General features: G+C 69.9%; 85 protein-coding genes. 44 read left to right on the plus strand and 41 right to left on the minus strand.

The annotated features are described in order from the left end of the window. Positions 1-594, plus strand: a 594-nt coding sequence (locus AO398_RS07950; RefSeq protein WP_058191523.1) for a peptidoglycan-binding protein, incomplete at its 5' end; no start/stop codon positions are given. 112 nt (positions 595-706) lie between these two features. On the opposite strand, the gene AO398_RS07955 is transcribed toward AO398_RS07950, so the two are convergent. Further along, positions 707-964, minus strand: a complete 258-nt coding sequence (locus tag AO398_RS07955; protein WP_243960466.1) for a hypothetical protein — start codon at positions 962-964, stop codon at positions 707-709. A gap of 308 nt (positions 965-1,272) precedes the next feature. On the opposite strand from AO398_RS07955, the gene AO398_RS07960 reads away from it, so the two are divergent. From AO398_RS07960 to AO398_RS07970, 4 genes are all read left to right on the plus strand, one after another. After that, positions 1,273-1,611 (plus strand): DUF1491 family protein, encoded by a 339-nt coding sequence (locus AO398_RS07960; protein WP_058191525.1) that lies wholly within the window; start codon positions 1,273-1,275, stop codon positions 1,609-1,611. Positions 1,612-1,613: 2 nt separating this feature from the next. Continuing rightward, entirely contained in the window at positions 1,614-1,745 is a 132-nt protein-coding gene (locus AO398_RS29665) for a hypothetical protein (protein WP_280139120.1), read from the plus strand. Positions 1,746-1,919: 174 nt separating this feature from the next. Continuing rightward, on the plus strand, positions 1,920-2,441 hold the full coding sequence (locus tag AO398_RS07965; RefSeq protein WP_058191526.1) for a DUF1993 domain-containing protein: 522 nt from the start codon (positions 1,920-1,922) through the stop codon (positions 2,439-2,441). A gap of 148 nt (positions 2,442-2,589) precedes the next feature. Continuing rightward, on the plus strand, positions 2,590-3,672 hold the full coding sequence (locus AO398_RS07970; RefSeq protein WP_058191527.1) for a molybdopterin-dependent oxidoreductase: 1,083 nt from the start codon (positions 2,590-2,592) through the stop codon (positions 3,670-3,672). Between the two features lie 174 nt (positions 3,673-3,846). Here the strand turns inward: AO398_RS07970 and dgcA are convergent, their stop codons facing one another. Beyond that, positions 3,847-4,830, minus strand: a complete 984-nt coding sequence (dgcA, locus tag AO398_RS07975; protein ID WP_058191528.1) for an N-acetyl-D-Glu racemase DgcA — start codon at positions 4,828-4,830, stop codon at positions 3,847-3,849. Position 4,831: 1 nt separating this feature from the next. After that, a complete protein-coding gene (gene dgcN, locus AO398_RS07980; protein WP_058191529.1) occupies positions 4,832-5,845 on the minus strand; it encodes an N-acetyltransferase DgcN in 1,014 nt (337 codons plus the stop codon). A gap of 279 nt (positions 5,846-6,124) precedes the next feature. Here dgcN and AO398_RS07985 point away from each other — a divergent pair, with 279 nt between their 5' ends. Further along, positions 6,125-6,694, plus strand: coding sequence for a PAS domain-containing protein (locus AO398_RS07985; protein ID WP_058191530.1), 570 nt, complete (start codon positions 6,125-6,127; stop codon positions 6,692-6,694). 43 nt (positions 6,695-6,737) lie between these two features. On the opposite strand, the gene AO398_RS07990 is transcribed toward AO398_RS07985, so the two are convergent. Together AO398_RS07990 and AO398_RS07995 are read right to left on the minus strand one after the other, a co-directional pair. Further along, a complete protein-coding gene (locus tag AO398_RS07990; protein WP_058191531.1) occupies positions 6,738-7,289 on the minus strand; it encodes an N-acetyltransferase in 552 nt (183 codons plus the stop codon). Between the two features lie 131 nt (positions 7,290-7,420). Next, positions 7,421-8,587 (minus strand): type III PLP-dependent enzyme, encoded by a 1,167-nt coding sequence (locus AO398_RS07995; RefSeq protein ID WP_058191532.1) that lies wholly within the window; start codon positions 8,585-8,587, stop codon positions 7,421-7,423. An 842-nt stretch (positions 8,588-9,429) separates the two neighbouring features. On the opposite strand from AO398_RS07995, the gene AO398_RS08000 reads away from it, so the two are divergent. The 7 genes from AO398_RS08000 to AO398_RS08030 all read left to right on the plus strand — a co-directional run bounded on the left by AO398_RS08000 (position 9,430) and on the right by AO398_RS08030 (position 22,247). After that, complete coding sequence (locus AO398_RS08000) at positions 9,430-9,936, plus strand: N-acetyltransferase (protein WP_244498697.1); 507 nt, start codon at positions 9,430-9,432, stop codon at positions 9,934-9,936. A gap of 497 nt (positions 9,937-10,433) precedes the next feature. Then, the gene (locus AO398_RS08005; RefSeq protein ID WP_058191534.1) at positions 10,434-12,530 is read left to right on the plus strand and encodes a methyl-accepting chemotaxis protein; all 2,097 of its coding nucleotides are present in this window, start codon (positions 10,434-10,436) and stop codon (positions 12,528-12,530) included. A gap of 133 nt (positions 12,531-12,663) precedes the next feature. After that, positions 12,664-14,106, plus strand: coding sequence for a polysaccharide biosynthesis C-terminal domain-containing protein (locus tag AO398_RS08010; protein ID WP_058191535.1), 1,443 nt, complete (start codon positions 12,664-12,666; stop codon positions 14,104-14,106). 121 nt (positions 14,107-14,227) lie between these two features. Then, the gene (locus tag AO398_RS08015) at positions 14,228-15,415 is read left to right on the plus strand and encodes an FAD-binding protein (RefSeq protein ID WP_058191536.1); all 1,188 of its coding nucleotides are present in this window, start codon (positions 14,228-14,230) and stop codon (positions 15,413-15,415) included. Positions 15,416-15,463: 48 nt separating this feature from the next. Beyond that, positions 15,464-16,792, plus strand: a complete 1,329-nt coding sequence (gene glcF / locus AO398_RS08020) for a glycolate oxidase subunit GlcF (protein WP_058191537.1) — start codon at positions 15,464-15,466, stop codon at positions 16,790-16,792. A 949-nt stretch (positions 16,793-17,741) separates the two neighbouring features. Continuing rightward, positions 17,742-20,852, plus strand: a complete 3,111-nt coding sequence (locus AO398_RS08025; RefSeq protein ID WP_058191538.1) for a ribonuclease E/G — start codon at positions 17,742-17,744, stop codon at positions 20,850-20,852. A 153-nt stretch (positions 20,853-21,005) separates the two neighbouring features. Continuing rightward, the gene (locus AO398_RS08030; protein ID WP_058191539.1) at positions 21,006-22,247 is read left to right on the plus strand and encodes a methyl-accepting chemotaxis protein; all 1,242 of its coding nucleotides are present in this window, start codon (positions 21,006-21,008) and stop codon (positions 22,245-22,247) included. Positions 22,248-22,250: 3 nt separating this feature from the next. On the opposite strand, the gene uraD is transcribed toward AO398_RS08030, so the two are convergent. The 7 genes from uraD to AO398_RS08065 form a co-directional block, all read right to left on the minus strand. After that, entirely contained in the window at positions 22,251-22,760 is a 510-nt protein-coding gene (gene uraD, locus AO398_RS08035) for a 2-oxo-4-hydroxy-4-carboxy-5-ureidoimidazoline decarboxylase (RefSeq protein ID WP_058191540.1), read from the minus strand. Between the two features lie 3 nt (positions 22,761-22,763). After that, positions 22,764-23,117, minus strand: coding sequence for a hydroxyisourate hydrolase (gene uraH / locus AO398_RS08040; protein WP_058191541.1), 354 nt, complete (start codon positions 23,115-23,117; stop codon positions 22,764-22,766). A gap of 26 nt (positions 23,118-23,143) precedes the next feature. Then, on the minus strand, positions 23,144-23,665 hold the full coding sequence (uraH, locus tag AO398_RS08045; RefSeq protein ID WP_058191542.1) for a hydroxyisourate hydrolase: 522 nt from the start codon (positions 23,663-23,665) through the stop codon (positions 23,144-23,146). Between the two features lie 160 nt (positions 23,666-23,825). Then, positions 23,826-24,017 (minus strand): DUF2934 domain-containing protein, encoded by a 192-nt coding sequence (locus AO398_RS29320; RefSeq protein ID WP_058191543.1) that lies wholly within the window; start codon positions 24,015-24,017, stop codon positions 23,826-23,828. A gap of 104 nt (positions 24,018-24,121) precedes the next feature. Further along, positions 24,122-24,292, minus strand: coding sequence for a DUF3606 domain-containing protein (locus AO398_RS08055; RefSeq protein ID WP_082643189.1), 171 nt, complete (start codon positions 24,290-24,292; stop codon positions 24,122-24,124). Positions 24,293-24,456: 164 nt separating this feature from the next. Then, on the minus strand, positions 24,457-24,801 hold the full coding sequence (gene yidD, locus AO398_RS08060; protein ID WP_058191545.1) for a membrane protein insertion efficiency factor YidD: 345 nt from the start codon (positions 24,799-24,801) through the stop codon (positions 24,457-24,459). Positions 24,802-24,807: 6 nt separating this feature from the next. Beyond that, on the minus strand, positions 24,808-25,269 hold the full coding sequence (locus tag AO398_RS08065) for an iron-sulfur cluster assembly scaffold protein (protein ID WP_058191601.1): 462 nt from the start codon (positions 25,267-25,269) through the stop codon (positions 24,808-24,810). 249 nt (positions 25,270-25,518) lie between these two features. Between AO398_RS08065 and folE the strand changes: the two genes are divergently transcribed. The 4 genes from folE (at position 25,519) to AO398_RS08085 (ending at position 29,588) form a co-directional block, all read left to right on the plus strand. Next, positions 25,519-26,355, plus strand: a complete 837-nt coding sequence (folE, locus tag AO398_RS08070; RefSeq protein ID WP_058191546.1) for a GTP cyclohydrolase I FolE — start codon at positions 25,519-25,521, stop codon at positions 26,353-26,355. Positions 26,356-26,462: 107 nt separating this feature from the next. Beyond that, entirely contained in the window at positions 26,463-26,885 is a 423-nt protein-coding gene (gene hisI, locus AO398_RS08075) for a phosphoribosyl-AMP cyclohydrolase (RefSeq protein ID WP_058191547.1), read from the plus strand. Beyond that, positions 26,882-27,865: a patatin-like phospholipase family protein gene (locus tag AO398_RS08080; RefSeq protein WP_082643184.1), complete on the plus strand. Its 984-nt coding sequence runs from the start codon at positions 26,882-26,884 to the stop codon at positions 27,863-27,865. Before hisI ends, AO398_RS08080 begins: the two co-directional genes overlap by 4 nt. A 151-nt stretch (positions 27,866-28,016) precedes the next feature. After that, complete coding sequence (locus AO398_RS08085; RefSeq protein WP_058191548.1) at positions 28,017-29,588, plus strand: alkaline phosphatase D family protein; 1,572 nt, start codon at positions 28,017-28,019, stop codon at positions 29,586-29,588. A 40-nt stretch (positions 29,589-29,628) separates the two neighbouring features. On the opposite strand, the gene AO398_RS08090 is transcribed toward AO398_RS08085, so the two are convergent. Both AO398_RS08090 and AO398_RS08095 read right to left on the minus strand, forming a co-directional pair. Next, positions 29,629-30,060, minus strand: coding sequence for a CBS domain-containing protein (locus AO398_RS08090; protein WP_058191549.1), 432 nt, complete (start codon positions 30,058-30,060; stop codon positions 29,629-29,631). 129 nt (positions 30,061-30,189) lie between these two features. Further along, a complete protein-coding gene (locus AO398_RS08095; RefSeq protein WP_058191550.1) occupies positions 30,190-31,011 on the minus strand; it encodes a rhomboid family intramembrane serine protease in 822 nt (273 codons plus the stop codon). Positions 31,012-31,319: 308 nt separating this feature from the next. On the opposite strand from AO398_RS08095, the gene AO398_RS08100 reads away from it, so the two are divergent. Then, positions 31,320-31,919 (plus strand): PAS domain-containing protein, encoded by a 600-nt coding sequence (locus AO398_RS08100; RefSeq protein WP_058191551.1) that lies wholly within the window; start codon positions 31,320-31,322, stop codon positions 31,917-31,919. A gap of 229 nt (positions 31,920-32,148) precedes the next feature. Then, positions 32,149-32,787 (plus strand): PilZ domain-containing protein, encoded by a 639-nt coding sequence (locus AO398_RS08105; RefSeq protein ID WP_058191552.1) that lies wholly within the window; start codon positions 32,149-32,151, stop codon positions 32,785-32,787. Between the two features lie 18 nt (positions 32,788-32,805). Here the strand turns inward: AO398_RS08105 and AO398_RS08110 are convergent, their stop codons facing one another. The 3 genes from AO398_RS08110 to AO398_RS08120 all read right to left on the minus strand — a co-directional run bounded on the left by AO398_RS08110 (position 32,806) and on the right by AO398_RS08120 (position 35,048). After that, entirely contained in the window at positions 32,806-33,387 is a 582-nt protein-coding gene (locus AO398_RS08110; protein ID WP_058191553.1) for an SCO family protein, read from the minus strand. A 97-nt stretch (positions 33,388-33,484) separates the two neighbouring features. Continuing rightward, on the minus strand, positions 33,485-33,988 hold the full coding sequence (locus AO398_RS08115; protein ID WP_058191554.1) for a PRC-barrel domain-containing protein: 504 nt from the start codon (positions 33,986-33,988) through the stop codon (positions 33,485-33,487). A gap of 82 nt (positions 33,989-34,070) precedes the next feature. After that, positions 34,071-35,048 (minus strand): LysR family transcriptional regulator, encoded by a 978-nt coding sequence (locus AO398_RS08120; protein WP_058191555.1) that lies wholly within the window; start codon positions 35,046-35,048, stop codon positions 34,071-34,073. Positions 35,049-35,225: 177 nt separating this feature from the next. Between AO398_RS08120 and AO398_RS08125 the strand changes: the two genes are divergently transcribed. Beyond that, positions 35,226-35,852: a LysE family transporter gene (locus AO398_RS08125; RefSeq protein WP_058191556.1), complete on the plus strand. Its 627-nt coding sequence runs from the start codon at positions 35,226-35,228 to the stop codon at positions 35,850-35,852. A gap of 60 nt (positions 35,853-35,912) precedes the next feature. Beyond that, entirely contained in the window at positions 35,913-36,392 is a 480-nt protein-coding gene (locus tag AO398_RS08130; protein WP_058191557.1) for a tRNA (cytidine(34)-2'-O)-methyltransferase, read from the plus strand. Between the two features lie 105 nt (positions 36,393-36,497). On the opposite strand, the gene AO398_RS08135 is transcribed toward AO398_RS08130, so the two are convergent. Next, entirely contained in the window at positions 36,498-36,767 is a 270-nt protein-coding gene (locus AO398_RS08135; RefSeq protein ID WP_058191558.1) for a hypothetical protein, read from the minus strand. A 167-nt stretch (positions 36,768-36,934) separates the two neighbouring features. On the opposite strand from AO398_RS08135, the gene AO398_RS08140 reads away from it, so the two are divergent. Together AO398_RS08140 and AO398_RS08145 are read left to right on the plus strand one after the other, a co-directional pair. Beyond that, a complete protein-coding gene (locus AO398_RS08140; RefSeq protein WP_058191603.1) occupies positions 36,935-37,162 on the plus strand; it encodes a hypothetical protein in 228 nt (75 codons plus the stop codon). An 8-nt stretch (positions 37,163-37,170) separates the two neighbouring features. After that, on the plus strand, positions 37,171-37,527 hold the full coding sequence (locus tag AO398_RS08145; RefSeq protein ID WP_058191559.1) for a hypothetical protein: 357 nt from the start codon (positions 37,171-37,173) through the stop codon (positions 37,525-37,527). Here the strand turns inward: AO398_RS08145 and AO398_RS08150 are convergent. The 4 genes from AO398_RS08150 to AO398_RS08165 all read right to left on the minus strand — a co-directional run bounded on the left by AO398_RS08150 (position 37,499) and on the right by AO398_RS08165 (position 43,053). Beyond that, a complete protein-coding gene (locus AO398_RS08150) occupies positions 37,499-38,662 on the minus strand; it encodes a GNAT family N-acetyltransferase (protein WP_058191560.1) in 1,164 nt (387 codons plus the stop codon). The genes AO398_RS08145 and AO398_RS08150 overlap by 29 nt on opposite strands. Positions 38,663-38,672: 10 nt before the next feature. After that, positions 38,673-40,088, minus strand: coding sequence for a polysaccharide biosynthesis C-terminal domain-containing protein (locus tag AO398_RS08155; protein WP_058191561.1), 1,416 nt, complete (start codon positions 40,086-40,088; stop codon positions 38,673-38,675). 171 nt (positions 40,089-40,259) lie between these two features. Next, positions 40,260-41,759 (minus strand): 2,3-bisphosphoglycerate-independent phosphoglycerate mutase, encoded by a 1,500-nt coding sequence (gene gpmI / locus AO398_RS08160; protein ID WP_058191562.1) that lies wholly within the window; start codon positions 41,757-41,759, stop codon positions 40,260-40,262. A 214-nt stretch (positions 41,760-41,973) separates the two neighbouring features. Then, the gene (locus AO398_RS08165) at positions 41,974-43,053 is read right to left on the minus strand and encodes a glycosyltransferase family 2 protein (protein WP_058191563.1); all 1,080 of its coding nucleotides are present in this window, start codon (positions 43,051-43,053) and stop codon (positions 41,974-41,976) included. 355 nt (positions 43,054-43,408) lie between these two features. On the opposite strand from AO398_RS08165, the gene AO398_RS08170 reads away from it, so the two are divergent. Genes AO398_RS08170 through AO398_RS08180 form a run of 3 tightly spaced genes read left to right on the plus strand, consistent with a single transcriptional unit; the run spans position 43,409 to position 47,220 of the window. Further along, on the plus strand, positions 43,409-44,305 hold the full coding sequence (locus tag AO398_RS08170; protein WP_058191564.1) for an ABC transporter permease: 897 nt from the start codon (positions 43,409-43,411) through the stop codon (positions 44,303-44,305). Beyond that, a complete protein-coding gene (locus AO398_RS08175; protein ID WP_058191565.1) occupies positions 44,305-45,537 on the plus strand; it encodes an ABC transporter ATP-binding protein in 1,233 nt (410 codons plus the stop codon). The genes AO398_RS08170 and AO398_RS08175 overlap by 1 nt, the downstream gene beginning before the upstream one ends. 15 nt (positions 45,538-45,552) lie before the next feature. Further along, positions 45,553-47,220, plus strand: coding sequence for a glycosyltransferase (locus AO398_RS08180; RefSeq protein WP_058191566.1), 1,668 nt, complete (start codon positions 45,553-45,555; stop codon positions 47,218-47,220). Between the two features lie 203 nt (positions 47,221-47,423). Here AO398_RS08180 and AO398_RS08185 read toward each other — a convergent pair whose 3' ends face one another. The 7 genes from AO398_RS08185 to AO398_RS08215 are packed head-to-tail and all read right to left on the minus strand — an operon-like array spanning position 47,424 to position 54,010. Then, on the minus strand, positions 47,424-48,392 hold the full coding sequence (locus tag AO398_RS08185; RefSeq protein WP_058191604.1) for a glycosyltransferase family A protein: 969 nt from the start codon (positions 48,390-48,392) through the stop codon (positions 47,424-47,426). Further along, entirely contained in the window at positions 48,389-49,189 is an 801-nt protein-coding gene (locus tag AO398_RS08190; RefSeq protein WP_058191567.1) for a polysaccharide deacetylase family protein, read from the minus strand. The genes AO398_RS08185 and AO398_RS08190 overlap by 4 nt, the downstream gene beginning before the upstream one ends. Beyond that, positions 49,186-50,322: a DegT/DnrJ/EryC1/StrS family aminotransferase gene (locus AO398_RS08195; protein ID WP_058191568.1), complete on the minus strand. Its 1,137-nt coding sequence runs from the start codon at positions 50,320-50,322 to the stop codon at positions 49,186-49,188. Before AO398_RS08195 ends, AO398_RS08190 begins: the two co-directional genes overlap by 4 nt. Then, complete coding sequence (locus AO398_RS08200) at positions 50,319-51,350, minus strand: SDR family NAD(P)-dependent oxidoreductase (RefSeq protein WP_058191569.1); 1,032 nt, start codon at positions 51,348-51,350, stop codon at positions 50,319-50,321. The genes AO398_RS08195 and AO398_RS08200 overlap by 4 nt, the downstream gene beginning before the upstream one ends. Then, a complete protein-coding gene (locus tag AO398_RS08205) occupies positions 51,334-52,449 on the minus strand; it encodes a DegT/DnrJ/EryC1/StrS family aminotransferase (protein WP_058191570.1) in 1,116 nt (371 codons plus the stop codon). Before AO398_RS08205 ends, AO398_RS08200 begins: the two co-directional genes overlap by 17 nt. Beyond that, positions 52,446-53,474: a Gfo/Idh/MocA family oxidoreductase gene (locus AO398_RS08210; RefSeq protein WP_058191571.1), complete on the minus strand. Its 1,029-nt coding sequence runs from the start codon at positions 53,472-53,474 to the stop codon at positions 52,446-52,448. Before AO398_RS08210 ends, AO398_RS08205 begins: the two co-directional genes overlap by 4 nt. A gap of 14 nt (positions 53,475-53,488) precedes the next feature. Continuing rightward, complete coding sequence (locus tag AO398_RS08215; protein WP_058191572.1) at positions 53,489-54,010, minus strand: acyltransferase; 522 nt, start codon at positions 54,008-54,010, stop codon at positions 53,489-53,491. Between the two features lie 264 nt (positions 54,011-54,274). Between AO398_RS08215 and AO398_RS08220 the strand changes: the two genes are divergently transcribed. The 4 genes from AO398_RS08220 (at position 54,275) to AO398_RS08235 (ending at position 61,395) form a co-directional block, all read left to right on the plus strand. Then, on the plus strand, positions 54,275-55,612 hold the full coding sequence (locus tag AO398_RS08220; RefSeq protein ID WP_082643190.1) for a polysaccharide biosynthesis/export family protein: 1,338 nt from the start codon (positions 54,275-54,277) through the stop codon (positions 55,610-55,612). Between the two features lie 244 nt (positions 55,613-55,856). After that, a complete protein-coding gene (locus AO398_RS08225; protein WP_058191574.1) occupies positions 55,857-58,253 on the plus strand; it encodes a polysaccharide biosynthesis tyrosine autokinase in 2,397 nt (798 codons plus the stop codon). 268 nt (positions 58,254-58,521) lie between these two features. Beyond that, positions 58,522-59,685, plus strand: coding sequence for a hypothetical protein (locus AO398_RS08230; RefSeq protein WP_058191575.1), 1,164 nt, complete (start codon positions 58,522-58,524; stop codon positions 59,683-59,685). 867 nt (positions 59,686-60,552) lie between these two features. Then, positions 60,553-61,395, plus strand: coding sequence for a response regulator transcription factor (locus AO398_RS08235; RefSeq protein WP_058191576.1), 843 nt, complete (start codon positions 60,553-60,555; stop codon positions 61,393-61,395). Between the two features lie 116 nt (positions 61,396-61,511). On the opposite strand, the gene AO398_RS08240 is transcribed toward AO398_RS08235, so the two are convergent. After that, positions 61,512-62,864, minus strand: a complete 1,353-nt coding sequence (locus tag AO398_RS08240; protein ID WP_058191577.1) for a UDP-glucose/GDP-mannose dehydrogenase family protein — start codon at positions 62,862-62,864, stop codon at positions 61,512-61,514. 398 nt (positions 62,865-63,262) lie between these two features. Between AO398_RS08240 and AO398_RS08245 the strand changes: the two genes are divergently transcribed. Both AO398_RS08245 and AO398_RS08250 read left to right on the plus strand, forming a co-directional pair. Next, complete coding sequence (locus tag AO398_RS08245) at positions 63,263-63,484, plus strand: hypothetical protein (protein ID WP_058191578.1); 222 nt, start codon at positions 63,263-63,265, stop codon at positions 63,482-63,484. Positions 63,485-63,656: 172 nt separating this feature from the next. Then, complete coding sequence (locus AO398_RS08250) at positions 63,657-63,884, plus strand: hypothetical protein (protein ID WP_058191579.1); 228 nt, start codon at positions 63,657-63,659, stop codon at positions 63,882-63,884. A gap of 62 nt (positions 63,885-63,946) precedes the next feature. On the opposite strand, the gene AO398_RS08255 is transcribed toward AO398_RS08250, so the two are convergent. Further along, positions 63,947-65,644, minus strand: a complete 1,698-nt coding sequence (locus tag AO398_RS08255) for a HAMP domain-containing methyl-accepting chemotaxis protein (RefSeq protein ID WP_058191580.1) — start codon at positions 65,642-65,644, stop codon at positions 63,947-63,949. A gap of 573 nt (positions 65,645-66,217) precedes the next feature. Here AO398_RS08255 and AO398_RS08260 point away from each other — a divergent pair. Together AO398_RS08260 and AO398_RS08265 are read left to right on the plus strand one after the other, a co-directional pair. Beyond that, entirely contained in the window at positions 66,218-66,481 is a 264-nt protein-coding gene (locus AO398_RS08260; protein WP_244498698.1) for a hypothetical protein, read from the plus strand. Positions 66,482-66,655: 174 nt separating this feature from the next. Further along, the gene (locus AO398_RS08265) at positions 66,656-66,964 is read left to right on the plus strand and encodes a hypothetical protein (protein WP_058191582.1); all 309 of its coding nucleotides are present in this window, start codon (positions 66,656-66,658) and stop codon (positions 66,962-66,964) included. A gap of 117 nt (positions 66,965-67,081) precedes the next feature. On the opposite strand, the gene AO398_RS08270 is transcribed toward AO398_RS08265, so the two are convergent. After that, positions 67,082-68,107, minus strand: a complete 1,026-nt coding sequence (locus tag AO398_RS08270; RefSeq protein ID WP_058191583.1) for a glycosyltransferase family 2 protein — start codon at positions 68,105-68,107, stop codon at positions 67,082-67,084. A 200-nt stretch (positions 68,108-68,307) separates the two neighbouring features. Here AO398_RS08270 and AO398_RS08275 point away from each other — a divergent pair, with 200 nt between their 5' ends. After that, positions 68,308-69,144 (plus strand): family 16 glycosylhydrolase, encoded by an 837-nt coding sequence (locus AO398_RS08275; protein ID WP_058191584.1) that lies wholly within the window; start codon positions 68,308-68,310, stop codon positions 69,142-69,144. Between the two features lie 300 nt (positions 69,145-69,444). On the opposite strand, the gene AO398_RS08280 is transcribed toward AO398_RS08275, so the two are convergent. After that, entirely contained in the window at positions 69,445-70,182 is a 738-nt protein-coding gene (locus AO398_RS08280; RefSeq protein WP_082643186.1) for a sugar transferase, read from the minus strand. A 202-nt stretch (positions 70,183-70,384) separates the two neighbouring features. Here AO398_RS08280 and AO398_RS28985 point away from each other — a divergent pair, with 202 nt between their 5' ends. The 3 genes from AO398_RS28985 to AO398_RS08290 all read left to right on the plus strand — a co-directional run bounded on the left by AO398_RS28985 (position 70,385) and on the right by AO398_RS08290 (position 73,418). Further along, positions 70,385-70,537 (plus strand): hypothetical protein, encoded by a 153-nt coding sequence (locus AO398_RS28985; RefSeq protein ID WP_201025729.1) that lies wholly within the window; start codon positions 70,385-70,387, stop codon positions 70,535-70,537. Positions 70,538-70,866: 329 nt separating this feature from the next. Then, positions 70,867-71,946 (plus strand): acyltransferase, encoded by a 1,080-nt coding sequence (locus tag AO398_RS08285; protein WP_058191586.1) that lies wholly within the window; start codon positions 70,867-70,869, stop codon positions 71,944-71,946. 725 nt (positions 71,947-72,671) lie between these two features. Next, complete coding sequence (locus AO398_RS08290) at positions 72,672-73,418, plus strand: hypothetical protein (RefSeq protein WP_152997454.1); 747 nt, start codon at positions 72,672-72,674, stop codon at positions 73,416-73,418. Here AO398_RS08290 and AO398_RS08295 read toward each other — a convergent pair. Further along, entirely contained in the window at positions 73,408-73,629 is a 222-nt protein-coding gene (locus AO398_RS08295) for a hypothetical protein (RefSeq protein WP_058191588.1), read from the minus strand. The two genes, AO398_RS08290 and AO398_RS08295, sit on opposite strands and share 11 nt — an antisense overlap. Before the next feature lie 75 nt (positions 73,630-73,704). Next, a complete protein-coding gene (locus tag AO398_RS28195; RefSeq protein WP_152997455.1) occupies positions 73,705-73,929 on the minus strand; it encodes a hypothetical protein in 225 nt (74 codons plus the stop codon). A gap of 125 nt (positions 73,930-74,054) precedes the next feature. Between AO398_RS28195 and AO398_RS08300 the strand changes: the two genes are divergently transcribed. Together AO398_RS08300 and AO398_RS08305 are read left to right on the plus strand one after the other, a co-directional pair. Then, entirely contained in the window at positions 74,055-75,086 is a 1,032-nt protein-coding gene (locus AO398_RS08300) for a glycosyltransferase family 2 protein (RefSeq protein WP_058191589.1), read from the plus strand. 5 nt (positions 75,087-75,091) lie between these two features. Next, positions 75,092-76,024: a glycosyltransferase gene (locus AO398_RS08305; RefSeq protein ID WP_058191590.1), complete on the plus strand. Its 933-nt coding sequence runs from the start codon at positions 75,092-75,094 to the stop codon at positions 76,022-76,024. Between the two features lie 4 nt (positions 76,025-76,028). Here the strand turns inward: AO398_RS08305 and AO398_RS08310 are convergent, their stop codons facing one another. The 6 genes from AO398_RS08310 to AO398_RS28990 all read right to left on the minus strand — a co-directional run bounded on the left by AO398_RS08310 (position 76,029) and on the right by AO398_RS28990 (position 81,945). After that, positions 76,029-78,176, minus strand: a complete 2,148-nt coding sequence (locus AO398_RS08310) for a TonB-dependent hemoglobin/transferrin/lactoferrin family receptor (RefSeq protein WP_058191591.1) — start codon at positions 78,174-78,176, stop codon at positions 76,029-76,031. A gap of 180 nt (positions 78,177-78,356) precedes the next feature. Then, positions 78,357-79,181: a heme ABC transporter ATP-binding protein gene (locus tag AO398_RS08315; protein WP_058191592.1), complete on the minus strand. Its 825-nt coding sequence runs from the start codon at positions 79,179-79,181 to the stop codon at positions 78,357-78,359. After that, the gene (locus tag AO398_RS08320; RefSeq protein WP_058191593.1) at positions 79,174-80,256 is read right to left on the minus strand and encodes an iron ABC transporter permease; all 1,083 of its coding nucleotides are present in this window, start codon (positions 80,254-80,256) and stop codon (positions 79,174-79,176) included. The genes AO398_RS08315 and AO398_RS08320 overlap by 8 nt, the downstream gene beginning before the upstream one ends. Before the next feature lie 150 nt (positions 80,257-80,406). Beyond that, the gene (locus AO398_RS08325) at positions 80,407-81,285 is read right to left on the minus strand and encodes an ABC transporter substrate-binding protein (RefSeq protein WP_058191594.1); all 879 of its coding nucleotides are present in this window, start codon (positions 81,283-81,285) and stop codon (positions 80,407-80,409) included. Further along, entirely contained in the window at positions 81,282-81,494 is a 213-nt protein-coding gene (locus AO398_RS08330) for a hemin uptake protein HemP (RefSeq protein ID WP_058191595.1), read from the minus strand. The genes AO398_RS08325 and AO398_RS08330 overlap by 4 nt, the downstream gene beginning before the upstream one ends. A gap of 292 nt (positions 81,495-81,786) precedes the next feature. Next, positions 81,787-81,945: a hypothetical protein gene (locus AO398_RS28990; RefSeq protein WP_201025730.1), complete on the minus strand. Its 159-nt coding sequence runs from the start codon at positions 81,943-81,945 to the stop codon at positions 81,787-81,789. A 777-nt stretch (positions 81,946-82,722) separates the two neighbouring features. Here AO398_RS28990 and AO398_RS28995 point away from each other — a divergent pair. From AO398_RS28995 to AO398_RS08355, 4 genes are all read left to right on the plus strand, one after another. Then, positions 82,723-82,995: a hypothetical protein gene (locus AO398_RS28995; protein ID WP_058191597.1), complete on the plus strand. Its 273-nt coding sequence runs from the start codon at positions 82,723-82,725 to the stop codon at positions 82,993-82,995. After that, entirely contained in the window at positions 82,995-83,870 is an 876-nt protein-coding gene (locus AO398_RS08345) for a protein-glutamate O-methyltransferase CheR (RefSeq protein ID WP_058191598.1), read from the plus strand. The genes AO398_RS28995 and AO398_RS08345 overlap by 1 nt, the downstream gene beginning before the upstream one ends. A gap of 543 nt (positions 83,871-84,413) precedes the next feature. After that, the gene (locus AO398_RS08350) at positions 84,414-84,635 is read left to right on the plus strand and encodes a hypothetical protein (protein ID WP_058191599.1); all 222 of its coding nucleotides are present in this window, start codon (positions 84,414-84,416) and stop codon (positions 84,633-84,635) included. A 107-nt stretch (positions 84,636-84,742) separates the two neighbouring features. Beyond that, positions 84,743-84,964 carry a hypothetical protein gene (locus tag AO398_RS08355; RefSeq protein WP_058191600.1) on the plus strand — a complete coding sequence of 74 codons (222 nt, stop codon included), beginning with the start codon at positions 84,743-84,745 and terminating at the stop codon, positions 84,962-84,964. The last annotated feature ends 68 nt before the right edge of the window (positions 84,965-85,032 follow it).

Consider the following 85,032-nt stretch of genomic DNA (forward strand, 5'->3'; position numbering starts at 1 on the left):
AAGGCCACGGGCGCCTCCTGCCGGAACAGCCCGGGCACGGTGCTGAGCAGCGTCGTGGCCGTGGGCGCCGGGGGCTTCATCTGCTTCAACGCGCTGGGACACCAGTCCGGCCGCCATCCGGCGCCGATCCTGCCCAAGGTCGCGACCCAGAAGGCCCCCGCCCCCCGGGAGGCGGCAGCGGCTGCGAAGGAGGCGATCCGGGATGTCGTCAAGGAACCGACGCAGCCCGATCGGACCGTCGCCGCCAGGCAGGCCGCTCGGGACCCGATCGCCGAGTTGATCCGGTCCGATGAGACCACCGCCTCGGTGACGCCCCGGGCCGTGGCTGCTCGGAATGCCGCCAAGCCGGTGCAAAAGGATGCACCCAAGGACGCGGCGAAGACGACGAGTCTCGAGAAGGACGCGGGTCCGGTGCTGCGGGCGCAGAAGGCGCTGTCGAAGCTCGGCTATGGGATCAAGCCTGACGGCGCCATGGGGCCGGGCACCCGGGCGGCGATCGAGAAGTTCGAGCGGAGCGCCAAGCTCCCGGTGACCGGCGAGGCCGCGGGCCGGACCCTGCGCGCGCTGATGTCCCGCGCCGGCGGTCAAGGCTAGACCGCCCGCAGCCGGAGCGAGGACCGATTGGGCTGCGGGCGACTGGTAACAGAGAAGACCGAGCGCCGCCCCGCCCTTTGCGAGGTTCATCGCACAGGGCCGCGCAATGCGTTCAGTATTGCGTGCCGGTGAAGCGGCAGATCGTCTTGCAGCGCGGGCCACCATTGCCCTGCCAGGATTTGGCGTGACCGATCGAGCCGGTCATATCCTGGGTCGGATTCCCCCCGGAGCGATGGACCACGATATTGCAGGGATCGCTCGGCGTCCGCTGGTAACGGGGGCATGACCGCGACTCGCGATTGCTCAGCAGATCCATCAACGTCTCCGATGCAGCGCCGGCCGGCGCGGTCACGGTGAAGACGGACGCCATGACCAGCGCAGCAATCCATGCGAACCTCGGCATATCGATGATCCTTTCTGCGCCGCATCCTGTAAGTTTGAGCGGCATATGCCCAATTAATCACCAAAACTACTTGCTTATGTGCGCAAAAACACAGAGATGGAATTATTTTTAATCCCGAAGATCTGCAAATTTTTGCTGGAATATTTTGACTTCTTGATCGTGTTCTCGGAGCGTGCGTGGCTCCCCTGAGCAGGCGCCGGCGAACAGGTCATGTCCGGTTGCGTGGGCCGACGCTTTCGCGCATCCCGAATGCGCTTCCGGGAGGCCCGACACGCATGCGCCTGCGCTCCGATTTCTGGGTCTCGGCCCACCTGCGCCGCCTCGGGGTGGAAGGCATCCCGGCGGTGTTGCGCCGACGCGGGTCGCCGGAGGCCGGCGCGATCTTCGTGAAGGTCGATCGCCTCGACGGGACCGCCGACCTCTACGGCCCTGCCCCACAGGCCCTGTTCGAGACCGAGGACAGCGGCGACCGCCGCTTTGCCGCCCTGGTCACGGGGGGCACCCCGCTCGACGTGGAGGAGCGGCTGACCAAGGAAATCCGGTTCGACACCGATCTCTGGATCATCGAGATCGACGATCGCGAGGGGCGGCATTTTCTGGTGTTGGCGGAGTAGGTTTGCAGCTTACCGATCAGAAAATCATCGACCTCGGTCTGGATAGCTCCGGCATCGACGAGAGCGACATTCCGGGCGCCGTCGGAGCGGAGGCGCTCGCATGTGCTTCAACGGATCACGTCGTCGAAACGTAACGCTTGGCGCCCATCGCGTGAGGCTGCTCCGACCCATGCCAGCGTCCTGGATCGCAATGCGCGCTTCCCCGAGGCGGCCATTCGTCCAGCGTCCGGCCACTTCGCGCGACGCTCCCTCGCGCAGTGTGCGCCTTCTCACCGCGTCTTCGATGGCGGATGCCTAAGGCAGCCCGAATGAGCATCAGCATCCACGCCATCAGCGTTCCGATCTTCGTCAACGGGCTTCGCGCCATGAGCGCGTGGCTCGACAAGGCAGCATCGGAAAAGCCGGAAGCTGAGTTGTTCGTCCGGCGGCTCGCTCCGGACATGAAGCCTCTGCCTGCCCAGTATCAAATGGCGTCCGACACCGCGAAGAACGCGGTGGCACGGCTCGCCGGGATCGATGCGCCCCCGATGCCCGACGTGGAGGCGACCCTCGCCGAACTCGAGGAGCGTTGTGCGCGGACGATTGCCTTCGTCGAGGGCATCGATCCGGCCGCGTTGGCCTCAGGCGCGGAGCGCGAGGTGGAGCTCAAGTTCCCGAACGGCATGGGGTACCGCTTCAGCGGACAGGCCTATCTCACCGGCTTCGCGCTTCCGAACTTCTTCTTCCACGTGACCACAGCCTACGGGATCCTCCGCGGCGCCGGAGTGAGTCTCGGCAAGCCGGATTTTCTCCAGCATCTCGGGCCGCCGAACATCCGCACCCCGCAGTAGTCGTTCAAGTACTCAAGGCCCGGAACCGCTCTGGGTGATCGGGTGAACGCGCGCCCGACGACTTCGCCCCGGCTGTGTCCGGGGCGATGATTGAGCCTTCCCGCCGCCGGCGCGTTCACCCCCTGTCCTCACCCGAACGGGAGCCCCGATGTCGAGCCTATCCGAGCGAAAGGCTCGCCTGATCGTCCATGGCGATCGACCCTACAATGCCGAACCGCCTCTCGGCCGACTGCGCGCCTCCTACCGGACCCCGGCGGCGGACTTCTATGTCCGATCGCATGGCGATCTACCGGACCTCGACCCGGAAACCTGGCGCCTCACCGTCGATGGCGGAGCCGGTGTCAAGCTGGAACTTTCGCTGCATGACCTCCGCACCCGCTTCGCGGAAGCCACGGTCACGGCGACGATGCAATGTGCCGGCAATCGTCGTGCCGACATGCGACCGGTTGCACCGGTATCCGGCGATCCCTGGGATGCCGGCGCCATCGGGACGGCCGAATGGACCGGGGTCCGCCTTGGCGACATCCTGCGCGAGGCAGGTGTCGCGGATGGTGCGGATCTCCATGTGGCCTTCGAGAGCCACGACCTGGTCGAGGGCCGCCCGTACGGAGCCTCGATTCCACTCGGCAAGGCAGTGGCGCCCGAGACCTTGCTCGCCTACGCCATGAACGGTGAAGCCTTGCTGCCCGAGCACGGCTTCCCGGTCCGCGCGGTCGTGCCGGGCTTTGCCGGCGTGCGCAGCCCCAAATGGCTCCGGCGCCTCGCCGTGCAGGATCACCCATCCGACAACCCGATCCAGGCCGACGATTACAAGCTGTACCCGCCCGACGTGACCGCGGAGACGGCGGATCCGGCCAAGGGACACACCATCGATACGATGCCGCTGAACGCCGCGATCTGCGAGCCGGAACGCGGAGCCGCCCTCAAGGCCGGAAGGAACTGGCTTCGCGGCTACGCGGTGAGCGGCGACAGGGCCATCGTACGTGTCGATGTCTCCGGGACTGGAGGCCGGTCCTGGATGCAGGCTCGTCTGGAGCACGAGCCGGATGCGCCATTCGCATGGACGTTCTGGAGCGTGGAACTCGATCTGCCTCCAGGCGAGCACGAGCTGGCTGTCCGCGCCTGGGACGCGGCCGGCCAGACGCAGCCGGCGCTGCCGGACGACACCTGGAACCACAAAGGCTACCTCTGCACCTGTTGGCATCGGGTGCGGGTGCGTGTGACCGACTAGACCATCGATCGATAGATCCCCGCATCCAATGACCGAGGCGGGCCGTGAGCGGGCGGGACCCGACATCCGCTCCGTTATCTCCGCCGCACGTCAGCGGACGGGTGGAAATCCACCTGTTGCAGACCTCACGGACGGGTACCAAGCGTCAGATTTCGACGTCTGGGCACGCTCCCCCTACCCCCACAAATCCGCCTCCGGCGGATGCACGATGCTGCCGTCGTAATGCAGCGGCGAGTCGCGGTCGCGGGCGAGGAGCAGCGGACCGTCGAGGTCGACGAAGTCGGCTTGCGACGCCAGCAGCGTGGCGGGCGCCATGCCCAGCGAGGTGCCGAGCATGCAGCCGACCATCACGGAGAGGCCGCGGGCCCGAGCCTCGCGAGCGAGCAGAATCGCCTCGGTGAGGCCGCCGGTCTTGTCGAGCTTGATGTTGATCGCGTCGTAGCGGCCGGCGAGCGCGTCGAGGCCGGCGCGGTCGTGCAGGCTCTCGTCGGCGCAGACCGGGACCGGGTGCGGGATCTCAGCGAGCAAGGCGTCGGCATCGGCCGGCAGGGGCTGCTCGATGAGAGCGACACCGGCCTCCAGGCAGGCTGCGAGGTTGGCTTCCACGGTCTCCGGCCGCCACGCCTCGTTGGCGTCGACGATCAGCCGCGCTTGCGGCGCGCCGGCCCGCACGGCGGCGATGCGCTCGGGATCGCCGGCGCCGCCGAGCTTGACCTTGAGCAGCGGCCGGTGGGACGCCGCCCGGGCGGCCTCGCCCATGCTCTCCGGGGTGCCGAGGCTCAGCGTGTAGGCGGTGACAGCCGGGGTGGGGGCGGCCAGCCCGGCGATCTCCCAGGCCCGGCGGTCCTGGAGCTTGGCCTCCAGATCGAACAGGGCGCAGTCGAGGGCGTTGCGGGCAGCGCCCGCCTTCATCCGTGCCGTGAGCTCGTCCCGCCCGATCCCGGCGCCGATCGCGTCGGCCTGCCCCTCGATCAGCGTGACGACGCTCTCGACGCTCTCGCCGTAGCGTGGATACGGCACGCATTCGCCGCGCCCGATCCCGTTCGCGTCCGTGATCGTCGCCACCACCACGGCGATCTCGGTGCGGCTGCCGCGGGAGATCGTGAAAGCCCCGGCGATCGGGAAGCGCTCGACGGACAGGGTGAGGCGACGGGCCATGTCAGACCTCCGGGAAGTCGGCAACGATCCGATCGACCAGCCCGGCGACGCCGAAGCGCACCGGGTCGGTGGCGGGCAGGCCGTGCTCCGCGGCGAGTTTTTCCAGGAGCGCCTGCGCTTCGCTCTCGCCGAGCGCCTGCGTGTTCACGGAAATCCCCACCGGCTTGATCGCCGGGTTGGTCAGGCTGCCAAGCTGCACCGTGAGGTCGATCACCTGCTGGAGGGTCGGCAGCGGGTGCTTCACGCCGCGCATGGTGGTGCGCGAGGGCTCGTGGCAGACCACGAAGGCATCGGCCTGGGCGCCGTGCAGCAGCCCGAGGCTGACGCCCGCGAAGGACGGGTGGAACAGCGAGCCCTGGCCCTCGATCAGGTCCCAGTGATTCGGGGCGGCCTCGGGGGAGATCGTCTCGACCGCGCCGGAGATGAAGTCGGCCACCACGGCGTCGATGGCGACGCCCTTGCCCGAGATGAACACGCCGGTCTGGCCGGTGGCACAGAAATCCGCGTCCAGGCCGCGCTCGCGCATGCCCCGCTCCAGGGCCAGCACGGTGTACTTCTTGCCGACCGAGCAATCGGTGCCGACGGTGAGCAGGCGCCGGCCCGCGCGCTTGGTGCCCTTGCCGGTGGGGAAGCGCTCGTCGGTGTGGCGCACGTCGTGGAGCTGCCGGCCGCGCCGGGCGGCGGCCTCCGCGATGGCCGGGACCGCGCCGAGCTTCACGTGCAGGCCGCTCGCCACGTCGAGCCCGGCCTCGATCGCCGCCACGATCTCCTTCACCCAATGGTCCGGCAGCACGCCGCCGGCATTGACGACGCCGATCACCAGGGTCCGGCAGCCCTTGGCCAGGGCCTCGGGCAGGGTCATGTCGGGGATGCCGAGATCGGCGGCGCAGCCGGGGAGCCGCATCTGGCCGACGCACCAGTCCGGGCGCCAGTCCTTGATGCCGTAGGCGGTCTTGGCCGCCAGCGTGTCGGGCACGTCGCCCAGGAACATCAGATAGGGCGTGGCGATTTGCATCGGTCGGGAAGCCTTCTGGGGAAACCGGCGGCCCGTCTATGCGGGATCGCGGCCGCCCGGCGCAATGCACGATGGCGGCCAGGGCGGTGGACGCTGCCTCCGCCGGGCGCATCCCGGGCATGCCCCGGATGCGACGCCGACGAATCATCCGCGGCATTCTCACACCCGATCAGCGCGATTCGGAACGGGCTGCCGCCACGTACGATTGCCAGAGCACCCCGTGCTTCCGATTTGCGACTTGTGCCGATCGGGCCGCCATCCGCAACCGGAGGCCCTCCGATGATCTTCATGACCGACGCCGCGGGGGCCCTGACCTATGTCAGCTCCGAATGGCACGGCCTTACCGGGCAGGACCGGCACGAGGCCGTTGGGCAGGGCTGGTTCGAGCGGCTCAACACCGAGGACGGCGCGGTGCTGCGGGCGGTCATCAGGGAGGCGGCGCAGGCCCAGGCGGAGTTCGTCGTCCGGTTCCGCCTGGCCCGCGAGGGGGGCGGGTCGATCTGGGCGGCCGCCGGGGCGGTGCCGTCCTACGGCCCCCCGAACCAGACCTTCCTGGGCTTCCTCGGCTCGATCACCGAGCTTGCCCCCGGCGGCAGCGAGACCCAGGCGCAGGGCGGCCTCGGCCGCTTCGTCCCGCCGCCGCCACGCCCCTCGACGGCGCCGGCCTCGACTCTCGACTTGGTGGCCGATCATCTCCTGATCGCCCACGGCCTGATCGAGGTGGATGGTGGCAAGTCGGCGCTCGAGCCCCTGCGGGAGGCCTTGTTCCGGGTCGGCCAAGAGATCGCCCAGAAGATGACCGCGCCACCGGCCCCATCGCAGCTCGAGAGCGGCGATACGCTTCACTGACGTCGGCCCCGGCACTCACCGGGACCGATCGCAGCGCGGGTGTTCAGGCGGCGCGTCGTCGCGCGACCGCAGCCTCGTCCGACACCGTCTCGACCGAGGCGAGGACGCCCGTCGGCCGGACCATACCCTCGGCCCCGGCGAGCGCGCCCGGGCGCAGCTCCAGGCCGAGGAAACGCGCGCGCTCGAACGGGCCCGGCAAGGTGAGGCCCTCCGCAAGCGCGGGGTCGAAGCCGAAGCGGACGTAGTACGGTGCGTCGCCCACCAGCAGCACGGCGCCGTGGCCGAGCGACTCCGCCCGGCCGAGGGCGGCCTGCATCATCACCGAGCCGAGCCCCTGGCCCTGGATCTCCGGGTCGACAGCGAGCGGCCCGAGGAGCAGCGCCGGGCGGGCGAGGCCGGCCTCGACATGCCACAGCCGCAGGGTGCCGACGAGGCCGCCGCGCCGGCTCGCCGCGAAAGCGAGGCCGCGGGCAGGCAGGCGCCCCTCGCGCAGGCGCTCCGAGGTCTTGGCCCGTCGGTTGCCAGCAAAGCACGCGTCGAGCAGGCGCTCGCGTGCCGGGACATCCTGGATGCGTTCCGCGCGGATCTCGATCATGACGGTGCCCTCCCCGGGCCGGCAAGCGGGAGAAGCGGTCTTGTGACGGCGGGGCGAATGCCCCGCGCCAAGGCGGATGCTGAAGATCGACGTCCGGCGGCGCGGTGCCGCCGGACCTGTCCTACGCAGGCTTAAATGACGATCTGCTGAAGAGGCGGGAAGCCGTTGAAGGCCACCGCCGCGTAGGTCGTGGTGTAGGCGCCCGTGCCCTCGATCAGGACCTTGTCGCCGATCGAGAGCGAGACCGGCAGCGGGTAGAGCTGCCGCTCGTAGAGCACGTCCACCGAGTCGCAGGTCGGCCCGGCGATGACGCAGGGCTCGGTCCGGTCCCCGTCCCGGGTGGTGCGGATCGGGTAGCGGATCGACTCGTCCATGGTCTCGGCCAGGCCACCGAACTTGCCGATGTCGAGATAGACCCAGCGCACCTCGTCGGCGTCGGCGGACTTCTTCGACACCAGCACGACCTCGGCCTCGATCAGGCCGGCATTGCCGACCATGCCGCGGCCCGGCTCGATGATCGTCTCCGGGATCTGATTGCCGAAATGCTTGGTTAGGCCGCGGAAGATCGCCTCGCCGTAGCTCTCCACGCCGGGCACCGCCTTGAGGTACTTGGTCGGGAAGCCGCCGCCGAGATTGACCATCGACAGGAAGATGCCGCGCTCGGCACACTCGCGGAAGATCGCCGCCGCGGAACCCAGCGCCCCGTCCCAGGCCTCGGTGTTGCCCTGCTGCGAGCCGACATGGAACGAGATGCCGTAGGCCTCGAGCCCCTGCCGGTGGGCGTGCTCGAGCACGTCGGTGGCCATCTCGGGCACGCAGCCGAACTTGCGCGAGAGCGGCCAGTCGGCGCCGGCGCCGTCGCACAGGATGCGGCAGAACACGCGCACGTCGGAGGCCGCGACCTCCATGGCCTCGGCAGCCCGGACGATCTTATCGACCTCGGCCTGGCAATCCACCGCGAACAGGCGGATGCCGAGCTTGAGCGCACGGCCGATGCAGCGCTCCTTCTTGATGGTGTTGCCGAAGGAGATCCGGTCCGGGGTGGCGCCGGCGGCGAGCGCCATCTCCATCTCGGCCACCGAGGCGGTGTCGAAGCAGGAGCCCATCTCGGCGAGCAGGCGCAGCACCTCGGGGGCCGGGTTGGCCTTCACCGCGTAAAACACGCGGGTGTCCGGCAGGGAGCGCGCGAAGGCGGTGTAGTTGTCGCGCACGACATCGAGGTCGAGGACCATCACGGGCCCCTCGTCCTGACCGAGGTCACGGCGCACGCGCAGGAAATCACGGATGCGATCGGTCATGGTCGTCTCCCGGCACGGGTTCGCGAGCGCCCGTCCTGCGGGCGCGCTGTCGATGTGACGACCCAACGGGTCGCCGGCGTCAGGGGGCGATGCGTCGCGCGGACCCACGCGCTTTGGAGACGCGTCGATCCAGGCGGGCGCAGAGCACCCGGAAGCTGCCGTGGATTGGAAGGGAGGACCCCCACCGCACGCCGGGCAAAGAGAAACAAGCCTCTTCGGTGCCGGCCTTTGGAGGGCCGACGAGACCAAAAAAGCCCGTTCGTCGTTGCTTTAAGCTGCGTCCCCCGTGGAGAGCGGGGTTCGCCGGTTTCGCCTCCGGCTGCCGGTTGTTGTCGGGGTCCGGTGTTGCCACCTGGATGCCGGCCGTAGGGATCCACCCTTGCGACCATCGATCCTTTAAGACCCCTGGCGGCTGTCCGGCAGTTGACCGGATGCCCACCAACCGGCACGCGGCCACAGGCACGTGCGAAATTGGGCACGGCGCATATACGGAGAACGCCCCCCGACAACAAGGGGATTGCGGCACGATCGACCCGTATTTCCCGGTCAAATCCGCACCGTGCCGCCGCCGTTGCAAAAACGGCGCATTCCGGGTGCGCGGCTGGCTCGCGCGGGCTTCCCAAGCGGTGCGGAAGCGGGCATCTCACCGCCGGAGCGATGTCCTCAGACGAGCGTACGATGGCCGGGCCGAACAGATCGAGAGCCGCGCCCGATCGCGTCGCCATCGCGCACGGCATCAACGCCGGAGCTTTGTACCCCCGCCTGCACCGAACCGATCGCTGCGTCGGCGATACGCCCGCCGGCGCGACGGCCTGGGCGTGAGCGGCTCTATGAATGCGCCGTTGAGCCTTCCCAGGCGGGATTCGCGCGGGGACGAACTGCCGAAGCCGGTGATCCGCGCGGCCAGCCTCGCCGATCTCGACGCCCTGGTCGCCCTGGAGCACGCCGCCTTCGCCACCGACCGGGCCGAACGCCGGGCGATTCGGCACGCGATTCTGTCCCCAAGCATGGACGTGCTGGCTGCGTTGATCCCGGGGCCGGACGGGGATCAGGATCCGGTTCTGGTCGGCGCGGCCGTGCTGGAGCGCCGACGCGGCAGCCGGATCGCCCGCCTCGCCTCGATCGCAGTGGCGCCCAACCGCGGCGGCCTCGGCCTTGGCGGAAAGCTCTTGGACGCCGCAGAGGCCCAGGCCCGGTCACATGGCTGCGACCGCCTGCGCCTCGAAGTCCGTGCCGATAACGGCGCCGGCATCCGCCTGTACGAGCGTCGCAGCTACAGCCGCTTCGCCGTGCAGCCTGCGTATTACGAGGATGGGATGGAGGCCTGGCGCTACGAGCGCGGTCTGTAGGCGGCGCAGCCGGCCTATCACCTGTCTCGTTCGCGGGCGGCATCATCAACGCGGCCTCCGCGACGGCGCGGCCCGATGGGAGATCGCGCAGCGGGTCGGCCGAGCGGCAACCGTGCGCGGGAGCGCCGACGGACAGGGACAGGCCGCGGCAACCGCGCTGGCTTCGAGGCGGGGCCACCGCCAGCCAGCATCCCGCCGGGACATCGCGTCGAGCCACCCGCACCGAACCGGGGCGAACCGCTCAGAGGCGGCAAATCTGCGGCCCCACCCTAACACCTGAAATTTTTTGCTGCACCACTATATAAATATGCAGCCCATTATCAATCCTCCCTCCGACTTTCATTATATTAATGAGCAGTATTATTTCTTATTGAAACCATAATCAGCATAGCTCGTCAATTTCTTGCGCAAATAACCAAAAAATTGACTCCTGCTCTTAGGGTTATATTTTGAACGACTCTAGATAAATCGAGCGTAATTTCAGAAGGAAACCATCGATGCAGTGGCTGGGGCGCGTCTCCATCCGAACACTGATGTGCCTGGTGATCGGCGTCATGGCGCTGATGGCGCTGGGCTACGCGGCGCGGACGCTGTTCGATGCACAGGAGCAAGTCGCGCAATCACGGAAGGCCGCGACCTTGGCGCAGGCGAGCCGGAGCCTCCTCAAGACGATCCTGCCGCTGCGTCTCGAAAGAGGCTCGACCCTCGCCCTGGGCGGCGAGGCGCCTGCAGCGTTCGACACGCTGGCAACGATCGCGAATAACCGGAAGCAGCTGGTCGAGAACTTTCAGCGAAGCCAAGCGCTCCTGAAGGACGTGGACGTACCCGCCGTCACGGCCACGCTCGGTCGGCTGAATGCGGCCCAGGAGGCCCTCGACGCCCTTCGTCCCGGCATCGACACGGCCCTGAGACTGCCGAAGGCGCAACGCGACCCCACGCTTCAACCCGCCGTCATGACCGCCTTCCAGACCCTGGCCGACGCTTTGACGACGACGGCGAACGCGGTCGATGGAGCGATTCCCCAATCCGACGTGCTCCTGCAGCGCTACCTCGTGCTCAAGCAGGCTGCCTGGACGGCCCGTGTCGCGAGCGGCAACGCGGCGCTTCGGGTGCAGGCGTCCGTGGTTGCCGGGACGTCGTGGTCCCTGTCCGAAACCATCTCGGCGGCGGAAGAGCGCGCCACGCTTCAAAACGCCTGGACGCGCACGGTCGCGGCCGCGTCCGATGTCTCTGGCCGGGCGCGGGCCGCCTTCCAGAAAGCCAGCGCCGACAATTTCGAGGGTGAATCCAAGGCCATCGCGCAGACAGTCTTCGACGCCCTCAGCCAGAAGAAGCCGCTGAGCTACACGTTCGAGGACCTAAGGCAGCGCAACATCGTCAATCAATTGTCGATCGTCGGCCTCGTCGACGCCGCGCTCGACGAGATGGTCGCGCGCGCCGAGGTTCTGGCCGATGAGGCGCGCAACGTCCTGATCCGCAATGCGGGGGCCTTGCTGGCGACGATCCTGTTCGTCGCGCTGGGCCTCCTGGCCCTGTTCGGTGGCGTGCTGGGCCCGATCCGCGCCATGACGGCGACGATGCGGGCTCTGGCGGACGGCGACGTGTCCGTCGAGATCCCGGCCAGCGGATACCGGAACGAGATCGGCGCGATGGCGGCGGCAGTCCTGGTGTTCAAGGACAACTTGATCCGCAGCCGGGCTCTTGAAGCCGAGACCGCTCGGGTCCGGGCCGAGGCCGAGGCGCAACGCAAGGCCGGTCTGCGCCAGATGGCCGAGGCGTTCGAGCGGGCGGTCGGCGGCATCATCGGCCTGGTCTCGTCCTCGGCGATCGAGTTGCAGACCACGGCCCAGTCCCTGACGACCACCGCGACCCAGACGGCCAGCCAGTCCACGACGGTCGCGGCCGCCGCCGAGCAGGCCACGACCAACGTCAACACCGTGGCCGCGGCCGCCGAGCAATTGGGTGTGTCGGTGCAGGAGATCGGCCGCCAGGTCGACGGCTCGACGAGGCTCGCGCAGGGCGCCGTCGCCGAGGCCGGGCAGACTGGGGCCCTGGTGCAGGAACTGAGCAGCGCCGTGGCCCGGATCGGCGACGTCGTCGGGCTGATTTCTTCGATCGCCAGCCAGACCAACCTGCTGGCGCTCAATGCCACGATCGAGGCGGCCCGGGCCGGCCAGGCCGGGCGCGGCTTCGCCGTGGTCGCTTCCGAGGTGAAGGCCTTGGCCGAGCAGACCGCCAGGGCGACGGACGAGATTTCCGGCCAGATCGCCCGGGTCCAGGCCTCGACCGGCGAGGCGGTGACGGCGATCGGCTCGATCACCGTCCGCATCCAGGAGATCAACGGCGTGGCAACCTCGATCGCCGCGGCCGTGGAGGAGCAGGGCGCGGCGACCCAGGAGATCGTGCGCAATGTCGGACAGGCGGCTCAGGGTGCAGGCGAGGTGACCAGCAACATCACCGGCGTCGCCGCGGCTGCGGACGAGACCGGCAAGGCGGCGAGCCACGTGATCGTCGCCGCCACCGAGCTGTCGCGCCAGTCCGAGCACCTCTCCGCCGAGGTGGCCCGCTTCCTCGACACCGTCCGCGCCGCATGACGGACAGGCCCCGGGCCGCCTCGGCAGGCGGTTCGGGCGTCGCCCTGTTCCCGCCCTGTTAGGAGAGTCTTACGGGTCCCACCCTACATCCCTGGGCAGCCCGAAAAACCTCGCCGCGCATGAGGCGCCGTCCATGGCCGTGATCGCCGCCTTCGTGATCAATGCGGGGCTGAACTTCGTCCTCGGGCTCCTGATCGCCCAGCTGCTCGGGCCGGCCGATTTCGGCCGCTTCGCCCTGGCGACCACCGGGGCGATCGTGCTGAACACGGTGCTGTTCGAATGGCTGCGGCTCTCGGCGACGCGGTTCTATTCAGGGCGCGTGCGGGTGGACGAGCCCTGGATCCGCCATGGGCTCGATCGGGCCTATCTGCGCATCGGCCTGCTTCTGCTGTGCGCGGCCGCCCTGTGCGGGGCGTTCGGTTTCGGCGGCGGCGCGGCCGGGCGCGAGGCGGTCCTGTGCGGCACGGGGCTCGCCGCGCTCGGCATCGGGGTGTTCGACTACCACGCGGCCCTGGCCCGGGCCCGGTTCGACGGAAAGCTCTATCTCGGCCTCGTGGCGGTGAAGAACGTCCTGGCCTTCGTGCTGATGGCCGCGGCCGCCTGGTGGCTGCCGCAACCGGCCTGGGTGCTGGCAGCGGCGGGGCTCAGCCAGCTCGCCGCGGTCGTCCTGCTGCGCCATCCTCTGCGCGATCCCGAGCACCCGTTCGAGCGGCCGCGGCTCACCGCGACCTGGGGCGTCTTCGCCCGTTACGGCCTGCCGCTGATCGCCGCCAACACCGCCTACCAGTGCCTCGCCTTCGTGAACCGGGGGGCAATCGCCGGCCATGCCGGCTTCGCGGAGGCCGGCTATTTCGCGCTCGCCGCCGACGTCACCTCCCGCTCGCTGATGACGCTGGGCACAGCGCTGGACCTGCTGCTGTTCCAGTTCGCCGTCCAGGCCGAGGAGCAGCACGGCCGGGCGGCCGCTGAGGCGCAGGTCGCCGAGAATGCCGGCACCGTGTTCGCCCTGCTGGCGCCCTGCGCGGTCGGGTTCTGGGCGGTGCTGCCGGCGCTCCAGGGGCTGGTGGTGCCCGAGGCCTATCGCGGCCCGTTCGAGCGCTACAGCGTCGCGCTGATGCCCGGCCTGTTCTGCCTGGCGATGATGTTCTACGCCCTCAACCCGGTCTTCCAGATCCGCCGCCGGACCTTTCCGGTGATCGCCGCCGCCCTGGTCGGGCTCGCGGTCAACGGGGCCGGCCTGCTGCTGCTGCCCGAGCTGATGGGCGGGATGGGCGTCGCCCTGGCCCAAACCCTGGGGCTCGCCGCCGCCGCGCTCTGGCTCGGCTGGCGGGCGCTCACCGGTCCGGAGCGGATCCTGCTGCCCTGGGGGCAGATCGGCGCCGCGACCCTCGCATGTGGAACGATGGGCCTCGCGCTGGCGCCGTTCCGGCACCTGCCGCCCGCCGCCGCCCTGGCTGTGCTGGTCCCGGCCGGGGCGGCGCTCTACGGGGCCCTGGTCTGGATCTTCGACATCGCCGGCCTGCGTCGGCACGTCGCCGGGCGCCTGCGCCCGAAGCGGACGATCGCGGCGGAATAGGCCACCGCATTTTCATCTTTCACGCTTCGCCAACCCCGCGACGCCACCTCCGCTTGAATCCGCCGCCGGTTCCGGCGAAACCGGCTCTGGAACGAGTCCAAAAAGAACCGGGGCGGAGACGATGGGCGGCTACGAGCCCGGCACCGAGGCGGAAGCGGAAGACATCGTGCGCGCGGCCGCCGGACGTGGCGAGCGCCTGCGGCTGGCCGGCGGCGGCACCGCCGCGGGCCTCGGCCGCCCGGCGCAGGACACCGCGACGCTCTCGGCCCAAAAGCTTACCGGCGTGACGCTCTACGAGCCCGCCGAGATGGTGGTGGCGGCCCGGGCCGGCACGCCGCTCGCCGAGGTCGAGGCGCTCTTGGCCACCCGGGGCCAGATGCTGCCCTTCGAGCCGATGGATTGGCGCGGCCTCTACGGCACCGCCGGCGCGCCGACGCTGGGTGCCGTGGCGGCGACCAACAATGCCGGCCCCCGCCGGATCAATGCCGGGGCGGCCCGCGACAGCCTGATCGGCGTGCGCTTCGTCAACGGGCGCGGCGAGGCGATCAAGTCGGGCGGCCGGGTGATGAAGAACGTCACCGGCCTCGACCTCGTGAAGCTCATGGCCGGGGCGCATGGCACCCTCGGGCTGCTCACCGAGGTCACCTTCAAGGTGCTGCCGGCCTGCGAGCGGGTCGCCACCCTGGTGTTCTCCGGCCTCGACGAGCCCCGCGCCATCGCGGCCCTGGCGGCGGCGCTGGGCTCGCCCTTCGAGCTCACCGGCGCGGCGCATCTGCCGGCCGGGATCGGCGCCCCCGAGGCCCGGACGCTGATGCGCCTCGAAGGGTTTTCGGAGTCGATCGATTACCGGACCGGCGAGCTGCGCCGCCTGCTCAAGCGCTTCGGAGCGCCTGAGCTTCTGGAGGGCGAGGCCGGCACCGCCCTGTGGCGGGCGGTGCGCGATGCCACCCTCGTGGCCGAGCCCCGCGATCAAGCCCTGTGGCGGATCTCGACGGCCCCGACGCATGGGCCGGCCGTGGCGGCGGCGATCGCGGCCCAGCGCGAGGCCCGCTGGTTCTACGATTGGGGCGGCGGCCTGATCTGGCTCGCCACCGGGTCGGCCGGGGATGCCGGGGCCGCCATCGTGCGCACCGCGTTGCGGGACCAGGGTGGCCACGCGACGCTGGTGCGCGCCCCCGATTCCGTGCGGGCTTCCGTGCCGGTGTTCCAGCCCCTGGCGGAACCGCTGATGCGGATCACCGCCGGGATCAAGACGGCGCACGATCCCGCCGGGGTGCTGAACCCGGGCCGGATGTACGCAGGCGTTTGAGACGGGTCCCCTCCCCTCCAGGCCGGGGAGCGCAGGCAGGAAGGCATCGTGCAGACCAATTTCAACCTCGCCCAGCTCGCCGATCCCGCCATGGCGGCGTCGGAAAAGATCCTGCGGACCTGCGTGCATTGCGGTTTCTGCACCGCGACCTGCCCGACCTATCTGCTGCTCGGCGACGAGCTCGATTCCCCGCGCGGGCGGATCTACCTGATCAAGGACATGCTGGAGGGCGGCAAGCCGGCCTCGCAGGAGGTGGTCAAGCACATCGACCGCTGCCTCTCCTGCCTGTCCTGCATGACCACCTGCCCGTCGGGGGTGCATTACATGCACCTCGTCGACCACGCCCGGGCGCATATCGAGACGACCTTCGCGCGTCCGGCGGGCGACCAGTTCCTGCGCGCCCTGCTGGCGCAGGTCCTGCCCTACCCGAACCGGTTCCGGCTGGCCCTGATCGCCGCCAAGCTCGGCGCACCGTTCCGCGGGCTCGTGGCGCGGCTGCCCCGGGTGGGCAACCGGCTGGCCGCGATGCTCGACCTCGCCCCGGCGCAGTTGCCGGGACGTGAGCCGACCAACCGGGTCGGACGCTTCGCGCCGCAAGGCGGCCAGGCGGCCAAGCGCGTCGCCCTGCTGCGCGGCTGCGCCCAGAGCGTGCTGCGGCCGGACTTCAACGCGGCGGCGATCCGGCTGCTCAACCGGCACGGCATCGAAGTGGTCCATGCCGAGGAGGGCTGCTGCGGAGCGCTGACCCACCATATGGGCAAGGAAGCCTCGTCCCACGCTCACGCCAAGCGGACGATCGATGTCTGGGATGCGGAGATCGCCAAGGGTCTCGACGCGATCCTGGTCACGGCCTCGGGCTGCGGCACGACCATCAAGGATTACGGCTTCATGTTCCGCGACGACCCGGCCTATGCCGAGAAGGCGCAGCGGGTCTCGAGCCTCGCCAAGGACGTGACCGAGTACGTCGCGCAGCTCGATCTGGCGGCGACCGTGGAGAGCGACCTCGTGGTGGCCTATCACTCCGCCTGCTCGATGCAGCACGGCCAGGGCATCCGAACCGAGCCGAAGACCCTGCTCAAGCGCGCGGGCTTCACCGTGAAGGACGTGCCGGAGGGCCATATCTGCTGCGGGTCGGCCGGGACCTACAACATCCTGCAGCCCGAGCTCGCCGCGAAGCTGCGCGCCCGCAAGGTGGCCAATATCGAGCGCATCCGCCCCGACGTGATCGCCACCGGCAATATCGGCTGCGCCACGCAGATCGGGAAGGGCACCGGCATCCCGATCGTCCATACGGTGGAGCTGCTCGACTGGGCCACCGGCGGCCCGAAGCCGGCCGCGCTCGACGGTGTCGCGCCGCGGCTTGAGGCAGCGGAATAGGGCTGCGGCCGGATACGGGCGCTTGCCCTCCCCTGCTGTGGGCTATCGGATTTACACATCGCGTTCCGCAGCAAACAATTGAAACTCAAAGGCTTTTCCCTCCCCCGTGTGGGGAGGGGCCAGGGGTGGTGCCGGATGAGGCTCTACGGTTCCTTCTGCGCCACCCCCACCTCCAACTCCTCCCGACAAGGGGGAGGAGAGCGCGTTCCGCCTTCCATCAGCCAATGTGTGAATGTTGTAGCCGGCACGGGAGAGGGAGCCCGTCGCGGCCCGCACAAGCTACGGCGTGACCATCTTCGCTGAGCGGCAGTGGCACGGCACTTCGAGCGTCCGCTGCCGGACCCAACGAAAGATCGACCCCGCCAGGACTGCAGCACCGCGCCCCCGCGCCATGACGATACCGTGACATCGTCCCGCGCTTGACCCTTGCCAAATCCCCGCGGCCGTCTGTAATGATACTGACCCTTCTCCGGTCCCGCCGGCCGTCGTAACGGTTTGCGGACGCGGCCGAATTCCTCTGAGAAAACGGACGCGGCGTCGCGGCGGGCTTTTTCGGCTCACCTTGCGGCGACGGGTGTTTTCCCGATCGGACAGGTGTCGCACGACGCGGTGGAGCTCCTTCGCCGCATCCAGGAATTCACGGCCGGTCTCACCCGGCCGAGATTGTTTCGCGAGGTCGGAACCAGGATGGACGGACGCACGGCCCAGCATGGCGCTGCGCGTGCCCCGGAGGCGCAGGACCTGCGTCGCACCGGCCCGTTCCGCCTACCGGCCAAGTTCAACCCCAGGCGCCCAGGGCGCCGAACGGCGGTTGACGGCAATTTCCCCTCGAACCCAGCCGCCTCGGTGACGAGGCCGGCTCCATGCCAGGCCACAAGCAGGTCGGGCGAGGCGCCGCCGGGACCACGGGCACGGAGAACGACGTCGGCCGCCATGCCGAGAGTCCGACATGGCCAACAAAATGCTGATCGACGCGATGCACCCGGAGGAGACCCGGGTCGTCACGGTCCACGGGTCTAGGGTCGAAGAGTTCGACTTCGAAGCCGCCAACCGGCGCCAGCTGCGCGGCAACATCTACCTCGCCAAGGTCACCCGAGTGGAGCCGTCGCTCCAGGCGGCCTTCGTCGAGTACGGCGGCAACCGCCACGGCTTCCTCGCCTTCAACGAGATCCATCCCGACTATTACCAGATACCGCTGGCCGACCGGCAGGCGCTGCTCGAGACCGAGGCTCGCGACGCCGAGGAGCATCGCGAGCGCGAGGAGCGCCGTCGCCGCTCGCCCCGCCGGTCCCGCGGCCGTCGCGCCGAGGCCCGCTCCCGCACCGACGAGACGGTGAGCGCCGAGGACGCATCCGAGACCCCGCAGGATCTGGAGGTCCAGCAGGATTCGCAGTTCGCATCGGGCTCGGAGTCGCCGCAGGCCGCCGAGGCTTCGGACATCGAGGCCGCGCAGGCCGAGGATCGCGCGGCGGAGCATGAGCCCCAGGCTGCCCAGGCCGGGCTCCCCGACACCCTCGCCGAGAACCCGGAAGCCGTGCAGGAGGCCATCGCCTCCGAAACCGCCGCCGGGGACATTCCCGCGCAGGCCGCCGAGGCCGTGCCGGCGACCGAGTCCACCGCTGAGACCGAGGCCCAGCCCGAGCAGCCGGCAGCCGACCGGGACGAGACGGTCGAGCCCGAGGCCGTGGTCGCCGTGGCCGAGGCCCTGACCGTCGCCGACGCGCCGGCCGAGACGATTGCCGAGGATGCCGCCGAGGCGTCCTCCGTGCGGAGCGCATCCGTGACGGGCGAGGCCGACGACGAGGCCGACCTGGAGGACGAGGAGTCCGAGGACGACGAAGACGATTCGGACGAGGATGACTCGGACGATGAGGACGAGGACGAGTCCGACGAGGAATCGGACGAGGATTCCGACGATCCCGATGCCGAGCCCCGGATCGCTCAGGTCGGCGGCAACGGCGATGCGCTGGCGGAGATCCCAGAGCGGCCCCGCCACTATCGCCGCCACTACAAGATCCAGGAAGTGATCAAGCGCCGCCAGATCATCCTGGTGCAGGTGGTCAAGGAGGAGCGCGGCACCAAGGGTGCGGCGCTCACCACCTACCTGTCGCTCGCCGGTCGCTACTCGGTGCTGATGCCCAATACCGGCCGCGGCGGCGGCATCTCCCGGAAGATCACCTCAGCGGCCGATCGCAAGCGCCTCAAGGAGGTCGTGGCCGACCTGGAGGTGCCGGACGGCATGGGCGTGATCCTGCGCACCGCCGGCGCCTCGCGCTCCAAGCCCGAGATCGCCCGGGACTTCGAGTATCTGATGCGCCTGTGGGAGTCGGTCCGCGAGCTGACCCTGACCTCGATGGCGCCGGCCCTGGTCTACGAGGAGGGCTCGCTGATCAAGCGGGCGATCCGCGACCTGTACAACAAGGACCTGGACGAGGTTCTGGTCTCCGGCGAGGAGGCCTATGCCGAGGCCAAGGACTTCATGCGGATGCTGATGCCCGGCCAGTCCAAGGTCGTGAAGCCCTATCGCGATTCGACGCCGATCTTCGCCCGCTTCGGGGTCGAGCAGCAGCTCGACGCGATGTTCTCGACCCACGTCTCGCTGAAATCCGGCGGCTACCTCGTCATCAACCCGACCGAGGCGCTGGTCTCGATCGACGTGAACTCGGGCCGCTCGACCCGCGAGCACGACATCGAGGACACCGCGCTGCGGACGAACCTGGAGGCGGCCGAGGAGGTCGCTCGCCAGCTGCGCCTGCGCGACCTCGCGGGCCTGATCGTCATCGACTTCATCGACATGGAGGAGAAGCGCAACAACCGCGCGGTCGAGAAGAAGCTCAACGACTGCCTGAAGAACGACCGCGCCCGCATCCAGGTCGGCCGGATCTCGCCCTTCGGCCTGATGGAGATGAGCCGCCAGCGCATCCGCACCGGCGTGCTCGAATCGTCCTCGATCCCGTGCGTGCATTGCGGCGGCTCGGGCTACGTGCGGGCCACCGCCTCGGTGGCTCTGCACATCCTGCGCTCCATCGAGGAGGCGCTGCTCAAGTCGGCCTCCCACAACCTGATCCTGCGCACCCGGACCGAGGTGGCGCTGTACATCCTCAATCAGAAGCGCGGCCACCTGCGCGAGCTGGAAATCCGCTTCGGCGTCACGATCACGATCGCGGCCGACGAGCGGCTGGCTGTGACCACGGCGTTCCAGCTCGACCGCGGCGAGCCGGCCCAGCGGGCGGAAGGCCCGGTGACGGGTGTGCGTGCGCAGGCGATCTCGCCCGCCATGGAGTTCGAGGACGAGGACGACGTCGAGGAGACCGACGAGGCCGAGGCGGATGCCGAGGGCGAGTCCGAGGAGGGCCGGACCGAGGAACGCGCCGACGAGTCGCGTGACGAGGGCGCCCGCGAAGACGGGACGCGCGACGAGGGCGACGGCCGCCGCCGTCGGCGTCGGCGCCGCCGGCGCGGTGGCCGCCAGGACGGCCGGTCCGAGGAGGGCCAAGCCGAGGGCGAGCGTCAGGACGAGGACGACCAGGACGAGGAGCGCGGCACCCAGGAGGCGCCCGACTTCGCCGAGGCCGCGATCGCGGCCGTGGCGCCCGAGAGTGGCGAATCCGACGAGACCGTCGCCGGCTCGGAGGAGGGTGCCCGGACCGAGGAGGATGGCACGCGCCGCCGCCGTCGTGGCCGCCGGGGTGGCCGCGGCCGCGCGGAGGGCCGCACCCGTGAGGGCAGCGATGCGGAGGGCTCCGCCGAGATGGAGTCCGATGCGGTCGCCCTGTCGGCCGAGGAGCCGGTGAGCGCTGAGGCGGTGGCCGAGGCGGTCGAGGCTGCGCCGGCCCCCGTCCACGACGAAATCGCCGTCGACCTCGCGCCGGCCGCGGCGCCGGAGCCTGCGACGCGCGCTGAGATCCCGGCCGCGGAGCCCCAGCCCGAGGTGGCGCCGGCAGAGCCTGCGCCGCCGCGTGAGCCGGTGGCGGTGGTGCTGACCCAGCCCAGCGATCCGGATCGGCCCAAGCGCGCCGGCTGGTGGTCCCGCACCAAGGCCGCACTGACCGGCGAATGAGCTGAGCTGGCGCCCCCGGACGGACCGGTCCGGGGGCGCCGACCGGGAACGGATACCGTTGTCCAAATCCAGTAAGGGACATTTATCCTTCATCTTCGGTTGAAGGTTGCGTGCAATTATGGGCTCCGAATCGATTTTCGCAGGAGCCTTCGCATGTTGAGTTTGCGCCGCAAGCGCCCGGTCCAGGATCTGGCCGGGACCGCGGTGACGGCCGAGGCCCAGGCGTCCGCGCCCGTCGCGACGCCCGTTCAGGATGCCGTCCCGCAGGCTGTTGCCGCCCCCGATCGGGAATTGATGGCGCTCCTGGCGCGCCTGTCGGCCGCGGCCTCGGATGCCGGCACCTCGATCGGCTGGATGACGCATGACGCCTCCGGCACCGCCGCGCAGGCCCGGCTGATCGCCGCCGCCAGCGAGGAACTCGCCGCCAGCACCAGCGAGATCGCGGCCCGCTCCTCCTCGGCGGCCGAGACCGCCGAGACCGCCCGCTCCGGCATCGCCACCTGCGTCGATGACCTCCAGCGCGCCAGCGACGGCATGCGTGGGATCGAGCAGGGCACCGAAGAGATCGGCAGCCGGCTCGACAGCTTCTCCGCGGCCGCCCTGCGGATCGAGGAGATGGCCGGGACCATCGCGGCGATCTCGGCCCAAACCAACCTGCTGGCGCTCAACGCCACGATCGAGGCCGCGCGGGCCGGCGAGGCCGGACGCGGCTTCGCCGTCGTTGCGGCGGAAGTGAAGATGCTCTCCGCACAGACTGCGAAGGCAACCGACGAGATCCGCGCCCGGCTCGGCGGATTACGCGAAGAGATGGCCGCGATGCAGGCCGCCGTCACGCGCAGCCGCAGCGCCGTCGAAACCGGCGCCGCGGCGATGGTGCGGGCCAACGTCCGGGTCGAGGCGGAGAGCGGCGCCGTCGCCACGGTGGCGGCGCAGATGCGCGAAGCCTCCGAGATCATGAGCCAGCAGATCCAGGCCACCGGGGAGATCGCCCGGAGCGTCGGTCGGATCGCAGAAGGCACCGACAAGGGCCGCCGGGAGATCGGCGATGCCCTGGGCCAGCTCGACCGGATCGAGGATCTCGGCCGCACCCTGCTCGACCGGCAGGCCGGGGACGACGCGACGATGCGGCTCGCCCGCATTCCGGCCGATTGCGCCGCCTGGCGCCGGGCCATGGCGGCGACCCTGGTGGGGATGCGACCGGCGGACACGCCGCCGGTGGGCATCCCGGCCGATCCGAGCCGCCCGGCCGCCGTGGAATCGGCTCTGACACGGGCCCGGGAACTCGCCGCTTCCCTGGCACGGCACGTTCGCGCCCAGGCCTGGGACGAGGCGACCACGGCCTTCACCAGCTTCGAGGCGGCCCTTGTCGAGGCCAAGGCTGCAGTCGGCGGCTGACGCTCAGTCCGAGACCAGCCCGTCCAGGCGCATGCGGGTGATCTGGGCGACCTCCTCCAGGGCGGTCGCCTCCTCGACGGCCGGGTCCCGGGTGAGCCGCGTTTCGAAGGCGGCCAGGATTTCGGCGCGCCCACGCCCGCGCACCGCGATGATGAACGGAAAGCCGAACCGCGCCCGATAGGCCGCGTTCAGGTGGTCGAAAGCCGCGGCTTCGTCCGCCGTGATGCGGTCGAGGCCGGCGCTGCCCTGCTCGCTGGCCGAATCCGACGTCAGGGTGCGGGCCCGCGCCTCCGGGCCGGCGAGGTCCGGGTGGTTGTTGAGGAAGGCGCGGCGCCGCTCCGCCGGGGCGACGCGCACCGCCTGCATCATCGCGGCGTGCAGGGCGCCGACGCTGGCGAAGGGCCGGTGCGGGCAGGCCGCCTCGGCAATCCAGGGCGCATGCTCGAACACCCCGCCGAGCAGCGCCACGAAGGCCTCCGGCTCCATCCGGTTGACCGCAGCGAGATCGGGCATGCCTCAGCTGCCGCGATAGGTAGTGAAGCTCGCCGGCGCGCACAGCATCGGCACATGGTAATGCTGCTTGGCGTCGAAGATCGCAAAGCGCACCACCGGGTCGTCGATGAAGATGTCGGCCTCGTCGGTACCCGGGCGCTGCCGGAAATACGCGCCGACGTGGAAGACCAGCTCGTAATGGCCGGTCCTGGCCTCGCCGGCCGGTAGAATCGGCGCGTCCGTGCGCCCATCCGCGTTGGTGACCACGCTTCTGACCGGCCGCCAGGTCTCGCCATCGAGGACCGAGAGGTCGATGCGCACCCCGGCGGCGGGACGGCCGCGATCGGTATCGAGGACATGGGTCGAGATGCCGGCCATGGATGCGATATCCCGGGAGGGTGGGCTCAGCTGCCGCGATAGTAGGAATAGCCCCAGGGCGTGAACAGCACCGGCAGATGGTAGCGCTGGCGCGCATCGCGGATCTGGAAGCGGATCGGCACGCGATCCAGGAAATTCGGACTCGGAAGCGTCACGCCGAGCGCCGCGAAATACGCCGCAGCATGCAGCAACACTTCGTAACGGCCGGGCTTCAGCGCATCGTCGACCAAGAGCGGTTCGGCCGGGCGGCCGTTGGCCTGGGTGATGACCGTCTTGATCGGCCGGTAAACATCGCCCTCGCGGATCGACAGGTCGCAGACGAGACCAGCGCCCGGGGTGCCATGGGCATTGTCGATCGCGTGCAGGGTCAGACGGGGCCCGAGCCCGGCCTGCGAGGTCGGGGCCACGGCGAGCGCTCCGGGGCGACCGTCAGGGCTCGTGCCGCTCGACCCGGCCTGCGCCCGTGTACCGCCCGCACTCGCCGCGGCGGCGGCCCCACCCAGTCCGAGCCCGGCGAGGCTCCGGCGGGTCAGAGCGAGAGGATCCACACCGGGCTCCCGTTCGTTCCCGGACGCGGAAGGCGTTTCAGCCACGCCGGACGGCGAAACCGGTGTGAAACGGATCTTGGCCTCATCTTGCACGGCCCTCGTGCTGTCGACACCCTCGTGCCGCAGGATCACGCAAGGGCTGAGCCAGCCGTCAGGACCTTCAGGGCTTGCCTGGATCGGTAGCTGGGTTTGCCTGTGCCTCATTGGCCCTCTTGCGGTCGCGCTCCTTGCGCAGCTCCCGCTCGGCCAGCAGCCAGAACTCGATCTCGAACCCTTCGGGCCGGTGGTTGCGCTCCCATAATTCGTAGGCCCGTTCCCGGATTTGCTCGAAGGGGATCGCGTCCGGCGCCACCTTGTCCTCGGACCGATGCGGGGGCGGACGCGGGCCGCTCCCCGGAGCGCCAGGCTCCAGGGAAGACCGTACGTCGGGTCCGGATTCCGACGCCTCGGCTTTCATCAGGACGCCGGCTTGTCGAGATAGGCGGCGACGCTGGTGATCCGGCTTCCCACCATGGTCACGGCCTTGCGCAGCCGCTCCTCGCTCACGCCGAAGCGCTGCGCCCACTCTTCGCGCATCACCCGGTCGAAGATGTCGATATGCGTCTTGCCTTTGAACTCGGTGGACATGGTTCGCACGCTCTGCATTGCCGCTCAGCCGCGATCGTGCCGGGCTGTCTGGAAGGACAACCGGAATGGGCGTGATCGGTTGCCAGAGCGCGTCCGATCGGAGGCGGCCTGTGAGGCTGCCGCGCACGGTCGTCAGGAGCGTCGGAACGCTGCGTCCCGCCTCCCTAAGCCGAGCGCCCGGGCCCGGCATCCTCCGACCTCACGGCCTCGCACTCGAAGGGCGATGGCGGTGCCTCGACACCGCGCCAGCGGGCATAGGCCCAGGGTCGGTACCAGGCGGCGTCCGCCGGCAGCCGGTCCGGCACGAGATCGATGCCGTGTGTGCCGAACGGGCCGCAGCGGCAGATCCGGGCAAAGCCCATCCAGCCGCCCGGCCAGAGCCCGTGTTGGGCGATGGCCTGGTCGGTATACGCGGAGCAACTCGGCCAATGGCGGCACTGACGGCCGATCAGGCCCGACAGGGTGAGCTGGTAGGCGCGAATCGCCCAATGCGCCGCGCGCCGGACCATCGGCCCCTACGCGGCGGCCGTCTTGGCGGGGACTTGGCGCTTGGCTGCGATCTGGTCGAGGGCATCGACCACCGCGTCGAAGGTCAGCAGCGTCGAGGCGTGGCGCGCCTTGAACTCCCGCACCGGCTCCAGGACCGCGAGATCCGCCCAGGCCCCGTCGGGGGTCGGGCCGTTGGCCTTGAGCATCGCCCGCATGGTCTCCCGAACGCTGCGCAATTCATCCTCGGTGGCGCCGACCACGTGCCGGCCCATCAGCGACGAGGAGGCCTGACCCAGGGCGCAGGCCCGGACTTCCTGGGCGAAATCGGCCACACGGCCATCCGCGCCGAGCACCAAGTCGACGGTCACGGTGGAGCCGCACAGGCGCGAATGCGCGGTGGCGCTGGCGTCGGGCTGCTCCAGGCGTCCCAGCCGCGGGATGTCGGCGGCCAGTTCAAGGATACGGCGGTTATAGATGTCGTCGAGCATCGGGGCCTCGGCCGGGTGCGTCATCCGATCGGCTTTTGCCCATCGGGATTCTGCCGCGCGACGTGTGCATTGCGTGTTGCCGCGCGAACAATGATATAGGCCGCAAGCGGTCGCTTCGCGAGGAGGCGGTTCGTCGACCAGGGTCGCGCCCACGGCCAAGGTAGTTCCCACGGCTCAAGTCCAACCGGGGCGCCGGCTCGAACCTGCTTCGAGCCCGGGATCTCCCTCTCAGCCCGACGCGATCCGACGATGTATGCCAAGCCTGATAGCACCACGATGAAGTCCCGTGTGGCGCGGGCCGGAGATGCCATGGATGCCGCGCTTAAATCATTGTCCTACCGGGGCGAGGGCAACGGTCTGGACCGTGGCGGCGTCGATGGGCGAGATCTGGGACAGAGTCTGACGGGCATGCGCAACGATAACCGACCGGTCGATGACGGCCGCCCCGCAGCGGTCGAGATTGCGCCGGAGCCCGCCTCCGCCACCCGCGTGCCCGAGGGCATCGAGACCGGCCGTCCGAGCCGCGCCGAGGCCGAGGCCGCCGTGCGCACGCTCCTGCGCTGGGCCGGCGACGATCCGACCCGCGAGGGCCTGCGCGACACCCCGGCCCGGGTTACCAAGGCGTTCGGACAGCTGTTCGGCGGCTACGAGATGGACGCCGAGGCCCTGCTGGCGCGCGTCTTCGAGGAGGTCGAGGGCTATTCGGATATCGTGTTGGTGCGCGACATCCCGTTCTACTCCCATTGCGAGCACCACATGGTGCCGTTCATGGGGCTCGCCCACATCGCCTATTATCCGACCCGCGGCGTCGTCGGGCTGTCGAAGCTCGCCCGCGTGGTCGACACCTTCGCGCGCCGCCTGCAGACGCAGGAAACGATGACCGCCCAGATCGCCGACGTGATCGAGAGCATCCTCAAGCCCCGCGGCGTCGCCGTGATGGTGGAGGCCGAGCATCTCTGCATGGCGATGCGCGGCGTGCAGAAGGCCGGCGTCTCGACCATCACCAGCCAGTTCCGTGGCGTGTTCAAGGATGACGCCAGCGAGCAGGTGCGCTTCCTCACCTTGGTGCGCGGCGGCACGAAGTAACTGCAGGCCGGATGGCCCGATCAGGCCGCGACCGTCACGCGGCTTTCATCGATGAGCCTACACCCCATAGCCTCGACTCAAGCTTCACCGGACTAGCGTTTGCCGCCATGACCGCAAGCGACACTGCGTTCGATCCCCCCGGCACCCGGGCCGAAGTCGAGGAAGGCACGGGCTTCACCCCGCGCTTCGACCGGGACGGCCTGGTCGCCTGCATCGCGGTCGACGCCCAGGACGGGCGGGTGCTGATGCTCGCCCACATGAATGCCGAATCGCTGGCGCGGACCATCGCCACCGGGGAGGCCTGGTACTGGTCGCGGTCCCGGCAGGAACTCTGGCACAAGGGCGCGACCAGCGGGCAGATCCAGCGCGTGGTCGAGATGCGGGTCGATTGCGACCAGGACGCGCTCCTGATTCGCGTGGAGGTCGGCGGCGACGGCGGCTGCTGCCACACGGGCCGCCGGGCTTGCTTCTACCGCCGCGTCGTCCGCGGGGCGGATGGCGCCGTCACCCTGGAGGCTGCCGGGGCATGAGCTCGTCCCTTGCCTTGCAGTGGCAAGCGTGTCCGGCCATCCCGTACATCCTCCCCGGCACCGTCGAGCCGATCCGGACCCTTCCCAGCGCCGGTCCCCGGATCGGGCTGGCCCTCGGCGGCGGGTCGGCCCGGGGCTGGGCCCATATCGGGGTGATCCGCGCCCTCGAGGAAGGCGGCATCCATCCCACCGTGGTGGCGGGCTGCTCGATCGGAGCCGTGGTCGGCGCCTGCTACGCTGCAGGGCGCCTCGACCGCCTGGAGAGCTTCGCGCGGGAACTCACCCGGCGCCGGGTGGTCCGGCTGATCGATCCGCGCTTTCCCGGATCCGGGCTGATCGCCGGCAACCGCCTGCGTCGGCGGCTGTTCGCCGATCTCGGCTCGCGCCCGATCGAGAGCCTGCCGATCCGCTTCGGCTGCGTCGCTACCGAGTTCGGCAGCGGCCTGGAGGTGAGCCTGACCGAAGGCTCGACCGTGGAGGCCGTGCGGGCCTCCTACGCGATCCCGGGCCTGTTTCCGCCGGTGACCCACGAGGGCCGCGTGCTGATGGACGGGACCCTGGTCAACCCGGTGCCGGTGGCGCTTGCCCGCACGCTCGGGGCCGACCTCGTGATCTGCGTCAACCTCAACGGCGATACCGGCGGCCCTGTGGTGCACGAGGTGCCGACGCCGGCCCCGCGCCGCCGCTTCCTCCAGGTGATCCGCGAGCGCCTGCCGGGCTTCGAGCCCCAGGAGCCCGAAATCCCGGTCCCGGGCATCGCCCGGGTGGTGCTCGGCGCCTTCAACATCACCCAGGACCGGATCTCCCGGGCGCGGCTGGAGCGCGACCCGCCGGACGTGGCCATCGGCCCGGACGTGGCCCGCTTCGGCCTGTTCGACTTCCACAAGGCCGCCGAGGGGATCGATATCGGCTACCGGGCGGCGCGGGCGGCGCTGGCCCGGATCCGCGCCGTCGTGAACGGCGCCGCCGCGCGGGCCTAGATTCAGGGTTCGACGCGCTCGCTTGGGCCGAACCGGTATCCCCGTCGGCGGCGCGCGCCCTCGACGTCCTGTCGATCGGCGTCGCGCCAGGATCGTCATGCGGTTGTCGCCGCCGGTTGCGATGGGCCCTCATCGACCTAGAGGGCTTCCAATGTATACGAGCCGCCGTCAGATCCTCCTGTCCGGAGGCGCGAGCCTCGTCGGGATGGCCACCGGCCTGGCCCGTCCCGGCCTGAGCCGGGCCGCCGATCGGCCACTCCTGAGCCACGGCCTCCAGTCCGGCGATGTCGGCACGGATTCGGCCGTGGTCTGGGCGCGCTCGGACCGGCCGGCCCGGGCGATCATCGAGTGGGCGACCACCGAGAGCTTCTCCGAGATCCGCGGCGGCGTCTTCGCGGACGCGCTGCCCGAGAGCGACGGCACCGTGAAGGTGGCGCTGACCGGGCTGCCGCCGGGGCAGGACGTGTTCTACCGGGTCCGGCTCCAGGATGTCGCCGCGCCGACCATCGTCGGCCCCGCGCAAGTCGGCCGGTTCCGTACCGCGCCGGCGGACAAACGCTCGGTCTCGTTCTGCTGGTCGGGGGACACGGTCGGCCAGGGCTGGGGCATCGACGAGACGCGCGGCGGCATGACGATCTACTCCGCGATCCTCAAGAACCGGCCGGACTTCTTCATCCATTCCGGCGACACGATCTACGCCGACGGGCCGATCCAGGCCGAGGTGAAGCTCCCGGACGGCAGCCTCTGGCGCAACCGCGTCACCGAGGAGGTCTCGAAGCCCGCCGAGACGCTCGCCGAGTTCCGCGGGCGCCACAAGTACAACCTGACCGACCGGAACGTGCTGGCGATGAACGCCGCCGTGCCGATCCTGGCCCAGTGGGACGACCACGAGGTCACCAACAACTGGTGGCCGGGCGAGCCGCTCACCCGGGCCGAGCACCTGAAGAAGAAATACGCCGACCCGAACGTGCTTTCGATGCAGCTGCGCGCGGCCCGCGCCTTCCACGAATACATGCCGATGCGCTTCGAGCCGGCCGAGCCCGGCCGGGTCTACCGCAAGATCGCCTACGGCCCCCTGGTCGACGTGTTCATGCTCGACATGCGCTCCTACCGGGGCCCGAACGGCGAGAATCGGCAGACGGAATACGGCCCCGACGCCTATTTCCTCGGGCCGCAGCAGATCGCCTGGCTGAAGCGGGCGCTCACCGAATCGCGCGCCACCTGGAAGGTGATCGCCGCGGACATGCCGCTGGGCCTCGTGGTGACCTACGACGTCGACCGCGACTTCGGCTCGGAGGCGGTGGCGCAGGGCGACGGGCCGCCGCTGGGGCGCGAGCTCGAGATCGCCGACCTGCTGCGCTTCATCAAACAGTCCAAGATCCGCAACACGGTCTGGCTGACGGCGGACGTGCATTACACGGCCGCCCACTACTACGACCCCAACAAGGCGCAGTTCCAGGATTTCGACCCGTTCTGGGAGTTCGTCTCCGGGCCGCTGCACGCCGGCACCTTCGGCCCCAACGCGCTGGACAACACGTTCGGCCCGCAGCTGCGCTACGTGAAGGCGCCCGAGAAGGGCCAGGTGAACCTGTCCCCGGCCGCCGGCTACCAGTTCTTCGGCCACGTCGCGGTGGACGGCGCCACCGAGCAGATGACCGTGACCCTCAAGGACGCGGCCGATACCGACCTCTGGCACGTCACCCTCGACCCCGCGAAGGCGTGAGCGCGACGCGCGCCGGCCGGACACCCGGCCGGCGCAGGGCCTACGCCATGGTGATGTAGTCGCGCAGGGCCTGGTGCTCGGCCACCACGGTGGCGATGCGGCGTGCCACCACGTCGCCGATCGAGACCAGGCCGATGAGGCGGCCGTCCTCGCAGACCGGGACGTGACGGAAGCGCCCTTCGGTCATCAGGCCCATCACCTCCTCGATGGTGCTGCTCCGGCCGCAGGTCGTGACCTGGGTGGTCATGTGGTCCGAGACGGGGGCGTCGAAGGTCGCGCCCCCGTGACGGGCCAGGGCCCGCATGATGTCGCGCTCCGAGATGATGCCGGCCACCGCCCCGTTGGAATGGGCGACCACGAGCGCGCCGATCCGCTTCTCGGCCAGGATCTGGATCACCTCCTCGAGAGTCTTGTCGGGGCTCACGGTGACGACGGAGCTCCCCTTCTCGGCGAGGATGCGTGCGACGGTCATGGCTCTCTCCCTGTGACGCGGCCTGGGCGCCGTCAGCCGCGGCGCCATCGATACGCTGTCGTCCGGGTTGGCCCCGGCTCGTTCACATGTTGGTGAGTGTGTGACCGAACCGCCGCGTTGGCAAGGTGCTTAGGAGGGGGCCGTCTCGCGCCGATCAAGCAGCGGGAACAGCAGGAAGCCCGCGATGAAGCCGCCCAGATGCGCGTCCCACGCGATCGCGGCGTTCTCGCCCACGAGCGGCACGCTCACGAGCCCGAACAGCAGGTTGGTGACGAGCCAGATCGCCAGGAAGGCCACCGCGGTCCGATTGCGCAGGAGTTCGGGAATCGTCTCGGCCGGCCGGTGCGGCGGCAATTGCCAGGGCGGTCCGGCATACCCGGAGGCAGGCGGCTGGAACACGAAGCGGGCAGCCGCCGCCATCAGGGCCGAGATCCCCGCAGAGGCGCCGACCAGCGGGCCCGCACTGAGGGGATCGATCAGCACGTGCAGCACACCGCCGGCCACCGTTCCGGCGAGGGCGATCAGGAAGTACCGCCAGGCGCCACAGCGCCGGGCCACCGGCGACCCGAAGGCGGCCAGCCAGACGCTGTTGAAGATCACGTGCATCCAGGAGCCGTGCAGCAGGGCGTAGGTGCCCAGCGTCCAAGGCAGCAGCGCATGCTCGGAGGTGATGTAGCGGGCGAAGGCCTCGCGGGCCGCCTCCATGTCCGGATCGCCGATTCCGGCCGCCGCCTGGATCACATCGGCGGCCTTCCCGGGATCGAACCACACGGTCCAGCGGGCGGGCACCAGCGCCAGGTCGAGGACGACCCGGATGTCGAACATGTCCGATAGCAGGAACTCACGCACCGCCTGGATCGCCATCAGCAATCCGATCGAGAGCGTCACCACCCCCGGCATGTTGAACACGGGCACGCGGCTCTGGCGCGGGAATTCAGGGGAGGCGTCCATCCCGGCACCATGTCGGGGCGACAGGGGTTCGGGCAAGTCCCGGCGACGTATTGAAGCCTTTTCGGGCGATGTTTGGGTTTCATCGCGGCATCAAGGGCGGTCGACCATCGCCTTGATCACCGCCCCCGTAGGACCCGCTCCAGCCCCCCCCCGGCATCGCGCCGCGTTCGATCCCGGCAGAATCCTGAGCCGGGCGGCACGGCGAATGCGCTGGAAGCCCGAGATCGCCCTGGATCTCCGGCTCGTTCCACGCGGATGTGCCAAACCGATCCAGGGACGGACAACAGGCGTATCGATCCGGGACTCCGATGAAACATCCCACGAGCCGCATGCTCCATGCCTATTGGGAGCGCCTGCGCGGTGAGCGCGCCGCGCCCGAGCGTGCCGAGATCGAGCCGGGCGAGATCCGGCATCTGCTGGCCGACAGCCTGATCCTGGAACTCGACATGGCCACGCGCGCGGCCACGATCCGACTGGCCGGTACGCGGGTCTGCGCCCTCTACGGCCGGGAGCTGAAGGGCACGGACTTCGCCAGCCTATGGGGCTCGGACGCGCCCGACCCCTGGCGCATCGTCGACATCGTCGCCAGCGACACCCTCGGCGTGGTGGCGGGCCTGCGCGGCCTGAACACGGCCGGCGAGGCTGTGGACCTCGAGGGCCTGCTCCTGCCCCTGCGCCATCGCGGACGCATGCAGGTCCGGGCGCTCGGGACCCTGAGCCTCGACAGCACGCCGCACTGGATCGGCCTGCGCCCGCTGGTTCAGGCGGAGACCACCTCCCTGCGCATCCTGCCCGGCCGCAGGATGGAGGCCGCTCCGCCGGCGCGACCGGCGCTGCGGGGGCCGGCCGGCTTCCCTGGCCCGGTGCGCCGGGGACATCTTCTCGTCCATGCCGGCGGGCGCGCCTGATACCGTGAGACAAAATCTGAATTCGATATATTCAACATCAATTTTTCGGCGAGATATCGAATGCGTTCGGCGCAAATAGGGGCCTGTACAGGCCAAGCCGAATCGTACCACCGTGCAGGACAGAAAAATCCACCCTGCAGTGGATATTGCTGAATCGGAGAAAAGACTTTCGTAACAGTCCGCGTCTAGCCTGCGATAACGATTGTCGCGGCGCGGAGCCCATCTCGGTATGATCGCGGTCGACGCCACCGCCGGAACGGATGCGGGCCGCCACGTCAGGCGCGGGCGCGACGCCGCCGACCAGCGCCGCCACCAGCGCGTGCGGGTCTCCGTGCTCGGCCGCTACATGCTGGCCAACCGCCGGGAATATCCCTGCCAGACCGTGGACATGTCGCCGGGCGGCGTCCGGCTGACCTGCGCCGTGGTGGGCGAGATCGGCGAGCGCGTGGTGCTCTACCTGGAGCATATCGGCCGGATCGAAGGCGTCATCGTGCGCCACAGTGCCGGCGGCTTCGCGGTCCAGCTCAACGCGACGCCGCGCAAGCGGGATAAGATCGCGTCCCAGCTCACCTGGCTCGCCAACCGGGAGATACTGGGCCTGCCCGAGGGGCGCTCCCACGAGCGCCTTGTCCCGACGCATACGGCAGTGACGCTGCGGGTCGAGAGCGGGCGCGAGATCCAGGCCCGGCTCATCGATATCTCGATGTCGGGCGTGGCGATCGCCAGTTCGGCGACGCTGCATCTCGGGGCGTCCGTGACGGTGGGCAGCACCCCTGGACGGCTGGTCCGCTACTTCGAGGGCGGTTTCGGCGTGCAGTTCCTGCTACCGCTCTCCCCCGACCGCTTCCATGCCGGGATGACGCTGTAGGGTTTTCCTGGGCCCAGCTCAGATCTTCTTCGCCAGCTGGGCCGCGGTCTCCTCGGCCGGACGGGACACGTCCAAGGCGCCCAGAAAGCGGTTCTGCGCGTCCATCACGTAGACGATCGCCGTGTGCTCCATGGTGTAATCCCCGTCCTTGCCGGGCACCTTGCGCGCATAGGCGCGGTACGCCTTCTCGGTGGCGACGATCTGCTCGGGGCTTCCGGTGAGGCCGGTGATGCGCGGATCGAAGCTCGACAGGTAGGTCTTCAGGCTCGCCGGGTCGTCGCGCTCGGGATCCACGGTGACGAAGGCAACGCGCATGCGCGCAGCCTTCGGCCCGAGGGCGGCGAGCACGTCCGAGACCTGCTGCAGCGTCGTCGGGCACACGTCCGGGCAATGGGTGAAGCCGAAGAACACGAGGTGCGGGGCGCCGGCGAAATCCCGCTCGGTGACGGTGCGCCCGTTCTGATCGACCAGCGTGAACGGGCCGCCGACCCCGGGCACGCCCACCGGCGCCCGGTCCGGCATGAACGCGAACACCGCTGCCCCGGTCAGGCCGACGAGGCCCAGGCAGAAGGCGAGGAGCGGGATCAGGGCGCGGCGCATGCTGTCGGTTCCGACCACGGTATGGCCGCTGGAACAGCACGGAACCGCGCGGGGAGGCAAGCCGGCGCTATGCCGCCGGCCTGCCCATAGTCGGCGATCAGGGCTTGGCGGCGGGCTCTCCGGCAGGCGGGGCGGCCGCGGCGCCCTTCGGCGGCTCCTTGCCGAGATAGATGTATTCCGGCGCCGCCTTGAGCTGATCCTTGGTCGTGTCGATACGCGCCTGGAGCGTCTTGTCGTCGGTCCGGTCGAGCTTCATCACCGACGGGTCGACCGCCACGTATTTCGAGCCGATTCCCAGGAAGCCGCCGACACCGATGATCCAGGCCTTCACGCTGCCCTTCTGGTCGAGGACGAAATCGGCGATCTGACCGATCGTGTCGTTGGCGGCGTTGGTGACGTTGGCGCCGATCAGCTTGCTGGCGACCATGTCGTCCGGGGTCTGGGCCACGAAGGTCGGGCGCAGGTTGTCGGCCATGTCGGCGGGCTGGCCGGCGACCGGCGCGGCGGGCGCACCGGCATTCGGCGTCGGGCTGGCCGTCTGCGCCCCGGCGGTTGCGAGTCCGGCCAGCAGGAGGGCCGAGGCGAGGAGCGGGATGCGCATCGGGTCAGGACTTTCGGACGAAGGGCCGCGTACGAGGGTGCGCCGCCTTAAACCTTTGGCGCAGCGTAAGTTCCGCCAATCCTCATCGCGCCCCGTGGATTGCCCGCCCCTTTGCCGGCTGAGCGACCGCGGCCCCGGACGCGCCGAGTGACGGCATCGCAGCCGCGAGGGTCGCGTTCATACGCGCGGAGAGCCAGTCCACGAAGCGGCTCGCCCGCGCGTCATCCTCGATCGGATGGGCCGTGAGGGCGACGTACTGGGTCCCGTCCGGCCAGAAGCCGTGCGGACTGCACAGGCGCCCGGCCGACACATCCCGCTCGACCATGTGGATCGATGCCAGGGCGACGCCCTGCCCGGCCAGGGCCGCCTCGATCGCCAGGTAGAAATGCTCGTAGGTCCTGTCCGCCGTGCAGGCGATCGCCGGGCGGTTCAGGCGTTTCCAGGCCGCCCAGGAATCGGGCCGGCTGCGGGTGTGGAGCGCCGGAAGCGGGAATCGGCGCGTCTCCGCCTCGAACCGGGCGAGCACCTCCGGGGCGCAGACCGGCCCCATCGCCTCGTCGCAGATCACCCGGGCGCGGAGCGCGCCGTCGATCGGAAAGTCGTTCCGGCGGATGGCGAGGTCGACATGGTCCCGCCGGACATCGATGCGCCCGCCGGCCGCCAGCACCCGGACCTCGATCCCGGTTTCCTGCTGGAACGCGCCGAGGCTCGGGATCAGGAATTTCAGGCACAGGGTCGGCTCGCAGGAGACGACCAGCGGCTGCCCGGATCCCTGGGTGCGGAAATCGGCGAGCGCGTCTTCCAGATCGCCGAAGATGCCCCGGAGCCTGGCGGCCAGCGCGCGGCCCGGCTCCGTCAGGAACACCCCCCGGTTGCGGCGCACGAACAGCGCCTTGCCGAGATCCGCCTCGAGGTTCTTGATCTGCTTGCTGACCGCGCCGTGGGTGACGTGCAACTCCTCCGCGGCCCGGGTCAGGCTCCCGTGCCGGGCGGCCGATTCGAAGACTCGCAGCGCGCCGAGTTGCGGCAGGCGTTCGCGTATAGAATCCGGGGCGCTCATCCGGTGAGTTTTCCTCACGCATCCCGGTGAGAGCAACTCGATTTTTTCGCCCGTCCGCCTGTGCTTCCATGCGCTGGGCCGCGGCATACCGAGGCCTCATCCCGACATCAGCGACACCGCGGCCCGGTGCGTCGGCGACGACGCGCGGCCGGGTTCGCAAGCCTTGAGGAGTCCGCGATGGAGCAGGCCGCCCTGATCGTTCCCGTCGTCTGGCTGGCCGTGCTGAGCCCCGGCGCCGACTTCGCCATGGTGTCGCGCAACAGCTGCCTCTACGGCCGGCAGGCGGGCTTCGCGGTCAGCACCGGGATCGCGATCGCATGCTGGCTCCACGTCGCCTACGCGATCGTCGGGATCGCGCTGATCGAGCGCACGATTCCCCACGCCTTCGGCCTCATCAGGATCCTGGGCGCCGCGTATCTCATCGGCATGGGCGTTTCGATGGTCCTGCGCCGCAGGACGTCCGAGCCGGAAGCGGCGGGGCCTCCCATCGCCTTCAGCGCGCGGGGAGTCGTCACCGGCCTGCTCACGAACGGGCTGAATCCGAAGACCTCGATCTTCGTGATCAGCATCTACAGCCAGGCGCTGGGCCCGGATGCCGCGTTGCAGCAGCAGGTCGCCTGGGGCCTGTTCATCTCGCTGTCCCACCTCGCGTGGTTCGCCCTCGTCTCGTCGTATCTCTCGAAGCCGGGCGTGCGCGACTACGTCCTGCGCCGCCAGATCCTGTTCAACCGCGTGATCGGCCTCATCCTGACGCTGTTCGGGACGATGCTCCTGTCCATCAACCAGTTGGCCGGCCTGCCGTAGTCCGGATCGGGAGCGCGGCGCTTTGACGGCGCGGCGCCGGCCCATCACAAGCCTGGCCCCATGCTCCGCCTCGTCCTCTACCAACCTGACATCCCCCAGAACACCGGCACGATGCTGCGGATGGCCGCCTGCCTCGGGCTCGCGGTCGAGATCGTGGAGCCCGCGGGCTTCGACGTCTCGGATCGGCACCTGCGCCGCTCGGGGCTCGATTATCTCGACCACGTGGCAATCACCCGGCACCGCTCGTTTTCGGCCTTCGAGGCGTGGCGGGCTGAGGCCGGCCTGCGGCTCGTGCTCGCCACCACGACGGGCGCCCTGCCCCATACGGATTTCGTGTTCGGTCCGGACGATTGCGTCATGGTCGGGCGCGAATCGGCCGGCGTGCCCGATGTGGTCCACGCGGCGGCCGATGCGCGGGTGGTGGTGCCGATCCGGCCGGGCCTGCGTTCGCTCAACGTCGCGGTCGCGGCCGCGATGATCGCCGGCGAGGCCCTGCGGCAGACCGGCGGGTTCGCATCGGATGGCGGCCAGCCGGCTTAAGCGGGGCCGATCTCCAGGGGAACGCACGCCCTTCGCGTGCGCCTCCTTCGACGGAAGCGGTGCGGACAAGTGCCCGCCCTCGCACCGGCTGGATCTCGACCGCCCCTATTTCGCAGACGCGCCCTGCACGATGCCGATCGCGGAGGTCGTCGATGGGTCGCCGTTCCCCGCCAAGCCCATCGTGCTGCCGCCGTTGGCCGCAGCTTGCGGCTCGGCGCCCGAGGCAGCTTGAGCCTCCTCTTCCGCCAGCCGCCGACGCTCCTCGGCGTAGCCCCCCGCGATGGCCATGTCGACGAGGCGGCGGGTCAGCCGGAAGGCCAGCCAGAACAGGACGAGGCAGACGGCAGTCGCGGCGGCAGCCTTCAGCGGGTCCACGGGACTCCTCGAACAATCTCCCCTATGTCAGGGGCGTCCCTCTTAGAGCCGCCCGCGATCGCGTTGCAATTGGACTTGGTTCCAAGGTCGTCTCTTGAGACGGGTTCAGCCCGCGCCGAACCGGGGTCCTTCCGGCAGCGGGCATTCGTAAGATCAGGCAGGTGCCGTTGCGCGAGACCTTCCATATCGAAGTCCTCGGTCCCGAGGCGGACGAGGTCCAGACGCGGATCTCGGTGCGCGTCGGCAGCCTGGAGACCGCCCAGGAGCGGGCCTTGCGCCTGTTCGCCCGCGCCCGGGTCCCCCAGCGCTCCGGCGAGCCGGCCCAGGCCGTGCGGGTGATCGACGGGGCCGGCCGCGAGGTGTTCTTCCGCAGCCGCTTCGACGCAGCCGATTGAGCCCGCCGATGCGCGCCGCCCTGATCTTGCCCGGAATCGTCCTGCTGACCTGCGGGCTGTTCCTGCGCAGCTACACCCTGGCGCCGGCCCCGGACCGGCGCGGCGGCACGACGCTTCAGCTGACTTGGCCGAACCGTCCGGTGTTCGGAAGCCCACGGGCCGATTGTCTCGGCACACCCGCGGACGAGCCGGTCGTCGCCTGCCTGATCGCCTCGGTCGGCCGGGCGCGGAGCGAGGGCCTTGCGGTGATCCAGCTCCCGTTCTGCGCGACCTGCTACGCCCTGTCAGAGCGGATCGCCCGCTTCGGACGAGACGAGGCGGCGACGCAGGCCCGACTCACGCAGATCGCCCGCTTCGGCTGGTGAGGCGCGCCCGCGCCACGCGCTCGCGGGCACGCTCCAGGGTCCGGGCCACCGGAAACAGCAGGTCGCGGTCGGCCTCGACCAACAGGTGAGCGATCGGCCGCCGTTCCGTCCAGAAGGTGGAGCCGAGGGCGAAATCCGGCGGGGCGCAGGAGTCGATCCGGTCGATCCGGGCGATGCCCTCCCTGGCCAGCACCGCCTCGGTCAGGCGGTGGACGAGCTGCACCCCGGGGGCGGCCTCCGAGTCGGCCTCGTCGTGGGCGATCTTGAGCACCCAGGCCTCGGCGCCGGTGATCGGCAGGATCGCGGAGGCCAGGATTCGGCCCTCCCGCCGCAGCCGCGCCACGCGCACGCGCCCCTCGGATCCGAGATCGGCCAGGACGGCCCGCAGGAACGCGACCTCGTCGGGCCGCTGCCCCAGGCCAGTGCCGGCGCGGCCCTTCCAGCCCGCCGCCTCCAGGGCGACGTGGTCGTCGAGGGCGCCGTCGAGCGCCGCCGGCGCCTCCAGGATCTCGAGGGCGACCGGACCCGTGGCTTCCACGCGCTGGCGGGCAAGGCGCAGCTTGCGTCGCCGCTTGCCGGAGAGATGGTCGAGATAGGTTTTCCGCCCCTGCATCGACCGGCCGGTCAGATCGAGCAATCCGCGTTCATGGGGCCAGTAAGCCGCCTGCCGCGCCCCGCGGGTGGCCAGCAGGTCGGCCCAAGAACCATCCGCGGGTGCGTTCGGCAGGAACAGCCGCGGCGGCAGCCCGAGCGCCCGCGGCGCGGCGAGGAGGCTACTGAGCGCAGCCTCCGGGTCAGTGGCGGCGAGCAGCGGGGCGCCGAACGGACAATAGCCGTGGGTCCAGCCCATCAGCACCGGCAGCGGCACGCCCCAGCGCCGCCAGGACGCCCGGAACGGCCAGGCGGCCAGGAACCGCGCGCCCCGCGCCTCGGGGGGCCGGTCTGCGACGATCAGGAGGCGTACGCCCGCACCGAAGACTCTTGCGGCCGCGAGCGCGTAGCCGGCCTCGTAGAACGGGTTGCGGATACGCGCGTCCCCACCGAGGGCCCGCCAGGCCGGGATCCAGGGAGCGTCCGGATCGAGGGGACGGACAGAAACCACCAGGCCGCCGGCGAGGATCGCGGTGTCCCGCATGGCGCGCCCGTCAGACCGCGAGCCGGTGGCGGATCGCCCCGGCGAAACCGAGCACGTCGTAACGCCACGCGGTCGCCCCGGCCACAGTGAGGAGCAGGACCAATCGCAGGGCCTGGCCGGGCGGCATCAGGCCCCCCGGCACCAGGCCGATCCCGGCCATCACCGTGCCGCAGACCAGAGCGGCGCCTGCGATGCCTGCCATGTCCGCGAGCGGCAGCGGCATCGTGGTGCCGGTCCGGTAGGCCCCGAGCACCAGCACCAGGCAGGCCGCCGCCTGTCCCCCTGCGAAGGCGAGCGCGGCCCCGGCGGCGCCGAGCCTCGGGATCAGCAAGAGGGAGAGCACGGCCACCACCGCCAGGGTGGCGAAGGCCGCCGCCGCTTCCAGCCGGCTGGTGCGGGTGAAGTAGATCACCTGTCCGAAATAATAGGCCCGGAACATCATCAGGATGCTGGCCAGGATCAGCACCGGAGCGAGCGCGCGCGCCTCCGCCCGGTAATCCGGCCCGAGCAGCACCGCGACCACAAGGTCGTCGAAACACAGGAAGAACACCGCCCCGAAGGCGGCGATCAGGGTCATGGCCCGGGCGGCGTCGCTGAGCACACCGGAGGCGGCCGCGATGCCGCCCACCCGCGCCTCACGCTTGGCAATGGAGATCAGCGACAGGGCGATCGCCTCGCCGAACACGATGAAGCTCTGCTTCAGGAAGTCGGCCAGCGCTCCGTAGGCGCCCAGCCCCGCGGGTCCCACCGTCTTGGCGATGATCAGGCGGTCGAGGCTCTGGGCCAGGGCGGCCGTCCCGAAGGACAGCACCAGGGGCCAGCCATAGGCGAACAGCCGCAGGGCCTCGGCCCGGCTGCCGCGGCCGGGCATCATCGGGGCGATGGTGATCGCGGCCGGCAGCGCGGCGAGGGCGTTGGCGGCGGCCACGGCAAAAGCGAGGTGCAGGGGATCGGTCGACAGGTGCAGCGCCAGGCTGCCCAGCCCGAGGATCAGCACCGCCCGGCTCATCACCGAGGCCGCCACCGCGCCGGCCTTGAGGCGCGTGCGGGCGATCTCGGTGGAGCCCTCGAACAGGGTCGTGCCGAAGGCGAGCGCCAGGATCGCCGCCGCCATAGGGCCCGAAACCAGCCCGAGCGCGGCCGCGAGCGCGCTGCCGAGGCCGGCGAGCAGCAGCGTACCGCCCAGGATCCGCACCACGGTGCCGACCTGCGCCGGCTCGCGGGCCTCGTCGTAGAGGGCGAAGAACGCGAATTTCGGCCATTGGCAGGTGGCCCCGTAGAGCACCAGCGCCCAGGACAGGACGTACAGGTATATGCCGTAGCTCTCCACCGGCGCGAGCCGGGTGAACACCGCCACGGAGGCCATGTTCAGGGCAGCGGCGAAGCCGCGCGAGCCGACATAGATCAGGCTGTGCCGGGCAATCATGTCCTACGCATCATGCGCCATAACGGTCGCCGCTTCGGCGATAACCCTTATGCGGGCGCAAGCGTTAGAGCATCGTCTCTTTCCGAATGCCCGAAGCCACCTTTAGGGACGATGCTTTCAGACGACGTTGCTTCGATCCCGCATCCGGACAGGCGCCGTGTCGTGCCCCCCTCAGCGCCTGATCAGCGACTTGCCAGTCATCTCGGCCGGCTGGTCGAGGCCCATCAGGTCGAGGAGGGTCGGCGCGACGTCGGCCAGCCGGCCGTCGGAAAGCGTCACGCTCTCGACGCCGACCAGCGTCACCGGCACCGGGTTGAGGGTGTGGGCGGTGTGCGGCTCACCGGTCTCCGGGTCGCGCATCATCTCGCAATTGCCGTGGTCGGCGGTGACGAGGAGCGCCCCGCCGCTCGCCGTGATCGCGTCGACCACCCGGCCGAGGCAGGCATCCACCGTCTCCACCGCCTTCACGGCGGCGGCGAGGCTGCCGGTATGGCCGACCATGTCGGGGTTGGCGAAATTCAGGAGGATCATGTCGTAGCGCCCGGAGCCGATCGCCTCCACGGCCCGATCGGTCAACTCCGCGGCCGACATCTCCGGCTGCAGGTCGTAGGTCGCCACCTTCGGCGACGGCACCAGGATCGCGTCCTGGCCCTCGAACGGCGCCTCGCGGCCGCCGTTCATGAAGTAGGTGACGTGGGGGTATTTCTCGGTCTCGGCCATGCGCAGCTGGGTGCGCCCGGCCCGGGCCACGGTCTCGCCGAGGCCGTTCGGCAGATCGAGGGGCTCGAACAGGGTGTCGGCGAAGGCATCGATCTCGACGCTGTACTGGACGATCCCGAGGGCGGCGGCGAACCGGACCGTCCGCGCGCGGGGGAAGCCCGCGAAGGCCGGGTCGAGCAGCGCTTCGAGGATCTGCCGGGTCCGGTCGGCGCGGAAATTGAAGCTCAGCACACCGTCGCCGTCCTTCATGCCGGCATAGTCGCCGATGATGGCCGGCCGCAGGAACTCGTCCGACAGGTCGACCACGTAGGAAGCGGCGATCGCCTCCATGGCGCTCGCAAACCGGGCGCCGCGCGCCGCGATCATCGCGTCGTAGGCGATCGATACCCGTTCCCAGCGCCGGTCGCGGTCCATCGCGTAATAGCGGCCGCACAGGGTGGCGATGCGCGCGCCCTCCGGGAGGGCGGCCTCGACGGTCTCGAAGCAGCTGGCGGCGGAACGCGGCGGCATGTCCCGCCCGTCCGTGAAGGCGTGGAGGCGGACCGGCACGCCGGCCTCGGCCATCACCCGGGCCAGCGCCACCGCGTGGTCCTGGTGGGCGTGGACGCCCCCGGGCGACAGCAGGCCGACGAGGTGGCAGGTCCCGCCGCTCGCCCGCAGCGCGGCGACGAACCGGACGCGCGCCGGGCTGGTGGCGAGCGATCCGTCCGCGACGGCGGCATCGATCCGCGGCAGGTCCTGCATGACCACCCGGCCGGCGCCGATATTGAGGTGCCCGACCTCGGAATTGCCCATCTGCCCCTCGGGCAGGCCGACATCGGCCCCGAAGGTCATCAGACGTGCCCGGGGCCGCTCCCGCATCAGGGCGTCGAAGACGGGGGTGCGCGCCTGATGGACGGCGTTGTCGGCGACCGAATCCCGCAATCCCCAGCCGTCGAGGATCACGAGCATCACGGGGCGCGGGGTCCTGTCGGGCACGGTCACAACACTCCAAAGCCGTCACGGCACGGTGCGGGTTCCGGGCCCCACTGGCTCCGGAAAGATGCGCGTGTCGATAATCGGCTTGGCCGCGCGAGACCACAGCCCTGGATAGGAATTGGCGACGGATACGGAACGGCGTCCGGCTTCTGACACAGGATTCGCAGGATCCGAGCGCGGAACCCCGTCAGTTGACGCTCGCCGGGTCCGATCCGGGCGCGACACCCAGCAGGGGTGGTTTCCGGCGCAGCACAGTCCGCAGCAGGGTCCGGCGATAGCCTCGGTGCGACAGGAAGCCGACCGCCCAGGCCAGGTGCATGGTGATCGCCGCCAGGCCGCTCATGGCCAGACTCGGCTCCCGCGCCTTCAGCGCCAGAGCGAGGCCGCTCAGGCCGCAGCCGCCCGCATAGACCGCCAGCAGGACCAGCATCATCGGCGCGACCGTGGCGAGCGCCAGGGCACTGATGCCATAGAGCAGGACCAGGGGCGGCAGCATCTGGCGCAGCCGCGGCAGGCTGGCATGCTTCTCGAGGGTCCGGGCACAGCCGCGACCATACTGGAAGTATTGTTGCGTCAGGCTGAACAGGGTCGCGCGGGGGTAGTAGGTCACGGCGAGATCGGCTGCGAGATAGATCCTGCCGCCGGCCGCGCAGAACCGGCGGTCGAGCTCGGCATCCTCGTTGTGGGAAAAGCTCTCGTCGTAACCGCCAACCCGCAGGAACTCGCGCCGGTCGAAGATGGCGTGGTGGCCGTGGGTGACGTAGCCCGAGATCCCGCCCAGGCGGTGCGCCGACCCGCCATTGCCGAGCCGGCTATTCTGGGCAGCCGCGATGGCCCTCTGCAGCGGCGTCACCCCGATGGTCCGCAGGGGCACGACCACCGAGACCGCGTCCCGCAGGCGGATCGTCTGCACCAAGTCCCGAACCCAGTTTCCGGGATAGGCGGCGTGGCAGTCGGCGCGCACGAGATAGGTCGCGCCCGGATGCGCCAGACGCGCCGCGAGGTTGAGGGCCGAGGCCTGGATGCGGCGGGGGTTGTGGATCAGCTGGATCCGGGGATCCTCGACGCTCATCGCCCGGACGATGGCGCAGGTCGCATCGCTGCTGCCGCCGTCCATCACCAGCAATTCGCACGCGAGCGTGTCCGAGGCCGGCAGCACCGAGCGGATCGCCTCCGCGATGTGCCGGGCCTCGTTCAAGGCCGGCATGGCGATCGTCACGAGCGGGATGCCCGCGCCGTCCGGGCCATCGACCGAAGCGTCCTGCATGGCGGTGCTCCTGAGAACCGGACCCGATCTTCTGTCGGATCCGCGGGGCCCCGTTCCGGCGGAAGCGCAACGTCTCGGTGAGGACGGCTCGTACGCCCGGCACGCGTGTCCGGGCCGGCCGAGCCGGTCTCGACAAAGACGACGTCCCGCGCCCGGGGTCTCTTCTGTCCTCATAGGCAATCAATACGGTGGTTAACGACAACCACCTCTTCAGTCGGGAGGCTCGGTACGACGAAAGATGTAATTCGTGCCGGATGACCGGGGTGATAGCCCGGCTCAGTGGGATCGCCGATCCGGCCGCCAAGCGTCGCGAGCGGATCCCGCAAGCACCGATCGTCGTGCGGGACCGCGTGGAATGATGGACTCTTTGGACGCGCTTGCGCTCGATGCGCCGAAACACGGCCTGACCGTGCCGCGATCAGAACCGACCGCGATGCCGGTCACCGAAATCCTTCCGGATCATCAGCTCCTCGCCTTCGATGCCGCGAGCGTCTGGCAGTATCGCGGGTTGTTGTGGGTCCTGATCCTGCGTGACCTGAAAGTGCTCTATCGCCAGACCGCCCTGGGCGCCTGCTGGGCCATTGCGCAGCCGCTGTTCACGGTGGCGATCTTCACCGTCATCTTCGGCCATTTCGCCAAGATCCCCACCGACGGGGCGCCCTACGCGCTGTTTGCCGGCAGCGCCATCATCCTGTGGACCTACTTCGCCGAGGCGGTGCGCCGGAGCGCCACCGGCCTCGTCACCGAGGCGGAGCTCATCCGCAAGATCTACTTTCCGCGCCTGGTGATCCCGCTCGCCACCGTGGTGTCGCCGATGGTCGACTTCGCCATCGCCCTCGTGGTGCTGCTGGCGCTGATGCTCGGCTACGGAGTGGTGCCGAGCTGGCACATCGTGTTCGCGATCCCGACGCTCGCCGTCACGGCGGTCCTGGCGCTCGGGGTCAGCCTCTGGCTCGGGCCGGTCAACGTCCGCTTCCGGGACGTCAAGCACACGCTGCCGTTCCTCATCCAGATCTGGATGTACGCCTCGCCGATCGTCTACGCGGCGAGCATCGTCCCCGACTCGGTGCGCTGGGTCTACGCGCTCAACCCGATGGTCGGGCTGATCGAGGCGTTCCGCTTCTCGATCCTCGGTGGAACTGCCCCCGACCTGTTCGCGCTCGCCGTCTCGGTCACGGTCGCATCCGTGCTGCTGCTCACCGGACTGATCTTCTTTCAGCGCATGGAGCGCTCCTTCGCGGATGTAATCTGATGTCGATGGCGATCAGCGTACAAGATATCGGCAAGCAATACTGGCGCGCCCCGCGGGCCACGCACGACAACTCCCTGCGCGAGGCGCTCATCGAGGGCGCACGGGGCCTGCTGACCCGCAAGTCCCATGCGCGCCCGTCCAAGGAGGGCTTCTGGGCCCTCAAGGATGTCAGCTTCGGCATCAAGCACGGCGAGAATGTCGGCATCATCGGGATGAACGGAGCGGGCAAGAGCACCTTGCTCAAGCTCATCTCGCGGATCGCCGCCCCGACCACGGGCAGCATCAAGCTGGTCGGCCGGGTCGGCGCCCTGCTCGAAGTCGGCACCGGCTTCCACCGGGAGCTCACGGGGCGCGAGAACATCTTTCTCTACGGTTCGATCCTGGGCATGCACCGCCACGAGATCGCGGAGAAGTTCGACGCGATCGTCGCGTTCTCGGAGATCGGCGAGTTCATCGACATGCCGGTGAAGCGCTATTCCAGCGGCATGTATGTCCGGCTGGCCTTCTCGGTCGCCGCCCATCTCGAGCCCGACATCCTGCTCCTCGACGAGGTCCTGGCGGTCGGCGACTACACCTTCCAGAAGAAGTGCATCGACTTCGCCCGGCGCCTGCAGACCAAGGGCTCGACCATCCTGCTCGTCTCGCACAACATGTTCAGCGTGAAGACCATGTGCGAGCGGGTCATCTACATCAAGAACGGCCGCGTCGCCTTCGACGGCCCCACCGACGAGGGCCTGCGCCACTACGAGCAGGACAGCTACCTCGCCGACACGCCGTGGTTCCGGCCGGAGGGCGGCCGCCAGCCGGTGGAGATCCGGGACGTCGTGATCGCCGATGAATCCGGGGCACCGAAGACGCTGTTCCGGCACGGCGAGCGGATGCGGATCACGGCGCGCTACACCAGCTCGGAGCCGATCACCGACCCGCATGTCCTGTTCTCGGTCACGCGGTCGGACGAGCTGCTCTGCTGCAACTTCAGCACGATGACGGACCGCGCCAAGCTGCCGACCCTGTCGGGTGAGGGCACGATCGAGCTGCTGACGCCGCCGCTGACGCTGACCGCGGACACCTACACGGTCTCGATGGTGGTCCGGCAGCGGGGCTTCGAGCGCCTGCTCGCGGCCCAGATCGGCGCCCGCTTCCACGTGGAGCACCCGGTCCTCGCGCCCGACGCGTTCGGTGTCTTCCACCAGCCCGGCACCTGGGCTGCGGACCCCGCACCGCATCGCTGAAGCCCGGAGGGCACGATGGCCACGATCGCATCAGGACTCCATCAGGACGGGAATGGATGGATCGACGACGAGACCGCCCGGAGCGCCGGGCGGATCCGGGCGAACTTCTCGGCCTTCGATGCCCGGGTGCGGGAAGCGGAGCGCCTCGCGGCCTCCGGCGCCCTGGAAGGCGCCGCCGTCGAGGCCGCCATCGCGGCGACGATGGCGGCCCATCGCCATTGTGGCGTGTTCGCGAGCCCGCGCCTGGAGCGCATGATGGCCGAGATCGGCCGGCGGCTCGAGCCGGAAGCCGATCACGGCCCGGCCCCGGAGCCGGTCCCGTTCCGGCGCGTCCTGCACGTCTGCACGCAGCTCGCCCCGGTGGGCGGCCTCACCAAGATGCTGGCGCTCTGGATCGGCGCCGATGCCCACCGGACCAACGGGCTCGCCCTGACCCAGCACCGGGGACCGGTCGATGCGCGGATCACCGAGGCGGTGCGCGCGAGCGGCGGCACGATCCACCACCTGAATCACCGCCACGGCGGCAAGCTGGCCTGGGCGCGCGAGCTGCGCCGAATCGCGCGGGATTACGATGTCGTCGTCCTGCACATCCATTGCGAGGACGTGGTCCCGCTGATCGCGTTCGCGGATCCGGATCGGCACCCGCCAATTATCCTGCTCAACCACGCCGATCACCTGTTCTGGATCGGGACGCGGATCAGTCACGCTGTCATCAACCTGCGCGAGGCCGCCCGCCGGCTCGCGATCACGCGCCGCGGCGTCGATCCGGCCCGGAGCCTCCTCCTCCCGACCCTGATCACCCTGCCCGAGCGCCAGCGAAGCCGCGCTGAGGCCAAGCGCGCCCTCGGCATCCCGGAGGACGAAGTCCTCCTGGTCTCGGTGGCGCGGGGCGCGAAGTACCGCAACGTCGGTCCGGTCACCTACGCCGACCGCCATGTCGACCTCCTGGCCGCGCACCCGAACGCCCGGCTGATCGTGGTCGGCGCCGGCGAACGGGCGGATTGGGGCCCGGCCCAGGCCGCCACGGGCGGGCGCATCACGGCCCATGCGGAGCTGTCGGATCCGCGGGTCTTCTTCGAGGCGGCGGACATCTACGTGGATTCCTACCCGTTCGTCTCCTCGACCTCGATGCTCGAAGCCGCCGCCTACGGGCTGCCGCTGGTGACGCGCTTCGAGGCGCCCGAGGCGGCCGAGATCGTCGCGATCAACCATCCGGGGCTCGACGCCACGGCCCGGGTCGCCCGCGACCAGGCTGAGTACGAGGCCCACCTGACGGCGCTGATCACCGACGCAGACGCCCGCGAGGCCGCGGGCGCCGAGATCAGTGCTGCCATCGCGCGGCTCTACGCGCCGGCAAGCTGGCTTGCCGGCCTCGACGCCGTCTATTCCGAGGCGCAGGCGCTGCCCCGGCTAACGCCGGATTCCGGGCCGGTCCCGGCCGAGATGCCCCATCTCGGCGAGTCCGACCTGCGCCACCAGGACATGTTCGGCTCGGATTTCCCGGTCTCGGGCATGACCAAGAACTACATCGGCATGCTGCCCCTCCGGCAGCGCATCGCCTCCTGGGCGGCCCTGCGCCGCGCCGGCGATTTTTCCGGCCCCTGGGAGCGGGTGCGCCTGCTGCTGCCGGAATGGCTGGTGCGCAACGTGAAGGATCGGCCGGGGCTTCTGCGGGCCGGGTGATCGGGCGCGACCATCGCATCACGCTAAGCTCGGACCCGAGAAACCTCACGGTTTTCCGGGTCTATTCTTTGATCCGTATGACGCCCCCGGCCAGTCTGGGTCCGCGCAGCGGAGCCCGGAAGCACGGTGGGATGCCGGGACGTCCATGCGACGCCCCAGACCCCGGAGATTGAGATGTCCGAGCGAGGCGAAGGCCCGACCTTTCAGCGCGTCCCCGGTCCGGCCGCGGCGAGCGGCCGGTTCGCCTGGGCGACAGCCAGCAGGGCTTCGCGCAGGTGCGTCGGCCGGAGCGCGTCCTTGATCGCGCGGTGCGGCATCAGCCGGAAGGCGGAGAAAAGCGCGCCCGCGGCGGCGCGTCGGTCGCCGCGGGCCGCATGGGCCTGGGCGCCATCGAGGAAAGCCTCGTAATAGCCTTGCACGGCCGCGAAATAGAGGCGCAGGGCCGCGAGGCGCGAGACGCCGAGCGCGGGCACATGCCGGCGGAAGACCAGCCGGGTGAAGTGGATCCGGCGGGCGATCAGGCCGTCGAAGGTCCCGGCCGGCCGCTGCCGGAAATGCACGCAGGGCACGGCGACGAAGCCGGCCCGGTGTCGGCGGACCGCACGGATCTGCCAGTCCCAATCCTGATCGCCGAGCAGCGCCTCGTCGAACAGGCCGACGCTGCCGACGAGGCTCTGGCGCACAACGGTCGCGCCGACCTGCGGGAAGTAGCCGCTCAGCATCCGGCGCAGCAGCGCGGGCGCCTCCGTCGGCAGTTCCGCCGGCCAGGGTCCGTAGACCGGGTCCAGGTCCTGGGAGGTGGTGACGACCTGTCCGAAGACGATCCCGAGATCCGGCTCCGCCTCCAGCCGCTGGAGATGGGGACGGATATGGCCTGGCTGCCAGACGTCGTCGTCGTCGAGGAACGCGATGGAGGGTGCGCTGGCCTTGAGCAGGGCGGCGTTGCGGGCGGCCCCCGCACCGGGACGGTCGACCGGGATGTGGATGGCGCCGAATTCCGCGGCAGCCTCGGCGCCCGGCCCCGGCCGGCCGTTGTCGCCCACGATGATCTCGAAGGTGAGATCGGGTCCTTCCAGGGCGCGGATGCTGGCCAAGGCCTCACGCAGCAGGGACGCCCGGTTGCAGGTGGGGACCACCACGGACACCGTGGGGCGGGGCGCGGGCCGGATCATGTCCATTCTTCCCAGGCATCGTAGGCGCCCTTCAGCAGGGCGCCGAAGACGAGATCGTTGTCGAAATGCGTGACGAAGCTGCGCCCGACGGTCCCGAGCGGCCGCGTCTCCACGGCCTGCGCGTAGACGATCCGGTAGCCGGCCTGCTGGGCGGCGCGGGCGGCGGCGGGTGTCCAGTTCGCCGACTGTCCCAGCGGGATCGCGAAGCTGTCCGGCCGGATGCCGAGCCGGGCCCCGATCGCCCGGCGCGAGGCGTCCAGCTCCTCGGCCGCCCCGTCGGCGCCGATCCGCCCGAAATCCGGATGCGTGACGGAATGGCTCCCGATCTCGACGCCGGCCGAGGCCAGGGCCTCGATCTCGCGCCAGCCCAGGACCCCGCGCGGGCCGGTGCCGGGCCGGTCGAGCCAGCCGGAGACGACGAACAGCGTCCAGGGAATTCCGTGATCGCGCAGGATCGGCTCCGCGGCGTCGAGCACGCTGCGCCAGCCGTCGTCGAAGGTGATCGCGAGGTCCCAGGGTTCGCCGTTGCCTTCGGCGATGGTGGCGGCCGGCACGAAGCGGTAGCCGAGGCGCAAGGCCAACTCGATCTGGTGCCGGAAACGGCCGGGGGCGACGTCGTTGACGCCGCATTCGGGCTGACCGAGGGAATGGTAGCAGAGAATGCGCCCCCCCGACAGCTCGCGGCGCGTCCCGGCGACCGCCAGGGTCGCGCGCTCGCAGGCCATCCGGGCGGCCGCGACCCGCGGGCGCGTGAGCCCGACGGTCCGGGCGAGGCTCTTGACCGGTCCGGGTATCATAGCAGGGCGGCGCGCAGACCGGCGACGACCTGATCCTGCATGGCGTCGTCCATGCCGGCGTAGAGCGGCAGGAGGATCGCGTGGTCGCGCGCCCGCTCCGATTCCGGCAGGGCGAAGCGCCGCGGCGCCTCGGCATAGGGCGGCTCCAGATGGGCGCACATGATGCCCCGGCGGGTGGCGATGCCCTGGTCAAGCATCGCCTGCATCACGGCGCCCTGGTCGGCTGCCTCCGGCAGGCGCACGCAGAAGCTCTGCCAGTTGCTGCGCGAGCCGATCGGCTCGGGCGGCGGCGTCACGTCCGGGAGATCGGCGAGCCGCGCCTTGTAACCGTCAGCCAGAGCACGCCGCCGGGCGATCAGAGCGGGCAGCCGGGTGAGCTGGGCGCGGCCGATGGCGGCCTGCACATCGGTCATCCGGTAATTGTAGCCCGCGACCGTGTACGCCTCGGCGACCACCTTGGCGCTGCCGTGGCGCGCCACGTCGGACACGCTCATCCCGTGCTGGCGCCACAGCCTGAACTTGCGGTCCCAGTCGGGATTGGCCGTGGTGATCATGCCGCCGTCACCGGTGGTCAGGACTTTGCGCGGGTGGAACGAGAAGCAGGCGACGTCGCCCGCCGGCGCGCCAATCGGCCGCCAGACATCGCCCTGGAGCCGCTCGGAGCCGATCGCGCAGGCCGCGTCCTCGATCACCGGGATCCCGGAGCGGCGCCCGATCGCCACGATGGCTTCGAGGTCGCAGGGCATGCCCATCTGGTGGACGCAGACGATCGCCTTCGTCCGCTCGGTCACCGCCGCGGCGGCGGCCTCCGGGGCCATGTTGAAGGTCGCCGGGTCGATGTCGACGAAGATCGGCGTCGCCCCGCACTGGGCGATGGCGTTGGCGGTGGCGATGAAGCTGTGGCTCACCGTCACCACCTCGTCGCCGGGTCCGACCCCGGCGGCCAGCAGCGCGAGATGCAGCGCCGTGGTGCAGTTCGAGACCGCGCAGGCATGGGGGGCGCCGACGAGTGCGGCGAACTCCGCCTCGAAGGCCGCGACCTGCGGCCCCTGGGTCAGCCAGCCGGAGCGGACCACGGCGCCGGCCGCCACCGCCTCCGGCTCGCCGACATCGGGTTTCGCGATCGGGATCATGCCAGCGCCCGCCTGAGGTGATCCGAGCCGGCCTCGTCGCTCCACCAGGCCACCAGGTCGGCGAGGCCCTCGGCCGCCCCGATCTCGGCCTCGAAGCCGATCAGCTCCCGGGCGAGGCTGGTGTCGCACAGGCGCCGGGGCACCGGGTTCACGGCGCGCTCGGCCTCGTGGAGGAGCGGGGTGCCCTCCCGGCCCATGATCCGGGTGAGATGGCCGGCCAGATCGACCAGCGAGGTCTCCACGCCGGTACCGACATTGAGCACCACGTCGGTGGCCGGCGCGGTCGCCGACAGGATGTTGGCCCGGGCGATGTCGCGGACATGGACGAGGTCCATGGTCTGGAGGCCGTCGCCGAACACGATCGGGGACTGGCCCTCGGCCAGGCGCTGCATCCAGCGCACCATCACCTCGGTGTAGCGGCCGGTCAGGTCCATGCGCGGCCCGTAGGCGTTGAAGTAGCGCAGGGCGACGTAGTCCAGCCCGTACATGTCGTTGAACGAGCGCAGCAGGCCCTCGCCGAAGGACTTGGCAGCCCCGTACAGGGTGCGGTTGTCGTAGGGGTGGTTCGTCTCCGTGGTCGGGAAGCTCTCGGCCATGCCGTAGACCGAGGCCGAGGAGGCCATCACCACCTTGGCGACGCCGGCCTCGACGCAGCGCTCTAGCAGGTCGAAGGTCGCGGTCGCCATCACCTCGAAGGCCTGGCGCGGCTCGGCGGCGCATTGCGTGATCCGCAGGGCCGCCTGGTGGAACACCACGTCGGTGCCCTTGACCAGGGTGTCCATCAGGGCCCGGTCGCGGATGTCGCCCTGCACCAGCCGGACACGGCCCGAGCCGAGGGCGTGCTTCAGGTTCTCGGGGCGCCCGCGCACCATGTTGTCGATGGCCACGATCTCGTCGCAGCCGGCCTCGACCAGCAGGTCGATGATATGGGAGCCGATGAAGCCGGATCCGCCGGTGACCAGGATCCGGGCCCCGCGCAGGTCGCCGCCGAAGCGGCTTCCCTTCGTGACCTCACGCAGCTTGGGCATCGGCGACCTCGCAGTAGCTGGAGACGGCCCGGCAGACGCTGTCGATCTGGCTGGTCGTCAGTTCCGGGAACATCGGCAGGGACAGGGTCCGGGCGGCCAGCCGCTCGGTGACCGGCAGGCGGCCGGCTCCGTCATCGAGATGGCTGTAGGCGGGCTGCCTGTGGACCGGGACGGGGTAGTGGATGCCGGTGGCGACCCCGGCCTCGGTGAGGTGCTGGCGCAGGCCCTCGCGATCGGGGGTGCTGACCGCGTAGACGTGGAAGGCGTGGTCGCGTCCGGCCGGCCCCGGCAGGTCGAGGCCGAGGCCCGCGAGCCGCGCGCCGTACTCGGCCGCCACCGCCTGCCGGGCCCGGGTCCAGCCCTCCAGGTAGGGGAGCTTGGTGCTGAGGACCGCACCCTGGACCCCGTCCATGCGCAGGTTGAAGCCGTGCCGGACGTGGTTGTACTTGCCCTGCTGGCCCCAGTCCCGCAGGCACCGCGCCGCCTCGGCGAGGTCGTCCCGGTCGGTGACGATGGCGCCGCCCTCGCCGTAGGCGCCGAGATTCTTGCCGGGATAGAAGCTGAAGCAGCCGATATCCCCGATCGTGCCGGCCCTCCTGCCGCCGCGCTCGGCGAGGTGCGCCTGGGCGGCGTCCTCCAACAGGGCGAGCCCGTGGCGCCGGGCGATGGCGCCGAGCGCGTCGAGATCCGCCATCCGCCCATGCAGGTGCACCGGCAGGATCGCCTTGGTGCGGGGCGTGATCGCCGCCTCGACCAGGGCTGGATCCATCGTCCAGTTCACCGGATCGATGTCGACGAGCACAGGTGTCGCGCCTGTGTAGATCACCGCCGCCACTGTCGCCACGAAGGTCGCCGAGACCGTGATCACCTCGTCGCCCGGGCCGATATCCAGGGCCAGCAGCGCGAGATGGAGCGCTGCGGTGCCGCTGCTGACGGCTACGGCGTGCTTGGCGCCACAGGCCTTCGCGAAGGCCGCCTCGAAGGCGGTGACGGCCGGTCCGAGGACGAAGTCGCCGCTGCGCAGGACGTTTAGGACGGCGGTTTCGACGTCGCCGCCGACGGCGGCATATTGCGCCTTGAGGTCGAGAAACGGGATCACGAGGCCCTCGCAAGTGGCATGAGGTCGATCGGGTGGCCGTTCTGGCGCAGGGAGCGCATGGCGGCCTCGAGCATCTCGACCACGCGCAAGCCGCTGTGGCCGTCGGTCTTCGGCGCCTTGCCGGTGGCGATGCAGTCGACGAAGTGCTCGATCTCGACGACGAGCGCCTCGCGGAAGGAGAGGTGCGGCGACCACATGTCCCCGGTCCGGTACGAGACCATCAGCTCGGTGATGTCCCCGGAGCCGTCGCCGACGGTGACGCCGCGATCGTAGACCTTGACCTTCTCGATCGGATCCAGGTCGTTGTAGACGATCATCTTCTTGCTGCCGCCGATCAGCGTCTGCCGGACCTTCACGGGGGCCAGCCAGTTGACGTTGATCTGTGCGACGACGCCGCGCGGATAGAACACGGTCATGTGGGCCATGTTCTCGGGGCGGCCGCTGAAATGGCCGGTGCCGCTCGCCGAGATCGCCACGGGCGCGGCGTCCAGGATGTGGTCGAGGATGGCGAGGTCGTGGACCGCGAGATCCCAGATCACGTTCACGTCGCGCTGGAACAGGCCGAGATTGACCCGGGTCGAGTCGTAGTAGAACACGTCGCCGAGCGAGCCGTCCGTGACCAGTTCATGGATCTTCTCGACCGCCCCCGTGTAGACGAAGGTGTGATCGACCATGAGGGTCAGGTTGCGCTTGGCCGCCTCCGCGATCAGCAGCCGCGCCTCGGTGGCCGAGGCCGTGATCGGCTTCTCGATGAAGACGTGCTTGCCGGCCCGGAGCGCGTTGATGGCGATCTCGAAATGCGAGCTCACCGGGGTCGCCACCATCACGGCGTCGATCTGGGGATCAGCGACGAGGTCGTGCCAATCCTGATGAAGCTCGGCGGCGGGATAGCGCTTCCCCGCCCGGGCCAAGGCCGCGGGCGACTGGTCGGCGATGGCCGCGAGCCGGCACTGCTCGGTCTCCGACGTGCAGCGGGCCAGGTTGGGCCCCCAATAGCCGTAGCCGACGATTCCGATGGCGATCATGGGCGTGTGTCCCCTCAAGCGATCTGCAGAGGCTTGGCCGCGGACGGCCGGCGGGATCGCGCGCGCTTCTGGCGCGTGTCGCCGATGCCCCGGGCGGGGCATCCGGCCACGATGGCGTAGGGCGGGACGTCGCGGGTCACGACGGCGCCGGCGCCGACCAGGGCGCCCTCCCCGATGGTGATGCCGGCCACGATGGTGGCGTTGGAGCCGATCGAGGCGCGGTCGCCGACCACGGTCTCGACGAGCTCCCAGTCGCCGTCGCGCTTGAGGCTGCCGTCCGGGTTGGTCGCCTCGGGGTAGCGCTCGTTGGTGAAGACCACGCCGTGGCCGACGAAGACTTCGGCGCCGATGAAGACGCCTTCGCAGATGAAGGTGTGCGAGGAGATCTTGCAGCGGGGGCCGATGATGCTGCCCCGCTGGATCTCGACGAAGGGGCCGATGCGCGATCCGGTCTTTATTTCACATCCGTAAATATTAACGAGATCCGGGTAGAAGATACCCACGTCCCGCCCAATATCCGCATCGGTAATCGGCATCCCCGCAGCTCCTTCCGCCGAACTTCTGTGCGGCAAAACTGCGCGGAGCTGTGGACAATCGGGAACCCAGGCTTTCGATATTGTTGCTCCCCCGAAAGGCGAACCGCCCTCCCCCGGGGTGACCTGGGCCGGAAAGCCCTACCTCGAAAGGCGCAGAGCGGGGCGCCGGGCGGTGCGGCCGGTGTCCTTTTGGACGAGTCCCGGCGCGCTGGGCCGCCGCGCATCATGCGGGATGACCTGCGCCCGAGCATGAAGGGACGACGCGTGAAGACCTGGTCCCGTCCGGCACGTTCCGAACTCTTCGCCGTAATGCCCGCCCGCCGGGGCGCTTCGCTGCGAAGAGCCTTCGCGGCGAGCGCGGCTGTGCTGCTGGCCTGCGGCGTCAATCCGGCTTCCGCCGAATACCGGATCTCGGCGGGCGACACCCTCGAGGTGACGGCGCTCAGCATCCCCGGATTCAAGCAGGAGGCGACGGTCGGGATCGACGGTTCCGTCATGGTGCCGCTCCTCGGCGACGTGCCGGCGGCCGGGCTGACCGTGGCGGAGCTGCGCAAGGCCCTCCAGAAGGCGCTGCCGGCCAAGGCGGTGCGGCAGCGCAATTCCGACGGGCGCGAATCGATCGCCGTGATCGAGCCCGACGAGATCGGGGTGCGAATCGCCAAGTACCAGCCGGTCTACCTGAGCGGCGACGTGACCAAGCAGGGCGAGCACCCGTTCCATCCGGGCATGACCGTCCGGCAGGCGGTGGCTCTGGCCGGCGGCTACAACCTCCTGCGGTTCCGGATGGAGAATCCGGTGGTCGAGAGCGCCAACCTGCGCGCCGAGTACGACGCGGTCTGGGGGAGCATCGCCCGGGAGAGCGCCAATGTCTGGCGGCTGAAGGCGATCATCGCGGGATCGCGGCCCGAGAAGGCGGCCGCCGCCGGCACGGAGACGCCCCTCAACGTGCCGCCGTCCCGGGCCGGCGTCGCGCAGAAGCTCGCGGAGCAGCAGCTGCGCGTGCAGATGGCCGATATCGGCAAAGAGAAGGACCATCTGCAGCGCGCGCTGACCCGCGCCCAGGGCCAGCTGGTCAGCCTGACCGAGCAGCAGGCCAAGGAGAAGGAGGGCGTCACCGCCGACGCCGACGATTACGACGCGGTCCGCGCCCTGTTCCAGCGCGGCGCCGTGGTGACGACGCGCCTGACCGATGCCCGGCGGGCGGTGCTGCTGTCCTCGACCCGGGCGCTCCAGACCACCGTCCAGGTGTCCCAGCTCGAGCGCGACAAGGGCGAGCTGACCCGCAAGCTCGAGCGGGTCGACGACCAGCAGGCCCTGGAGGCCATGGAGAAGCTGCAGGTCTCGGAGGACAACCTGACCGCCCTGCGCTCCCGCCTGAACAGCATCAACGACAAGCTGGTCTACACCGGCGCCCTGCGGACCCAGCTCCTGTCCGGCAGCCGCACGCGGGCGTCGATCGCCGTCTTCCGCCCCAACAGGACCGCCCCCAGCACCATCGACGCGGCCGAGGACACCGAGCTTCAGCCGGGCGACGTCGTGGAGGTCGTGCTGAAGCCCGATCCCGCCCTGCGGGGCATCGGGGCCCGCACCGGCCAGAACTGACGCCGCCAGACGTGAGCCCCCGCCGCGGCGGCGCTGTCCACATCGTCTTCTGACAGGCGGAACGCGCGCTCCTCCCCCTGCGGGGAGGTGTTGGAGGGGGGCAGACGGCCCCGTGACGCGCGATCCGGCACCACCCCGCCCCTGACCCCGCTCCGCAAGGGGGAGGGAAAAAGCCCAGCGGTTCAGGCTCTTGCCGCCGAACCCGACCTGTGAAGCCGCAAGCCCGCCGCGTGAGGGAAGAGCCATGAACAGACACTCGACCAGCGCGTCCTTCCTGCGGGCCGATCCCGTCGGCCCGGCGCGCCCGTGGCGGGGCGGCGCGCGGGCGCCCGATCCCGAGGATCAGGTCGCGATCCTGACGATCATGCGGCGGAACTGGCGGTCGATCCTGGCGCTCGGCGGGGTCGGGCTGGTCGCCGCGATCCTCTACGTCGCCACCGCCCCGTCGATCTACACCGCCCGGGCGCGGGTCTACATCGAGAGTCGGTCGAGCCCGGTCACCGCCCGCGACACGCCCGGCGCCGCGACCCCCCTGGAGATCCCCGAGGTGGAGAGCCAGGTCGAGTATATCCGCTCGGAGAAGATCGCCCTGGCCGCCGTGCACCGGCTCAACCTGCCGCCGTCGCAGGAGCTGGCGGTGCCGCCGCATCCGCTGGTGGCGAAGGTCCGCGAAGCGCTGGGCGCGGTCAAGCTGTTCGTCGGCGGCCTGATCGGCCTCTCCCCCGCCCCCAAGACGAGCGTCGTGGTGAGCCCGGAGGAGCGCCAGGCCGGGACGGTGCGCGAGAACCTGGAAGCCGCCCGCATCGGCGCGGCCTACGTCATCGAGGTCGGCTACAGCCTCGACAATCCCACGGCCGCCGCCGCCGTCGCGAACGCGGTGGCGGACGCCTACGTCGCCACGCAGCTGGAGAACCGGTCGCAGATCTGGAAGGTCGCGGGCGAGTGGATCCTGCCGCGGCTGAAGGAAATGCAGCAGCGCGCCAGCCAGGCCTCCCGGGAAGCCCAGACCTACAAGGCCGAGCACGCGATCATCGATCTCGGCAAGCGCGGCCTGGTGGGCGAGCAGCAGCTCGAGGAGCTGAACACCGCGGTCGCCTCCGCCCGGTCCAGGACCGTGGATGCCCGCGCCACCCGCGACCAGATCCACATGCTGCTCGCCTCCGACATCGCCGATCCGGGCATCACCGAGGCCTTCAAGGACACGGTGATCATCCAGCTGCGCAAGCAGTATGTCGACCTGGTGCAGCGCGCCGACGACCTGAAGCGCCGGCTCGGCCCCGATCATGACGCGGTCACGGCGATCCAGAAGGATGTGCTGGCGGCCAAGCAGTCCCTGCGCGCCGAGCTGGAGCGCCTCGCAGCCTCGCTGGACCGCGACTACGAGGTCGCCAAGTCCCGGGAGGACAGCATGACGGCGTCCTTCGACGCGCTGATCTCGAAGACGCTCGTGACCAGCGAAGCGCGGGTGAAGGCCAAGGAGCTCGACCGGGCGGCCGAGACTTACGACCAGATCTACACGAACCTGCTCAGCCGCTACATCGACGCCGTCAACCAGCAATCCTACCCGCAGCCCTCCGCCCACGTGATCACCCCGGCGAGCATCCCGGAGCGCCCGAGCGCGCCGCGCGGCGGCCTGATCGTGTTGCTCGGCATGCTGGTCGGGGCCGGGCTCGGGGTGAGCGGTGCCTTCGCGCGGCACTGGTTCGACCGGACCCTCCGGGTGCCGGGACAGCTCACCGGCCAGGGCCTGCCCTGCCTGGCTGCGCTGCCCGAGCTGCGGCGCGAGCCTGGCTACCGGGCCGCCCTGTCGCTGGCGCAGAACCATGCCAGCGAATCCCTGCGGCCGGCGAGCGTCGAGGCGTTCAAGGCCGGCGCCGTGCGGTTCATGCCGCAATCGGTCTTCGTCGAGCGCCTGCACAGCCTGAAGACGCATCTGCTCGGCAACGACCGCCGCAGCCCGGTCTTCGCCATCGGGGTGACCTCGGTCGGGGCCGGCACCGGCAAGACCACCTTCGCGAGCAACTTCGCCCAGCTGCTGGCACGCTCGCGCTCGGCCACCGCGAGCCGGATCCTGCTGATCGATGCCGACGTGCGGCAGGCAACCCTGTCGCGCCTCAACCAGGCCGCCGACCAGCCCGGGCTGCTCGACGTGATCGCCGGCCGCTGCGGCACCGAGGAGGCGGTCCGGCACCCGCTCGGGGAGGTCCGCCTGCTCGCCTGCGGCAGTCTCCTCCCGGGCGACCCGCATTTCAGCGACCTGATGACCCCGGAGGCCATCGCCGGCCTGGTCCGCGACGAGCGCACCCATCTCGACCGCATCATCGTCGACCTGCCCCCGGCGGACGAGCTGCCGACGCTCCGGCCGCTCCTCGACATGCTGGACGGGATGATCCTCGTGGCCGAGGCGGGCAAGACCAACATCGACGACGTGGTGGCCGCCGTCCAGGACCTCGAATCCGCCGGCTGCACCGTGCTGGGCGTCGTGCTCAACAAGACCAACGCCACCCCGGGGGTCCGGCGCGGCACGATCGTGAACGCCCTGGTCCGCCGGACGACGGCCGCGGCCGCCCCGATCCGGCTCACCCGCTCCTGGCGGCGCCGCCCGGCCGCCGACGTCACCGATTCGGGGGCCTCCGCGTGACGGTGTTTCGCCAGGCGGAGCGCGCGCCGGCGCAAGGAAGGCTGAACGTGCTCTCCTCCCCCCTGCGGGGAGGAGTTGGAGGTGGGGGTGGCCCAGAAGGCACCGCCGCGTTTCATCCGGCACCACCCCCACCCCTGGCCCCTCCCCGCAAGGGGGAGGGGAAAACGCGTGGTGTTTCAACCGCGCGATCCCTGAACGGCTCCGCTGCGCTCCGCCACCTCACGATCGGGGAGTTTGGTGGGATGGCCGGTGCTTGGTGCCACACGCCATGACCCAGACCCACCCCGAAACCGCACGGCTCGGCCGGGTCGCCTTCTTCGGCCATGACCGGATCGAGCCGACGATCCGGAAGCGGGTCGGCGCCATCCGGGATACCGGCTGGTCGGTGGTCGAATACATGTTCGTGCGGGCGCGGGCCGGCCTCGCTGATCCCGTGATCGCCGGCGACGTGGTTCCCCTCGGCCAGACCGTGGACCGGCATTACGGCAAGCGGCTGCCGCTGCTCGCGCCCGGGATCGTCCGGGCGCTCGCGCGCTGGCGCGACCTGCGCGCCGCCGACGTGGTCTATGTCCGCAATCTCGACATGGCCCTGGTGGCCTGGGCCTCGGCCCGGCTCGCGGGCAGCCGCGCGCCGCTGGTCTACGAGGTGCTCGACATCCAGCGGCTGATGGTGCGGCCGGACCGGGTCGGGCGGATCGCCCGGGCGGTCGAGCGCTGGATCCTGGGCCGCAGCGCGCTGCTCGTCGTCAGCTCGCCGGACTTCGTGACCCGCTACTTCGCGCCGGTCCAGGGCTTCTCCGGGCCGTGGCACCTGCTCGAGAACAAGGTGATGGCCCACCGCCTCGCCGAGGTGGCGCACCGGCTGGAGCGCGGGCGGGTCCCGGGCCCGCCCTGGGTGATCGGCTGGTTCGGCACGCTGCGCTGCCGCCGGAGCCTGACGATCCTGGCGGCGGTCGCGCGGGCGCTCGGCAATTCGGTGCGGATCGTCATCGCGGGCCGGCTCTCCGAGGAGGATATCGACCCGCAGGATTTCGCCGCGACGCTGAGCCGGCATCCGAACATGGCGTTCCGCGGCCCCTACGCCAATCCGGGGGAATTGCCCGACATCTACGGCGGCGTCCACTTCAGTTGGGCGGTCGATTACTTGGATGACGGGCTGAACTCGGACTGGCTGCTGCCGAACCGGCTCTACGAGGGCGGCCTGTGCGGGGCGCTGACGCTGGCGCGGGCCGAGACCGCCACCGGCCGCTACGCCGCGGCCGAGGGGTTCGGCTGGGCGTTCCCGGAGCCGCTGGCGCTCTCGGTGATCGCGTTCCTGCGCACCCTCGACAGCCAAGCCTACGCGCAGATGCAGGGTGGCCTCCTCGCCTGCGAGACCGCGAAGTTCGTCGATACGCACGGCATGCGGGATCTACTGGCGCGGGTCGCGTGAGGGGCCCGGCGCGTCGGGTCGCGGGACGAGATCCGACGCGCCGGCGGCGGCAATGGACGTCTATCCGCAGCCAGCACGCGCGCGCTCCCCTCTGCTGGGGCGGGAGACGCGCTTCGGGGTGACCGTTGCGCCTCTCCGGCAGCCCTGGCCCCGATGGACCGAGCCGTCCTCTCCGCGCCCCGCCGCGATCGATCCCGGACACCTGGGACGCCCGCCGACGAATCGCCCCCCATCGCCGCTTCCGGCGCGGCTCTGATTCGCCCCCGAACGGGCCGTCATGTGGCCCGGATGCGTCGAGTCGCCTAAAAATCAGTCCCTATAGACCCGATAGTCGGCGAAACCTGATCTTTAGGCGCCTTATCGCTCAGGACCGGCACGCGGACCAGAATCGGATCTGAACCGGCAAAATGGAACAGCACACACGGATTCCGATGACTGAATTCGTCACGCGAAACCGCCACTCCCATGGACGGAAACACCGGATTTGCGGGCTTGATATTACCGCCTGCCAAAACTTGAGGTCCGTCACTGCGATACCGGCGCAATGCCCAGCCGAACAGTCGCACACATGAAAAGACCTAGCGAATATCGGCCAAGATCTTTTCGAGACGTCGCGCCCGATTGGACGATCCCCTACGTACGTAGTCCGTGATTGAATTAACGTGCGTAGAAATTTAATCAAATAGGCGCTGACAGGGTATTTACAGCGCATTTTACGAAAGTTAGCATTATATCCGCGGTCATCGAGAACCTTTCCAGTAAGGCGCCGAGTCGACCGCAATTACCAGTGTCACGCCCAAGGCGCGGTCATTGGGTTCCCAAGTCACCGTCCGACAATGGGCTTCCTGTGAAAGGAGGTAACTTCTTATGGCCAGTCTTGGTACTCGAGACGAGCGCATCATCGTTGATCGGGACAGTCTCCAGACCCGTAGCGGCGTCTCGGGGGTGCAGGTCTCGGGGATGCAGGGCGGTGACGGTCCGGCCGTCATCGAGCGGCGGGACCCGACCCTGGCCCGCACGAACCGCATCGTGATCATCGATCGGCGGCAACTCGTCGGTCGATGCCTCGCGGCGTCCCTCCGGGAAGCCGACAAGGATACGGTGTTCGAGGTCTTCCCGGACATCGAGAGCTGGAAGCGCCAGACGCCGTTCGCGGCCGCCAACGTGGTCGTGCTGTGCCGGCCGGACGGCAACCTCTCGGAGGCCGCTTGGGCCGAGATCACCCGGGAGCTGGCGCTGCTGCAGGGCGAGGTCGACGCCCCGCCGGTGGCGGTGATCTCGGACGGGGAGAACCTCGACCAGATCGTGCGCATCATCAAGCTCGGGGTGAAGGGCTACATCCCGACCACGACCTCCGTCGACATCGCGCTGCAGGCGCTCCAGCTCGTTCAGGCGGGCGGCGTCTACATCCCGGCGGAATGCCTATTCCCGCTGCTGGCCAGCATCAAGGTCGAGGAGCCGGTCGAGGCCGGCGAGGACGAGATTTTCTCCCCCCGCCAGCTCTGCGTCGCCCGGGCCCTGCGCAAGGGCACGCCCAACAAGATCATCGCCTACGAACTGAACATGTGCGAGAGCACCGTGAAGGTTCACGTCCGCAACATCATGAAGAAGTTGAAGGCGAAGAACCGGACCGAGGTCGCGTACCTAACCAACAAGTATTTCCTGCGCGAGGATTCGAGCCTCGCCACCGTGAAGGCTCCGGCGGCCTGAGCGACGCCTGACGCAGACCCGACGACACAGAGCCGTGCCCGATCGCGCCGCGATCCGGCACGGCTCTTTGTTTGGGCCTGCCCCGGCCGGCCGATCCCGCGCCCGGGGCGGGCGTTTCAGCCGACGGCGCGGAGCGGCAGGACAATCTCCCGATCCGAAGCCGGCGCCTCGGCACGGCCGACGCTGCTGTAGGAGAACCCGTGCTGCCGGGCCTCCTCGGGCCGGTAGACGTTGCGCAGGTCCACCAGGATCGGCGCCCGCATCGTGGCGCGCAGCCGCGCCAGGTCCAGCGCCCGGAAGGCGTTCCACTCGGTGACGATCACCAGGGCGTCCGCGCCCGCCGCGCACGCGTAGGCATCCTGCGCGAAGTCGACCCCGGGCAGGAGCGGCCGGGCCTGGTCCATCCCCTCCGGATCGTAGGCGCGGACCTGCGCGCCGGCATCCTGCAGGCCGGCGACGATCGCGAGCGCGGGCGCGTCGCGCATGTCGTCGGTGTTCGGCTTGAAGGTCAGGCCCAGCACCGCGATCGTCTTGCCCCGCACCCCGCCGCAGGCCCGGATCACCTTGCGGGCCATGCCGCGCTTCCTCTGGTCGTTGACCGCCACCACGGTCTCGACCAGCCGGAGCGGCGTCCCGGCATCCTGGGCGGTCTTGACCAGCGCCAGCGTGTCCTTCGGGAAGCACGAGCCGCCATAGCCCGGCCCGGCGTGGAGGAACTTGCCGCCGATCCGGTTGTCGAGCCCCATGCCGCGGGCGACCTGCTGGACGTCGGCGCCGACCTGCTCGCACAGGTCCGCGATCTCGTTGATGAAGGTGATCTTGGCGGCCAGGAACGCGTTGGCGGCGTATTTGGTCAGCTCGGCGGTGCGCCGGGACGTCACCAGGATCGGCGCGGCGTTCAGGTAGAGCGGCCGATACACCTCGCGCATCACCGCCTCGGCGCGGGCATCCTCGGTGCCGACCACGATGCGGTCGGGGCGCTTGAAGTCGGAGATCGCCGCGCCCTCGCGCAGGAATTCCGGGTTCGACACCACGGCGAACGCGGCGTCCGGCCGGATCTCGCGGATGATGCGCTCGACCTCGTCGCCGGTGCCCACCGGCACGGTCGACTTGGTCACCACCACGGTGAAGCGCGTCAGCGCCCGGGCGATGCTGCGGGCCGCCTGATGGACGTAGGACAGGTCGGCGAAACCGTCGCCCCGGCGGGACGGCGTGCCCACCGCGATGAACACCGCGTCCGCCTCCGCAACCGCGGCCTCCAGATCGACGACGAAGGAGAGCCGGCCCTGGCGGACGTTCTCGGCGACCAGCGCGTCGAGTTCGGGCTCGTAGATCGGGATCCGCCCGGCCTTCAGCGCGTCGATCCGGTCGCGATTGCTGTCGACGCACACGACCCTGTGGCCGAAATCGGCCAGGCACGCCCCGGAGACCAGCCCGACATAGCCCGACCCGACCATCGTGATGTTCATGCTTGCCGTGTCCTTGCCTCGTCGCACCGCGAACGTCCGGATGTCCCGCTCTACGGCGCGGCCATCGCGGCGGCACCTCAGGACTAAGGCGTAGGGGCGGTCGGCGGGACGGCGTACCCTGCCGCGATGATCCGGCCGCGCGGCCCGCCCCCCGAGCACCGCCAGCAGGCTGCCAGAGGGCCGCGAGGGGGCCGCGAGGGGGCCGCCACAAGACCGGGCGCGATACCTCGCTTGGCTTAGCCCCCGCAGATCCCGCGATGTTCGGGATACCTGCGCGAGATCAACCAGCCTAAAAGCTAAGTCTTTTTCTCTCCTTTAAGAGCTGGAAGCCGGGGTGTTTAGGCGGGCAAGATCGCAGGGCCAAACGCTCCGGGGGACTTTGGCTGGGGAGAGTCCATTTGGCCGCGCGCTTCTACTTCGAGCTAGCCAACGCCGAGATCACGTTCCACGACACGACCGGCGTCGAGGCCACCGACCTCGCGGAGGCCCTGTTCGAGGCGCGCAGCGTCATCGCCGAGATGGCCGACGCGATCGCCGAGGACCATCCGGGACCGCCCTGGACCCTGCTCGTGCGCGACGAGGCCGGCTGGCTCGTGGGACGCCTGCCCGTCCGGAAATGACCGGACCCGAGCTTTACCAATCGTTAACCATTCGTTCGGAGGATCGGGCCGCGCCGGAGCCTCGTCCGGGATGTCGGATCGAAGACGCGGCGCCGCGAGTTTGATGGGGCATCGCCGTTTCCCGAGAGCCGGCGACCGCGTCTCGGGACGATGCGCGCAAGCAAGGGCAGACATGGCCATTTCGACCCCCGCGCCCCCCCCGGATCTGAGCACCGCGGCGCTGGCGGATGCCGCCGCCACCGACATGGCCGGCGCCGCCCAGGCCCTGGCCCGCGCCGGTGATCCCGAGACCGCCGACGTGCTTCGCGCGATGGCCCGGCACAACCGGGTGCTGGCGCTCAAGCTCCGGGCCACGCAGGGCGCCGCGCAGGACCGGATGGGCCTGGTCCGGATGTTCTGATTCGGGAACGCTGCGGGTCTCCCGGGCCCGCCCTCGCCCGGACGAACGCCACCCCAGCCCCGTCACGCAGCCCGCATGGTGGCGAGGAAGCGGCCGACCTCGGCCGAGAGCTGCTCGGACTGGCGCGACAGGCCGGTCGCCGCCGAGAGGACGTTGCCGGCCGCTTCGCCGGTCTGCTCGGCAGCCCCCGCGACCCCGACGATGTTGCCGGTCACCTCCTTTGTCCCGGCGGTGGCCTGGGCGATGTTGCGCACGATCTCCTGCGTCGCCGCCCCCTGCTGCTCCACCGCCGCGGCGATCGAGCTCGCCACCCCGTTGATCTCACGGATCCGGTTCGTGATCGTGCCGATCGCGCCCACTGCCTCGCCGGTCACGCCCTGGATCCGGCCGATCTGGCCCGCGATCTCCTCAGTCGCCTTGGCGGTCTGGCCGGCGAGTTCCTTGACCTCGGTGGCGACGACGGCGAAGCCCCGTCCCGCCTCGCCCGCACGCGCCGCCTCGATCGTGGCGTTGAGGGCCAGCAGGTTGGTCTGGCTGGCGATCGCCGAGATCATCTGCATCACGTCGCCGATCCGGCTGGCCGCCGCGCTCAGCTCGGCCACGAGGGCGGCGGTCTGGTCGGCCTCGCCGACCGCCTTCTGGGCCAGGTCGCTCGAACCCTGCACCTGCCGGCCGATCTCCCGGATGGAGCTGCCGAGCTCCTCGGTGGCGGCCGCGACCGTGGTGACGTTGACCGCAGCCTCTTCGGCCGCCGCCGCCACCGTGCCGGACTGGCTGCCGGCCTCCTGGGCGATATCGGTCATCGCCCGGGCGGTGGCCTGCAATTCGGTCGCCGACGACGCGACCTGCTCGACGATGCCGGCGACCGCCTGCTCGAAGCTCTGGGCCAGGTCCAGCCGGGCCCGCCTGCGCGCGGCGGCGGCGGCGATGTCGGCGGCCCGCTTGCGCTCGGCCTCCTCGGCGGCGGTGCGGGCGACGCTCGCCTTGATGCCCTCGACGGCGCGCCCGACGGCGCCGATCTCGTCGCCGCGCTGCGCCTCCGCGATGGTGGCGTCGATCTCGCCCTTCGCCATGCGCTCCAGGACGGCGACGAGGCTCCCGAGCGGCCGCGTCACGCCGAACACGATGATGGCAGCCGAGAGGCTGAGGGCGGCGAGCAGGCCGGCCACCGCAGAACCGATCAGGACCAGCTTGGCTTGCTTGGCCGCGGCCTCGGTGGCGTTCTTGCCGTCGGCGAGCCGCGCATCGACCCGCCCCTCGTAGACCCGTGCGGTCTCTTCGAACCGCTTCGCGATCGGTTTACTGGTCTCCATGGCCAGCTGCGTCGCGGCACCGCGATCATCCCTGAGGGCGAGGGCGTTGGACCTGTCCAGGACGTCATAATACGCGCGCGCGATCGTTCCGATCTCCAGCAGCAGATCCCGGACCTCCTTCTTCAAGGATCCCGCAGCCAGCGTCTGGATGTTGTCGGCCGTGCGTTTCACCGCCGCCTTGTACGTCGTCTCGAAATCCGAACGTTCGTTGGCCGGCCGGCCGATGAGGAGGTTGCGATTCATGAGGCCGGCCGTCTGGAAGTCCTGGCGCACCTCCGCGAACGCCTCCAGCCGCGCGACGTAATAATCCACCAGAACGTGATTCCGCTCGGTAATGTCGCCCAGTATATTGAGCGTATAGTATATCATGCCGACGCTTATGAGCGCCATGATCAGAAGCGGAACGGACATCTTGTAGGAGATTTTGTATCTTCCCAAGATCCACATCTGCACAATCGCTCCCGACCCCGATCACATCAGTTTAAAATCTCGATGCAAAATTTATCAAGTGGCTTGACACAAACATTTGTTGCGAATCAGTATGTGTTCAGCACATGCAAAATCAATGGTTTTGGAAACTATGGAGCTCAGCGAATATGCCACTTGCGGATGAGCTACTGACAAAGACCGGAATTTATCGATGAACCATTCGGGGCGATGACACGGGACCGGAACGAAAATGCGTACCCTGCCCCCCGATCGGTCGACGGAGGCGCGTCATGTCCCAGGGACCGGTCACGGAGCCCCCAGCCCATTCGGCCGCATGCCGGCCGACGCCGTCAGCGATGGGCCGGCATGCGGCGTCGGACGGAGCGCGGGTTTCCCGGTCCGCGGGGTCGAATCAAGATCCATTTCGGCGCCGGGCCAAGCTCGTGGAAACTCAATAAAAATCACTATAGCGCGTATTTTTATTGATTGTTCGCGAGCAGACAGACTGATAGATTTGCAACTTAACGCTTGACAGGGAATCCACCTGCCGTGTCCTCCACAGAAAGCGAGACCAGCGAACGGAGCGCAAGTTTGGCCCTGGATATGGTCGGCCGCGCCTATCTCGCTTTGGCCCTCCTCTACGAGACGGCGCATCCGGGCGAGTTCGAAAGCGCCCAGCAGAAGATCCGGGCGTTCGTCGAGGACAATTTCCGCATCATTCAAGAGACCAGCGGCCGCGAAACACTGGCCGCCGGCACGGTCGAGGGTGCGGCCCACCTCGTGAACAGCGTGCTGGTCGAGGTCGAGACCAAGATCGCCACGATGATCCGGCCGACGCGATACATGCGCGGCTGAACGCGGCCCGCGGATTGGTCTTGCCGATCGTGCGACTGTTGCCGTTGAGCCATGAGCTCGCAATAAATGTCGCGCCACACTTCAGTGACGACAATTGACGTGAATGGAAGCGTCGACAGTGTTGATAAGGCATGTTACCCCCAGATAACGGGTGGAAACTAGTTTATCGACGCTATGAAAAGCAGCGATGATTTCAACCAGAGCTCACGCAGCGCAGATGTTGCGCTCGAGGTTTTGGTGCGCGCCTATCATGCCTTGGCAGTCGTCTATGAACTCTCGAGTCCCGGAGCCTACCTGGCACTTCATGGGAAAATGATGCCGTACCTGCTGGACAGCTTCCAGGATGGGGCGGCGGCGCAATCCGGCGACCCGCAAATCACCGAACTGTTCAGTGCCGCGCTGGAGCGGGTGCGCTGCGCCCTCGACGACGTCCAATGCGACGTGTCGGCGGTCCGGACGCGGAACGGCGAGCGCGATCACTGACGGACCCAGCTGGCCGCGCGCTGGGAGCCGCGTCCCGAAAGGTGGCTGCCGGCTTTCGGGGTGCGGCCCATCCCGGCGTCAGGGGCGAGCCCGAATGCACCGCTCGCAGGAACGGCCCTAGCGCGCCGGCCGCAACAGCGGCCCCGGCCCGAGCAGGAGGCGTGGTGCCCCATCCCCCTCGGGCGCGCGGTCCGGGACGAGCCGCGCCAGCTTGGCCGCCAGGGTCTCGGACAGGATGTGCCGCCAGGCCCGGGGCGCGTGGAGCAGCTCGCGCAGGGCGGCCGCGTAGCCGTGGGAGCGCCGGCGGTCGAGGACGCGGCGGTGCTGCCATTTCCGCATCGTGGCGTCGCGATGGGCCCGCAGGGCCTTGCGGGCGTCCGGCGCGAGCCCCGACCGGGCGATCATCGCGTCGTCGAAGGTGATGATCGCCCCCAGATCGTCGGTCCGGTGCTGGGCGCTCAGCGAATCCGCGCGCTCGATCGCGACGTAGCCGCAGGGTGCCGTCACGGCGAACACGGCGCCCGCCGCCAGGGCCTCGACATAGAGGGCGTAATCCTCGCCGAGCCGCAGCCGTTCGTCGTAGCGCAGGCCGTGGCGCTGCAGGAACGACCGGCGCATGATCGGCTTGAGGAACCCGAGTTCCCGCCGGCGCTCGCCCGCGCGTCCGATGTTGCCGGCGACGAAGGCCGCGAGCGAGAGCCGCAGCGGCTGGCCGGGCCCGGTCACGAGGCCGGCGACGGTGCCCGGGGCGTTGCCCCGGACCAGGACGATGTCGTCGGCGATCAGGTCCCAGGTGCGAGGGGCGGCCAGGAGCCGGCCCAGGCGCCCATCCAAAAAATAATCGTCGGCGTCGAGGACGCAGAGGAGCCGCGCGGTCGCGACCGCCAGGGCGGCGTTGCGCGCGGCCGCCGGCCCGGCATTGCGCGTCAGCCGCAGCAGCTTCAGCCGGCCCGAGCCGTCGCCGGCGGCCTCGGCGGCCGCACTGGTCCGGTCCGTGGAGGCGTCGTCGACGACGATGACCTCCGCGACCTCCGGCTGCCGCAGGGCCGAGGCGACCGCGGTCGCGATGGTGGCCTCGGCGTTGCGCGCTGCGATGATGACGCAGACATCCGCTCCGTCGGGCTGGGCCTGGACGCTTCGCACCGGACAACTCCAAACGCCTTCGGCCGGCGGGGCCGGACGACCATTCCGCAGGCTAGGCAGCCCGCGCGCGAGACGCGAGATCGTCCAAAAGGAGGGTTCGGGCGCCGGGTCCGCTCGTCCGAAAGATCCCGGCTCCGCCGACCGGTCGCGTCGATACTCCCGCCGGACTGCCCGAATGCGCTTCAGGCGAGGATGTGAGCATGACGAGACCGCGCCGCCCGATCCGCCGCGCCTGCCTGGCGACCGTCCTGATTCTGCCGGCCCTGCCGGCCATGGCCGGGGACGACGCCCCCAAACCCGCCGGCCCGGCCCCGGCCTTCCAGGGCGGCGGCTCCTTCGTCGAGACCTTCGCCAGCCTCGGCGACCGGCGCTGGTACGTGTCCGATGGCTGGGTCAACGGCGATCACCAGGGCTGCACGTGGTCGCGCCAGCGCGTCCAGATCCCGACGCCGGGGGAACTGACCCTCAGTCTGACCGACAGCCCCTACAAGGACCGCGCCTTCAGCTGCGCCGAGATCCAGACCAAGGCGCGCTACGGCTACGGCACCTACGAGATCCGGATGCGCGTGGGCGCGGCCTCGGGTCTCGTCTCGGCGTTCTTCACCTATAACGGCCCGGAGGACGGCGACCGCAGCACCAACGACGAGATCGACTTCGAATTCCTGGGCAAGGACCCGAAGGGCGTCCAGCTCAACTACTTCACCGGCGGCGCCGGCGAGCACGAGACCGTCGAGAGCCTCGGCTTCGACGCCTCGACCACCATGGCCGATTACGCGCTGGAATGGCTGCCCGACCGCCTGCGCTGGTCGGTCAACGGCCGGCTGCTGCGCGAGGTGCGAGCCCGGCCCGACAAGCCGATCCCGTCGCATCCCGGCAAGATCATGCTCTCCATCTGGATCGGCCAGGGCCGGGACATCGAATCCTGGCTCGGGCCGGCGCGCTACCCGGGCCGGCCGATCGCCGCCACCTTCGAGCGCATCGCCTTCACCAAGCTGGGCGACCCGTGCGGCTTCAAGGGTTCGATCGCCTGCCGGTAGGGTGGTCCCCACCGGCTGGATCGGCTCCGCGGGCGCGCGCGCATCGCCGTGCGCGCCCGTCGCGCGTCCGGCCGAGGATGGCAGGACGGGGCGTGGTGGCGCAGGCTGCCCATTTGCGGAACGCTAACGAAGCGTTAACCATATCCCCGGCAGGCTGAGGCCCGCGGTCACTGCGGGGCCCCTACGATGTCCGGGTACAGTCTTCTCGTCGCACTCTATGCCGTCGGTTTCGTGGAGTTCTGGCGCCTGTGCGTGCTGGCCCCCGCGGCGCATGACGATCCGGCCTGACGGGCGCGGATTTCAGCGGCTGCCGCGCTGGCGCAGCACCGCCGGCAGGGTGCGCAGCAGGATCGCGAAATCCCTTCGCAGGCTCCAGCGGCTGGCATAATCCAGATCCAGCGCCACACGCTCGGCATAGGTGGTGTCCGAGCGCCCCGAGACCTGCCACAGCCCGGTCAGCCCCGGCGGGACCGAGAAACAGGCCGCGAACGCCGTGCCGTAGCGGGCGACCTCGCCCTGCACGATCGGGCGCGGCCCGACCAGGCTCATCTCCCCGCACAGCACGTTCCAGAGCTGGGGCAGCTCGTCCAGCGAGGTCTTGCGAAGAACCTGGCCGAGGCTCGTCACCCGGGGATCCCGGGTCAGCTTGTGCGTCGCCTCCCACTCGGCCCGGGCGTCCGGATGCGCCGCGAGATGCCCGGCCAGGATCGCGTCGCCGTCCGGAACCATCGAGCGGAATTTCAGGCATCCGAAGGGACGCCCGTGCCGGCCGAGCCGCATGTGCCGGAAGATCGGGGCGCGTCCGTCGCTGCCCCAGATCAGCAGGGCGATGAACAGCAGCAGCGGCAGCAGCAGACACAGGGCCGTCAACGCGACCGCGGTATCGAGCGCACGCTTCGTCGTCCAGCCGAGCCGGAGCCGGAATCGCACGGGGGATGCGACCGGCAATGTGTTGACCAACGCTTCGTTGATCGTCTCGACCATATGGTGCGGCGACGATGGGGTGATGGAGGTGGGGGTTCCAACCGGGCGCAGCATGGCGGCGGCTCCTCACTCGGTGCGAAAGGTGCAAGAGACAGTGCGCGATGTGATCGAAAGCGGGGATTCCAAGCGGCCGGACAGGAAGCCGCCGGGACTGGACAAATATTGGGCACGTGAATGGCTGGAGATATTGGCACGTCCGGGGACTCGCGTGTTACAACTGCACATAGCCGGCCGAATCGCCAGTGGAGATAAGTAATTGCTGGTCCTACTGGTCTTCGCTGCCCTGATCGGCGGCGCGGCGGGCTTCGCGTTGGGCCTGCTGCAGGGCTGGCTGGCCGCGCTGCTGGCAGCCCAGGCCGGGGCTGCATGCGCCGTGGGCTTGGTCATCCTGCTCGGGATGCGCCGGTGAGCGTCGCGAATCGGTCGGACCGTGCGGCCGGACATCGCGCAGCGACGCCCCGAGGCTGCCTGCGGCCGGGAGCGCCGCAGGATATCGCATCTTCCGCGGGCCGGCGTATGTGAGCGATGACCGTTCACATCAGTGTTCCACCCGGAATCGGACGGGCCATCGCGATCATACCCCACTTCGATATTGTTAAACAACCCTAAACGGTGCCTCGCCAATGCCGAATACAGCAATGCGGCAGATGTTCGAGCGGCCTTGCCTACGCCGATCGAGGTAGGCCGCCCTCGCACAGGGACGGCCTAGACAGCGGGATCGACGCGGACGAGGCGTGCATGAATCCGGCAGAGCGCCGTATCCTCGGGTTCGACGGCCTGCGGGCTGTGGCCTTCCTGATGGTCTTCGTGAGCCACAAGGTGCCGAGCCCGCGCACCGAGGCGGCCGGCAGCGCCGGGGTCTGGCTGTTCTTCGTGCTGAGCGGCTTCCTGATCGTCCGCATCCTCGCGGCATCCCGCGCACGCATCGAGGCCGGCGCGGCGACGCCGATGGACAGCGTGCGGGCGTTCTACCGGAACCGATTCGCCCGCATCGTGCCGGTCTATTACGTCTTCCTGTTCGTGCTCTACGCGACCCCGCTGGGCGGCCCGCTGCACCTCGGTGACGAAGCGTTCAAGCTCTCGACCTGGCTGTACGCGACGAATGTCTACATCGAGCGGCACGGCTGGGGGACGGAACTCGGGCACCTCTGGAGCTTGGCGGTCGAGCAGCAATTCTACCTGCTGTTCGCGCCGGCGGCCCTGTTCCTGCCGCGGCGCCATCTTGCGGCACTGTGCGGCGCGCTCGTCGGTGCCAGCGTGCTGATGCATGTCGCCCTGTGGTCGAGCGGCGCTTCGCGGGTGAGCTTGGACGTCGACACCCTGGCCAATCTCGGGCTGATCGCGCTCGGCGGCCTGGCCGGGCTGCGCGCGCCGCCCCTGCCGGGATGGCTCCGGAGCGATGCCGCACTGGTCGCCGTGCTGGCCCTGTTCCTGACCCTGCCGCCCCTGGCCGGGGAGACCGGCCGATGGCTGCTCGTCGGGCGCCTGAGCGGGGGGCTCGCGGCGCTCTTGCTGCTGCAGATCGTTCAAGCCCCGGAAAGCCGCGTGGTGGCGCTCCTGGACAGCGTCTGGCTACGCCGGATCGGCGTGATCAGCTACGGCGCTTACCTGTTCCACGTGCCCCTGCACGCGGACCACCTGCTGTCGGCGCTCGGGCTGCCCCTCGCCGCGCCGCGCTCTATCACCCTGGGGCTCGATCTGGCGCTGACCCTGCTGCTGGCGGAGGCCTCGTGGCGGCTCCTCGAATCCCCGGCCCGCCGGATCCTGCGGGCCCCGACGCGGACGGTTCGGCGACCCGCGCCGATCACGCCGCTGTAGAGGTCAGGGTTCCGACAGGTCCGTGACCATTTGCGGGTGCAGGCAGCGCCCTGCCTCACCGAAGCACCGCCCCGATACCCCCGCAGGCGCGGCCGTGTCCGAGGCGAGCCGACCGCGGCCGCACCACCACAAGGACCGGCATCGGATTTCGGATCCGGATTCGGCGGCCCCTCCATGGAGCAGCCGGCGATGGCCGAACGCCCCGGACCGCCCAAGTGGATAAAGAATGTTTCCTGCCGCAACCGGAAGATGCACAGCAAAATCCGGAAATCCTACAGATACGCCAGGATAAACCCACGGCCAGACCCGAATTTTACCCCGGACACATCTTGCCTTGACTCGACAAAGCTTCACGGTCTTTATAACAGACAGCGAGGCGAGGAGCCGCAAAGCGGCTCGTCCTGGATCATGATGATCCTGCGCGCGACTTCGGCACAACATTTCCCGTCCGCGATCCCGTCCGGGTGGGCCTCACCCAGCGCAAGCCTCCGAGGCGCACACCGGGCGTCGCAGCGGCTCCCTCGTGGATGCTGACGCGGGCGCATCGAAGCGCGGGGGGATCACAACCTCGCGCGGGCTTCGAGCCTCAGGTGCCCTCGATCATGCCGCGCGCCATCGGCTGGGCGGATCGCCGCGTCCGATGACCGCCCACAGGTCTTTCATCGCGCATGGCGCGCGGCATCCGTGCCCGCGCGGCCGGAGCGGAACGGTTCGGAGGCGAAGCGATGAACCTCGTCGGGTCTGCACCGTCCCCTCAAGCCAACACGCTGATGCTGTTGCAGATCGACACGTCCCTGAAGGCCCGCTCGGCACAGGAGGACGCCGAGACCGATCCGGTCTCGCTGGCAGCCGCGACAGCGCTCCAGGTGCTGGATCCGCGATCCGCCCCGACCCTGTCGACGCGGACCAGCGATGCGATCCTGTCTCTGGCTCACAAGATCCCCCACGGCCGGAACAACATCTACATGCTCGAGGGAATCGACGAGAGCGCGTTGCTCACGGACGAGGCCTTCGCCAAGACGCTGGCGGCCACGCCTGCGCGCTACAAGGAGGCCATGAAGGGCTTCGGAGCGGCCCGCTGGGTCTGGCGTCCCGAAATCCACCGCTCGGGCGCTGATTTCTTCGCGGCCCTGTCCAGGGCCATTCCGCGCGACTTCAAGGACCCCAATTCGATGGCGAACGCACTGTTCGTGAACAAGTCCGCCAAGATCGTGCGCGCCACGGACATTCCGGCCGCCAAGATGGTGTCCGGATATTACGACATGTACAACGATAAAAACGAGTACATCGGAACGGTTCGGCGACGGGAATGCGACCCCGCCTATCTCGGGGCGCTCGAGGCCGGCAACCCCGACCTGCGGATCGCGCCCATCTATTTCGGCAACGATGCCGTCCTGGTCATCTGGGCGGACGCACTCGTCCGGCTGACCAATCCTGATGCGCTCAGGCGCCTGAAATTGCCTACCGCCTGATCGGCAACCGCGCCAGCAGGGTCCCGGTCGCGTCCCGCACCACCAGCGTCCAGGCGGTACCGAGAGCGTCGGCACAGACCTCGCCCGCCATCTCCTGGATGACGCTGCGCGCCTCGGCCAGAACCTCGGCGAGATCCGCCGCCTCCACGCCCTCGCGGTCGCGGATCGTCTCCGTGCCGTTCTCGACATCGAAATAGAACCGGATAGGCACCGAGATCCCCCGTGATTGATGCCCTCGGAGGGCCGTCCGTTCGTGGCTGCGCGGCCCGGCTGCGCCCGACAGCAATCATCTGGAGACATAAAGTTTAACAAATATCAAAGCTGATTTCGCCAGCTGCGTGGCAATAATGTCTGATTTTTTCATGCATAGCACAATATAGGTATCGATCATTGTCCATTTGATCATGGCGGCTGGGCGGAATGCGGTATCGTCCCTTCCCGCGGGCAGGCCGGCGGCCTGCCGGCGTAATGGGCGGCCGAAAAAATCCGGCCTGCCCCGGGTCTCGGCCATCCCCCGCAATGAGACGGTGCGACCACGCCCCTACGCCCTTTGAGCGTCGTGCGCCGAGGCGGCTTCGCGGCATGCTCGGCTTCGGCGCCCCGTCGGGTTCTCGGGGGCGGCAAGCAGGACCAGTGATGGCGAAGCAGATCGTGGCCGATGCGCGGGATGCGCCCGTGGATGTCTCGTTCCTCATGGCCGCCCACAACGCGGCCCCCTGGATCGAGACGGCGATCCGCTCGGCCCTCGACCAGGCCGACGTCGCGGTCGAGATCCTGGTGGTGGACGACGGCTCGGTGGATGGCACCGCGTCCGTGCTGGCGCGGCTGGCGGCGGACGACCCGCGCATCCGCCGGATCCCCCTCGACGGGGCGCAGCCCGGCGCGCCGCGCGGGCCCTCGGCCGCCCGGAACGCCGCCCTCGGGGCCGCCCGGGGCCGGTGGCTGGCGATCCTCGACGCGGATGACCTGATCGTCCCGGACCGGACCCGGACCCTGCTGGATCTCGCCGCGGCCACGGATGCCGACCTCATCGCCGACAACCCGATCCCGTTCACGGGTGGCTTCGATCCGCGCGGCGCCGGCATGCTGGAACGCGGCCGGGAGCCCTACCTGTTCACGGTCGCGCTCGCGCCGTACCTCACCAGCAACCGGATGCTCACCCCGGGGGTGAAGCTCGGCTATCTCAAGCCGATGCTACGCGCCGATCTCGTGCGCCGGCACGGCCTGCGCTACGACGCCGATGTCCGGATCGGCGAGGACTTTTTATTCTGCGTGGCCGCGCTGGCGGCGGGCGCGAGCTTCGTCGTCAGTTCTTACGCCGGCTACGGCTACCGGCGGGGGGCATCCTCGCTGTCTCACCGGCTGCGGCTGCCCGACATCCAGCGCCTCGACGCGGCCTTCGCGGCCTGGGGCCGACACGGGGCGCGATCCGCCGAGGACCGGCAGGCCGCCCACGCCTATCGCGACAGCCTCGCCACCGCGCAGATCATCGCCCGGGTGATCGACGCCGCGCAGGGCGGCCGGTGGCTCCGGGGCGCCGGGCTGGCGCTCGCCCGGCCCCGGGCCTGGCGGTTCCTGACCCGGTCGCTGATGGAGGCGGCGGGCAAGCGCCTCGGCCCAGGCCCGCGCCCAGCGATGATGGACGCGCCGCCCGTCGGACAGAGGTGAACCGCATGCGCCTGTGCATCTGCATCTGCACCTGCGAGCGCCCGGCGGGGCTCGCGCAGCTTCTCAAGGCCATCGACCGGCAGAGGCTCGGCAGCCTCGCCGATTCCGCCCTGCGGATTCTGGTGGTCGACAACGGGCGCAGCGATGCCGCGATCCCGGTGGTGGAGGCCTACCGGAGCGAGGGCCGCTTCCCGATCACCTATGCGCGGGAGCCGGTCCGGGGTCTGGCGGCGGTGCGCAACCGCAGCCTCGATGCCGCCGCCACGCTCGGCGCCGACTGGATCGCCCTGATCGACGACGACGAGGTCCCGGACCCGGACTGGCTGCGCGGCCTGCGCGACACCGCCCGGCGGACCGGCGCCCCGGCCTGCGTCGGCCCGGTGGTGCCGCTCTTCGACCGGCCTCCACCGGCCTGGGCGGTGGCCGGCGGCTTCTTCGCCAAGACCCTGCCGGTCCGCAACGGGCTGGTGGCGGATGCCTACACGGCCAACGCCCTCGTGGACCTGCGGGTGGTGCGGGCGCTGGGCCTCTCCTTCGACATGCGTTTCAACACGATGGGCGGCGAGGACACGTTCTTCTTCCACGCCCTGCTGCGCGCCGGGCACAGGATCGCCTGGGCGCCCGACGCGATCGTGTACGACAGCATCCCGGCCCACCGGATGCGGGTCCGCTGGCTGCTCGCCCGCTGGTATCGCAGCGGCAGCGTCGAGGCCTATCTCGGGCGCCTCCGGCCGGAGACGGTGAGCGGGCGGCTCACCAACGCCGCCCGGGGCCTCGCCCGCCTCGGCGGCGGCCTGGCGCGCCTCGGGATCGCCGGGTTGTCGCTCCGGCCCGCCACCCTCATCGGCGGCGGCTACACCCTGTGCCGCGGCGCCGGCCTGCTCGCGGCCGTCCTCGGCCTGAGCTACCGGGAATACCACCCGTCCCGGCACCGGTAGGGTCTCACCGCGTCGCGAACTTGATGCTGAGCGCCGCCTTGGCGACGAGGCCGGGACTGGCCAGCGCGTCGAGATATTGCCGATAGCGCTTGTCAAAGGCGTTCTGGACGACGAACTCGGCTTTGACCCGGTCATCGAAGTCGTAGGACGCGAAGAGATCCACGAGACCGTAGGCTTTCGTCGCCCGATCCTTCGCGCCGCGGGGCAGGTCCGTCCGCGCATCCACGAGGTTCAGACGCGTGCCCAGCTCGAGGTGGTCGCCAAGGAACCGGAAGCCCAGGGTCGTGCTGATCCGGTCCGGCGGCACCGAGAGCAGGGTCTCGCGGGTGGCCCGGTCGCGGCCATCGGTGTGTGTGGCGGCCAGCGTCACGAAGCCCCCGCCCCAGTCGTAGGTGCCCTCCAGCTCGACGCCCGACAGGTCGGCCTGGGCGAGGTTGCGGTACTGGTACGACTGGACCGGGATCACGCAGGGGAAGCGCCCGGGCCGCGCCGCGCAGATCGAGGCCGGAATGCCCGGGATCGCCGGGACGTAGTAGGTCGGCCCGACGCCCTTCATGTCGATGAAGTTGTCGACCGCGTTGTCGAACACGGCGAGCTTAGCGCGCACCGCGTCGCCCGGGATCAGCACGGCGTCGTAGCGCAGGTTGATGCCGCCCTCGACAGTGTGGGCCACCTCGGGCCGGAGCGTCGGGTTCGGCAGGATCGTGAAGGCCGGGAACGGGTGGATGCCCTGCACCAGGGTCTCGGTGATCGCGGGCGCCCGGTAACCCTCGGCATAGGTGCCGTAGAACTCGATCCCCGTGACCGGCGAGATTCCGAGGGTGATCTTGGGCGAGATCCGGTCGCCGCCGGAATGGTAGGCGCCGCCGTCCAGCGCATAGGTGTCGTAGCGCAGGGCGCCGATCACCCGCAGCCGGGGCGCGTACCTCACCTCGTCCTGCACGAAGGCGCCGGCCAGTTCGCGCCGCCCCGAGGGCGTGAAGGCCGCGCCGAACCCGCCGGCTTGGTCGCCGGTCCGGACCCGGTTCTTGACGAAGTCGCCGCCGAAGGTGACGGCGTGGGCGAGCCGCCCGGTCTCGAAGCGGGCGGTGTCGTGGGCGTCGAAGCCGGAGGTGTCGATCGTGTAGGTCAACCGGTCCCCCGCCTTCGTGCCGAGGCGGCCGTAGGTGCCCCGGGGCGAATCCGCCAGGAAGGTCAGGGCGTTGCGCGTGGTCGTGGTGTAGCCGTTGAGGCTGAGGTCGAGGAGTGGCACGTCCGGCCGGGCGAAGCGGTAGCCGAGGCTGTAGGTGTCGGCCTGCACGGCGTTGGCGAAGCGCGCACCCGCGCCGCTGCTGCCGGCATTGGCGAAGTCGAAGCGCTGCAGCAGCGCCGTGCCGCGGATCTCGTGGCCGTCCGCCGGCCGCACGGAGAGCTTGGCCAGCCCCGAGGTCAGCGCGTTGCCGGTGTCGCGCACGAGGGTGCCGAAGCCGTCGCGATAGGGATCGTTGGTGCGGTAGGTGAACTGGCCGAACAGGTCGGCGGCCTGGCCGATCCGGGCGCCGAGCGCCGAGGTGTTCAGGAACGTCTGGCCGTTGGTCCCGAAACCCTGCTTCTGCACGAAGCCGGCCGTCTCGTCGGGGGCGAGGATGTCGTCGATCGAGCGGGTCCGGAAGGCGACGACGCCGCCGATGGCGCCCGAGCCGTAGATCGTCGCGGTCGGGCCCCGGGTGATGTCGACGCCGCCGACCAGCTCTGGATCGAGGTAGAACACGCCGTTGGCGTTGTGGCCCGAGGTCTGGAAGTCCTGACGGGCACCGTCGATCAGCACGTTGACCCGGCCGAAATCCTGCAGGCCGCGGATGTTGATCGCCTGGGCCGGGTTGGTCTGGCTCTCCTGGGTGGTCACGCCCGGCACGTCGCGCAGGATGGTGGAGAGCCGGCTCGGCTGCAGCCGCTGGATCTGCGCCTGCGTGACCACGCTGGTCCCGGACAGTGCGTCGATCGCGGGCCCGGCGGTCTTCGTGGCGGTCACCGACACGGTGTCGAGGCTGATCTCGGACTCGGGCTGCGGGCGCCCGGCCGGCGGTGCGGCGGCCGGCTGCGCCTGCGCGGCGGTGAGGGCCAGGAGCGAAACGCCGAGCGCGAACAGCGCGCGGCGGGAAGAATAAGACATGACACGATCCGCGAGGGCACAGTCGAACGGGGCGCTGGCTGGCGGATGGCTGGCTTGCGGTCAGATCTCTTGGGCGTATGCGACAGTTGAGCGCAATCGTCCCCGCGACGCGCCAGCTTGCAATGCTTGCAATGTGCCTGCGCGGTACATCACAACCTTTCCAGATCGCGCGATCGGCGATCAGGTTTGTTGCGGAGCGGCAACATTCCGATGCGGCAGGATGAACGGCTGATCCGGGCCGGGGATTTTCCCGACCGGCCAGCGTACCCCGAAGACCCGGGCGATCAGGTCGTCCCGCAGCACGTCCGCGGGTCGTCCGGCGGCGACCAGCCGGCCGGCGTCGAGGACCAGCAGCGTGTCGGCATAGGCAGCCGCGAGGTTGAGGTCGTGCAGGATCGCCACCACGGCGACGCCCGAGGCCGCGAGCGCCGCGGCGGCATCGAGGAGCGCGCCCTGGTGGTTCAGATCCAGGCTCGCGGTCGGCTCGTCGAGGAACAGCACCTGCCGGTCGGACACCGTGCGGCCGGCCTCCATCTGGCAGAGCACCCGGGCGAACTGCACCCGGGCCTGCTCGCCGCCCGACAGGGTCGGGTAGGCCCGGGCCGCGAGATGGGTGACGTCGGCCCGGTCGAGGGCGCGGGCCAGGATCGCGTCCCGGTCGCGGGCGGTCAGGCCGCGGCCGATGCCGTCGAGGCCGATCCGGGCCACCTCGGACGCGGCGAACGGGAAGGCGAGGCGCGCGGCCTGCGGCAGCACCGCCCGCATCCCGGCGAGCCGCCAGGCCGGGATCGCGTCAACCGCCTCGCCCCCGTAGGCGACCTGCCCGCGCGTCGGGCGCAGCTCGCCGCAGAGCAGGCGCAGCAGGGTCGACTTGCCGGCCCCGTTCGGGCCGACGATCACCTGCAGGGAGCCGGCCGCCACGGCGAGGGACACGTCGCGCACGAGGTCGCGCCCGGCCACCGTGACGGTGAGGTCGCGGGCGGAGAGCAGGGCCGGCTCAGGCATCGACGGCGACCCGCGCCCGGCCGAGCAGCAGCCACAGGAAGACCGGAGCGCCGACCAGCGCGGTGACGATCCCGATCGGAAGCTCGGCCGGCGCCGCGACCAGCCGGGCGACGAGGTCGGCGAGCACCAGGAACGCGCCGCCGAGCAGCGCCGAGGCCGGCAGCAGCAGGCGGTGCTCGGGGCCGATCGCCAAGCGCAAAGCGTGCGGCACGACGAGGCCGACGAAGCCGATTACCCCGGCGCCCGCGACGCTCGCCCCCACGGCGACGGCAACCAAAAAAATGCAGGCGCGCTTGAGCCGCTCCACCGGGATCCCGAGATGGAACGCCTCCGCCTCCCCCAGCACCAGGGCGTTGAGGCCGCGCCCCAGGAACGGCACCGCCACCAGCACCGGCAGGATCAGCGGCGCCGAGGCCGCGACCTTGCCCCAGGTGGCACCGCCGAGGCTGCCCAGGGACCAGAAGGTGAGGTCGCGCAATTGCCGGTCGTCGCTGGCATAGGTCAGCAGGCCGGTGAGCGCGCCGCTCAGCGCCCCCAGGGCGATCCCGGCGAGGAGCATCGTCGCCACCGCGGTCCGCCCGGAGCGCGTCGCCAGCCCGTAGAGGACCAGGGTCGCGCTCAAGCCGCCCAGGAAGGCGCCGGCCGGCAGGACCAGATAGGGCAGCGGCCCCGGCATGCCGGCATAGGCGAGGAGCCGGTCGCCCAGCACGATGATGCAGGCGGCGGCGAATCCCGCCCCCGACGAGACCCCGACGAGCGCCGGATCGGCCAGGGGATTGCGGAACAGCCCCTGCATCAGCGCGCCCGAGACCGCGAGCCCGGCGCCGATCATCAGACCCAGAAGGGTCCGGGGCAGCCGGATGTTGAGGACCACCAGCGCATCGCGCGCCAGGGCCGGATCGGCCCCGCCCCCGGTCAGCACCGCCAGGACCCGCTCGGGCGGGATGCGGATCGCCCCCAGGCTCACCGAGAGCAGCGCGACGGCGAGCATCAGGAGGGTGAGTGCCGCCAGCACCCATGGGAGCGCGCTGCGGCGGTTCAGCAAACCCCGGGGATCTCCCAATCGCCCCCTCATCCTGAGGTGCTTTCGCGCAGCGGAATCCGCGAAGGAGCCCTCCAGATGTCACCGCGACCGCTGAAGGGCTCCTTCGAGGCCCGACGATCTTCGATCGCCGGGCACCTCAGTATGCGGTCGAGATGGGGAAAACCGGAGTCAAAAAAAAGCTCACTCACCCGGCAGGCCCGGATAGATCGACCGCATCAGCGTGATCGCGGCCTCGGGGGTGCGCGGCCCGAAGCCCAGGAGATACAGACCGTCCATGGCGACGAGGCGGCCCTGCACGCCGGCCGGGGTGCGGCCCAGGGCGGTGTCGGGGGCGAAGATCGTCTCGGGCCTCGGCGGCTCCGGGCCGTTCTGCATCATCACCACCGCGTCGGGGGCGGCGGCCACGATGGCCTCGTCGGTCATCGGCTTGAACCCGGCGACGCCGGCGGCCGCATTGGTGATGCCGGCGAGCGCGAGCATGCCGTCCGCCGTGGAGCCGGTGCCGCCCACGACCGTGCGCCCGCCCTGGAGGGACAGGACGACGATCGCCCGGGCGGGCGTCTCGATCCGGGCGCGGCGGGCCGCGACCTCGGCGAAGCGGGCACGCACCGCGGCGGCGAGGGCGTCGGCCTCGGTCTCGAGGCCGGCGAGGCGCCCGACCACGGTGATCTTGTCGAGGACGCCCTCCGGGCTCGGCGGCTCGGCGACGGTCTCGACACGCAGGCCGGCCTCGCGCAGCTGGGCCAGCACGGCGGGCGGGCCGGCCCCGTCGGCGGCGATCACCAGATCCGGCCCGCAGGCGAGCACGCCCTCGGCGGAGAGCGCCCGCAGGTAGCCGACATTCGGCTTCTCGCGCAGGGCCTCGGGCGGGTACAGGCTGGTGGTGTCGACCGCCACGATCCGCGGTCCGGCGCCGATCCGGTACAGGATCTCGGTGACGGCACCCCCGAGGGAGGCGATCCGGGCGGCAGGCGCCGCCGCGGCGCCCCGCGGGGCGGAAACCGCCTTCGCGGCGGCGGCGAGCAGGGAACGGCGCGACCAGGCGTGCGTCATCGTCATTTGGTCAGGATCAGCTTGTCGTTGGCGGTGATGCGCAGCCGGTAGCGCTGGCCGGCATGACGGATGACGATCTCGCGGCGGCCCTGCAGGAGGCTGGCCGACACGATCTCGTCCTCCCGCTCCGAGGCCAAGGCCCGGAGCGCCACATATGGGACCTGGCGCGGATCCTGGCGGCTCCCCGGCTTCTCATCCCCGTCCAGACCGGACATGCGCGGAACACCTCACATTCGTTCTTTGTAACACTTCAAAATACAAAGACACATGGCAGAGATCGAACCATAGGGGCGATCTGCGGCAATGACCAGAGGTGGGACGGCGCGGATAATCTTGAGGACATCAAGTCCCGCTCGATTGATCTACGCTGCGAAACAGCGCTGCCGACACGGGGCAAGATTGCAACGCGGCGCGTGAGGCGTAGCCAGGGTCGGTCGATCCGCCGATCCTCACGGCGAAAACCGCGCCGGCGTTCCGGGTGTGGGGCGGGCCGGATCCGAGTCGACCTCAGCTGAACAGGGGCAGGCCCGCGCCGATGATGACGAGCCCGAGCACGATCAGGCTGCCGCCCGCGCTCTCCAGGGCCGCCTGCTGCACGGAGCGCCGCGGGGCGATGCCAGCAAGGGTCGCACCGGTGACGAGGCAGAGGACGCTCAGGATGGTCATGACAGGCGCCCCGGTGGCCGAATTGGACACGCACAACGGTTTCGGTGCCGATAAGGATGCAGCGCCCGCCTTAACGAACACCTCTCGGGGATCCCGGGCTGGCCGCTCCCCACCGGCGTCCCTTGCCGCGGCAAGCCCGCCATCGCCGCGGGCAGCGCCGGAGGTCGGCCGCGATGGCGGCCCGGACGGAGCGGTCACGGAGAACCGGATCCCGGCATGCCTCAGAGCCCGCGTGTCGCGATCGCGAGCGCCCCGCCGGCGGCCTCACCCGCGCCTCGACCCGCCCCGGCATCCGATCGGTTGAGACGGAATGTCTTTCCTGGCCCGCTCCACCGCGCGCGATGCGCAAGCCAAGTCCAGACCGCAGGATAGGTCAAGCGTGCGTCGAGCAGATTGGAATCGGAATCATTTTTGGCTCGACACCGTCTGGATAAACAGCGCGACATCACTACCTTATTCAGATCACGCCCCCAGCATGCGCCCGATTTCGTCAATAACGCCCACGATGATGCAGTGAATAAATATCGATACGGATCAAAATGCACTCACTATTTACACATCGTTTCGAATATCATCACACGCACGTCTTACGGGATCGGAAACGTTTCTGAATCCGAAGGCGTCGACACATGGCTCACGCGAAAGAAGCTGTCCTCCCGCTCGGCCCGACCGCGACCGCCCCGAGGGAAAGCACGTCAGCCTTCAACGGCTCGGCCGAAGCGGCCCGGGCCGGCGCGTCGCTTGCGTCCCTGCCCCCGAGAGCCGGGGGATACTGCCATGGACCTTGAGAAGCCGAACCCGATCGCGAAAGCCGCCGACGGGCCGCCGCAGGCCGGCCTCGCCGCGCCCGCGAGCGCCGAGCGGCGCCGGATCGCGAGCCTGATGACGCGGATCCGCATCACGTCGCCCGCGGCGGGGGTGGACGGCTTGCCGGCGATCGGCAAGGCGAGCGCCATCGCGCCGCTTCAGGCCTTGGCCGCGCGCTGTCCCGAGGTCTCGTTCATCCGCTTCGCGGCCGCCGTGGCGATTCGCCGGATCGGAGGATCGTGATGCAGACGACCCGCAGCTCCTGGCCGGCCGGCCCGGCGATCCCGATCACCGAGGACGAATACAAGCAGTTCTACGCGTATTTCTATCGCCGCACCGGAATCTCGTTCAGCAGCGAGAAGGAATATTTCGTCGAGACGCGCCTGCTGGAGCGGATCGCCAAGACCGGGAGCGACAGCTTCAGGTCGTATTTCACCCTGCTACGCCTTCAGGCCTCGGGCGAGGAGCTGCAGCATCTCGTCAACCTGATGACGGTCAACGAGACCTACTTCTTCCGCGAGGATTACCAGTTCGACGCGCTGGTGCGCGGCATCCTGCCCGAGATCACCCGGACGCGCCGACCCGGCGGGACCTTGCGGATCTGGTCGATGCCGTGCTCGACCGGCGAGGAGCCGTACTCGATCGCGATCCAGATTCTCGAATACTGGTCGCGGGCAGGCGAGTTCGCGATCGAGATCACCGGATCGGACATCGACTCCCGGGTCCTGGCGGATGCCAGCAAGGGGATCTACGGCAATCGCTCCCTGCAACGGCTATCCCCAGAATTGCGCAGAAAGTATTTCCGCCGGATCGGCGAGGACCAGTTCGAGATCCACGAGGATCTGCGCGGCTCCATCGAGTTCTCGATCGCCAATCTGTCCGATCCGCTTCACATGCATGCCTACCGCGCGATGGACGTCATCTTCTGCCGCAACCTGCTCATCTATTTCGACGACACGTCGCGACGCTCTGCGATCGAAGCGCTCTACGAATGCCTGACTCCGGGGGGCTTCATCTGCCTGGGCCATTCCGAGAGCATGAGCCGGATGTCGTCGCTGTTTCTGCCGCGCAAGTTCGGCGACACGATCGTCTATCAGAAACCGATCGAGCAGGATTGATACGGGCACGTCGGGCCGGCCGGGCCCACCGTCGAGGAGGCCGCCAACGGCGTCGAGGAGTTGGAGAAGGCGCCGCTCGGCGGCATCGCCCCGATGATCCTCGACATCGGCAGGCCCAAGATGGATTGCTGCGCCCCGGTGTTCCGGATTCGCCACCTGGCCGCTTCAGCCCCCCCCGGTGGCCACGATCAGCGCCGAAGCCCGGGGCCCGGACGCGAACCGGGTCTACGCGGAAGGCGCCAACGTCCTTTGCGTCAGACCGGCCGGTCCCGTGTTTCTCGTCGAGACAGCGTGCCAGCTGACGGGTGCGCCGGCATGAGCCGTTCCCTGCGGGCCCGCCCATCCTGGAATCGCCGCGGTCTGCCGCGGGACGGCGCGATTCCGGGCTCGTCGGGCGGGCGCGGTAAGGCCCCGCCGGCATTGCGGTTTTCGGGATCGATCAACAGCCCTCCACCGGAATCCGGCCCTGTGGCGCACGAGGGGTTGAACCGAAGCCGTGCCTGCGGTTTGTTCGCTATATGTTCTCATAAGGACGGACTTGCTATGCATGCACACCCGCACGAACCGCCCGCGGACCTACGGCTGACCGAGGCTGAGGCGATCGCACTGGCCTATCACCGGGCAGCCCGGGGCGATGCCTGGAGCGCCTTGGTGGCGGCGATCGCCGACGCGCTGATCGACCTCGACGAGGCGGAGCGGCGCGCGGCCCAGCAGGGCCGGCTGATCTCCCGGGGTTATGCCCGCTGCCGGACGGGGGCGCATTGAGAGGGGGTTGGCCCGGCCGTGTCGGCCCTTGCAGCGGACCGCAACTTCTGGTAATAATTCCTTCTGTATGAAAATAAGCTTGCATTCGCCCGCGATGGGAGCCGGCCATGGGCGACATCAACGATGAACGGCGCCGCCTTTCGGCGACGTGGCTCAACACCATCGCGTCCGGCGTCGTCTCGGCCGGGTTGTGCGGCTCGCTGCTGGCCTACAGCTTCGGCCCGCGGCCCGGCATCAGCGGGCTGCAGGTCCTGGTGGTCTCGACCTGCGCGCTCGGCCTCGGCGCGACCCTGCATCTCCTGGCCCGGTCGCTCCTGAACAACCGTTGACGCGACGCTGCCGGCAGGGTCCTCGACGCCGAAACCGTATAAGACCGCACCGAATCTGCCGATCCGGG

Source organism: Methylobacterium sp. GXS13 (genome assembly GCF_001455965.1).
Lineage (GTDB): Bacteria > Pseudomonadota > Alphaproteobacteria > Rhizobiales > Beijerinckiaceae > Methylobacterium.

Bases quoted from the DNA above. Each gene is read 5' to 3' on its own strand.
- AO398_RS07955 (WP_243960466.1), bottom strand. From the start codon at position 964: ATGGCGTCCGTCTTCACCGTGACCGCGCCGGCCGGCGCTGCATCGGAG.
- AO398_RS07960 (WP_058191525.1), top strand. From the start codon at position 1,273: ATGCGCCTGCGCTCCGATTTCTGGGTCTCGGCCCACCTGCGCCGCCTC.
- AO398_RS07965 (WP_058191526.1), top strand. From the start codon at position 1,920: ATGAGCATCAGCATCCACGCCATCAGCGTTCCGATCTTCGTCAACGGG.
- AO398_RS07970 (WP_058191527.1), top strand. From the start codon at position 2,590: ATGTCGAGCCTATCCGAGCGAAAGGCTCGCCTGATCGTCCATGGCGAT.
- dgcA (WP_058191528.1), bottom strand. From the start codon at position 4,830: ATGGCCCGTCGCCTCACCCTGTCCGTCGAGCGCTTCCCGATCGCCGGG.
- dgcN (WP_058191529.1), bottom strand. From the start codon at position 5,845: ATGCAAATCGCCACGCCCTATCTGATGTTCCTGGGCGACGTGCCCGAC.
- AO398_RS07985 (WP_058191530.1), top strand. From the start codon at position 6,125: ATGATCTTCATGACCGACGCCGCGGGGGCCCTGACCTATGTCAGCTCC.
- AO398_RS07990 (WP_058191531.1), bottom strand. From the start codon at position 7,289: ATGATCGAGATCCGCGCGGAACGCATCCAGGATGTCCCGGCACGCGAG.
- AO398_RS07995 (WP_058191532.1), bottom strand. From the start codon at position 8,587: ATGACCGATCGCATCCGTGATTTCCTGCGCGTGCGCCGTGACCTCGGT.
- AO398_RS08005 (WP_058191534.1), top strand. From the start codon at position 10,434: ATGCAGTGGCTGGGGCGCGTCTCCATCCGAACACTGATGTGCCTGGTG.
- AO398_RS08010 (WP_058191535.1), top strand. From the start codon at position 12,664: ATGGCCGTGATCGCCGCCTTCGTGATCAATGCGGGGCTGAACTTCGTC.
- AO398_RS08015 (WP_058191536.1), top strand. From the start codon at position 14,228: ATGGGCGGCTACGAGCCCGGCACCGAGGCGGAAGCGGAAGACATCGTG.
- AO398_RS08025 (WP_058191538.1), top strand. From the start codon at position 17,742: ATGGCCAACAAAATGCTGATCGACGCGATGCACCCGGAGGAGACCCGG.
- AO398_RS08030 (WP_058191539.1), top strand. From the start codon at position 21,006: ATGTTGAGTTTGCGCCGCAAGCGCCCGGTCCAGGATCTGGCCGGGACC.
- uraD (WP_058191540.1), bottom strand. From the start codon at position 22,760: ATGCCCGATCTCGCTGCGGTCAACCGGATGGAGCCGGAGGCCTTCGTG.
- uraH (WP_058191541.1), bottom strand. From the start codon at position 23,117: ATGGCCGGCATCTCGACCCATGTCCTCGATACCGATCGCGGCCGTCCC.
- AO398_RS08055 (WP_082643189.1), bottom strand. From the start codon at position 24,292: ATGTCCACCGAGTTCAAAGGCAAGACGCATATCGACATCTTCGACCGG.
- yidD (WP_058191545.1), bottom strand. From the start codon at position 24,801: ATGGTCCGGCGCGCGGCGCATTGGGCGATTCGCGCCTACCAGCTCACC.
- AO398_RS08065 (WP_058191601.1), bottom strand. From the start codon at position 25,269: ATGCTCGACGACATCTATAACCGCCGTATCCTTGAACTGGCCGCCGAC.
- folE (WP_058191546.1), top strand. From the start codon at position 25,519: ATGTATGCCAAGCCTGATAGCACCACGATGAAGTCCCGTGTGGCGCGG.
- hisI (WP_058191547.1), top strand. From the start codon at position 26,463: ATGACCGCAAGCGACACTGCGTTCGATCCCCCCGGCACCCGGGCCGAA.
- AO398_RS08080 (WP_082643184.1), top strand. From the start codon at position 26,882: ATGAGCTCGTCCCTTGCCTTGCAGTGGCAAGCGTGTCCGGCCATCCCG.
- AO398_RS08085 (WP_058191548.1), top strand. From the start codon at position 28,017: ATGTATACGAGCCGCCGTCAGATCCTCCTGTCCGGAGGCGCGAGCCTC.
- AO398_RS08090 (WP_058191549.1), bottom strand. From the start codon at position 30,060: ATGACCGTCGCACGCATCCTCGCCGAGAAGGGGAGCTCCGTCGTCACC.
- AO398_RS08095 (WP_058191550.1), bottom strand. From the start codon at position 31,011: ATGGACGCCTCCCCTGAATTCCCGCGCCAGAGCCGCGTGCCCGTGTTC.
- AO398_RS08100 (WP_058191551.1), top strand. From the start codon at position 31,320: ATGAAACATCCCACGAGCCGCATGCTCCATGCCTATTGGGAGCGCCTG.
- AO398_RS08105 (WP_058191552.1), top strand. From the start codon at position 32,149: ATGATCGCGGTCGACGCCACCGCCGGAACGGATGCGGGCCGCCACGTC.
- AO398_RS08110 (WP_058191553.1), bottom strand. From the start codon at position 33,387: ATGCGCCGCGCCCTGATCCCGCTCCTCGCCTTCTGCCTGGGCCTCGTC.
- AO398_RS08115 (WP_058191554.1), bottom strand. From the start codon at position 33,988: ATGCGCATCCCGCTCCTCGCCTCGGCCCTCCTGCTGGCCGGACTCGCA.
- AO398_RS08120 (WP_058191555.1), bottom strand. From the start codon at position 35,048: ATGAGCGCCCCGGATTCTATACGCGAACGCCTGCCGCAACTCGGCGCG.
- AO398_RS08125 (WP_058191556.1), top strand. From the start codon at position 35,226: ATGGAGCAGGCCGCCCTGATCGTTCCCGTCGTCTGGCTGGCCGTGCTG.
- AO398_RS08130 (WP_058191557.1), top strand. From the start codon at position 35,913: ATGCTCCGCCTCGTCCTCTACCAACCTGACATCCCCCAGAACACCGGC.
- AO398_RS08145 (WP_058191559.1), top strand. From the start codon at position 37,171: ATGCGCGCCGCCCTGATCTTGCCCGGAATCGTCCTGCTGACCTGCGGG.
- AO398_RS08150 (WP_058191560.1), bottom strand. From the start codon at position 38,662: ATGCGGGACACCGCGATCCTCGCCGGCGGCCTGGTGGTTTCTGTCCGT.
- AO398_RS08155 (WP_058191561.1), bottom strand. From the start codon at position 40,088: ATGATTGCCCGGCACAGCCTGATCTATGTCGGCTCGCGCGGCTTCGCC.
- gpmI (WP_058191562.1), bottom strand. From the start codon at position 41,759: ATGCTCGTGATCCTCGACGGCTGGGGATTGCGGGATTCGGTCGCCGAC.
- AO398_RS08165 (WP_058191563.1), bottom strand. From the start codon at position 43,053: ATGCAGGACGCTTCGGTCGATGGCCCGGACGGCGCGGGCATCCCGCTC.
- AO398_RS08170 (WP_058191564.1), top strand. From the start codon at position 43,409: ATGATGGACTCTTTGGACGCGCTTGCGCTCGATGCGCCGAAACACGGC.
- AO398_RS08175 (WP_058191565.1), top strand. From the start codon at position 44,305: ATGTCGATGGCGATCAGCGTACAAGATATCGGCAAGCAATACTGGCGC.
- AO398_RS08180 (WP_058191566.1), top strand. From the start codon at position 45,553: ATGGCCACGATCGCATCAGGACTCCATCAGGACGGGAATGGATGGATC.
- AO398_RS08185 (WP_058191604.1), bottom strand. From the start codon at position 48,392: ATGATCCGGCCCGCGCCCCGCCCCACGGTGTCCGTGGTGGTCCCCACC.
- AO398_RS08190 (WP_058191567.1), bottom strand. From the start codon at position 49,189: ATGATACCCGGACCGGTCAAGAGCCTCGCCCGGACCGTCGGGCTCACG.
- AO398_RS08195 (WP_058191568.1), bottom strand. From the start codon at position 50,322: ATGATCCCGATCGCGAAACCCGATGTCGGCGAGCCGGAGGCGGTGGCG.
- AO398_RS08200 (WP_058191569.1), bottom strand. From the start codon at position 51,350: ATGCCCAAGCTGCGTGAGGTCACGAAGGGAAGCCGCTTCGGCGGCGAC.
- AO398_RS08210 (WP_058191571.1), bottom strand. From the start codon at position 53,474: ATGATCGCCATCGGAATCGTCGGCTACGGCTATTGGGGGCCCAACCTG.
- AO398_RS08215 (WP_058191572.1), bottom strand. From the start codon at position 54,010: ATGCCGATTACCGATGCGGATATTGGGCGGGACGTGGGTATCTTCTAC.
- AO398_RS08225 (WP_058191574.1), top strand. From the start codon at position 55,857: ATGAACAGACACTCGACCAGCGCGTCCTTCCTGCGGGCCGATCCCGTC.
- AO398_RS08230 (WP_058191575.1), top strand. From the start codon at position 58,522: ATGACCCAGACCCACCCCGAAACCGCACGGCTCGGCCGGGTCGCCTTC.
- AO398_RS08235 (WP_058191576.1), top strand. From the start codon at position 60,553: ATGGCCAGTCTTGGTACTCGAGACGAGCGCATCATCGTTGATCGGGAC.
- AO398_RS08240 (WP_058191577.1), bottom strand. From the start codon at position 62,864: ATGAACATCACGATGGTCGGGTCGGGCTATGTCGGGCTGGTCTCCGGG.
- AO398_RS08250 (WP_058191579.1), top strand. From the start codon at position 63,657: ATGGCCATTTCGACCCCCGCGCCCCCCCCGGATCTGAGCACCGCGGCG.
- AO398_RS08255 (WP_058191580.1), bottom strand. From the start codon at position 65,644: ATGTGGATCTTGGGAAGATACAAAATCTCCTACAAGATGTCCGTTCCG.
- AO398_RS08265 (WP_058191582.1), top strand. From the start codon at position 66,656: ATGAAAAGCAGCGATGATTTCAACCAGAGCTCACGCAGCGCAGATGTT.
- AO398_RS08275 (WP_058191584.1), top strand. From the start codon at position 68,308: ATGACGAGACCGCGCCGCCCGATCCGCCGCGCCTGCCTGGCGACCGTC.
- AO398_RS08280 (WP_082643186.1), bottom strand. From the start codon at position 70,182: ATGCTGCGCCCGGTTGGAACCCCCACCTCCATCACCCCATCGTCGCCG.
- AO398_RS08285 (WP_058191586.1), top strand. From the start codon at position 70,867: ATGAATCCGGCAGAGCGCCGTATCCTCGGGTTCGACGGCCTGCGGGCT.
- AO398_RS08290 (WP_152997454.1), top strand. From the start codon at position 72,672: ATGAACCTCGTCGGGTCTGCACCGTCCCCTCAAGCCAACACGCTGATG.
- AO398_RS28195 (WP_152997455.1), bottom strand. From the start codon at position 73,929: ATGGCCGAGACCCGGGGCAGGCCGGATTTTTTCGGCCGCCCATTACGC.
- AO398_RS08300 (WP_058191589.1), top strand. From the start codon at position 74,055: ATGGCGAAGCAGATCGTGGCCGATGCGCGGGATGCGCCCGTGGATGTC.
- AO398_RS08305 (WP_058191590.1), top strand. From the start codon at position 75,092: ATGCGCCTGTGCATCTGCATCTGCACCTGCGAGCGCCCGGCGGGGCTC.
- AO398_RS08310 (WP_058191591.1), bottom strand. From the start codon at position 78,176: ATGTCTTATTCTTCCCGCCGCGCGCTGTTCGCGCTCGGCGTTTCGCTC.
- AO398_RS08315 (WP_058191592.1), bottom strand. From the start codon at position 79,181: ATGCCTGAGCCGGCCCTGCTCTCCGCCCGCGACCTCACCGTCACGGTG.
- AO398_RS08320 (WP_058191593.1), bottom strand. From the start codon at position 80,256: ATGAGGGGGCGATTGGGAGATCCCCGGGGTTTGCTGAACCGCCGCAGC.
- AO398_RS08325 (WP_058191594.1), bottom strand. From the start codon at position 81,285: ATGACGATGACGCACGCCTGGTCGCGCCGTTCCCTGCTCGCCGCCGCC.
- AO398_RS08330 (WP_058191595.1), bottom strand. From the start codon at position 81,494: ATGTCCGGTCTGGACGGGGATGAGAAGCCGGGGAGCCGCCAGGATCCG.
- AO398_RS28990 (WP_201025730.1), bottom strand. From the start codon at position 81,945: ATGACCATCCTGAGCGTCCTCTGCCTCGTCACCGGTGCGACCCTTGCT.
- AO398_RS28995 (WP_058191597.1), top strand. From the start codon at position 82,723: ATGGACCTTGAGAAGCCGAACCCGATCGCGAAAGCCGCCGACGGGCCG.
- AO398_RS08345 (WP_058191598.1), top strand. From the start codon at position 82,995: ATGCAGACGACCCGCAGCTCCTGGCCGGCCGGCCCGGCGATCCCGATC.
- AO398_RS08350 (WP_058191599.1), top strand. From the start codon at position 84,414: ATGCATGCACACCCGCACGAACCGCCCGCGGACCTACGGCTGACCGAG.
- AO398_RS08355 (WP_058191600.1), top strand. From the start codon at position 84,743: ATGGGCGACATCAACGATGAACGGCGCCGCCTTTCGGCGACGTGGCTC.